Here is a 113,913-nt window from a genome sequence, read left to right on the forward strand (position 1 = left end):
CGATCTGAACGTCGTGCGGGTGGCTCTCCTTGAGGCCGGCGGCCGTGATGCGCACGAACTTGCCCTTGTTCTTGAGCTCCTCGATGGTGCGGGCGCCCACGTAGAACATCGACTGGCGCAGCCCGCCGATGAGCTGGTACGCCACAGCGGAGACCGGTCCGCGATACGGCACCTGACCTTCGATGCCCTCGGGGATGAGCTTGTCGTCGGTGGGGACATCCGACTGGAAGTAGCGGTCCTTGGAGTAGGAGGTCTTGTTGCCGCGGGTCTGCAGCGCGCCGAGTGAGCCCATGCCGCGGTAGGTCTTGAACTGCTTGCCGTTGACGAAAACCAGTTCGCCCGGGCTCTCGTCGCAGCCGGCCAGGAGCGAGCCGAGCATCACGGTGTCCGCGCCGGCGACGAGTGCCTTGGCGATGTCGCCGGAGTACTGCAGGCCGCCATCCGCGATCACCGGCACGCCGGTCTCGCGGGCAGCGAGGGACGCCTGGTAGACCGCGGTGACCTGGGGCACGCCCACGCCGGCCACGATGCGGGTGGTGCAGATGGAGCCGGGGCCGACGCCCACCTTGATGGCGTCCGCACCGGCGTCGATGAGCGCCTGCGCGCCGGAGCGAGTGGCGACGTTGCCGCCGATCACGTCCACGGCGGCGAACGCCGGGTCCTTCTTGAGCCGGCGGATGATCTCCAGCACACCGGCGCTGTCACCGTTGGCGGTGTCGACGACGAGCACGTCCACACCGGCGTCGAGCAGGCTGGTGGCGCGCTGCCAGGCGTCGCCGAAGAAACCGATGGCCGCGCCGACGCGCAGGCGACCCGCGTCGTCCTTGGTGGCGTTGGGGAATTCTTCGCTCTTGTCGAAGTCCTTGACCGTGATGAGCCCGGTGAGGCGGCCGGCCTCGTCGACGAGCGGCAGCTTCTCAATCTTGTGCGTGGCGAAGATGGCCACGGCATCCATCGGCGCCATTCCCACCTTGCCCGTGATGAGAGGGGCCTTCGTCATGACCTCGCGCACCTTCATGGTGTGCTTCTGCACAGTGGAGACGAAGCGCATGTCGCGGTTGGTGATGATGCCGACGAGCACACCGTCGTTGTCGATGACCGGCAGACCGCTGATCCGGAACTGTCCGCAGATGGCGTCGACCTCCGCAACGGTGGCATCGGGCGAAGTCGTTACCGGATTGGTAATCATGCCGGATTCGCTGCGCTTGACGAGGTCGACCTGCTCGGCCTGGTCACTGATCGACAGGTTGCGGTGCAGGATGCCCAGGCCACCTTCGCGCGCCATGGCGATCGCCATCCGCGTCTCGGTGACAGTGTCCATAGCGGCGGACAGCAGAGGCGTCGCAACGCTGATTCTGCGGGTTAGCCGGGACTTTGTCTCGGCCTCGCTCGGAATTACGTCGGTGTGTCCCGGCAGGAGAAGGACGTCGTCGTAGGTGAGCCCGGTGAAACCGAACGGATCTGGCTGATCCATGAAACCCCTTTTGCATTCGCGGATAAGGAAAAAAGTCCGGAAATCCCTGGGATACAACCGGTATTCAATGTTAAGCGACATTGCGCGCGGCGCATTCCTCGATCCAGAATCAACCTTCCGGATCGCCGCACGAAACATATGCGACATAATCGGCACGTACTGTCAGCAACGTCGCTGGCAGGCAAGTCCGTGCCAGCTCGAATACGCACCGACGGTGCCGCCCTGGAGGTGCAGTGAGTAATACACACGCAATTCGCAAATTCACACCCCGAAGGGTGGTGCTGCTACTCGGCCTACTCCTCACAGCCCTGACCTTCTCCACGCTTGGCGCGGGGGCTGCTCAGGCCGACGAAATCAATACTGATCAGTACGACTACGTCATTGCCGGAAACGTGCAATTCGATGGCGACCCCATCAAAGACGTGCTCATCTCCGTCGAAGGCTCCGGCTATGAAGCCGAGGTCGTCACCGACGCAGACGGCAAGTGGCGCATCGGAGTCCCGGAGAAGGAGGCCTACACGGTCAGCCTCGACGAGGACACCCTGCCCAAGGGCGTCGTCGTCGCCAAGGGCGGATCCGAGATCAAGGCCGAGTTCGGCCTCACCAAAGTCAAATCGGTGAACTTCTTCCTCGGCGAGGGCGAGCGCACCACGGTGAGCTTCTTCGACCAGTTCGTGAACCGGTTCGTCAACGGCCTGAACTTCGGGTTGCTGCTGGCGCTGGCCGCGATCGGCATGTCGCTGATCTTCGGCACCACGGGGCTCAGCAACTTCGCGCACGCCGAGATGATCACCTTCGGAGCTCTGGCCACCCTCACCCTGTCCGTAACCCTGGGCCTGCCGATCTGGCTGGCCATCCTGCTGGCCATCGCGCTCAGCGGTCTGCTGGGTTATGGGCTCGATGCGGCGATCTGGAAACCGTTGCGGAAGAAGGGCGTCGGGTTGATCCCGCTGATGATCGTCAGCATCGGCCTGTCGCTCGCACTGCGCTACACCTTCCAGCTCTTCTACGGCGGCGGCACCAGCCAGCTGCCCGGCTCCGGCATGGCCGACTTGAAGTTCGGCCCGATCTCGCTCTCGCCGATCGACCTGGCCAGCATGGGCATCAGCATCGTCGTGCTCCTCGCGGTCTCCTACTTCCTGCTGCGTACCCGCATCGGCAAGGCCACCAGAGCCGTCTCCGACAACCCCAGCCTCGCCTCCGCGAGCGGTATCGACGTCGACGGCGTCATCCGCATCGTCTGGATCGTCGGCGGGTCGCTGGCCGGCCTGTCCGGTGTGCTCTGGGCGTACTTCCGCCCGGGCGTCAGCTGGGACATGGGCTTCCAGATCCTGCTGCTCGTCTTCGCCGCCACCACCCTCGGTGGTCTCGGTACCGCGTTCGGCGCCCTGGTGGGTTCGATCATCGTGGGCCTGTTCGTCGAACTGTCGACGTTGTGGCTTCCGTCCGACCTCAAATACGTCGGTGCACTTGTCGTTTTGATCCTGGTGCTGCTGCTTCGGCCGCAAGGCATCCTGGGTCGCAAAGAGAGAATTGGCTAGGGGCTGACGATGATCGACTGGGGAGCAATCTTTAGCAACGCGGCCGTCGAGCTGATCAGCCCTACCACCGCCGCCTACGCCCTCGCGGCGCTTGGGCTGGCAGTTCACTTCGGCTATACCGGCCTGCTCAACTTCGGCCAGGCCGGCTTCATGGCCCTCGGTGCCTACGGCTACGCGATCTCGACCCTGAGCTTCGGCTTCCCGGTCTGGGCGTCCGTGCTCGTGGGAATCGGCGCGTCGGTGATCTTCGCCTTGATCCTGGGTATCCCGACCCTGCGGTTGCGGGCGGACTATCTGGCCATCGTGACCATCGCGGCCGCCGAGATCGTGCGTCTGCTGTTCACGACGAACACCTTCGAGCCGATCACCGGTTCGGCCAACGGGCTCAGCGGGTACAAGGGCGGCTTCGCCGACCTCAACCCGATCCCCGACGGCACCTACGGGTTCGGTCCGTTCGAGTACAACGCCTACGACTGGTGGCTGCGCATCGTGGCGTGGACCATCGTGATCCTGGCCTGCCTGTTCACCTGGCAGATCATGCGCAGCCCGTGGGGCCGCGTGATCAAGGGCATCCGTGAAGACGAGGATGCCGTGCGCGCGCTCGGCAAGAACGTCTACGCCTACAAGATGCAGTCTCTGATCCTCGGTGGCGTGTTCGGCACGATCGCCGGAATGATCTTCGTGCTGCCGCGGGCCGTGGTGCCGTCGAACTACCAGACGTCGCTGACGTTCTTCGTCTACGCGATCCTGCTGCTCGGTGGCGCCGCGACGATCCTCGGACCTGTCATCGGATCGATGATCTTCTGGGTGCTGCTGTCGTTCTTCTCCGGCTTCATCGCCCGCGCCGTCGAGGTCGGCTGGCTGCCGTTCATGTCGAGCATCCAGGCCGGACAGTTGCGCTTCATCCTGGTGGGTGTGGCGATCATGCTCATAGTCATCTACAGACCACAGGGCATCTTCGGAAACAAGAAGGAGCTGGCTTTTGTCAAATAACACCGTTCCCACCGCCAAGCCCGTCAAGACCGTCGACATGCACATCGGCGAGGCCGTTCCCGGGTGCAAGAAGAAGGACCCGATCCTCGTCGTCGACGGCGTAAGCCGTACCTTCGGCGGCCTCAAGGCCGTGGACGTCGAGCACCTCGAGGTGCCTCGCGGCGCCATCACCGCCCTGATCGGGCCGAACGGCGCCGGCAAGACCACGCTGTTCAACCTGCTCACCGGCTTCGACAAGCCCGACACCGGCTCGTGGACATTCGACGGCACCCCGATCGGCGGCAAGCCCGCCTTCAAGGTGGCCCGGATGGGCCAGGTGCGCACCTTCCAGCTCACCAAAGCCCTCGGCCTGCTCACCGTGATGGACAACATGCTGCTCGGCGCCAAGGCGCAGGTCGGCGAGAACCTGTTCCGAGCGGTGCTGCCGTTCCTCTGGCGCCAGCAGGAAGCCGACAACAAGGTCAAGGCGCTCGACCTGCTGGCCCGGTTCAAGCTGGACACCAAGAAGGACGACTACGCGGCCAGCCTCTCCGGCGGGCAGCGCAAGCTTCTCGAGATGGCACGGGCGCTCATGAGCGACCCGACCCTGGTGATGCTCGACGAGCCGATGGCCGGGGTCAACCCGGCGCTGACCCAGTCGCTGCTCGACCACATCCTCAACCTCAAGGCCGAAGGCATGAGCGTGCTCTTCGTCGAGCACGACATGCACATGGTGCGGCACATCGCCGACTGGGTGATCGTGATGGCCGAGGGCAAGGTCGTCGCAGAAGGCGACCCGCACGAGGTCATGCGCAACCAGGCCGTCATCGACGCATACCTGGGCCAGCACCACGACGAGGACCTCGGCGAGGACCCGAACGCCGAACAAGAACATGTCGGAGCCATTAAGGAGCTGCTCGATGACGAACTCTAGCCCGCTGGTCGACGCCACGCCGCCCCCGGTGCGCACCGCCGTCGTCGAGGTCAAGAACGTGACGGCCGGCTACGTGCCCGGCGTCAACATCCTCAACGAGTGCTCGCTGACCGCATACGCCGGCGAGCTGATCGGCATCATCGGCCCGAACGGCGCCGGCAAGTCCACGCTGCTCAAGTCGATCTTCGGCCTCGTGAAGGTGCGCGAGGGCGAGATCCGGCTGCGCGGCGACAACATCACCAACCTCAAGGCCAACAAGCTGGTCTCGAAGGGCGTGGGGTTCGTCCCGCAGACGAACAACGTCTTCCCCACGCTCACTATCCAGGAGAACCTGGAGATGGGCATGTACCAGAAGCCCAAGGGACTGGCCGAGCGGCTCGAGTTCGTCACGGAGATCTTCCCCGAACTGCGCAAGCGCCTCGGCCAGCGCGCCGGGTCGCTCTCCGGTGGCGAGCGCCAGATGGTGGCGATGTCGCGGGCGCTCATGATGGGCCCGCACGTGCTGCTGCTCGACGAGCCGAGCGCCGGTCTCTCCCCCGTGCGCCAGGACGAGGCGTTCCTGCGGGTGAAGGAGATCAACAAGGCCGGCGTGACCACGATCATGGTGGAGCAGAACGCGCGCCGCTGCCTGCAGATCTGCGACCGCGGCTACGTGCTCGACCAGGGCCGGGACGCCTACACGGGTACCGGCCGTGAGCTGCTGAACGACCCCAAGGTGATCGGCCTGTACCTGGGCACCCTGGGCCAGGACGACTAGCCCCGCCCTCTCATCACCGACTTGCCCCGTTGCGGTCGAGTTGCCCCGCAGTAGCAGGGCAACTCGTCCGCAACGGGGCAGTTCGCGTTAACGGGGGCGGAGGGTGAGCACCCGGGCGGTGGGCGCCGGAACTGTCACCGTCACGGTGAGGAGCCCCGCCGCGGCGTTCCAGGACCAGGACCAGCCGTGCTGCTGGGCGGGGAAGAAGGGCAGCACCTCGATCTCGCGGCCGGCGAAGGCCGGCAGCGGCACTGTCACGGCGTCCGCGGCCCCCGGCCGACACCAGAGCGACAGCCGCAGCGTGTCTTCCGGCGCGGTCAGGCCCAGGGCCACCCAGGGCTCGTCCCAGCTGGGCAGGCCGAGCGGCCACACGGCGTACGAGGTGCGGATGTCGGCCAGGACGACCTTCTGCGCGGCCACCGCCTCGATGACCGCGGTGACCTCGGCCGGGCTCATCCGGTTGATATACCCGGAGAGGTACATCCGGCCGAGGATCGCGTTCACCAACGAGAAGGTGAACAGTTCCGGCGTCATGCCCGCTCGCGGATACGCCCAGTTGCCGGCCTGCTCCGGCAGCAGCGACGCGGGTGCGGCGGCGGCGATCGGCGCGTACAGCACCGGATCCTGCTGGTCGGAGGTGGACTGCAGGTGCAGTCGACTCATCATGGCGTAGTCCATCCGCATGGCCCCTGAGGCGCAGTTCTCGATCACGAGGTGCGGGTGCCTGGCCTGGATGCCGTCGAGCCAATCGAGCAGCGCCCGGTTGTGGCCGAGCAGGCCGTCGCCGGCGGCCCCGCCGGTGGAGTCGGTGCCAGGGCCTGCCATGGTGTTGTAGTCCATCTTGAAGAAGCCCACGCCGTAGTCGGAGACCAGCCGGTCGACGACCGCGTCGAGGTGGGCGCGCGCCGCGGGCGAGCGCAGGTCGAGGTGGTGCCGGCCGTGCTCGGCCACCCGGATGCCGCCGCGGGAGAAGAACGCGTTGTCGGGCAGCGAGCGGGCCAGCGGCGAGTGCACCCCGATGACCTCGGGTTCCAGCCACAGGCCGGCGACCATGCCGCGGGCGCGGATGTGCTCGATCACCTCGGTGATGCCATTCGGGAACCGGCTGGCGGCCGGCTGCCAGGCGCCCACGGTGTCCCACCAGTGCCCCTCGGCGTACCAACCGGCGTCGATGCAGAAGTAGTCCGCGCCCACGGACGCGGCCGCGTCGATCAGCGGCAGGAGCTTCTCGGTGGTGGGATCGCCCATCAGGGTGTTCATGTAGTCGTTGAAGATCACCGGCAGGGCCGCGTCGGCGACGCGCGGCTGCCGGATGACGCGGCGCTGGTCGGTGAGCACGGCCAGCGCCGCATCCACTCCCCCGCCGGCGATCCCGACCGAGACCGGCACCGACGTGAAGCCGTGCCCGGCGTCGATCATCGTCGACCATTGGTTCTCCTGGTCGGTGGGCCCGGCCAGCAGCAGGTACGCGCCGTGCCTGCTCTCGCCGATCTCGTAGCTCCACGGCCCGTTGTGCTCCACCTGCCAGGCCAAGGCGTAGTCGGCCTCCTGGCAGAGCAGCGCCCCGGTGGGCAGCCGCTCGCCCGTCGACCAGGAGCCCCGGTTGGAGACCAGGCAGCGGCTGCGCGGCGGGTGGTGCTGCACGTCCCTGTCGATGCGGGCCAGGCCGAGTTCGCGGAGCGGCCTCCTGCTCCACCGGTTCTCGGCCACCCAGTCGTTCTCGCCGCTGAGCAGCTCGAAGGCGTCGACGGTGAGGCCGGTGTCGGGGAGGAACGCACCGGTGGCGAAGGAGGAGACGAAGTCGAGGGTGAGGGGCCCGCCCGCAGCCTCCTCGTCGAGCTCCACGACGGTCCAGGTCTGGAACGCGGCCGTGGCCGTCTCCGCGCGGAAAACGCTCGTCACCCGCACCCCCGTGCCGGCCTCGACCTGGTCGATGCGCAGTTCCCGGAACGCCCCCTCAGCCGTCTCGGCGTGCCCGCGGTAGCGCAGGGCGGCGCCCAGGACGGTGTCCACGTGCCGGAAGCTGCCGGGGAACCGGCCGTGGCCGATGGCCGAAACCTCCACCAGCGGCTGGTCCAGCAGGCCGTCGATGGTGTCAACGGATGCCGGGCCAACGGCCGCCGGGCCGGCCGGACGCAGGGACCGGAGCGTGACCGGCGCCTCGTCGTTGTACCCGAAGGTGAGGGACAGCGCATCCGTGCGCCACTGGAACTCGGTCACGGCCGTCAGACGCGCTCGAGGACCTCGCCGTCGGCGGAGGTCCATTCCCGGGTGTAGTGGTTGAAGGTGCTCTGGTTGTCGAACGACTTGTGGTCGAAGGTGGTCTCGGTGGCGATGACCTTGCCGGCCTGCTCCGGGTCGGGCGCGGCGAGCGCCAGCAGCTTGGTGTACGGATGCTGCGGGTCGAGGATCACGTTGTCTGCGGGTCCCCGCTCCACGATCCGGCCGCGGAACATGACAAGGATCTCGTCGGAGAAATGCCGCGCCGTGGCCAGGTCGTGGGTGATGTAGAGCACCGCGAGGTTGTCTTCGCGCTGCAGCCGGGCCATCAGGTTGAGCACCTCGAGGCGGATCGACACGTCGAGCATCGACACCGGCTCGTCGGCGACGAGCACCTGGGCTCCCGGTGCCAGCGCCCTGGCGATCGCCACACGCTGGCGCTGCCCGCCGGAGAGCTCGTGCGGGCGTCGCATGGCCATGTCCGCGGCGGGGGTGAGGTTCACCCGCTCGAGCATCTGCAGCACCCGCTCGTGAGTCTGCGCGGTGCCGCGGGTGCGGTGATGGATGATCAGGGGCCGGGCGATGTGGTGCTCGATCGAGTGGAACGGATTGAGCGAGGCGAACGGGTCCTGGAACACCATCTGCACGTGCCGGCGGTAGATCGACCCGCCCACCTGGGTGCCGTCGTCGAGCGTCACCTTGATCTGCCCGGAGGTGGGTTTCTCCAGCCTGGAGAGCATGCGGGCGATGGTGGACTTGCCCGAGCCGGACTCACCGACGAGCGCCACCGTGCGACCGGGGGTGAGGTCGAAGGAGACCCTGTCCACGGCCTTGAGCGTGCTGCGCTTGAGTCCCTCACGCAAGACGAAATGCTTGCTGAGGTTGGTGACTTCGATGCTCGTCATGACAGCTCCGCACTGTTGTTGACACCGGAACGGATGAACGACCCGCGTGCGCCGGTGAGGCTGGGGAAGGAACCGAGCAGCTTCTGGGTGTACGGATGCTGCGGGTTACGGTAGATGTTCGTGGCGGTGTCGATCTCCACGATCTCGCCGGCGAGCATGATCGCGATCCGGTCGCTGATCTCCAGGAGCAGCGGCAGGTCGTGGGTGATGAAGATCACGGCGAAGTTGAGTTCGTCGCGGAGCCGCACGATCTCCCGGAGGATCTCCCGCTGCACCACCACGTCCAGGGCCGTGGTGGGTTCGTCCATGATCATCACCTGGGGCTCGAGCAGCAATGCCATGGCGATCATCACGCGCTGCCGCATGCCGCCGGAGAGTTCGTGGGCGTAGGAGGAGAGCCGGGACCGGTCGACGCCCACCAGTTGCAGCACGCTGGCGGCCAGTTCCCGGCGCTCGGCCTTCTTCATCTCCGGCCGGTGGGTGGTGAGCACGTCTTCCAGCTGCGCGCGCACCGTGGTCACCGGGTTGAGGGCGTTCATTGCGCCCTGGAACACCATGGAGAGCTTGTCCCAGCGGAACATGCGCAGCTGCTCGGCGCCGAGGGTGAGCAGGTTGAGGTCGCCGTCGGCCTTGTCGTGGAAGGTGATCTCGCCGGAGGAGATCCGGGCCGGCGGCTTGTGCAGCCGGTTGATGGCGTAGGCCAGGGTGGTCTTGCCGCAGCCGGATTCCCCGGCCAGGCCGAGGATCTCGCCACGCGCGAGCTCCAGGCTGACGTTCTTGACGGCGGTCACCGGATGGTCGACCTCGTAGACCACTGTGAGGTCCTGCACGGTGAGCACCATCGGCGGCGGGGTCTGCGGCACGCTGGGCAGGCCGGGGTTCGCGGTGAGGGTCATGAGGCGCTCCTGAGGGTGGCCTTGTCGGCGCGGAGGACGGCTTTGTTGCGCTTGCGGTACAGCCGGGCGTTCTTCAGTCGGGGGTTGATGATCTCGTCGATGCTGAAGTTGATCAGCGAGAGCCCGGTGCCGAACAGGGCGATGATCAACCCCGGCGGGATGAACCACCACCAGGCTCCGAGGGGCAGCGCGAAACCGTTCTGGGCGTAGAAGAGCATGGTGCCCAGCGTCGACGAGTTCGACGCGCCCAGGCCGAGGAAGGCCAGGCCGGCCTCGGCCAGGATCGCCGCGATCACCGCGAACACGAATTGGGAGGCGAGCACGGGCAGCAGGTTCGGCAGGATCTCCACGGCGATCACCCGGAACGACCGTTCGCCGGAAACCCGGGCCGCGTTGACGTAGTCGCGGTTGCGGATCGAGAGGGTCTGGGCGCGCAGCACCCGGGACGACGCCGCCCAGCCGGTGATGGCCAGCACTACGGCGATGGTCCAGAGTCCGCGCTGCTTGGGCGGCACGAAGCCGGAGATGACGATCACGAGCGGCAGGCCGGGGATGACGAGGAACACGTTGGAGAACAGCGAGAACGCCTCGTCGGCGAAACCGCCGATATAGGCGCCGAGGATGCCGAAGAACGCGGAGAGGATGGTGGCGAGCACGCCCACGAGGAGGCCGATCTCCAGTGACCCCCTGGTGGCGAAGGCCAGTTGGGCGAAGACATCCTGCCCGGTCTGGGTGGTGCCCATGATGTGGTCGGCCGACGGCGCCGTCAGGCCGATGTTGCGGATGACGGTGGGGTCCTGCACGAAGAACGGCCCGACGATGCCGAACAGGGCGATCAGCCCGATCAGGCTGAGCCCGGTGACGAGCCAGGGGGTGAGGGTGGGCAGCATCGCCCGGAGGGCGGAGCGTGGCTTCTCGCCGAGGGCATCGGCCGCGGCGGCCAGCTGGTCGGGGGCGTCCCCGATCGATGGTTCGGTTGTCGGTGTGAGGTTGGTCATGAGCGTCCCTTCTCTCAGCTTCTCGCCCGGGTGCGGGGGTCGATGAATCCGTAGAGGATGTCGACCACCAGGTTCGCGCCGAGCACGGCGAGGGTGATGTAGAGGAAGATCCCCTGCATGAGTGCGTAGTCGTTGTTGGTCACGGCGGTGAGCAGTTTCGAGCCGATCCCCGGGTAGGAGAACACCTGCTCGGTGACGATCGACCCGGAGACCACGAAGCCCAGCGAGATCGCGAAGCCGGCGATCGACGGCAACATGGCGTTGCGGGCGGCGTAGCTGCGCAGGATCTTGCCGTTCCGCAGACCCTTGGCCTCCGCGGTGAGGATGTAGTCCTCGCTGAGGGTGGAGACCATCATGTTGCGCATGCCCAGCAGCCAGCCGCCGATGGAGGCGATGACGATGGTCAGCGCCGGCAGGAATCCGTACTTCACCGCGGATCCGATGAATTCCCAACTCCAGCCGGGGTCGAGCACCACGTCGTAGCCGCCCTGGCCGGGAAACAGTCGCCAGGTGGTGGCGAAGGCGTAGACGAGGATCAGGGCGAGCCAGAAGTACGGCACGGCCGCGAGCAGCGTTGTGGCCGGCACAAGCGAGTCGAGCCAGGTGCCGGGCTTCCAGCCGACGATGGCGCCCAGGCCGACACCGAGGATGGTGGAGAGGATGGTGGCGATGCCCACGAGCATGATCGTCCAGGGCAGCGAGGCCGAGATGACCTCGCTGACCGGGGCGGGGAAGTACGTGACCGAGACGCCGAGGTCACCGTGGGAGACGTTCACCAGGTAGTCCCAGTACTGCGCGATCAACGGTTGGTCGGTGTTGCCGCCGAGGAGAAGTTCGTATGCCCGCCGGGTTTCAGCGGTGACGATGCCGCCACGCTGCTGGAGCTTGGCAAGCAGGATGTCCACCGGGTTGCCCGGAAGCAGACGGGGAATCATGAAGTTCAACGTGAGCGCGGCCCACAACGCGATGGCGTAGAAGCCAAGCTTGCGCAGAAAGTAATTCATCAGGTTCCCTTGTTCATCGGTACGAACTTCTCCTCAGACCTGGCCTGCGGCCGGGTTACTTGCCCGTGGGAACGAGCGTCTTGAAGATCTGCGAGTTGTCCGGCGATGCCCAGATGGCCGGGAAGGCGTACAGGTCGTCGAGGGTCGGCCATCCGCTGAACTTGGCGGAGTGGAATTCGCTGGTGGTGCCACCGGTCATGATCGGGATGTACGGCATGTTCTCCACGATGCTGGACTGGATGATGTCGAACTGGGTCTGGCGGGTGGCCGTGTCGGTCGGGTTGGTGGCCTTGAGAACGGTCAGGGCCGCATCCACATTGGCGTCGCTGAAACGGCCGATGTTGAGGGAGACCGACGTGCCGACCGCTGCGGTGTTCGCAGTGCTGAAATAGTTGTTGTAGAGGTAGTACGGGTCGCTTGCCGGGCCCTGGCCGAGCGAGTCGATCGCCAGCTGGTAGTTGCCCTTGCCCTTCTTGTCGGTCCACTCGTTCCAGGAGGACTGCGCGACGGTGAGGTCGATGCCGGCGGTCTTCAGCTGCTGCTTGATGGTGTCCAGCGCGGTGATGTAGTCGGTCCAGCCGGTGACGACCTCGGCCGTGAGGGAGAGCTTTTCGCCGTCCTTCGCATAGATGCCGTCGGCGCCCTTGGCCCAGCCGGCGCCGGTGAGCAGCGCGTCGGAGGTGTCGGTGTCGGGTGCGCTCGGGGCGATCGGTTCCTCCAGCGAGCTGGAGATGAGGTCGGACTGGCTCGTGGTGAGCGCGAAGCTGGGCGAGATCTCGCTGGCCGTGTCCTCGAAGGCGAGGCTGTTGGCCTGGTCGCGGTCCATGGCGTAGTAGATGGCCTGGCGCACGGCCGGGTCGGTCTGAGGGCCGGTGCAGCCCAGTTCGGCGCTGGAGCAGGTGGCCAGGATCATCTGGTTCTGCGGCACGGTGATGGCGTCGTAGCCCTGGTAGTTCTTCGACACGTTCTTGATGTCGGGAACCGGGCCGGTCTGCCAGTCGATGGTTCCGGCGGCGAGGGCATCCGCGCCGGCGGTGTTACCCGAGAGGGAGAGGTACCGCACGGCCTTCACGGCCGGCTCACCGTCCCAGTAGGTGGGGTTGGCGCTGAGGGTGAACGCCTGCGCCTTGAAGTTGGTGAGGGTGAACGCGCCCGTTCCGACCGGCTTCTCCATCACGTCGGTGGTGGGGTCAACGTCTTTCCAGATGTGCTCGGGCACGATGTAGCTGCGGCCCAGCACCGTGGGGCCGTCGACGAAGGCCGGGTGCGTCCAGGTGAAGGTCACGTGGGTGTCGTCGGTGGCGGTGACGGTGCCGTCGAAGCCGCCGGTGTTGATCGACGGGGTCTCGAGCAGCATGTTGAAGGTGAAGACCACGTCGTCGGCGGTGAAGGCCTCGCCGTCCGACCAGGTGACGCCGTCGCGGAGGGTGACGTCCAGCTGGGTGCCGTCGTCGTTCCAGGTGTAGTCGGTGCCGAGCAGCGGGGTGTACGGGTCGGAGTTGACGTTGGTGACGAAGAACAGGCCCTCGAAGATGGTGCCGATTCCGCCGATGGAGGACGGCGAGTAGGGGTTGAAGTTGATCTGGTAGTCGCCGGACTGGCCGGTGTAGGCGATCAGCGTGTCGGCGGATGTCGACCCGGATGACGATGACGAGCCGGACGAGGTGCATCCGGTGAGGGCGAGAGCGGCCGTTGCGACGATGGCCGCCACCGCCAGGCTCCTCGTGCGGGAACTGTGCAGGAACATCTTTGATCCTCTCGTTTGCCAGCCACATCACTGTGCCTAGACGGTCATTCTCTGTGTTGTCGGGCACACCGGCACGACCTATAGACATTCCTAGCTCCTTAAATTTAGTTAGTCAAGTTACTCGGGAAAATGACCTTCCGGTCGTTATGCTGAAGTTCTCGCCGGGAGACAACAGCGCTCGATGGTGGTCAACGGTGATCCAGTGAAAGGCTTTTCGATGCAACACTCCCCTCGTCCCCGATTCGTGCTGCTGCGAAATGCCGGTACCGCCCTGCTGCTGGAGCAGCCGGAAACGGGCCTGCCGGTCGTCTTGCATTGGGGAGCCGACCTCGGCGCACTGACCGACGCCGACTGCGCAGGGCTCTCCGCGGCCGTGAGCCGGCAGACCGCGCCCGGCACCCTGGACGCCGCCTGGCAGGTGCCGATCCTGCCGCAGGAGTCCGACGGCTGGCCGGGCCGGCCCGGCACCCTCCTCACCCGCGACGGTGCGCCGGTGTTCCCCCGTTGGCGAGTGACCGGACTGGATGTGGCGGCATCCGCCGATCGCGTCACGGTGACCGCCCTCGACGAGACGGCCGGGCTTGTTTTCACCGCGCACTACACGATCGAGGCCGGAGGAGTGATCAGCGTGCGGCACGAGCTTGCGAACTCGGCACCGGGCTCGCTCGTGGTGGAGTGGCTCGAACCCACGCTGCCCGCACCGAAGGCGGTGGACCAGATCACCTCGTTCTCCGGCCGCTGGACCCGGGAGAAGACCCCCCAGACCACCGAGCTGCCACGCGGCACCGTCACCCGGCAGACCCGCCGCGGGCGGAGCGGTCACGACTCCACCACCATGCTCATCGCCTCCATCGACCGCCCGGCCGACCGGCACGGCGAACTCTGGGCCGTGCACCTCGGCTGGAGCGCCGACACCACCTACCGCACCGACCGGGGACCGGAGTTCGTGACCGTGCTCGGCGCCGGCGAACTGCTCCGCCCGAGTGAGATCGTGCTCGAGCCCGGCTCGAGCTACACCACTCCGGTGGTCTTCTTCGCTTGGTCAGGAGCGGGCCTGGACGGCCTCGCGGCCCGGTTCCACACCTATCTGCGTGCTCGGCCACAGCATCCGCAGCACCCGCGCCCACTGGTTCTCAACACCTGGGAGGCGGTGTATTTCGACCACGACCAGGCCAACCTCATGAACCTGGCGGAGGTGGCCGCCGACGTCGGCATCGAACGCTTCGTGCTCGACGACGGCTGGTTCATGTCTCGCCGGGACGACACCACGGGCCTCGGCGACTGGCTCGTCGACCCCGCCGTGTGGCCGGACGGGCTCGGCCCGCTCGCCGCGCACGTGCACGGCCTCGGCATGGAATTCGGACTGTGGTTCGAACCCGAGATGGTGAACCTGGACTCCGACGTGGCCCGCGCCCACCCGGACTGGCTGCTGCACGATCCCGGCATGATCGACTTCCCCGCCGGGCTGTCCTGGCGCACGCAGTTCGTGCTCGACATCGCCAACCCGGCGGCGTACGCCCACGTGCTCGGCCAGATGGACGCTCTCGTCACCGAACTGGGCATCGATTTCATCAAGTGGGACCACAACCGTGACCTCGTCGAGGCCGTGCACGCCGGTCGGTACGGCGTGCACGAGCAGACCCTGGCGGCCTACCGGCTGTTCGCCGAGCTGAAGGGCCGGCACCCGGGCTTGGAGATCGAGTCCTGCTCCAGCGGCGGCGCGCGCTCCGACCTCGGGGTGATGGCCGTCGCCGACCGCATGTGGGCCAGCGACTCCAACGATCCGATCGAACGCCAGGACATCCAGCGCTGGACCCAGCTGTTGCTGCCGCCCGAACTGGTCGGCGGACACGTGGGCCCGACGGTGGCGCACAGCTCGGGACGGGCGACCGACCTGTCCTACCGGCTGGCGACCAGCCTGATGGGCTCGGCCGGGTTCGAGTGGAACATCGCCGAATGCACCGAGGAGGAGTTGGCGACGATCGCGGCGTTCTCCGGGCTGTACAAGGAGGTGCGGCACATAATCCATACCGGAACCGCGGTGCACGGCGACCTGCGCGATCCCGCCCTGCGCCTGACCGGCGCCGTGCTGCCCGACCGGAGCGCCGCGGTGTACACCGTGGCGAGCGTGGCCACCACGGAGGACTCCCTGCCCGAGCACATCCGGCTGCACGGGCTCGACCCGTCGGCGCGGTACACGGTGCGGGTACGCCGAGAGATCGGCCGCAGCTTGCACGGCTGGGTCACCCCGGCCTGGCTGTCGGCCGGCGAGGTCACCCTGCCCGGCAGCGTGCTGGGCACGGTCGGCCTGCAGATCCCGGCGCTCTGGCCCGCGCAGGCCATCGTGCTGCACCTCACCCGCGCCTGAGCCCCGCTCTCAAGAGCCCTGGCACGCAGAAGGGCCCCGGCGGAAGCCGGGGCCCTTCTGGTGCTGGTGCGGGACGTCTGCTGTGGTTGTCCCGCGTCAGCGGTGGTGACTAGTTGATGCGGCTGTACGTGTTGTCTGCACCGTACTCGTAGATGCCGATCGTCGCGTCGGTCGGGTCGCCGTTCTCATCGAACGTGATCGGTCCGGAGTAACCGTCGTAGTCGATCTGGTCGCCGGCGGCGAGCGCCTCGGCGCCAGCTGCGAAGTCGGTGACCTTGGTGCCTTCACCGGTACCACCCGACACCTGCTGGAGGTAGCTGGCGATGGACTCACCCGACACGTCGTTGCCGGCGTATGCAGCCAGGGCGATCAGGATGACGGCGTCGTAGGACTCGGCCGCGTAGCTGAAGTCGGTGAGCGACGGGTCGACCTCGAGCAGGCGCTCGGTGAAGTCACCCAGCGTTGCAACGTCGAGACCGGGCAGCGTGCCCTTCGAGCCCTCGACCAGGCCGGCTGCGAAGTCGGCGCTGTAGTCGGCCAGGTTGCCGTCAACGAAGTAGAGGCTGTCGCCGGGGAAGCCGCCGCCGACGAGGGCCGGGGTGATGACCTTGGCCTGGTCGAACGTGATCAGGGCGATCGCGTCGGGGTTCTCTGCGGTGACTTCAGCGATCTGAGCGGCGAAGTTCGAGTCGCCTTCGTTGAAGAGCGAGGTCGCGACGACTTCTCCACCGGCTGCTTCGAAAGCGGCGGTGGTGGACTCGGCGAGGCCGGTTCCGTAGGAGTCGTTGAGCACGATCAGGCCGAGGGTGCTGTTGCCGTCTTCGGCGATCTGGTTGCCCAGGACCTCACCCTGCAGGAGGTCGGACGGCGCGGTGCGCCAGTACAGGCCGTTGTCGGCGTAGTCCGTGAAGTCGGCCGAGGTGTTGGCCGGCGAGAACTGCACAACGCCGGCGCCGGTGATCTGGTCGATGACGGTCTTGGAGACACCAGAGGATGCCGCACCGATGATCGCCGAGACGTCCTGCGAGAGCAGGTCGGTCACGGAGACGGTGGCGGTGTCTGTGGTGGTGTCGCCGGAGTCGCGGAGGATGGCTTCGATGTCGATGCCCAGGTCGGCGTCGTTGACCTCGTTGATCGCGAGCTGCACACCGGCTTCTTCGGGCGGGCCGAGGAAGGCGAGTCCACCACTCTGCGGGAGGATCGTTCCGACCTTGAGGGTCAGATCGCGGTCGCCGGCCTCGATTGCGGTGACGTCGCTGCTGTCGGCTGCGGGTGCGTCGGATGCGGGCGTCTCAGCCGCATCGGTGCTGCATCCGGTGAGCAGAAGTGCGCTGACGCCGAAGATGGCGACGCCGGTGACTACTGCCCGGGCCGAGCGGGAGGCCGAGGCCTTCGCGAATACGCTCATGTTGCTCCTTGGGTAAGGGGAATCGGAAGAAGAGCTGGCAAACGATCGTTGCCGTGCTGTAAAGGTATTCACCAGAAGGACGTCAAACAAGGCGGTCGTGTTACAGCCGTGTAACGCGACCAAATCGTTACGAACGGGCGCCTGATCAGGATGCCTTGATCAGGGGCCCTAAATGGGGTCGGTGACGAGGCGACGCTGGGCCCGTCCGGAGGCCACGGTGTCGACGGTGAGCACGAGCAGTGCCAGCCAGACCAGCCCGAAGCCAAGCCAGCGTTCCGGCGGCATCGGCTCGTGCAGAACCACGACACCGACGATGAGTTGCAGCACCGGCGCGAGGTACTGCACCAGGCCGAGGGTCGTCAACGGCAGGCGCCGGGAGGCGGCGGCGAAGAACAACAACGGCACCGCGGTGAGCACGCCGGAGCCGATCAGGGCGATGCTGTGCACCGGGGAGACCGTGCCGAAGGTGAGCCCGGAGATCAGCGACACGACCACCAGCTGGATGATCGCCACCGGGGTCAGCCACATCGTCTCGAGGGTGAGGCCGGAGAGGGCATCGATGTGGCCGCCGACGCGCCTTTTGATCAGCCCGTAGAACCCGAACGAGAACGCCAGGATGAGCGAGATCCACGGCACGGTGCCGTAGCCGACGGTGAGCACGATCACGGCGATGAAGCTGATCACCACGGCGGCCCACTGCGCGGCGCGCAGGCGTTCGTGCAGCACGAGCACGCCCAGCAGCACGGTGATGATGGGGTTGATGAAGTAGCCCAGAGCCGTTTCCACGACGTGCCCGCTCAGGGCGGCGAGGATGAAGGTCTGCCAGTTGATGAAGATGAGTACGCCGGCCAGGCCCATCGTCCACACGATCCGGGGCGATCGCAGTGCCGCCAGGAGGGGCCGCCAGGCCCGGGTGGACAGGATCAGCACGGCGCAGAAGGCCAGCGAGAAGAGCACCCGCCAGGCCACGATCTCGAACGCGCCGGTGGGCGCGAGCAGGAGGAAGTACAGCGGCAGGAAGCCCCAGATGCCGTAGGAGCAGATCGCGAAGATCAGCCCGGTTCTGGCGGCGCTGCGCGGCGGGCGCGCCCGGCCGCGGCCGGCATCCGTCGGCTCGGTCGACTGCGTCGGCTCGGTCGGATCGGTCGGACTCGTGTGCACTGGCTACCCCTCTGGACGCGAAAAATCCCGGATGGCCGAGGCCATCCGGGATTCAACGATATGGGGTGTGACTAGCGAACGACGACCGCGAGAACGTCGCGGGCCGACAGAACGAGGAGGTCCTCGCCACCGAACTTGACTTCGGTTCCACCGTACTTGGAGTAGATCACCTTGTCGCCGACGGCGACGTCGAGCGGGATGCGGTTGCCGTTGTCGTCAATGCGGCCGGGGCCGACGGCGACAACTTCGCCCTCCTGGGGCTTCTCTTTGGCGGTGTCCGGGATCACAAGTCCGGAAGCGGTGGTCTGTTCTGCATCCACCTGCTTGATGACGATGCGATCTTCGAGCGGCTTGATGGAGACCGACACGGTTGACCTCTTTCTTAGCTAAGACGTAGTTAGCAGACTCACAGCGAGAGTGCTAAGTCGAGTTTAGGGCGCAACTGGCACTCACGCAATGTGAGTGCCAATCGTCTTCGGCCGGCCTCCCGGTTTCGGTTGATAGGTTTGCGGGATGGAACGCGCCGAGCTCGTGGAGCTGCTCTCACCCGAAGGCCTGCGCCTGCTGGACTCCCTGCCCGCCTACGAGGCCGGCGCCGACGTCGTGCGCACGGTGAGTGCGCTGCGAAAGGCCGGGCACTCCCCCGCACTTGTCAACGCGGTGCTGTACCAGTCCCGGTTGCGGGCCAAGGCCAGCCTCAAGTTCGGTGATTTCGCCGACCGGATGCTGTTCACCGAGGCCGGTCTCGAGCAGGCCACCCGGCTGCGGGTGGCGGCGTTGCACGCCGGACGGTTCGTGGCGGCCGGGCTCAGCCGGGTCGCCGACGTGGGCTGCGGCATCGGCGGGGACGCCATGGCCATGGCCGCGATGGACCTGGCCGTGACCGCGATCGATGTCGACGAGGTGACGGCCACCGTCGCCAGTTTCAACCTGGCGCCGTTCCCCGGCTCGTCGGTGCGCTGCGCCGACTCGGCCGACGTCGACCCGTCGGAGTTCGACGCGCTCTGGTTCGATCCGGCCCGGCGCACGGCCGGGCACGGCAACACCAGCCGGCTCACCCGTCCGGAGGACTACTCGCCCAACCTCGACGACGTCTTCGCGTTGGCCGAGCGGATGCCCATCGGCGTCAAGCTCGGCCCCGGCCACGACCGAGATCAGATCCCGGAGACCGCCGAGGCGCAGTGGGTGTCGGTGGAGGGCAAGCTCGTGGAGATGGGGCTGTGGTTCGGCGCGCTCGCACGCCCCGGCATCCGTCGGGCGGCGCTGCTGCTCGGTAAAGAGGGCGTCGTCGCGGAACTCACCGCCCCGGCCGACAGCGAAGACGTCGGTGTGGGCGAGCTCGGCGAGTACGTCTACGAGCCCGACGGAGCCGTCATCCGCGCCCGCCTGATCGGCGATCTGGCCAGGTCGATGGACGCGCTGATGCTCAGCGAGGGTCTCGCCTACCTCACCAGCGCCACCCTCACCGAAACCCCGTTCGCCACGGCGTTCCGGGTGCTCGAGGTGCTGCCCACCGACGAGAAGAAGTTGCGCCTGGCCCTCGCCGAACGCAAGATCGGCACGCTGGAGATCAAGAAGCGCGGCGTGGACGTGGATCCGGCCACCCTGCGCACCCGGTTGAAGCTCAAGGGCCCGAACTCCGGCACCCTCGTGATGACCCGCGCGGCCGGGCACAAGGTGGCTCTCCTGGTGGAACGGGTCTGAGCCGGGCTCAGCCGTAGTAGGCGGGCAGCATCTGTGTGATCACGACGAACCACACACCGGCCATCAGGATGCCGACGATGCCGCTGCCCAGGCCGAGGATCCACAGTGCGCCCGACCGGCTCTCGACGAACCGGGCGACGAGGGCCAGGATCACGGCGGCCACACTCAGCGGTGCACCCCAGATGACGAAGATGCCGGCCAGCACGCCGAGCGCCCCGCAGACGACGGCCGCGATGCTCAGTCCCCGGCGGGCGGCGTGGGTCTGGATCTCGGCTGTCGTGTAGACATACGGCACCCACTCGGTGGGCGCGGTGACCGTGGACTCGTACGCCAGTTCGCCCGCGACCGGCGGCCGGGTGAGGCCGCCGGACGCGCCCAGGGCCTGTGCCTGGTCGCGGGCGCGCGCCTCTGCGCGGGTCTGGGCCGGCGCCTCGGCGTCAGGACTGGGCATGGGTGATCTTTCGGGCAGGTCAGTAGTTGTAGTTGTAGTTGTACCCGTTCATCGGCACGGTGGCGAAAAACAGGGACCACAGCAGGATACTCAACAGGGCCAGTCCGATGCCCACGAAACCGGTGATGAGGCCGGTGAGCCAGAAGCCGCGCGCGCCCGGCTCCCGGGTGCGGCCGAGGAATCCGAGCACCACGGCGGCGGCCGGCAGGATCAGGGCGAGGATGCCGCCGAAGATCGGCAGGAATCCCACGGGGGTTCCCAGGATGCCGATCACACCGGCGACCATCGAGAGGATGCTGAGCAGCGGCTGTTTGGTGCCGGAATACGACGGCGGAGCTCCGTGACCGGGCGGCGGGCTGCCGTAGGGCGGTGGCGGCGGCCCGTAGCCGGTCGCCGGCCCACGGGCGGGCGGCGGGGTCGACGGGCCGGGCGGCGGCGGGACGGGTCCCCGCGGCGGCTCGGCGGGCGCGCCGCTTGCGCCGGCGGGCGGTCCGGTGGGCGGGCCTGCGGGCGGATCGCCCGCCGCGCTCGACTGCGGGAAGTCCGGCACCTGAGGCACGTCGGGCACCTGAGGCACGTCCGGCACCTGGGGCACCTCCGGGACGTGCGGGACAGCCGGGTCTGGTGTGTTCGGGTCAGTCATGATTGATCGTTCCCTTCCTGTCGACGCCTGGGCGTCGCCGGCCGGTCCCCGTCCCGGCCGATGGCCGCTCCGGTCCAGCCGGCCTAATAGGTGGTGTAGCTGCCGCTGTTGATGGCCGCGATCCACGCGAGGATGATGACGATGAAGAAGATGATCCCGGAGATCAGGCCGACGTAGCCGAGCACGAGTCCGGCGATCGCCAGGCCGCGGCCCTTCTCACCGGTCTTCTTGATCTGGCTGAGCGCAATGTGGCCGCAGATGATCGCAGCGAGTGAAACGAAGAACGCGCTGACCAGGGAAATGATCGCGAGGACGTTGTACTTGTCTGCCGCGGACGGCGCACCGTAGCCCTGGCTGGAGTAGGCCGCGGGGGCGGCCGGCGCAGCGCCGTAGGCGGGCGCGGCCGGCGGGGCGTATGCCGGCGGCGGGGTGGGCTGGTTGTCGGACGGCGGGTTCACCGGGGGCTGGTTCGGGTCGGTCATGTCGAAAGACTCCTTCGAATTGGTGCAGCGTAGGGCAGCGCTCGACGTTGGGTTCAGCGGTGCCATAGTGGCACCCACGCCGCGGGGGTGTCAACGTGTTGCCACAGCATGCAACCCCCGCGCCCAGAGTATCGCGTCCGGGAGGGAAACGCTCGATGAGACCGGTTTTCAGGCCTGGATGACGGACACCGGCAGGGTCGAATCCGCACCGAAATCGAGGGTGGACGGAGAGTGCCCGGCCATGATCAGCTGCGCGCCGAGCGCCGCGATCATGGCGCCGTTGTCGGTGCAGAGCGAAAGCGGCGGGATGCGCAGCGCGATGCCGGCCGCATCCGTGCGTTCTTGAGCCACCTGGCGCAGCCGGGCATTGGCGATCACGCCGCCGCCGAGCAACAGCCGGGGAACCCCCAGGTCGGTGCAGGCCGCGACGGCCTTGGTGAGCAGCACGTCGACGACGGCTTCGCGGAAGCTCGCCGCGACGTCGTCGATCGGCACGGTCTCGCCGGCGTCTTGTTTCTGCTCCACCCAGCGGGCCACCGAGGTCTTCAGGCCGGAGAAGGAGAAATCGTAGCGGTGCTTGGCGACGTCCTTCTGGTGGCTGAGGCCGCGGGGGAAGCGGATGGCGGTGGGGCTGCCGGTGGCGGCGACCCTGTCGATCTGCGGGCCGCCGGGGTAAGGCAGGCCGAGCACCCTGGCGACCTTGTCGAATGCCTCGCCGGCGGCGTCGTCGATGGTCTCGCCGAGCAGCTCAACGTCGGAGACGAGGTCACGTACGAGCAGCAGGGAGGTGTGCCCGCCGGAGACCAGCAGCGCGATGGTCGGGTATTCCAGCGGAGCATCCGTTGTGACGCCCTCGCCGCGCAGTAGGTCGGCGCCGACGTGCCCGACCAGGTGGTTGACGGCGTAGATCGGCACGTCCAGCGCGATGGCCAGGGATTTGGCGGCGCCGACGCCCACCATCAGGGCACCGGCCAGGCCGGGCCCGCTGGTCACGGCGATGGCGTCGATCTCGTCGAGGCGGATGCCGGCCTCGGCGACGGCCGCGTGAATGGCGGGCACCATCTCCTCGAGGTGGGCGCGGGCGGCCACCTCCGGCACGACGCCGCCGTAGCGGGCGTGTTCGTCCATCGACGAGGCGATGGTGTTGGAGAGCAGGGTGGTGCCGCGCACGATGCCGATGCCGGTCTCGTCGCAGGAGGTCTCGATGCCGAGCACCAGCGGGTTGGTGCGGTTGAGCGGGCGGGTCGGGGCGGCGGGGGCGGCGGCGGCGGCGGGGGCCGATTCAGCCGACGGCGCGGCGGCGGGCAGCGTGGTGGAGGCGCTCCCGGTGAGCTGCATCTCGGCGGGCGGTATGGGCAGGCGCATCACGATCGCATCCACGTTGTCTGGTTGGTAGTAGCCGCGGCGCACGCCGAGGTCTTCGAAGCCGAGCGAGCGGTAGAGGTGCTGGGCGCCGGGGTTGTCGGCGCGCACCTCGAGGAAGGTCTCGCGGGCGCCGCGCTTGCGGGCCTCGGTGATGAGGCTGAGCATGAGCACCCGGCCCAGCCCCCGGCCGCGGGCCACCTCGGCGACGGCGATGGTCTGGATGTCGCTCTCCGGCGAGCGCAGCGCGGCCTGCAGCCCGCCATAGGCGACGATGTGCTCAGGCGAGTCCGGTGGGAAGGCGACCAGGTAGTAGCAGCCGGGGTCGGCGACGTCGCGGGCCATCATCTCGGTCGACCAGGCGTCGTTCTCGAAGATGTGGGTCTCCAGGAGCATGATCGCGTCGACGTCGTCGGCGGTGGCGCGGCGCAGCTGCCAGGTCATCAACTCACCCGCTTGGGGCCGTTTTTGGACACCGTCACGTCGGGCGAGCGCAGATAGAGGGCGTCGTCGGCGGCGAACGGGTGGCCGGCCGCGAACGTGAACTCGGCCACCATCCCCAGGTCACCGGCCGAGATCGTGGCGGCGTCGAGGCGGGGCAGGCCGGCGTGCACGAAGTCGGCCTCGAGGAGCTCGGCCGGTTTGGCGAGGGCAGGAGAGCCGATGCGCACCGGCAGTCCCGCGGCATCCGCCCCGCTGTAGGCCGACCAGTAGACCTCGCGGCGGCGGGCGTCGGTGACCACGAGCAGCGGGCCGGTGTGGCCGGTGCGGTAGTGGCCGTAGGCGATGGCGTCGTGGCTGATCACGGGAACGAGGGGGCGGTCGATGCCGAGCGCGAAGACCCTGGCGGCGGCGATGCCGACGCGGAGCCCCGTGAACGGGCCGGGGCCCATGCCGCCGACCACGCCGGAGAGCGCGGAGACCGGGACGGCGGCTTCGGTGAGGCACTCCTGGATGAGCCGGCCGACCACCTCGGCGTGCCGCATGGTGTCGGCGACGCCGCGTTCGGCGATCACGCCGTTGGCCAGGTCGACGACGGCGACGCTGGTGCCGGCGGAGGTATCAATGGCGAGGAGCACGCATCCAGCCTATGCGGCCCGGGACCGCACGCCCGCCGGCAACTGTTCCCGCAGCGGACAAATGGTCCCGGCACATTGGGCGCAATTGTCCGCACGGGGAACAGTTGGCCGCGTGGGCCGGACCGGTCAGGCGCGCTGGGTGCGGATGGCCTTCACGGTGAGCTGCGCGGCGGCGAGCAGGAGGAGCACGGCGAAGAGGATGCTGGACAGGCGCGGCGGGATCAGCAGCGCGAGGGCGACCCCCGGCACCGCCGCCAGCGTGGCGGCCACGCCCACCACGAGGCCGGCGGGCAGGTCGACGAGCCTGGCACGCAGATTGGCGATGGTGCCGACGATGCTCGTGGGCACCAGCACCAGCAGCGAGGTGCCCTTGGCGATGAGGTCGCTCACGCCGAACACTGCCACGAGTGCCGGCACCGCGATCACTCCCCCGCCGATGCCGAACAGGCCCGAGGCGACGCCCATCGCGAGCCCCAGGGCGAGGTAGCCGAGCACCACGACCCAGCTCAGTTCGAGGGCGGCGCCGCGCTCCGGCTCCACGATGACCATGCGAATGGCCACCACGACCAGCAGAGCGATGAACAGCCAGCGCAGCCAGAACAGCGGGATGCGTTGCAGCAGGTTGCTGCCGATCACCGACCCCACTACGGCGCCGGCGGCGATGATCGCGCCGGCGACGAGGTCGATGTGGCCGTTGGCCAGGTAGGTGAGCGACCCCACGATCGAGGTGGGCACGATCGCCGCGAGCGAGGTGGTGGCGGCCTGCCTCTGGTTCATGCGCACCAGGGAGATCAGCAGCGGCACCATCACGATGCCGCCGCCCACGCCGAAGATGCCCGAGAGCAGTCCGCCGACCAGTCCGGTGACGACGAGGGCGATCCAGTATCTCGCGCCGGTGGGGCGCGGGGCGCTCATGCGGGCACCGGCGCATCCGGCGTGCCGGGGTAGGCCAGACCGAGACCGGCCTGCCAGCGCGGGCCGTGGCCGGTCACCGTGACGGTGCGCGGCTCCGGCAGGTCCAGGGCCACGGATTCGTCGGCATCGGTGCCGTCCTCCCCGGCGCCCGGCTGGGCCTCGGACGACCCGAGGGGGCGCTCGATCTCCACGTCGAGCCAGGACTCGGTGATGCCCTCGAGGAGGCCGCGGCCCCATTCGACCACCACGATGGAGCGGGCGAAGTCGATGTCGAGGTCGTCGAGTTCCAGGGCGCTGCTCAGCCTGTATGCATCCACGTGCACCAGCGGCGGCCCGCCGACGGTGCTCGGATGCGTGCGGGCGAGCACGAAGGTGGGGCTGGTGACGGCGCCGCGCACCCGCAAGCCCTCGCCGAGTCCGCGAGTGAACGTGGTCTTGCCGGCGCCGAGCGGGCCGGTGAGCACCATCAGGTCGCCGGCACGCAGCAACCCGGCCAGCTCCTGGCCGAAAGCGTGCATGGACTCGGGGTCTGGAATGATCCGGCGCATCGAGGGCTACTGTTCGTCGACGGGGACGGCTGCGTCCGCCGCGGCGGCCAGGTATCGTCTGGGCACGCGGGCGCCGACGCGGGTGATGATGTCGTAATTGATGGTGCCCGCCGCCGCGCCCCACTCCGCGGCCGTGGGCGCGCCGGTCGCTGCGTCGCCGAACAACACCACGACGTCGCCGACGGCGATGGGAGCCGTGCCCACGTCAACGAGGAACTGGTCCATCGCGACCCGGCCCACGACGGGGTACTGCACCCCGTTGATGGCCACCCGCGCGGCGTTCATCGCCTGCCGAGGCACACCGTCGGCGTAGCCGAGCGGCACCAGGGCCAGGGTGGTGTCCGCGCTCGCGCGCCAGAGGTAGTCGTAGGAGACGCCGGCGCCGGCGGCGACCCGGCGCACTGCGGCGACCCGGCCGCGCAGGGTCATGGCCGCCGTGAGGCCCAATGCCTGCGAATCGGCGTCGGCGAACGGGGACTGCCCGTAGATGCCGATCCCCAACCGCACCATCGAATAGCGGGCGGCCGGCAGCCGCAGGGCAGCGGCCGTCGAGGCGAGGTGGACTAGGTCGACGGTGAGACCCGCGGCGGCCGCGGCGGCCAGGCCGCGGTCGAAGCTCTCGATGGCGGCGAGGTCGTCGTCCGGCGAGGTGTTGGCCAGGTGGCTGAACAGGCCGCGCACCCGCAGCCGGCCGACCCGTTCGAACGCGGCGGCGAGCGCCATCACTTCGGCCCAGTCCGCCTCGTCGACTCCGTTGCGGTTGAGGCCGGTCTCGAGTTTGATCTGCACGGATGCGGTGCGGCCGAGCACGCTCGCGGCATCCGCGGCCTGGCGCACCTGCGCGGCGGAGGACAAGCCGAGGTCGATGTCGGCGTCGATGGCGGCGGCGAAGTCGGCGTCAGGGCCGTGCAGCCAGGCCAGCAGGGGCGCGTCGATGCCGGCGGCGCGCAGGGCCAGGGCCTCGTCGATGTCGGCGACGCCGAGCCAGTCGGCGCCGCCGGCGAGGGCCGCGGCGGCCACCTGGGCGGCACCATGGCCGTACCCGTTGGCCTTGACGACGGCCATGGTGTGCCGGGTGCCGATCAGCCGGCGCAGGTGCGCCACATTGGCCTGCACGGCGCCGAGGTCGATGACGGCCTCGCGGAAGTCGGTCATGAGTCTCCCTCCATCACCACGAACGCGCAGGCCACCCCGGCGTCGTGGGTGAGGCTCAGATGCACACTCGTGACGCCTCGGGCAGCGACGGCGGCCTGCACCACACCGGTGAGGGCGAACGACGGGTTGCCGTGCAAGTCTGACACCACTTCCATTTCCTGCCAGCTCGCGCCCACGCTGTCGCCGAGCGCCTTGATCAGGGCTTCCTTCGCGGCGAACCGCGCGGCCAGGGAGTGAGGCGGCAGGGCGCGCTCTGCGGGTGCGAACAGGCGCTGCACGAGCCCCGGCGTGCGGGCCACCTGCCGGTCGAAGCGTGCCAGGTCGACGATGTCGACGCCGATGCCCTTGATCATGGTGTGCTCAATCCCCGTGTGCCGGTGTCAGCTGTGCCGGTGTCAGCGAGATGCCCAGACGCCACGACGCATCGCGTGAGGCGGTGCGGCGAGGCGGCGAGGCGGCCTGGGCATCCGTGCTGCTTTATTCGACCGTGTACTCGACCGTTTACTCGACCGTGACGGACTTCGCCAGGTTGCGCGGCTGGTCGACGTCCAGGCCCTTGGCCGTGGCCAGTTCGATGGCGAACATCTGCAGCGGAACCACGGCGAGCAGGGGCTCGAACAGGGGTGCGGCGAGCGGGATGTGGAACACGGAGTCGGCGAACGGCAGCACCGCGGCGTCGCCCTGTTCGGCGATCGCGATGATGCGGGCGCCGCGGGCGCGGATCTCCTGGATGTTGGAGACCACCTTGGGGTGCAGGTGCGCGGAGCCGCGCGGGCTCGGCACGACGACGAACACCGGCTGGCCGGGCTCGATCAGCGCGATCGGTCCGTGCTTGAGTTCACCGGCGGCGAAGCCCTCTGCATGGATGTAGGCGAGTTCCTTGAGCTTGAGCGCGCCCTCGAGCGCGATCGGGAAGCCCACGTGGCGGCCGAGGAAGAGCACCGCGCGGGTGTCGGTCATCCAGGTGGCCAGTGTGCGCACGGCATCGCCCTGCAACAGGGTGGTGGCGAGCTTCTCCGGGATGGCCTGCAGCTCGGCGACCTGCTCGGCCAGCTCCGCCGGGGTGAGCGTGTTGCGCACCCGCGCCAGGTGCAGCGCGAAGAGGTACAGCGCCGCGATCTGGGCGGTGAAGCCCTTGGTCGACGCGACAGCCACTTCGGGGCCGGCGTGCGTGTAGATCACGGCGTCGGATTCGCGCGGGATGGTGGCGCCCTGGGTGTTGCAGATCGAAATGGCCTTCGCGCCGGCCTCGCGGGCGTACTTCACGGCCATCAGGGTGTCCATGGTCTCGCCGGACTGGCTGATCGAGATGACCAGGGTGTGGTCGTCGAGCACCGGGTCGCGGTAGCGGAACTCGTGGCTGAGTTCGACGTCCACCGGCACCTTCGCCCACTTCTCGATGGCGTACTTGGCCGTCTGACCGGCGTAGGCGGCGGTGCCGCAGGCCACGATGACGATGCGGCGGATGCCGGCGAGCACGTCGTCGCCGAAGGCCTCGAGCTCGGGCACAACGGCCTGGCCGTCGTGGATGCGGCCGCGCAGGGTGTTGGTGACGGCATCCGGCTGCTCGGAGATCTCCTTGGCCATGAAGCTGGACCAGCCGCCCTTTTCGCTGGCGGAGGCATCCCAGGCGATGTCGAACTCTTCGACCTCGACGGGGTTGCCGAAGAAGTCGGTGACGGTGACGAGGTCGGGGGTGATCGTGACGATCTGGTCCTGGCCGATCGCGACAGCGCGACGGGTGTACTCCACAAACGCGGCGACGTCAGAGCCGAGGAAGTTCTCGCCGTCGCCGAGGCCGATCACCAGCGGCGAGTTACGACGGGCGCCGACGACGACGCCGGGCTGGTCCTGGTGCACGGCGAGGAGCGTGAACGCGCCGTCCAGGCGTGCGACGACGGTGCGGAAGGCCTCGCCCAGGTCGCCGAGGCGCTGGTATTCGCGGCCGAGCAGTACGGCGGCCACCTCGGTGTCGGTTTCGCTGAGGAAGGTGTAGCCCTCGGCAAGGAGTTCGTCCTTGAGCGGGGAGAAGTTCTCGATGATGCCGTTGTGGATGAGGGCGAGCTTGCCGTTGTCACCCAGGTGCGGGTGCGCGTTGCCGTCGGTGGGGCCGCCGTGGGTGGCCCAACGGGTGTGGCCGATGCCGGTGCGCCCGTTGTTGATCGGGTGCGCCTCCAGCTCGGCGGCGAGCACGGCGAGCTTGCCGGCGCGCTTGGCGGTGTTAAGTACCCCGGCGTCGTCGATCACCGCGATTCCCGCGGAGTCATAGCCCCGGTACTCGAGTCGACGCAGTCCTCCCATGAGGACTTCGACGCTTTTGTTGTCTCCGACATATCCCACGATTCCGCACATGGCCCTGATTTTAGTCGCACTATGCTTGGCAAGATGTCCGAGCCGGTGGTGAGCCCCAGTAATAACGGTCACAGCACCCCCTTTGTGGAGCTCGACCGTGCTGTGTGGGCTGCCCTCGCACCCTCCACCCGATTGCCGCTGCGCGAAACCGAAGTCGTGCAACTTCGCGGTTTGGGCGAGCCGCTCGACATCAACGAGGTGTCCGACGTCTACCTGCCGCTCAGCCGGCTGCTGAACCTCTATGCCGCGGGCGCCAGGCAGTTGCACCGCGACACCAGCGCGTTCCTCGGCCAACGCGCGCAGCGCACCCCGTTCGTCATCGGCGTGGCCGGGTCCGTCGCCGTGGGCAAGTCCACCATCGCCCGGCTGCTGCGCGAACTGCTCGCCCGGTGGGAGGACACCCCCCGGGTGGAGCTGGTCACCACCGACGGGTTCCTGTTCCCCAATGCTGAACTGGCCCGCCGTGGGCTGATGGAGCGCAAGGGCTTTCCGGAGTCCTACGACCGGCGCGCCCTGCTGCGCTTCGTGAGCGCGATCAAGAGCGGCGCCGCCGAGGTGCGCGCCCCGTTCTACTCGCATCTGAACTACGACATCGTGCCCGACGCCGAGGTCATCGTGCGTCAGCCCGACATCCTCATCGTCGAAGGCCTCAACGTGCTGCAGCCGCCGCTGCCCGGTCACGGCCTGGCGGTCAGCGACCTGTTCGACTTCACCATCTACGTGGATGCCCGCACGGCCGACATCTCACGCTGGTACGAGGATCGATTCCTGCGACTGCAGCGCGGCGCGTTCACCAACCCGAAGTCGTTCTTCCACAGGTTCGCCTCACTCAGCGAGGACGAGGCCCGGGCGCGTGCGCGCACCATCTGGGGCACCATCAACGAGCCCAACCTGCTGCAGAACATCCGTCCCACCCGGTCCCGCGCCACCCTGGTGCTGCGTAAGGACTCCGACCACACCGTCGACAAGGTCCTCCTCCGCAAGGTCTGACCCTGGCGGGCGCGGCTACGGTGGAGCCATGGACTTCGAGGTGCGCACCGACCGGCTTCTGTTGCGGCGCTGGCTCGACAGCGACCGTGAGCCGTTCGCTCGGCTCACCGCGGATGCCGAGGTGATGCGATTCTTCCCCGCCGCGTTGGACCGCGCGCAGAGCGATGACCTGGCCGCTCGCGCCGACGCCCTGTTCGACGCGCACGGCTACGGGCTCTGGGCACTCGAACGGCTGGACACCGGCGAGTTCATCGGCTTCACCGGTCTCGCGCCGATGCCGGAGGGCATCCCGGGCTCAGGTGGCGTCGAAGTGGGCTGGCGGTTGGCCCACGCGGCCTGGGGGCGTGGCTTCGCGACCGAGGCGGCCACGGCCGCCCTGCGGTTCGGGTTCGACACCCTCGGACTGACGGAGGTGAACTCGATCACGGCCGTCATCAACATCCGCTCACGCAGGGTGATGGAGCGGCTGGGCATGCGCCCGACCGGCGAGTTCGATCACCCGCGGGTGCCCGCACCGTCGCCGCTGCGCCGGCATGTGCGCTACCTGCTCGACGCGCCCGGCTAGATCCGATTCGCCTGCCGAACTGTTTCCCCTCCGGACTTTTGCGCCCGGTGTGCCGGACGCATTTGTCCGCACGGGGAACAGTTGCTGGCGGGCTAGATGGGCTGCAGGGCCAGCTGGGACTGCACGACCTCGGCCAGCGCGTGCGCCAGGCGGTCGGCGGTGGGCTGGTCGGCGGCTTCCACCATGACCCGCACCATCGGCTCGGTGCCGGAGGGACGCAGCAGCACCCGTCCGGTGTCGCCGAGTTCGGCCTCGGCGTCGCGCACGGCCTGCGCGATGACCTCGTCACCGGCGAGGGCGTGGTGGTCCACGCCGCGCACGTTCACGAGGATCTGCGGGAACACCGTCATCACGGCGGCCAGCTCGGCCAGGGTCTTGCCGGTGCGCGCCATCTCCGCGACGAGGTGCAGCCCGGTGAGGATGCCGTCGCCGGTGGTGGCGAACTTGGTCATGATGACGTGCCCGCTCTGCTCGCCGCCGAGCGAAAGCCCGTGCGCGTCGAGTTCTTCGAGCACGTAGCGGTCGCCGACCTTCGACTCGATCATGCGGATGTCGTTGGCCGCCATGGCCTTCTTCAGGCCGAGGTTGCTCATCACTGTGGCGACCAGGGTGCGGTCCTTGAGCACACCGCGCTCGGCCATCGACACGGCGAGGATGGCCATGATCTGGTCACCGTCGACGATGTTTCCGTCGCGGTCCACGGCGAGGCAGCGGTCGGCGTCGCCGTCATGGGCGATTCCCACGTCGGCGCCGTGCTCGAGCACCGCGCGGGCCAGGTTGTCGAGGTGGGTCGAGCCCACACCGTCATTGATGTTGAGGCCGTCGGGGTCAGCGCCGATCACGGTGACGCGGGCGCCGGCATCCGTGAACACCTGCGGCGACACACCGGCCGCGGCACCGTGGGCGCAGTCCAGCACCACGTGGATGCCGTCGAGCCGGTGCGGGAGGGTGCCCAGCAGGTGCACGACGTAGCGGTCTTCGGCATCCGCGAAACGACGGATGCGACCGACGTCGCCACCGATCGGCGTGAGAAGCTGATCGCCGGCGGCAAGCACGGATTCGATGCGGTCCTCGACGTCGTCGGGAAGTTTGGTGCCGCCGAAGGCGAAGAACTTGATGCCGTTGTCGGGGGCGGGGTTGTGTGAGGCGGAGATCATCACGCCGAAGTCTGCGCCGATATCGGCGATGAGGAACGCGGCGGCGGGCGTCGGGATGACGCCGGCATCCAGCACATCGACGCCGGAACTGGCGAGGCCAGCTGCAACGGCGGAGGTGATGAATTCACCGGAAATGCGGGGGTCGCGGGCGACCACGGCGACGGGGCGTCTGCCCTGTGCACGGCGGAGTTCTGCGCGGCGACCCTGGGTGAGCACAACGGCGCTCGCCTGGGCGAGGCCCAGGGCCAGGCCAGCCGTGAGATCACGGTTAGCCAGGCCCCGGACGCCGTCCGTGCCGAATAGTCGAGCCATATGAGTGCGAACTCGACTAACGGGTTAGCGCTTCGAGAACTGGGGCGCCTTGCGGGCCTTCTTGAGTCCGGCCTTCTTGCGCTCCTTGACGCGAGCGTCACGGTTGAGGAAGCCGGCCTTCTTGAGGATGGCGCGGTTGTTCTCTTCGTCGATCTGGTTCAGCGAGCGGGCGATGCCGAGGCGCAGCGCGCCGGCCTGGCCGGACGGGCCACCACCGGTGATGCGTGCGATGACGTCGTAGCTGCCGATAAGGTCGAGGACCTTGAACGGGTCGTTGATCAGCTGCTGGTGCAGCTTGTTCGGGAAGTAGTCGTCGAGCTCGCGCCCGTTGACGACGATCTTGCCGGCGCCGGGGACGATGCGCACGCGGGCGATGGCCTGCTTGCGACGGCCCACGGCTGCGCCGGGAACGTTGAGGACGGCGCGGGGCGCCTTGGTTGCAACTTCAGCGGGAGTCTCGGTGGAGTAGCTCTCGGGAGTTGCGTCAATCTGGTCTGCGATCTTCGCCACGATGGTGTGAATCCTTTTTTCTTAGATATCGAGAAGTCTGGGGCCGACGCTACTGAGCGACCTGGCTGAGGGTGTACGGCTTGGGCTGCTGCGCAGCGTGCGGGTGCTCGGGGCCTGCGTAGACCTTGAGCTTCAGCAGCTGTGCACGGCCGAGCGAGTTCTTCGGCAGCATGCCGCGAATCGCCTTTTCTACCGCACGGGTGGGGTGCTTCTCGAGCATCTCCGAGTAGTTCGTGGCCGTGAGGCCGCCCGGGTAACCGGAGTGGCGGTACGCGATCTTCAGGTCGAGCTTCTTGCCGGTCAGGGCAATCTTCTCGGCGTTGACGATGATGACGAAGTCGCCACCGTCCATGTGGGGGGAGAAGGTCGCCTTGTGCTTGCCGCGAAGAAGAATCGCGGCGTGGCTGGCGAGCCGACCCAGAACGATGTCGGTGGCATCAATAACGACCCAGTCGTGCTGGAGTTCGCTTGCCTTGGGGGTGTAAGTGCGCGTCACTGTTGTGCTGCTTTCTTGTCTTCGAACGGAGGTGTTCGTGAATCCCGCTCCGGGTGTGTTCTCGAAGAGAACACGATCGATGGAGGGCTCACGTTCGTGTGCCTGGCTGCAACGCCTAAGACACCAAGGAACCACACTAGTTGCTGGGGTGATTGCGCACAACTCCCGCGGCCAGTTCGGTGCGAATTCACTCGTCGTCGTCGGGCAGTTCCCGGCGCGCGCGCGTCTGCGCGGCACGGATGGCCAGGCCCGCGTCCTCGGGATAGCCCACCTCCATCAGGGTGAGGCCGTGCGCCTGCATCACCTTGAACTCGCTCGTGCGGGCCCGCTCGATGCGCAGGTCCACCAGTCGGGTGCCCACCAGCTTGCCCTCCCCCACCGACACGCAGGCGCCCACCAGGGCGCGCACCATCGAGTGGCAGAACGCATCCGCCTGCAGCGTTGCCACGAGCACGCCGTCGGGGTCGCGCCGCCACTCGAAGGACTGCAGAGTGCGGATGGTCGTGGCGCCGGGCCGCGGCTTGCAATAGGTGGCGAAGTCGTGCAGCCCGATCAGGGTGGCGGCAGCCTCTTGCATCGCGGCAAGGTCGAGCTTGAAACCGTGCCAGGTGGTGCGCAGCCGCTGCAGCGGATCGCGCAACGCCCCGGTGTCGGAGATGCGGTACTCGTAGCGGCGCCAGAGGGCGGAGAAACGGGCGTCGAAGCCGGGCGGGGCGAGGGTGGCGCGGCGGATCACGATTTCGGGCTGGGTCACCAGGATTCCGCCGAGCCGGCGTTGCACCATCGTGGCGAGCTCGTTGGGGAACTTCGGTGCACCGCGACCGCGCTTGACCCGTACGAGGCTGTCCACCTGGTCGGGGTTGAGGTCGAAGTGCGCCACCTGGCCCAGCGCGTGCACGCCGGAGTCGGTGCGCCCGGCGACGACGAGGGCGGGGGTCGGCTGGTGGCGCTTGAGGATCGCGCCGAGGCCCTCCTCGATCTGGCCCTGCACGGTGCGGTAGCCGGGCTGGCTGGCCCAGCCGAAGAAGTCGGTGCCGTCGTAGGCCACATCGAGACGGATGCGGCGGGAGCCGGCTGCCGGCATCGAATCGCTCGGCTCCGCGAGGGCGCCATCCGGGTTGAGCTCTGGCGGGATCGTCGGAAGGGTGCCGTCGCCGGGCTCGGGAAAACTCACAGAGGTCAGTGTAGAGGCCGGGCCGGGTTATCGTTGGACGGGCCGTCTTCAGGCCCTTCGTTATGACCAGTTCTTCACGCACCGCGCCCCGCTCCCCCGCCACAGCCCTCTCCATCGCCGACTCGGCGGCGCTCTCCGCCGCTGCGGGGGCCTCATCGGGCGCCCGTCGGCTCAGCGGTCTGGACGGGTTGAGGGGCCTCGCCGTCACCCTGGTCGTCGTCTACCACCTGTTCCCGCCCGTGCTGCAGGGTGGCTTCATCGGCGTGGACATCTTCTTCGTCATCAGCGGATTCCTGATCACCGGGTTGATCGTGGCCGAGCGCGAGGGCACCGGCCGCTTCTCGCCGCGGCGGTTCTGGCTGCACCGGGCCCGGCGCCTGCTGCCGGCTCTCGTGCCCCTGGTGTTGACGGTCTGCGCAGCAGCCTGGCTGATCGGTGGCGACGTGCTGGTGGGCCTCGGTTGGAAGCTGCTGGGCACGGCGACGTTCAGCTACAACTGGGTGTCGATGGCGGCGCACACGAGCTACTTCGATTCCGGTCAGCCCGAACTGTTCCGCAATCTGTGGTCGCTGGCCGTTGAAGAGCAGTTCTACCTGGTCTGGCCGCTGGTGCTCCTGCTGCTGTTGCGCCTGCGCCGCCCTGGTCTCCGGCTGGCCGTCGTCGTGGGCCTCGCCGCCGCCTCCGCCGTGTGGATGGGCGTGGTGTTCAGCCCCGGCTCCGACCCGACCCGGGTCTACTACGGGTCGGACACGCACAGCTTCGGCCTGCTCATCGGCGCCGCCCTGGCGCTGCTGGTGCGCGCGCGACAGGCGGCATCCGCTCCCGTAGGCACCCCGGTGGTGGCGCGGTCGATGGCCGCCGCCGTGCGGCCGTATGCGGGGGCGGGCGCCGTGGCCGCGCTGCTCGCTGCCGCGATCTGGCTGCCGGAGGCCGACGCCACGACGTACCGGGGCGGCCTCGTGCTGGTGTCGTTGCTCAGCGCCGTGGTCATCTGGGCCGGCATCACGGGCGGCCGGTTCGGGCGGATGCTCGATGCCGCCCCGCTCCGTTACCTCGGCGAACGCTCCTACGGCCTGTATCTCTGGCACTGGCCGCTGCTGGTGCTGGTGCAGGTCGTCGCCCCGTTCGGGCCCGGCGCAGGGGCGGCGGCTGCGACCGGTCTGCTCACGCTGACGCTGGCGCTCGGAGCGGCAGCGGTCTCGCATCGGTGGTTGGAGACGCCGATCCGCCGGCTCGGGCTGCGCGGCGCGGTTCGAGAAGGATGGGCCAGGGCCCGCTCCACGGTGCCGATGCCCGGGCGCCACCCTGTCGCTCTGCTCGTGCTTGCGGCAGCCACCACTCTGGCGCTGCTCTCGGGAACGGTCGCCGCCGTGGTCACGGCGCCGGCGGTCACGTCGGCCCAGGCCGAGGTGCTGCGCGGACAGCAGGCGCTCGCCCTGGCGGCGAAGGCGCAGGCCGAGCAGGCCGCTGCGGATGCCGCCGCGCACGCCGCCGGAGTGGCAGCGGAGGCCACCAGGGGTTCCACCATCACCGCCGTCGGGGACTCGGTGATGCTCGCCTCTGCGGCCGAGCTGCAGGCCGAGTTCCCCGGCATCGCGATCGACGCGGCCGTCTCCCGTGGCATGTCCGCCGCCCCGGCGATCCTCGCCACGCAGCGGGACGCCGGCGCCCTGCGCCCCGTCGTGGTCGTGGGGCTGGGCACCAACGGGCAGATCTCCCCGTCCGACCTGGCCGAGGTTCTGCGGGTGATCGGCCCGAACAGGCAGCTCATCGTGGTCAATGCGTTTGCGGACCGGGCGTGGACGCCCGGGGTCAACGCCGAGCTGGCCGCCTTCTCCGCGCACCGCAGCCGGGTGGCCCTGGCGGACTGGAGTTCGGCGATCACCCCGCACGTCGATGTGCTCGCAGGCGACGGCATCCACCCCGGCCCCATCGGCGGAGCGATCTACGCGGACACCGTGGCCGCGGCCCTTGACAGCCTCGCCGACGCGCCGGCCGCGCCTGCCCCCGGCGCCGACACCCTCCAGCCCTTCCGCCCGCACCCCCGCTAGCTGCGCCAGCTACCCCCGCGGGCATCCGGCCCGCCGTGCGTGCGCAAGCCCGGCCGGGCGGCGGCACACACGCCCCGCGCGGGCATCAGTGCACCCCGTGTGGCTCAGTGCGCCAGTTATAAATGGCGCACTGAGCCACGCGGGGCGCAGCGACCGACATCGCCCCCGCCCTGCCTCCACAGGGCACACAAAAGGGCCCGACCGGAGTCGGGCCCTTCAGGCAAAGCAGGTCAAGCAGGTGCTACTTGGCTTCCTCAGCGGATGCCTCGGCAGCGTCGGCCTCGACGGTTTCGGTCTCAACGACCTCGGCCTCGGGTGCCTCTTCAACGACGGGCTCTGCGACCGGCGCGGACGCCTTCGCGGAGGCCTTGGCCGGCTTGGACTTCGGCGTGACGGGCTCGAGGACGAGCTCCATCTGCACCATCGAGGCGTTGTCGCCCTTACGGAAGCCGAGCTTCGTGATGCGGGTGTAGCCGCCATCGCGCAGCGCAACCTGGGGCGCGATCTCGGTGAAGAGCTCGTGCACGACGGTCTTGTCGCCGATCGTCGCGAGAACGCGACGACGAGCGTGCAGGTCGCCACGCTTGGCGAAGGTCACCAGGCGCTCGGCAACCGGACGCAGGCGCTTGGCGCGCGTCTCGGTCGTCTTGATGGACTTGTGGGTGAACAGGCTGGCGGCCAGGTTGGCGAGCATGAGGCGCTCGTGCGCCGGTCCGCCACCGAGACGGGCTCCCTTAGTGGGCTTAGGCATTATCGGTAATCTCCAGTATCAAAGTCGAAAGGCAGTCGAGGAACGACGAGCCTTAGATGGTTTCTTCGTCGTAACCGCTGTAGAAGTGCGCACCGTCAAAGCCGGGCACAGAATCCTTCAGCGACAGGCCGAGCTCTACGAGCTTGTCCTTGACCTCATCCACCGACTTCTGTCCGAAGTTGCGGATGTTCATCAGCTGGGTCTCCGAGAGGGCGACCAGTTCGCTGACGTTGTTGATGCCTTCACGCTTGAGGCAGTTGTACGAGCGCACGGACAGATCGAGGTCTTCGATCGGCACGGACAGCTCGGTGGAGAGGACGGCGTCGACCGGCGCGGGGCCGATCTCAATGCCCTCTGCGGCGGTGTTCAGTTCGCGGGCCAGACCGAACAGCTCGGTCAGGGTGCGACCGGCGGATGCGATGGCGTCGCGGGGCGAGATAGCCGACTTGGTCTCCACGTCAACGACGAGGCGGTCGAAGTCGGTGCGCTCACCGGCACGAGTTGCCTCGACACGGTAGGTCACCTTGAGAACCGGCGAGTAGATCGAGTCGACCGGGATCTGGCCGGCCTCTGAGTACTCGTTGCGGTTCTGGGTGGCCGACACGTAGCCGCGGCCACGCTCGATGGTCAGTTCAAGTTCGAACTTGGCCTTGTCGTTCAGGGTGGCGATGACGAGCTCGGGGTTGTGGACCTCGACGCCGGCCGGAGCCGAGATGTCGGCGGCCGTGACCTGGCCGGAGCCCTGCTTGCGCAGGTACGCGGTGATCGGCTCGTCGTGCTCGCTCGAGATGACCAGACCCTTGATGTTCAGGATGATCTCAGTGACATCTTCCTTGACCCCGGGAACGGTGCTGAACTCGTGGAGTACTCCATCGATGCGGATGCTGGTGACAGCAGCGCCGGGAATCGAGGAAAGCAGGGTGCGGCGCATCGAGTTACCGAGGGTGTAGCCGAAGCCGGGCTCGAGGGGTTCGATGACGAACCGGGACCGGAACTCCGAGATGTTCTCTTCGGTGAGCGTGGGGCGCTGTGCGATAAGCACTATTGATTCCTTTCGGCGAAGTGTCCGCTATATGACACTTGTTGGCGAGTTATTAAATTGTGTGTCTCAACGAACCCGCCCAGCGGGCCCGTCGCGGTGAACGGCGAGTGAGCCTGCCCGGATCTTTCGACCCGGACAAGCCCAAACGCCAGTCACTGAAAGGAATTAAACGCGGCGACGCTTCGGGGGACGGCAACCGTTGTGAGCCTGGGGCGTCACGTCGTTGATCGAACCAACCTCGAGGCCGGCGGCCTGCAGCGAACGGATAGCCGTTTCGCGGCCTGAACCCGGTCCCTTGACGAAGACGTCAACCTTCTTCATGCCGTGCTCCTGGGCCTGGCGGGCGGCAGATTCTGCAGCCAGCTGAGCGGCGAACGGGGTCGACTTGCGCGAGCCCTTGAAGCCGACTCCACCTGAGGACGCCCAGCTGATGACCGCACCGGTGGTGTCGGTGATCGAGACGATGGTGTTGTTGAAGGTGGACTTGATGTGGGCCTGGCCCACAGCAATGTTCTTCTTTTCTTTCTTACGCGGCTTCCGTACGGCCGACTTGGGTGCTGCCATGATTTCTCCTGAATCCTAAAGGCGAGACGGGCTAGGCGAAGGCCTAGCGCGCCTTCTTCTTGCCGGCTACGGTGCGCTTCGGGCCCTTGCGGGTGCGAGCGTTGGTCTTGGTGCGCTGGCCGCGAACGGGCAGGCCCTTGCGGTGACGAATACCCTCGTAGCTACCGATCTCGACCTTGCGGCGGATGTCAGCGGCAACCTCACGGCGGAGGTCACCCTCAACCTTGAAGGTTCCTTCGATGTAGTCGCGGAGCTGGACGAGCTGGTCGTCGGTCAGGTCCTTGACGCGGATGTTGCCATCGATCTCAGTGTCGACGAGGGTCTTGAGTGCCCTCGTGCGGCCAACACCGTAAATGTAAGTAAGTGCAACTTCCACGCGCTTATCGCGCGGAATGTCGACGCCGGCTAGACGTGCCATTGTGGCTTCTCCTGTGGGATGTGTGGAGGTCTGTAGCAGCGCCTGTGCATCGGCCTCCAACCGATGGTGTCACCCCGAAGGGCTCCCGGCACTGCTATGTATTTAGTTGTGTCGTGCGTGAATCTCGAGATCGACCATCGCTGGTCGAGCGTGTCGAGACCTAGCCCTGACGCTGCTTGTGACGCGGGTTCTCGCAGATGACCATCACGTTGCCGTTACGGCGGATGACCTTGCACTTGTCACAGATCTTCTTGACGCTGGGCTTGACCTTCATGGTGTGTCCTTGTAATCGCTGTCTTCGTACCCTCGGAATGCCGCGGGCCGTTACTTACAGCAACGCTTACTTGTAGCGGTAGACGATCCGGCCGCGGGTCAGGTCGTACGGGCTCAGCTCCACGATCACGCGGTCCTCGGGGAGGATGCGGATGTAGTGCTGACGCATCTTGCCCGAAATGTGGGCAAGAACTTTGTGGCCGTTGGTCAGCTCAACACGAAACATCGCGTTGGGAAGAGCTTCGACTACTGCGCCCTCGATCTCGATGACACCGTCTTTTTTGGCCATAACTCACTATCGCTAAAGTATTGATTGCTGGTCGTGCGTGGATTGTGGCATCCAGACACGCCAACAAAGGCAGTGCTAGACACCAAGGATTTATCCTATGCTATGCAATTGCCTTTTGGCAATTCATCCCTATAATCCCTCGGCCGGTTTCCCCGCCGAGGGATGTCCAGGACACAGGGTCAGGCTGCGGTGACGGCGCCGCGCACGACCTCGAGCACGTCGGCGTAGAGCGGATGCGTGGGCTCGAGCCCGCACACGTTGGCCACGATGGTCTCGGCCGAGTCGGCTCCGAGCATCCGCTGCAGCTCAACGCTCTGCTCGTCGTCGGCCACATCGAAGCGGAGGGCCGCTGCGATGGCCTCGAGCAGCGCCACCGGGCGCGTGCCTCGTTCGGCGATCTCCGCGGCCGGGCCGATGAAGCGTTCGTGCCGGCTGAGCTTCCGCAAGGGCTGACGGCCGACACGTTCGACGGTGTCCGGCAGCGACGGGTTGGCGAACCGGCCGAGGATCTTCTCCCGGTAGGCGCGCTGGGTGGCCTCGTCGAGGCCGTGCTTGGCCACCAGCAGCGCGCTGGTCTCCTCGAGCACCCGGCGGGCACCGTCGGCGACCGAGGGCACCAGCAGGGCGTCGGAGAGCTTGGAGACGCCGGCCTGGGTGCCGAGGTAGGCGACGGTTGCGTGCCCGGTGTTCACGGTGAACAGCTTGCGTTCGATGTAGGGCGCGAGGTCCTCCACGAACGTGGCGCCGGGAATCGATGGCGGGGTGCCGCCGAAAGCGGGGCTTTCGATGACCCACTCGTAGAAGGCCTCGACGGTCACGTCGATGCCCGCATCCGCAGCCTGGCCGGGAACGATGCGGTCCACGGCCGTGTTGGCGAAGGCCACCCGGCCGGCGAGCGCCGCACGGTCGCCCTCCGGCACGTTCGCCCAGACCTGCTCGGCGAGCAGGTCGGTCGCGTTGATGGCGTTCTCGCAGGCCATCACGGCCAGCGGGGGCAACCCGGCCTCGCGGCGGGCCAGGCCCGCCGCGATGACCGGGGCCACGAAACGCAGCACGGTGGGGCCCACCGCGGTGGTGACGGCGTCCGCCGTGGCGATCTCGTTGATGAGATCGGCCTCGTCGGTGGCGCTGTTGATGGCGCGGAAGTTGTCGACCACCTTGTCGGTGGGCGTCTCCCCCGCCTCGTGCACCGTGTAGGAGGGCGCCTGCTGCAACGCCTCGATGAGAGGAGCATTCACATCGGCGAAGACAACCTCATAACCGGCCTCGTGAAGCAGGAGACCTACGAAGCCGCGGCCGATGTTGCCCGCGCCGAAGTGAATGGCTTTCATTCTGCGTTTACCTCCTCGAGCAGGGCGAAGATCTCGTCCCGCGAACCTGCGTCGATCAATTTCTGTACTTCGTCCTCGTCGGAGAAGACGATGGCGATCTTGGAGAGGATCTCCAGGTGCTCGTTGTTCAGGCCGGCGATGCCGACCGCGAACTTGACGGGCTGGCCGTTCCAGTCGATCGGCTCGGCGTACCGCACGAGTGAGAGCGCCGATCGCACGATCGACTCCTTCGCGTCGTTGGTGCCGTGCGGGATCGCCAGGAAGTTGCCCATGTAGGTCGAGACGGAGTTCTCGCGATCGAACATCGAGTCGACGTACTCCTGCTTCACCGCTCCGGCGGCGACCAGAAGGGCACCGGCCTCACGGATGGCTTCGTCCCGCGTGGTGGCCGCGCCTGCGGCCACCACGTTCGCTGGTTCCAGAATGCTCTGGGTCATTACTTTGTCGCTTCCTCGCTTGTGCCCTGGAGAGACTCCACGACCTCGTCGTACTTGGGGCTGTTCATGAAGTTCTCCACCGAGACGTGAACCGACTTGGGGCTCTTACCGCGGGCCCGGTCCGTCAGGTCCTGGTGGGTGATCACGAGGTCGGCGGTTCCGTCGAGGTTCGCGATGGCCTGGTTGGTCACCGTGACGCCTTCGATTCCGGCCTTCTTGATCTTGTTGCGCAGCACCGAGGCGCCCATGGCGCTGGAGCCCATGCCGGCGTCGCAGGCGAAGACGATGTTCTTCACAGCGGATCCGGTGGTGGCCGTCGCGCCCAGGTTGCCCAGGACCGAGCTGGACTTGCCCTTGTTCGCTTCGGTCTTCTTGATGGCGTCGGCCAGCGCGGTGTCGTTCTCAGCGGCCAGGTCCTTCTTGCGGCTGGAGCGGAGGATGACCGCACCGATCAGGAAGGAGACACCCGCGGAGGCGATGACCGAGAGGATCACGCCGACATAGTCGGTCGGCGCGGTCTGGATGAGCACCGCGAAGATGCTGCCGGGCGAGGCGGGGGCGCGCAGGCCGGTCTGGAAGGCGACGTTCACGGCAACACCGGTCATGCCACCGCCGATTGCGGCGAGGAGCAGCATCGGCTTCATCAGCACATACGGGAAGTAGATCTCGTGGATACCACCGAGGAACTGGATGATGATCGCGCCGGGTGCACTCGCGCGGGCCAGGCCGACGCCGAAGAACGTGAACGCGAGCAGGATGCCCAGGCCGGGGCCGGGGTTCGCCTCGAGCAGGAACAGGACGCTCTTGCCGCTGTCAGCAACCTGCTGCACACCGATGGGGGTGAGCACGCCGTGGTTGATGGCGTTGTTGAGGAAGAGGATCTTGCCCGGTTCGATGAAGATCGATGCGATCGGCAGGAGGCTGTTCGAGACGAGCCAGTCGACGACCGATTCCAGGAAGGCGCTCAGGCCGGAGACCAGCGGGGCGATTCCGAAGAACGCGCCGAGGGCCAGGGCGAAGCCGAGGATACCGGCGGAGAAGTTGTCCACCAGCATCTCGAAGCCGGGCTTGATCTTGCCGGCCCAGATCTTGTCGACCTTCATCAGGATCCAGGCGGACAGCGGGCCGACGATCATGGCACCGATGAACATCGGGATCGAGCTGCCGACGATGACACCCATTGTGGCGATCGACGCGATGACGCCGCCTCGGGTGCCGTAGATCATCCGGCCGCCGGTGTTGGCGATCAGCAACGGCAGTAGGTACAAGATCATCGGGTCGACGAGTGAGCTCAGCGTCTCATTCGGGGTCCAACCGGTGGGGATGAAGAAGGCGGTGATCAGGCCCCACGCGATGAACGCCGCGATGTTGGGCATGACCATTCCACTCAGGAAGGTACCGAAGGCCTGAACGTGGACCCTCGCGCCCTTCTTCTCTGCGACAGACGTCGTTGTCATTTCTGTATACCTCTCTCGGGGGTGGTGAGCACGGTAGGGGCCGTGCTGTCGGTCGTGCTGGTGAAACTGTGTGCGATTGCGGTTGCCGCGGCGCGAGCGGATGCTGCGCCATCGGCGGACAGAGCGGCCGCGGCGAGGTGCCGGGCCTGCTCAAGAGTGAAGTCGGCCAGGGAGGCCCGAACGTCGGCGAGGGCCGAAGCCGACATCGACAGGGTGGTGGCGCCGAGGCCCACGAGCACCACGGCGAGCAGCGGGTCGGCCGCGGCCTCGCCGCAGACGCCGACGGGCTTACCGAGGCTCGCCCCGGCGGCGCCGACCTCGCCCACCAGGCGCAGCACCGCGGGGTGCCATGGGTCCTGGAAGCTCGCGACGCTGCCGAGCATCCGGTCGGCCGCGAGGGTGTACTGGGTGAGGTCGTTGGTGCCGATCGACGCGAAGTCGGCGTGCGCCAGGATGTGGGGGGCCAGCAGTGCCGCGCTCGGCACCTCGACCATGACCCCGGCGGTCTTGAGCCCCAGTTCGTGGGCGAGGGTGGTGAAGTATTGGGTCTCTTCCACCGTGGATACCATCGGCGCCATCACCCAGAGGTCGGCCTCGGTGGCCTCGTCGGCTTCGGCGAGCGCGGTGAGCTGCTCGCGCAGGATGTCCTCGCTGGCCCGGAGGGCGCGCAGGCCGCGAAGGCCCAGCGCGGGGTTCTCCTCGTCGGCGTCGTTGAGGAAGGCGAGGGGTTTGTCCGCGCCGGCGTCGAGTGCCCGCACGACGACCTTCTGGCTGGGGAACGCGCGCAGCATCCGCTCGTATTCGTCACGCTGCTGCGTCACCGTGGGGGCGGAGGTGGAGTCGAGGAACAGGAATTCGGTGCGGAACAGGCCCACACCTTCGGCGCCGAGGGCGACGGCCTTGGCCGCGCCATCCGCTGAGCCGAGGTTGGCCAGCAGCGGCACGCTGGTGCCGTCGGCGAGCCGGCCAGGACCGACGGGTGTGAGGTCGCGGGCGGCGCGGGCGGCGATGCGTGCCCTGGCTTCGGCGAGCTGGTGCTCGGTGGGAGCCAGGAGCACGATGCCGTTGGCGGCGTCGATGATGACCTCGTCGCCGTCGGCGAGCTGTTCTGCGGCGTGGGTGCCGACGATCGCGATGATCGACTTCTCCCGGGCCAGGATGGCGGTGTGCGAGGTGGGGCCGCCGTCGATGGTGATCAGGCCGAGCACCTTGTCGAGGTTGAGCAGGGCGGTGTCGGCGGGGGCCAGGTCGCGGGCGACGAGCACGAACGGCTCAGCGGGGTCTGGCACTCCGGGCGTGGGCAAGCCGCCCAGGTCGGAGACGACGCGCTGGGCGACGTCGTCGAGGTCCGCGGCACGCTCGCCGAGGTATCCGCCCAGGACCAGCAGCTGGTCGCGGAACGCGGCGAAGGCTTCGAACACGGCGCGCTCGGCGGTCAGGTGCTTGTGCAGGCGGGCGGTGATCTCCTCCACGAGGGTCGGGTCCTCGGCCATCATGGCCTGGGCCTCGAGCACCTCCTGGGCGGTGCCGCCGGCGCGTTCGCCCCTGGCTTCGAGGTCTTCGGCCACGGCGTGCATCGACGCGGTCGCCCGGGCCAGTTCGGCCTCCGGGTCGAGTGCGCTGCGGGTGGCGGCGGGTTCGGGCAGCGGCTCGGGCATGCGCAGCACGCGGCCGATGGCCACGCCCTGGCCGACGCCGATTCCCTGCAGTTCAATCATGTGCGCGGCCCGCTCAGGCGTCGTGGTCGGTGAGGAGGAGCCCGGCGAGCTCGTCGAGCACGACGTCGGCGTTGTCGGCGTCGGTCGAGAGCGTGACGCTGTCACCGTGGTTGATGCCCAGCGAGATGACGCCGAGGATGCTGGCGGCGTTGACCGGCTTGCCGTCGCCCTTCTGCAGGGTGACGGGGGCGCCGGCGGCGGCGGCGGCCTTCGTGAACAGTTTCGCGGGGCGGGCGTGCAACCCGTGGGTCGATCCGATCTGTACGGTGCGTTCGGCCATTTGTCGCGCCATGCCTTTCCAACGTGCGGGATTGTCACCGGGGCCTCAGTCGAGGTCCCGGCTTCGTGCGGGCGGCCGGCAGTTGCCGGCACAAACAATCGGGGGTAACGGTGCGAGCGTTGGGGTCAGACCCACGAACGTTCGTGTTCGGCATCCACGGCCAGGTCGAGTGCCAGGTCGCCGTCACGTGCCGCGAACACCGATTTCGGCAGCAGGGCCACGCCAACGCCCCGCTTTTTCGCCTGAGCGCTGATGCGTTCGAAACGGGGGGCGAGGTGAGGACCGATCAGGAGAACGTCGATGGTGTCGAGCGAGGCTGGGAGGTCGGACTCGCTGCCGGCGACGACAGTGAGGGTGAGTCCACGTTCCTTGCCGGTGACACGCAGCCGGTGCGCAACAAACGCGCTGGACGCTCCGGCACCACAAACGATGAGAATCTTCATTGATTCGTTCCTTTCATCGATCCTTTGAATGCAACACTTACTTTCCTCCCGTACGCTGCGCCGCACCACCAGAGCGTTTTCCGCACCCCCGGAAACAACGAAATGCCCGCTGTACCGTGCCCGCACTCTGCTTGACTACTCTTGAGACGATGGAGTTGCGCACTATGAGTGATAAACAGACACGGATGCTGGACTTCCTGTCCCAGACGTCGAGCTGGATCACGGCAGGTGAACTCGCCGACCGCCTGGGGGTGACCCCGCGGAGTGTGCGCAGCTACGTGACCGCAGTGAAAGCCTCCGCGCATCCGCTCACCGTGATCGAGTCGGGCACGGCCGGGTACCGCCTCAACCGCGACGAATTCGCCGCGTACACGGCCCAGCACCGGTCGAAGGTGCGCGAAGCGGACGCCGACACACCGCAGCAACGCCTGTCCAGCCTGGTGCGGCGCCTCACCGAAGCCGCGGACGGGCTCGACGTCTACGAGCTCGCCGCCGAGAACTTCGTCAGCGACTCCACTATCGAGGCCGACCTGGCCCGGGTGCGCCTGCTGCTGCCCGACAGCGGTCTGACCCTGGTGCGGCACGGCAGCGTCGTCACCCTCACCGGGTCGGAGACCGACCGGCGCAAGCTGCTCAGCCGCATGTTCCGCGAGGAGAGCGCCCGCGGCATGATCGACCTGGAGACCATCCAGCGCGAGTTCACCTCCGGCCAGGCCGGGGCGGACAGCCTGGGCGCGTTCAAGACCGATCTCATCGAACTGCTCGACGGCCAGGGTTATTTCGTCAACGAGTACGGCATCAACAACGTGCTGCTGCACGTGGCCATCGCCATCGACAGGGTCACCAAGCACCTCTCCCCCGCGCCAGCCGTGACCGAGCCGCCGTCGGAGCTGGCCACCTCCCTGTCCGGCCTGATCATGAAGCACTTCGACGTGTGCCTGGGCAGCGGCGACCTTGCCTACCTCGCGTTCCTGCTCACCACCCGGGTGATCACCCCCGGGCACGACCAGCCGGCGGAGACTCTGATCGAGAGCTATGTGCGGCCCGAGGAGCTCGCCGCGATGCGCGCGATCGTCGACCGGGCCAGCCAGGAGTACCTCGTCGACCTCGACGACGACGACTTCATCGTGCGGCTCACCCTGCATGTGCGAAACCTCATCAACCGTGCCCACGACAAGTCCTACTCGCGCAACCCGCTGACCCGGTCGATCAAGACCTCGTACCCGCTGATCTACGAGCTGGCCGTGTACATCGCCAGCGAGCTGCAGCGGGCGGAGGCGATCGTGATCAACGATGACGAGATCGCCTACATCGCCATGCACGTCGGCGCGCACCTCGAGCAGCAGGTGCGCCGGGTGGAGTTGGTCACCTGCGCGATCGTGTGCCCGAACTACTACGACATGCACGTGCTGCTGCGCGAGCGCATCGAACGGGTGCTCGGCGACGACCTCGAGGTCGTCGCGGTGATCACCCGGTCGGATGTGGCCTGGGATGAGCTCGACGCCGACCTCGTGCTCACCACCATCGACCCGCAGCTGCCGTCAGACGGCATCATCGTGATCCAGCCGTTCCTCACCCAGGGCGACGTCGACCGCATCCGCCAGCACGCCAGCCGGGTACGCCGGATGCGTCGCCGCGCGAGCCTGAAGGACGACCTGCTGCAGTTCTTCGACGAGTCGCTGTTCGCCCGCAACTTCTACGCCCCCGATGAGACGACCATGATCACCGCCCTGGGCGAGCGGATGATCACGCGCGGACTCATCGACCAGAGCTACGTCGACGGTGCCATCGAGCGGGAGCTGATGTCGTCCACGGCGTTCACCGACAACCTCGCCGTGCCGCACGCCATGTCGATGAGCGCCAAGCAGACGTCGATCGCGATCGTCATCAACGACACCCCGATGGAATGGGGCGACAACCGGGTCAACGTGGTCGCCCTGATCGCGTTCAGCGCCGCCGGCCGCAGCACCTTCCAGGCGGTCTTCGACCAGTTCGTCGAGGTCTTCGCCGACCGGGTCGAGGTGCAGCGCCTCATCAAGCGCTCGGTGGACTTCGCGTCGTTCATCGACGAGCTCGTCCACGTCATGGACACCTAACCAACTGTTCCCGAAGCGGACAACTGCGTCCGGCACACCGGCACCAATTGTCCGTTCTGGCAACGGTTGCGGGCGGATGACGCCCGCCCGGTGCAGCCGAGTGGCCCGCCGAGTGGCGGTGCGCCTCTCAGCACGCCAAGATGAGCCATGCGCCGCGTTCTGCTTCCCCTCCTGGTCGGCCTGGCCGTCCTCGCCCCCGTTCTTGTGGCAGGTCCGTCAACAGCGGTCGCAGCCGTGCCCGCCGGCAGCGCGGCCTCGCCGGTGACAACAGTGGCAGCCGCCGTCTCCCCGACCCGCAGCTCCTGGTCGACCAGCTTCACGGCGGCATGGAAGCCGTACGGCAACTGCGGGGTTCCGGTCGCCCAACTCGACACCCAGAGCTACGCGGCCCTCAACCTTGACAGCTCAGCCGGAGGCGTGGGCCAGTATGCCAATGGCAAGAACTGCGGCCGGATGATCACCGTCAAGGTCGGTGAGGTGTGTGTCGGAGGCCGTCACAACACGGGCCCTGTCGGCACGGGCTTCTGCATCGGCGGCAAGCTCGTGAAGGACAAGTACTACGGCGCCACCCAGACCTTCGTCATCGCCGACAGCTGCCCCGATAACAACAACTGGTGCCGCAATGACGCCTACCACCTCGACCTGGCCAAGCCGGCGCTCGCGAAGTTCGTCAAGAACGGCACCGTGATGACCGGGCTCAGCACGGCGTGGGCCAACCGCAAGGTGACCTGGAGCTTCGTGTCCGCCCCGAAGTACACGGGCGATATCAAGATCGGCTTCCGCCGGGACTCGCAGAAGTACTGGACATCCGTGCTGCTCACGCACCTGCAGAACGGAGTCGGCGGGGTGCAGTACTTCCAGGACGGACAGTGGAAATCGGCCAAGATCAGCGGCAAAGTGGGCCAGGCCTATGAACTCGGCGCGACCGTGCCCAATGGCACCAAATTCCGTATCCGTGTGACGGACGCTCTCGGCAAGCCGGTCAAGGGCGGAGCTTCATACAATTTCAGCTTCCCCACCAGCTGCAAGGCGAAGTGCACGGCCGCCTACACGCCGGTCTCCTACACGCACTAACCCGCGCCCGCGCCGGCAACAGTTCCCCGTCCGGACAATTGCGCCCGGTGTGCCGGGCACAATTGTCCGTTGCGGCAACAGTTGTGCGCCGAAAACGCGCCGGCAACAGGGCCGGGCTAGGAGGCGCGCAGGGTGGAGACCAGGCGGCGCACCAGCCAGGTGCGGCGGCGGGCATACGGCGCGGCCACCAGACCGAGCACATCCGGGTGCGCCGGCGTGCGCAGCACCGCCTTGTCGTGGCTGAACAGTTCCACGGTGTGTTCGCCGTGGTAGCTGCCCATGCCGCTGGGCCCGACGCCGCCGAACGGCAGTCCCGGAACCATCAGGTGCGACATGGGTGCTCCCAGCCCGACCCCGCCCGAAGAGGTCCGTGCCAGCAGCGCCCGCTCCGCCTGGCGGTTGCGGGTGAACGCGTACAGCGCCAGCGGCTTGTCCCGCGCGGTGATGAACGCGATCGCGTCCTCAAGTCCAGGCACTGTCACGATCGGCAGGATCGGCCCGAAGATCTCGTCGGTCATCACCGGCGACACCGGGTCGACATCGGCGAGCACCGTCGGGGCGATGTACAGCTCGCTCCGGTCGACCCCGCCGCCGGTCACCAGCCGACCCTGGTCGAGCATCCCGACCAGCCGGTCGAACTGCCGGGCGTTGACGATGCGCCCGTAGTCCGCGCTGGTCCGCGGGTCTGTGCCGTACAGCTCGGCGATGGCGTGCACCAGCAGCGGCTCCAGCCGGGCCGCGACCGCGGGCGTGGTGAGCACATAGTCCGGTGCCACGCAGGTCTGCCCGGCATTCACGAACCGGCCCCAGGCGATTCTCCGCGCCGCGCTCGGCAGGTCTGCGGTGTCGTCGACCCACACCGGTGACTTCCCGCCGAGTTCGAGAGTCACGGGGGTGAGGTGCAGGGCGGCGGCCTGCAGCACGATCCGGGCCACGACGCCGTTGCCGGTATAGAAGATGTGGTCCACGCGTTGCGCGAGCAGTTCGGTGGTCTCCGGAATGCCGCCTTCGACAACGGCCACGGCCTCGCGGTCAAGATACACGGGCACCAGCCTGGCGATCAGGGCCGAGGTCGCCTCGGCCAGCTCGCTGGGTTTGAGCACCACGGTGTTGCCGGCGGCGATGGCGCCGATCAGCGGGGCGAGCAACAGTTGCACGGGATAGTTCCACGGCGCGATGACGGTCACCACGCCGAGCGGTTCGCGCACGATCGTCGCCGTGGACGGCAGCACCACCAGCGGCACCGGCACCCGGCGCGGTTTCAGCCAGCGCCCGAGGTGCCGCAGGGTGTGGTCGATCTCACGCACCAGGATGCCGATCTCGGTGACGTCCGACTCGGTCGGGCTCTTCCGCAGGTCGGCGTGGAGGGCGTCCTGAAGCGCTCCCTGGTTCTCGGTCAGTAGCCGGCGCAACGCCCGCAGCTGGGCACGCCGCCAGGCGATCGGGCGGGTGCGGCCGGAGTCGTAGCCGGCGCGCATCCGCATCACGGCCGCCGTGGCGCCCGCCACGGGCACGGCCGGGGTCGACAGGGTGGGGGCGGCGGATGCGGAGGCAGAGGTCATTGCGCCAGCATATTACGAAACAGTTCGCTTTCGTTTCATAAAAGGGGTAATTTCGAACCATGACCTCCCCGCTCCTTCACGCGTCCGCCGCTCCGGATGCTCCTTCCCCGCTCGCCGCGCTCCTCGCCTTCGTTGACACTCTCGAGGCCCGCGTTCGGCAGGACGGCTCGGGCAGCGCGCTGCTGAGCCCCCGCGGCAGGTACAGCTTCTCCGAGACCGCGCAGCACGCGGCGCAGAGCATCGGCTATTCGATGACCGGCTACCCGCACCTTGCTCCGGTTTCATTGCGGGTCACTGTGGGCCGCGCCGTGAAGCATCTCTTCCTGCGGCGCGGCGCGATGCGGCACAATCTCTCGGCCCCGGTCTCCGGCGCGCCCGAGCTCGACCCAACCATGCCCGACCTCGCCGCGGTCGCTGTGCTCCGGGCCTCGGTGAACCGGCTCGTGGCCTTCGACGGCGCACTGCAGCCGCACCCCACCTACGGCCGCTGCACCAGGGAGCAGGTGGCCACCCTGCAGACCATGCACCTGCGTGAGCACCTGCCCGGCGCGGATGCCGCCCCCGCGACAGCCGCCCCCTCCCCCGCTGCCGGCGCCGACCGATGAGCATCACCGTTCCACGCGGGCGCCCCATGGAGGTGCGTGTCGACGACGCCGTGCTCACCGCCACCACGGCCCTCCTGGCCGAGCAGGGCTACGGCTCCCTCACCACCTCGGCCATCGCGCGCCGCGCCGGGGTGTCCACGGCGTCGCTGTACCGGCGTTGGTCGTCCAAGGAGGAGCTCGTCGCCTCCGCCGCCCGCACCATCGTGGCCGACTACCTCACCCCCGAAGACACCGGCTCCCTGCCCGGCGACCTCGGTCTGCTCATCGGCCAGAAGGTCACCGCACTCAGCGGCGACCTCGGCACTGTGCTCAAGACACTCGTGGGCCAGGCCGCTCACGATCCCGCCATCGCGGAGATCCTCGAGCGCGAGATCCTCGACACCACGACGGCGCACATAGCGGCGATCCTCGACCGGGCAGCCGCCCGCGGCGAGCTCGAGTCCGGCTACAACGCCCAGCAGGCGGCCGACCTCACCATCGCGTTGGTCACAACACCGCTGCTGCTCCGGGCCGACGGTCCGGCCGCGGTAGCCCGCCTCGTACCCGACCACATCGTGGCCCAGGTGCTCGCCGTCCTGCCCCGCTGACACCCCCGCTGGCTAGGGTCGGGTCATCGAGAGTTCGCTCTTGAGGTTGATCGACGATTTGGCCGGCACCGTCTTCGCCCAGCTGATGGCCAGGCCGTTGTCGATGTCTTCGCTGCACCTGCAGAGGTTTCCGAGGTCCGTCATGGCACCGACGGCCTGCCACACCTCTCCGTAGCCGGCCTCGAGCACGGTGGCCCCCTGGGTGAGCGCCTGCAGCCGGAGCGTAATGACCTCGCCAGTGGACACGGTACGAAGACAGCCGACGAGCTGGCCGGTGAGACGCATCTCGCCCGTGCCACGGTCGCTGTCACCCAGATAGCAATCGAAGCCGCGGGACACCCGCACGTCGACGTCGGCACTGTTGTCGTTGTACACCCGCACGTCAGTTCCGATCGAGCTGCCGGCCGCGGTCCACCGGTCCGTCTGCACGAGTCTGATGCCGGTGTCTGCTGCCGCCACCGTTGTCGTGACCACTGTCGGGGAGTCAGCATTGGGCGCTGTCTCCACCGTCTGGGACACGGGTGTCCAGCCCGTTGAACTCTCCCCGACACCGAGACCCGACGGACCGTAGAGCACGCCATCCACCGTCGCAAACGTGCCGCAGGCGGTCGAGGCAAAGAACTCGCCGTACACATCTTCCTCGGTGAACAGCGAGCACTGCAGTTCGTCGCTCACGCCGTAGGTGGCGATCTTCCGCAGCGCGGCCGCACCCGGCGAACCGTCTACCACCGGCGGCGTGGTCGGCGTGGTGCCCGGGTCGTCGGGGTCACCCGGCTCCGTCACCGGGTGAAGCGGTCCACCGGCGTCGGCGATCGCCCAGGAATTCTTGACGATGTCGTCCTTGGACCAGTCGCCCAGGTTGAATCCGAACACGGAACCGTTCACACCGGCGCCGGCCTTGTAGCTGCCGGTCAGCTCCCACCAGGGGTCGGCGTTCAGATCGGCCGAGATCTTCGGGCCCACGGCCGCGGTGATCTTCGGTCCCGCGATACCGTCCACCTTCATATCCAGGCGAACGCCGAGGAACAGTTCGGCCTGGCCGTCGGCGGTGAGGGTCGGCGGCTCGTACGTGAACGTAGTCGCCGGCGGAACGAAGCTCGTCGCGAGTCCGTTCTTGGAGATCGTCGCGGAGACACTGGTCGTCATCACGGTCTCGGCCGACGTGGACAGGGTGGCCTGGGTGTCTGCGGAACCCTCGACGGTGAACTGCAGGGTATTCACGATCACGAACGGGACCGGACCGATTGAGCCCACGATGTTCGGGAGCGGCAGTGGCCGGGCGAGGAGATCCGTCGTGGCCAGTTCGCACTCTGCGTGGCCGGTCACATAGGCGGCCACTCCACCCGTGAGGGTGGCGGTTCCGGTCACGCCGACGGTCGAGTCGAAGTAGTTCAGGTTGACGGACACCTTGGTCTTGATGGAGCCCTCCACCGTGGCGTCGATCCCCATCGACGCACCGCCGGAACAGCTGAAGGTCTTCGCGAACGGGTTCCGCTGTGCGCGCAGGGCCGCGCCATCCTGGCCGGTGAAGTTGTCGAGGGTCACCGGGGTCTCGAATTCGGTCTCAAATGAGCCCCGCTGCACGACATCGTCGAGCTGGGCGGCCTCGGTGACGTACGACGTCGTCGTGCCATCCGTACTCTGCACCGCGATGAGCTTGACGAGCAACCCGTTCGGGGTCTCCGGGGTAACTCCCATAGCGATGAAATCGCCGACGGCCTGATCGGTGTTGGTCAACTCCAGCGTGCCGCGATCCTCCGGCGCGATGGGGATGTCCCCCACCTCCACGACCTCTTCGGCCTGGGGGACCTCGAGGTTGAGCGCCGTTACGTCCTGATAGTCGGCGGTGAGAACCCCGGTGCCGCCCGGCGTCAGCGTGACCGCCGCGGAGACCTCCGGGGTGTACACCCCTGGATCCGATTTCTCCGCCGTGCGAGTCACGCTCGCTGCGGTGATCGAGTAGACACCCGCCGCGAGCTGGGTCAAGGTCTTCGAACCGTTGACCGTCACGGTCTTGGTGTAGCCCTTCGGACCCTTCACCACCACGTCAGCGGTCTGTCCGGCCGGGAGCGCGGTCGTCACGATCTTCAGCGTGGTCGACTGATATGTGACCGTCGCCGCCGCGGTCGTGCCGGTCACGACCTTCGCCAGCTGGGAGGGCTTGGTCGAGTACAGGGTTCCGGCGTCGGACGTGACCGCGGTGCTGGTCAGGCCATACGTTCCGGGCTTGAGATTGACGAGGAGGGTGGTCTTGGTGACGGTCTTCGAGTAGCCGGACGGGCCGGTCACGACGACGCGGCCGGGGCTCGTCGTTGAGGCGCCGACAACCGTGACCTTCAACGCGGTGAGGCCGTAGGTGACGGATGCCGCTGCGGTCTTGCCCTTGACGACGACGGTGGTCGCGGCGCTGCGCACGCCGGAGTAGGTGCCGGCGGCGGTTGTGATCGCGGCGCCGGAGACAGTGTAGGTCCCTGGCTTGAGGTTCATCAGGGACGTGGTCTTGCTGATGGTCTGGGAGTATCCGCTCGGACCGGTCACCTTCACCTTGGCGGTGCTTTTCTGGGGAACGGTCAGGAGCGAGACCTTCAGGCCGGTCCGCCCGTAGGCGATCTTCGTCGGGGTGGACGTGCCGGCCACCAGGGTCAGCTTGGCCGAGCCGGAGAGCACCGGGTAGTACGTTCCGTTCGCCGCCGTGATCGACGGCGCGGAGATCGTGTACGCGCCGGGCTTGAGCTTCGTCAGGGTGGCGTTCGCCTTGACGACCCGCTGGTAGGAGTTGGGGCCCTTGACGGTGACAGTGGCGGTCTTGCCCGCCGGCACGCCGGTGATCGTGACGGCGAGTGTAGCCGTGGTCACAGTCGCGGCAGCGGGCGCGGTGACGAGTTGGGCACGGGCGGGTGCTTCAGCAGCGACGATCGATGCGGCGCCGGTGGGTGCTGCCATGGCGCTGGTCTGCCCGGCAACCAGCATGCCGAACACGGCGAGTGTCGTCGCCGTGATGCTCAGCCAGGTTCGCCGCGGCTTCCGCGCAACGGGCACTGACGATCGAGAACCACGATTGCGACGTTTCGGCACGACTCTCCCCAGGGGACGCACGCCCACCGGTCAGGAAATGGGCGAACCGGTGAAACCGGTGAGAGTTCCCGTATAAGAACCTATGGGAGAAAGTAACCCTGGTCAGACGCCGGAAAGCCCCCAGTTCGGGGACGAGGCTCCCGGCGCCGACCGCAGCCGACTGGTGCCGGAGCGGACAATTGCACCCGGCGCACCGGGCGCAATTGTCCGCACTGGGAACAGTTGCAGGGTTGGCGAGGGTGCGCGTGGGCGCGAGAGGACGGGTCAGGCCAGGGGGACGGGGGTGATGCCGAACTGGGCCAGGCCAGCTGCGCCACCGTCTTCGGCGGTGAGCACCCAGATGCCGTCCTTGTGCACGGCAACGCTGTGTTCCCAGTGCGCGGCGGCCTTGCCGTCGCTGGTGGCAACCGTCCAGTCGTCGTCCCGGGTGTACGTTTCGATGTCACCGAGCACCACCATCGGCTCGATCGCCACCACCAGGCCGGGCTTCACGTCCGGGCCCTTCTGGCGCACCCGGTAGTTGAACACCGGCGGCGCCTCGTGCATCGACTTGCCGATGCCGTGCCCCACGTAGTCGGTGAGAATCCCGTACGTGCCCTGCGACTCGATGTAGTCTTCGATGGCCTCCCCCACCTCGTTGAGGTGCCGAGCTTCGGCCAGTCGGGCGATGCCGTGCCAGAGCGACTGCTCGGTCACTCGGGAGAGTTCCTCGCGCTCTGCGACGAGTTCGGGTCGCGAGGGATCCGGCAGCACGAAGGTGAACGCCGCGTCGCCGTTCCAGCCGTCCAGGATGGCGCCGCTGTCGATCGACACGATGTCGCCGGCGCCCAGCACCCGGCCGTTCGGGATGCCGTGCACCACGTCGTCGTTCACCGACGCGCACACGGTGTGGAAGTAGCCCTGCTCGAGCTTGAAGTTGGGCTGTCCGCCCAGGGCCACAATGGCCGCCTCAGCGGCCGCATCCAGCTCGAGGGTGGTGACGCCCACGCGCATCGCCTCCCGCGCCGCCACGAGCGACGCAGCGGTCGCCAGGCCGGGGGCCAGCATGAGGCGCATCTGCGCCGGGGACTTGTAGATGGAGCGGCGAAGGGCCACGGTGATACCTGCAAACTAAGTTGTCGTGCGGGGCCGGCGCCGGTAGGCGCTGGGTGAAAAACGAAAGGGCGCCGACCGAAGCCGACGCCCCCTCAGAGCAATTTAGACGGAGGCCGCGACCGCGTCGGTGGGCCCGACAGCGTGCAGGCCGCGCTCGGCCAGCGCCGCAACGATGCGGTCGGTGACCTGGTCGACGGCGCCGAGGCCGTCGACGGTCACCACGAGGCCGCGCTTGTCGTAGAGGTCGATCAGCGGAGCCGTCTGCTCCTCGTACACGTCCAGCCGGTGGCGGATGACCTCGGCGGTGTCGTCGGCGCGCCCCTGCTCTGCGGCGCGCTTGAGCAGCCGGGCGACGACCTCGTCGGTGTCGGCGACGATCTGCACCACGGCGTCGAGCGAGGTGCCCGCAGCGTCGAGCAGGCGGTCGAGTTCGTGCACCTGGTCGGTGGTACGCGGGTAGCCGTCGAGCAGGAAGCCGTTCAGGGCATCCGGCTCCTGGAGGCGGTCGGCGACGATGGCGTTCGTCAGCGAGTCCGGCACGTACTGGCCGGCCTCGATGAACGCCTTGACCTGCAGGCCGAGCTCGGTTTCGGTCTTCACGTTGTGACGGAAGATGTCACCGGTGGAGATGGCGGGAATGCCGAAGGCCTCGGCCAGGCGTACCGCCTGGGTGCCCTTGCCGGCGCCCGGAGGGCCGATCACGAGAAGCCGGGTCATCGCAGCAGCCCTTCATAGTGCCGCTGTTGCAGCTGGGAGTCGATCTGCTTGACCGTCTCCAGGCCGACACCGACGATGATCAGGATGCTGGCGCCACCGAACGGGAAGTTCTGGTCGGCACCGATGGCGGAGAACGCTATCAGCGGGATCAGGGCGATCAACCCCAGATACAGCGCGCCGGGCAGCGTCACGCGGGTGAGCACGTAGTCGAGGTACTCGGCGGTGGGCCGGCCAGCACGGATGCCGGGGATGAATCCGCCGTACTTCTTCATGTTGTCCGCGACCTCTTCGGGGTTGAAGGTGATCGCGACGTAGAAGTAGGTGAAGCCCACGATGAGCAGGAAGTAGAACGCCATGTAGAGCGGGTGGTCGCCCTTGGTCAGGTTGTTGGTGACCCAGGTGACCCAGGCCTGCGGCGTCTCGCCGGCCGCGGGTTGGTTGAATTGCGCGATCAACGCCGGCAGGTAGAGCAGCGACGACGCGAAGATGACGGGCACAACGCCGGCCATGTTCACCTTGATCGGGATGTAGGTGTTGTTGCCGCCGTAGGTACGGCGTCCCACCATGCGCTTGGCGTATTGCACGGGGATGCGGCGTTGCGACTGCTCGACGAACACGACAGCGGCCACGACGATCAAGCCGATCGCGAGAACGATGAGCAGAACGTCGATGCCGTTCTGCTGGCCGATCGCGAAGAGGGAGTTCGGGAAACGAGCGGCGATCGACGTGAAGATCAACAGCGACATTCCGTTGCCGATGCCGCGCTCGGTGATCATCTCACCCATCCACATGATGACGCCGGTGCCGGCGGTCATGGTGATGACCATCAGCATGATGGCGTACCAGGCGTCGTTGGTGAGCAGCTGCGAGCACTCGGACGATGCCGAGGTGCCGAACAGTGCGCCGCTGCGGGCCACCGTAATCAGCGTGGTCGACTGCAGGATGCCGAGGGCGATGGTGAGGTAACGGGTGTACTGAGTGAGCTTGGACTGGCCCGCCGCACCCTCCTTGTAGAGGGTCTCGAAGTGGGGAATCACCACGCGCAGCAGCTGCACGATGATGGAGGCCGTGATGTACGGCATGATCCCCAGTGCGAAGACTGAAAGCTGCAGCAGGGCGCCACCGCTGAACAGGTTCACGAGCTCGTAGAGGCCGCTCGTTCCCTGGTTCGCTGCAAGACAGGCTTGCACGTTGCCGAAGTCCACGAACGGGGCGGGGATGAACGAGCCCAGTCGGAACAGGGCGACGATGCCCAGGGTGAACCCGATCTTCTTACGAAGGTCCGGCGTGCGGAATATCCGCGCAATGGCGCTAAACAAAAAAGGCCTCCAGTTAGTAACAAAGAACGAGCTTGCCGAGACAGCGTCAGCGCTTTAGTCGCTGAGCAGGCTCGACAAGCTCGATCTCGTCTACGGGTCTTACTACTTGATCGAGCCACCTGCTGCGACGATCTTCTGCTCTGCTGAGCGGGAGACCTTATCGACTGCAACAGTCAGCTTAACCGCAATGTCACCATTGCCGAGAACCTTGACCTTCTCGTTGTCGCGAACGGCACCCTTGGCGACCAGTGAAGCGATGGTTACATCGCCGCCGGTCGGGTACAGCTCAGCGAGGCGCTCCAGGTTGACAACCTGGTACTCGACGCGGAACGGGTTCTTGAACCCGCGCAGCTTCGGGGTGCGCATGTGCAGCGGCATCTGCCCACCCTCGAAGCCGATACGCACGGTGTAGCGCGCCTTGGTGCCCTTGGTTCCACGACCCGCGGTCTTACCCTTGGATCCTTCACCACGGCCAACGCGCTGCTTGTCCTTCTTCGATCCGGGCGCGGGGCGAAGGTGGTGAACCTTCAGCACCTGCGGACGGGCCTCAGTGGGCTCAGTCGGCGCGGCGGCCTTCTTGGCGGCAGCAGTCTTGGCCGGAGCCTTGGCTGCAGCAGCCTTCGTGGTCGTCGCCTTGGGGGCGGCGGCCTTCTTAGCGGCGGGCTTGGTTGCGACCTTCTCGGTCGCTTCCTTCTCGTCAGCCATTAGTCAATCTCCTCGACCTTCACAAGGTGAGCAACGGTGTTGACGTAGCCACGGTTCTGCGAGTTGTCCTCGCGGATGGTGACGGCGCCAATGCGACGCAGGCCCAGGCTGCGAAGTGTGTCGCGCTGGTTCTGCTTCTCACTAATTTTGGACTTGATCTGCGTAATCTTCAGCTGAGCCATTAGGCACCTGCCTTCGCGCTTGCGGCGGCTGCTGCTGCAGCCGCGTCGGCACGCAGAAAACGGGCCGGAGCCACGTCTTCGTAGGAGAGGCCACGGCGAGCCGCGACTGCACGGGGCTCTTCGAGCTGGTGCAGGGCCTCCACCGTGGCGTGCACGATGTTGATGGTGTTCGACGAACCGAGCGACTTGCTCAGGACGTCGTGGATGCCGGCGCATTCGAGTACGGCGCGCACCGGGCCACCGGCGATAACGCCGGTACCTGCTGCGGCCGGACGGAGAAGAACGACTCCGGCAGCTGCTTCACCCTGAACGGGGTGCGGGATGGTGAGGCCGACGCGGGGAACGCGGAAGAAGTTCTTCTTCGCTTCCTCGACGCCCTTGCTGATTGCGGTCGGGACCTCGCGGGCCTTACCGTAACCAACGCCTACCAGGCCGTTACCGTCTCCGACGACGACCAGAGCGGTGAAGCTGAAGCGACGACCACCCTTGACCACCTTGGAAACACGGTTGATCGTGACGACGCGCTCGAGGAACTGGCTCTTCTCGGCGTCACGGCTTCCGCGCTCACGGTTCGGGCTGCGCTCGCGGCCACCACGACGAGCCTCGCGGGGCTCGTTCTGCGGCGGCGTGGTCGAAGCTGCGGTTTCCACCGGAACTTCAGTGACGACGTCAGCTTCCTTCGCTGCTGCGGTGCTACTGGATTCAGTGCTCACAGGTCCAACCCTCCCTTTCGGGCTCCTTCGGCGATGGCTGCGACGCGTCCTGCGTACTTGCTGCCACCACGGTCAAATACGACGGCTTCAATACCGGCGGCTTTGGCGCGCTCGGCGACAAGCTCGCCGACCTTGTGCGCCTTGGCGGTCTTGTCACCATCGAAGGTGCGCAGACCGGTTTCGAGAGTCGACGCCGACGCGAGGGTGAAACCCTTGCTGTCGTCAACGACCTGCACGAAGACGTGGCGAGCCGAACGGGTGACGACGAGACGCGGACGAAGCGCGGTCCCCTCGATCTTCTTGCGAAGACGTGCGTGCCTGCGTCCGCGGGCAGCCGACTTGCTTTTTCCTCTAGTTCCGAGACCCATGGTTACTTACCACTCTTTCCGGCCTTGCGGCGAACAATCTCGCCGGCGTAACGCACACCCTTGCCCTTGTAGGGCTCTGGCTTGCGAATCTTACGGATGTTTGCGGCAACCTCGCCGACAGCCTGCTTGTCGATACCGCTGACCGTGAGCTTGTTAACGCCCTCGACGGTCAGGGAGATACCAACGGGCGGCTCGATGAGGACCGGGTGCGAGAAGCCGAGGGCGAACTCAACTGAGGTGCCCTTCTGCGCGACGCGGTAACCGGTACCGACGATCTCGAGTCCCTTGGTGTAACCCACGGTGACGCCGATGATCTGGTTGGCGATCAGGGTGCGGGTCAGTCCGTGCAGCGAACGCGAAGCGCGCTCGTCGTCGGGACGGGTGACCAGAACCTGGCCATCGGTGACCTGAACCTCGATGGGGTTGGCGACGGTGAGCGCGAGCTCGCCCTTCGGACCCTTGACGCTGACGGCCTGGCCGTCAGCTACGACCGTGACACCCGCGGGGATCTCGATCGGAAGTCTTCCAATACGTGACATTGTCGGCTACCACACGTAGGCGAGAACTTCTCCGCCTACGCCCTTCTTCTCAGCCTGGCGGTCGGTGAGCAGACCGCTGGAGGTGGACAGGATGGCAACGCCGAGGCCGCCGAGAACCGTGGGGATCTCAGTCGACTTTGCGTACACGCGCAGGCCGGGCTTGGAAACCCGCTTGATGCCGACGATGGAACGCTCGCGGTTGGGGCCGAACTTGAGGTTCAGCGTGAGGGTCTTTCCGACCTCTGCATCCTTGACATCCCAGGCAGAGATGTAACCCTGAGCCTTGAGGATGTCTGCGATGTGCGCCTTGAGCTTGCTGTGCGGCATCGACACTGTGTCGTGGTACGCCGAGTTAGCGTTGCGCAGTCTGGTCAGCATATCTGCGACCGGATCTGTCATTGTCATTTTGTGGTGCCTTTCTCGCCTGGTTTCGTTCACCCGTTACACGGATGACGACCTGTGGTGGTGGAGGGGGCCGAACGGTTGTTCGGCCCCCGAAGGTAAATCTACTTGGTGTTCTCGGCCGTCTTGAACGGGAAGCCCAGCGCCTTGAGCAGCGCGCGGCCCTCGTCGTTGTTCTTGGCAGTCGTCACAACAGTGATGTCCATACCGCGAATACGGTCGATCCGGTCCTGGTCGATCTCGTGGAACATGACCTGCTCCGTGAGACCGAAGGTGTAGTTGCCTGAACCGTCGAACTGCTGGTCCGAGAGGCCGCGGAAGTCGCGGATACGGGGCAGTGCGAGGCTGAGCAGCCGGTCGAGGAACTCCCACATGCGGTCACCGCGGAGGGTGACGTGCGTGCCAATGGGCTGTCCTTCACGCAGTTTGAACTGCGCGATGGACTTGCGTGCCTTGGTGACCTGCGGCTTCTGGCCGGTGATCTTGGTGAGGTCGGCGACGGCGCCATCCATGATCTTGCCGTCGCGTGCTGCCTCGCCGACACCCATGTTGACGATGATCTTCGTCAGGTTGGGTACCTGGTGGACGTTGGTGAAGCCGAGGTCCGTGGCGAGCTGCTTGGAGATCTCGTCGCGGTACTTCTGCTTCAGACGCGGCAGGACGACGGGCTTTGCGTCGGTTGCGATGTCAGTCATTAGAGGTCCTTACCTGACTTCTTGGCGTAACGAACGCGGACCGTCTTGGAGACGCCGTCCTTCGTTACCTCTTCGAGGCGGAAGCCGACCTTGGTCGGCTTCTTGGTCTCCGGGTCGACGAGCGCGACGTTGGAAGCGTGAATCGATGCTTCCACGGTCTCGATGCCGCCGGTCTTGGAGCCGCGCTGGGTCTGGCCGACACGAACGTGCTTCTTGACGAAGTTGATGCCTTCGACGAGAACACGGTTCTTCTCAACCTGTACCTCGAGCACACGACCCTGCTTGCCACGGTCTCCGCCGCGAGCCTGGGTGCGGCCGGTGATGACCTCTACGAGGTCACCCTTCTTGATTCTGGCCATGATTTAGATAACCTCCGGTGCCAACGAAATGATCTTCATGAACTTCTTGTCGCGGAGTTCGCGACCGACCGGTCCGAAGATACGGGTACCACGGGGGTCTCCGTCAGCCTTCAAGATCACTGCGGCGTTCTCATCGAACTTGATGTACGAGCCGTCTGGACGACGGGTCTGCTTTTTGACGCGAACGATGACGGCTTTGACGACGTCACCCTTCTTGACGTTGCCGCCCGGGATGGCGTCCTTGACGGTGGCGACGATGACGTCGCCCAGGCCGGCGTAACGACGGCCGGAGCCACCGAGAACACGGATCGTCAACAGGACCTTGGCACCGGTGTTGTCGGCAACTTTGAGTCGTGATTCTTGCTGAAGCACTTTCTAACTCCTTCTATCAAGTAAGCGCGAGCGCTTACTTGGCCTTCTCGAGAACCTCGACCAGGCGGAAGCGCTTGGTGGCGCTCAGCGGTCGAGTTTCACTGATCAGGACCAGGTCGCCGACGCCGGCGGTGTTCTCCGCGTCATGAACCTTCAGCTTGGACGTACGGCGGATGACCTTGCCGTACAGGGGGTGCTTCACGCGGTCTTCGACCTCGACAACGATGGTCTTATCCATCTTGTCGCTGGTCACGTAACCACGCAGCGTCTTGCGGTAGCCGCGCACGAGAGCCTCGGCGGGGACGACCGTTTCGTCAGTCTTCGCCATGATTAGGCCTCCTTCGTCTCGACGGCGTCAGCCTCGGGAGCATCCGTGGATGCGTCCTTGGCCTTGGCCTTCTTGGTCGTCTTCTTCTCAGCCTTGGCCGGAGCCTCGACTGCGACGGGAGTGGCACGAATGCCCAGCTCGCGCTCACGGAGAACCGTGTAGATGCGTGCAATGTCCCGCTTGACCGCGCGGAGGCGGCCGTGGCTTTCGAGCTGGCCGGTGGCCGACTGGAAGCGCAGGTTGAACAGCTCTTCCTTGGCCTTCTTCAGCTCGTCGAACAGTCGTTCGTTTTCAAAAGTGTCGAGCTCGACTGAGGCGAGCTCCTTGGATCCGATCGCCATTATGCGTCGCCCTCCTCGCGCTTGATGATGCGTGCCTTGAGGGGCAGCTTGTGAATTGCGCGGGTGAGCGCTTCGCGAGCAACGGTGTCAGAGACACCGGAAAGCTCGAAGAGCACGCGGCCCGGCTTGACGTTCGCGACCCACCACTCGACCGAGCCCTTACCGGAACCCATGCGGGTTTCGGCAGGCTTCTTGGTCAGCGGACGGTCCGGGTAGATGTTGATCCAGACCTTGCCGCCACGCTTGATGTGACGCGTCATGGCGATACGAGCGGACTCGATCTGACGGTTGGTCACGTACGCGGGGGTGAGGGCCTGAATGCCATACTCGCCGAACGAAACAGTGGTACCACCGGTTGCGTGGCCTGTGCGGCCGGGGTGGTGCTGCTTGCGGTGCTTAACTCTGCGGGGAATCAACATTATTTAGCCTCAACTCCTGCTGCAACCGGAGCCGCGCCCTCTGCGCGAGGCGCACGGCGGGGACGGTCGTCACGACGCTCGGGGCGGGACGACTTAGCGTTGGCCTGCTCGCGAGCGAGTTCCTTATTGGTGATGTCGCCCTTGTAGATCCAGACCTTCACGCCGATGCGGCCGAAGGTGGTCTTGGCTTCGTAGAAGCCGTAGTCGATGTTCGCGCGCAGGGTGTGCAGCGGCACACGGCCTTCGCGGTAGAACTCCGAGCGGCTCATCTCAGCGCCACCGAGACGACCGGACACCTGGATGCGAACACCCTTGGCGCCGGCGCGCTGGGCGCCCTGCAGGCCCTTACGCATCGCGCGGCGGAAAGCCACACGAGCGGAGAGCTGCTCTGCGATGCCCTGCGCGACAAGCTGTGCATCCTGCTCGGGGTTCTTGACCTCGAGGATGTTCAGCTGGATCTGCTTGGCGGTGAGCTTTTCAAGGTCGGACCGGATGCGCTCTGCTTCCGCGCCGCGACGACCGATCACGATGCCCGGACGGGCGGTGTGAATGTCGACACGGACACGATCGCGGGTGCGCTCGATCTCGATGCGGGACACGCCGGCGCGGTCGAGGCTGGTGCTCAACAGGCGGCGGATCTTGACGTCTTCAGCGACGAAGTCGCTGTAACGCTGGCCCGGCTTCGTGCTGTCAGAGAACCAACGCGACACGTGGTCGGTCGTGATTCCCAGACGGAAGCCATACGGGTTTACTTTCTGACCCATTACTTCGTACCCTCCTCAGGAGTGGCGAGCACAACAGTGATGTGGCTCGTACGCTTCTTGATCTGGAATGCGCGACCCTGTGCACGGGCCTGGAAACGCTTGAGCGTCGTTCCCTCGTCGACGAATGCCTGGGAGATGAACAGATCCTGTTCGTCCAGGAACGTGTTCGAGGCATCGGCCTTGACACGTGCGTTGGCGATGGCCGAGGCCACCAGCTTGTACACGGGCTCGGACGCGCCCTGGGGCGCGAACTTCAGAATTGCCAGCGCTTCATGCGCCTGCTTGCCGCGGATCAGGTTGACAACGCGACGGGCCTTCTGGGCGGTAACGCGGATGTGACGCACGCGTGCGATCGACTCCACCATTTCTCCTCCTTCACGTCACCGCGTTAGCGGCGACGACCCTTCTTGTCATCCTTCACGTGACCACGGAAGGTGCGGGTGGGAGCAAACTCGCCGAGTTTGTGCCCAACCATGCTCTCGGTGACGAACACCGGGATGTGCTTGCGACCGTCGTGGACCGCGATGGTGTGCCCGAGCATGTCGGGGATGATCATCGAACGGCGCGACCAGGTCTTGATTACGTTCTTGCTTGAGGCTTCGTTTGCCTTGACTACCTTGCGAAGCAGGTGGTCATCAACGAACGGGCCCTTCTTGAGACTGCGAGGCATCGTCTACTCCTACTTACGCTTCTTGCCGACGGTACGGCGACGAACAATGAGCTTGTCGCTTTCCTTGTTCGGGTGCCGGGTGCGGCCTTCCTTCTGGCCCCAGGGGCTGACGGGGTGACGTCCACCGGACGTCTTACCCTCACCACCACCGTGCGGGTGGTCGACCGGGTTCATGGCAACACCACGAACGGTCGGGCGAACGCCTTTCCAGCGCATACGGCCGGCCTTGCCCCAGTTGATGTTCGACTGCTCGGCGTTGCCGACCTCGCCGATCGTGGCGCGGCAGCGGGCGTCGACGTTACGGATTTCTCCGGACGGCAGGCGCAGCTGGGCGTAGATGCCATCCTTGGCGACCAGGCGAACCGACACTCCGGCGGAGCGGGCCAGCTTGGCGCCACCACCCGGACGGATCTCGATGGCGTGAATGATGGTACCGGTGGGGATGTTCTTCAGCGGCAGGTTGTTGCCGGGCTTGATGTCAGCACCGGCACCCGACTCGACGATGTCGCCCTGGTTCAGCTTGTTCGGCGCAATGATGTAGCGCTTGGAGCCGTCCAGGAAGTGGAGCAGCGCGATGCGCGCCGTGCGGTTGGGGTCGTACTCGATGTGAGCGACCTTGGCGTTGACACCGTCTTTGTCGTTACGACGGAAGTCGATCACGCGGTACTGGCGCTTGTGGCCACCACCGATGTGACGCGTCGTGATGCGACCCTGGTTGTTACGACCACCGGTCTTGGACAACGGACGAAGCAGCGACTTCTCGGGCGTCGAACGGGTGATCTCTGCGAAGTCCGCAACAGAAGAACCGCGACGACCGGGGGTCGTGGGCTTGTACTTACGAATAGCCATTTCTTATTCCTCTAGTCCGTGCCGCTTAGCCGACGGCCGTGAAGATGTCGATGGAACCGGACTTGAGCGTGACAATGGCACGCTTGGTGTCCTTGCGCTTGCCAAGACCGAATTTCGTACGGCGAGTCTTGCCGATGCGGTTCATGGTGTTGATCGAAGCGACCTCAACCTTGAAGATCTTCTCGATCGCCAGCTTGATTTCGGTCTTGTTCGAACGCGGGTCCACGATGAAGGTGTACTTGCCTTCGTCGATCAGGCCGTAGCTCTTCTCAGAGACGACCGGAGCGATGATGACGTCGCGGGGGTCCTTTTGAGTGGGGGTAGCCATTATGCGGACACCTCTTCCTTCTTGGTCTTGTGCGCCACGAACGCGTCAAACGCGCCCTTGGTGAAGACGATGTCGTCAGAGACGAGAACGTCATAGGCATTCAGCTGGTCCCAGGACAGCACGTGCACCGTCGGGAGGTTGCGGATGCTGCGGAGGGTCAGCTCGTCGGTGCGCTCGAGAACGACCAGCACGTGCTTGCTGCTGGCGATCTGGGTGAGCAGCGTGATGGCGCCCTTGGTGCTGGGCGTCTCGGCCGAGAACAGCGCGGTCACCACGTGCAGACGGTCGCCACGGGCGCGGTCAGAGAGTGAACCCTTGAGCGCGGCGGCAATCATCTTCTTCGGGGTGCGCTGGTCGTAGCTGCGCGGGGTCGGTCCGTGGACGATGCCACCACCGGTCATCTGAGGGGCGCGGATCGAGCCCTGACGAGCGCGACCGGTTCCCTTCTGCTTGAACGGCTTGCGGCCGGCACCGGAAACTTCTCCGCGGCTCTTTACCTTGTGCGTTCCCTGGCGTGCGGCAGCGAGCTGCGCGACAACGACCTGGTGAATCAGCGGGATGTTGGTCTGTACGTCGAAGATTTCGGCGGGCAGCTCTACGGAGCCGGCCTTCTTGCCGTTGGCGTCGATGAGGTCGAGTGCGGTAGCCATAAGAACTACGCTCCCTTCACTGCGGTGCGGACGAATACGAGGCGGCCCTTGGCGCCGGGAACGGCACCCTTAACCAGGATGAGGCCCTTTTCGGCGTCAATCGCGTGAACCTTGAGGTTCAGCACGGTCACGCGCTCGCCACCCATACGACCGGCCATGCGCATGCCCTTGAAGACACGGCTGGGGGTCGAGGAGGCACCGATGGAACCGGGCTTGCGGTGGTTGCGGTGTGAACCGTGCGAAGCGGAAACACCCTTGAAGTTGTGACGCTTCATAACACCGGCGAAGCCCTTGCCCTTGGAGGTGCCCATGACGTCGACCTTGGTGCCGGCAACGAACACACCGTCAACGGTGAGTTCCTGGCCCAGGGTGTAGTCAGCGGCATCCGCGGTGCGGAGCTCGGTGACGTGACGGCGCGGCGTGACGCCGGCCTTCTCGAAGTGTCCTGCGGACGGCTTGTTCACCTTGCGGGGGTCGATGGCGCCAGAGGCAATCTGAACGCCGGCGTAACCGTCGATGTCCTTCGTGCGGATCTGGGTCACGACGTTCGGCGAGATCTCGATGACGGTGACGGGTACGAGCTTGTTGTTCTCGTCCCATACCTGCGTCATGCCGAGCTTCTTGCCGAGGAGGCCCTTGGTGGTCTTGGTATCTGCGTACGACATCGCGGGCCCTAGAGCTTGATCTCGATGTTGACGTCTGCCGGGAGATCGAGACGCATAAGCGAGTCGACGGCCTTCGGCGTCGGGTCAATGATGTCGATCAGACGCTTGTGGGTGCGCATTTCAAAGTGCTCCCGGCTGTCCTTGTACTTGTGAGGGGAACGGATGACACACACCACGTTCTTCTCGGTCGGAAGCGGCACGGGGCCGACGACGGTCGCGCCCGCACGGGTCACGGTGTCGACGATCTTGCGCGCCGAGATGTCGATGACCTCGTGGTCATACGACTTAAGTCGAATGCGGATCTTCTGTCCCGCCATGTCGAACTCTCTTTCTTGTCAAGGCTTCTTACATCCCGAGGGCTGCATTGGACGCCGTAGTAGCACTGCTGCTATCGCACCACTGTTCATCTGTCAATTTCGATCCGGCCGGGGACCCGACCTTCTCGAGCCAACTCCCCCAGACGGGGCCTGGCGGATGACATGGTTTTACCCAGTCAGCCAAGGAGTTGATTTAAGCTTTGTTCTGCTACCCGCGGCCTAACTCTGACCCTCAAGGGGCGAGCTATGCACTGCCTGGCAGTGATTCCGGTCTCGCGTGCAGCGCGATCCGAAAGTGTTGAACTAGAAGAGTCTGCCACAGGAAAGGGTCATTGTGCAACCCGGGCGTGTCGCGTTGGGCGTGTCGCCGAGATCCGCGTCATTCCGCGGGACTCGGGCCACTCGAAGCGGGCGATTCCCGAGCCCGGGACGCATCCGACGGGACTGACTTCACGACTCCCGCCTCTGGCATTCCCACGAGGCCTATTTGGCCACCGTGAGCCTCGCGCCCGACGACGTCGCGGCCACGATATTCGCGCTGCCGCTGTACCGCACGGTGATGGTCTTGGCCCCCACGGTGGTGAACGCGGGCAGGGTGAGCGACACCTTGCCGGCGGATGCCGCGGCCAGGGTGTAGGTCTTCAGGAGCTTGCCGTTCGCGTAGGCGGAGAGCGTGCCGGTGGGCTTGGCCACCCCGGGAGCCGTGATGGTGACCTTGACCACCGCGCTCTTCGTGGTCTTCACCGACGGCGCCACCAGAGAGATCGTCGCCTTCGCGGTTGCCTTGGCCACCGTCACCGCCACGGCGGCCGATGCGGAGGCCTTCACGGTGGTCGTGCCGGGTACGAAACGTGCCGTGACCGAGCGCGCTCCGCCACCCAGCGTGGACGGCAGCGTGTACGCCGCCGTCCCCGTCGCGCCGAGCCTCACCGACCCCAGCACGGTCCCGCCGGTAGAGAATTCCACACTGCCTGCAGGGTAAACGCCGGCGATCTTGGCCACCGCGGCCGTCGCCGTGATGCGAGTCGCCGAACCGTAGACCTGGCTCGTGCGGTTGACCCCGAGGGTGGTGTGGCTGGCGACCGGGCCGGGCAGCACCGTCAGGTCCTGTTCATCCGAGCGCGATGGGGCCGACGCTGTGGTGGAAGGAACGAACTGCGCGGCCAGAATATGCGTGCCGGCGGTGAGAGTGCTCGGCAGCCTGTAGAGGGCCACTCCGCCCGAGTCGGGCGACACTGTGGCCAGAGTGTGGGTGCCGTCGAGGAACACGACTTTGCCGGTTGGCACCCTGCCGTTCGCCGACGCGATGGTGGCCCGCACCTGCGCGGTGTCTGTCGAGCCTGCCGTCTGTGTCCAGCCGGTCCAGCCGGTGCCGTCGAAGGTGGTCGACGTGGCCACCGGGGCCGCTGCCATCTTGCCGAACGTCACCGCCACCACCGCGCCCGACGTGGCGTTGAGCGACTTCACGGTGAGGGTGAACCCATCGTTCAGGCTGGAGAATGTCTCGCCGGCATCCAGGTGGGTGTCGCGCGACTTCCGGTCTGTTGACCCGGGTGTGACACCCGTCGCCAGGACGGTCGTGCGCGGGTACCAGTTGAACGGTAGTTCGCGGAGCACGCGAACCCCGCCGGTCACTCGGCTGGTGTCGGAGGAGAGCCGGTAGTAGCCGCCGGCCAACGGCCCGACGCGCTGCGTGGGCCAGGTGAATTCCGCCGATGTCGCATCCGCCCCGGCATTCGTGCGGAACTCCACTACATACGCCTCCTGCGTGAGGGGGTCGACCACCCGCAGGGCGCGGACGCCGCTGGCGCCGCTGCTGTCCAGTGGCAGGATGGTCGTCGTCCTGGTGCCGGCGCCCGAGGTGATCTCGCTGAAGTCGGTGAGGAAGCCCGCCGAGATGCGCTTCAGGCTCGAGAGGTGCGGCGTCGCGTTCTCCCGGGTGTATCCCATGATGTCGAGCGTGTCTGCGTAATCTTCGACGGGGCAGACACCGTTCACGAACGAGTCCACCGCGCCATCGGCAGTGCCGGAGTTCCGACACATCGACGCCGTCGCGTGGCTGAAGCCGAGGTTGTGGCCGAACTCATGCAGCACGGTGGGGAGAGCCAGGGATCCTGTCGCCCCGTCGAAGCTCACCATTTGGCCACCATCGCCGCCGAGGCTGCCCAGCCCGCTGCTCCCGGTCGAGCACCCGTCACGGGCGAGAACGAGAAGGTGATCGTTCGAGCCCACCCAGGCGTACTGGGCGAACTGCCCGCCGAAGGCCGCCTGTGCGGCGCGGGAATAGATGTCGTTGAGGCCGCAGTACCCCGAGAGGTTTCGCTTCTCGTAGCCGCCGAACACCACCGAAACCCGTCCGCCCGATTCCTGGGCCCAGAAAGCGTTCATCTTGGCGATCAGGGCGCGAATGTTGGTTTCACTGTCGAGTCCGGTGACGACATTGTCCGTCGTCGCCGGCGTCGCGTTCACGACGCTCACCCACACTGTGTGCACGACAGTAGCGACACGTGCGTTCGGCCCGCCGCCGACCGGGCCGTCGGGGATGGTCACTCCCGGGACCAGCACCACATCGTCGAGGGGGTCGGTCGGCCCATCGCCCGGCGCGGCCGGCGCGACCGCAGCCACGCTCGCCGGTGACGACGCGCTCGCCGGCACGGGAAGCCCGGCGAACGTGACAGCCGACACTAACGCGAACAGAACCGTCGTACGACGCTGTGAAACGAACACGGAGGTCCCCCGACCTGATCACGAAGCAGAACTAAACGGCCCCGTCGGGTGTGACCACGGCGCGCACCGTGCGCCAGAGAATCAGGATGTCTGTGGTGAGCGACCAGTTCTCGACGTAGTAGAGGTCGAGGCGGATACTGTCTTCCCAGCTGAGGTTGGACCGGCCGCTGACCTGCCAGAGTCCGCTCATGCCCGGCTTCATGATGAGCCGACGGTGGGCGGCGTCGTCATACAGCGCCACCTCGGCGGCGCGCTGCGGCCGTGGGCCGACCAGGCTCATCTCGCCGAAGAACACATTGAACAGCTGCGGCAGTTCGTCGATGGAGTACTTGCGGAGGATCTTGCCGATGGGCGTGATGCGCGGGTCATTGGTGACCTTGAACAACGGGGTGTCAGAGGTACCCTGAGCGTCGAGCAGGCTCTCCAGCTGGTCGTCGGCATCCCGCACCATCGAGCGGAACTTGTACATGCCGAAGGTGCGACCGTGGCGGCCGATGCGCTCCTGGCGGTAGACGATGCTGCCCGGGCTGGACCGTTTGACGGCGATCGCCACCCAGAGGAGTCCCGGCGAACTGATCAGGATCAACAGGGCTGAACCGACGATGTCGAAGGTGCGCTTGGTGACGCGCTTGACGCCCTCAAAGGCCGGGTAGCTCACGTGGATCAACGGGAGGCCCGCAACGGGACGGGAGTGGATGCGGGGTCCCGCGATGTCGGTGAGGGCAGGGGCCACGATCAGTTCCACGTCGCGGGCCTCGAGCTCCCAGCCGACGCGGCGCATGTCTTCAGGACTGATTTCGTCGGCGCCGGTGAGGATGACGGTGTCGGCGTTGGTCTCGTCCACCGCACCGAGCAGGTCGTCGTAGCCGCCAACGACGGGCACGCCGTGCACCGGTCCCTTGGAGACCGTTCCTTCACGGGTGAGTGCGCCGACAAGCTTGAGGCCGGTGCCCGCGGCCCGGGTGATGGTCGCCGCCACGTGCGCGGATTTGAGCCGTTCACCCAGGAGCAGGGCGCGAGAGAGATAGAAGCCCCTGGCCTGGCGCTTGCGCAGCCACTGGCGCCAGCGCCAGCGTGTCACGATCAGGAAGAACATCCCGGCCGGCAACGCTGTGAGGAAATAGCCTCTGGCCACCTCGATCTTAAAGAGGAACGCCACGATGGCGAACAGGCCGAACAGACGAATGGTCGCGTCCGCGACGCGCTTGTACTCGAGAGTTCCGCTCCCGATCACCTTGTGGTCTCTGGTGGCGAACACGTCGAGCATGACCATCCACGCCACCACCAGCACGACCGACACCGCGGTGTAGGTGGCACCGACGTTGTACGGCGCCGTCAGGGGCACAGTGGCGAAGCCGAACCAGACCAGCTGGGAGCCGAACACGGCGAACAGAACCACCAGGATGTCGCTGGCGAACAGTCGGGACGCGAACGCACGCTGCCATGAACGACGTCGCAAAACTCCCGCCGTACGTGTGTCGCCTACAGCCATGCTTCTCCCCGGATCTTCCCCGTATGCCCCTTCGCTGAGGTGACAGCGGAAGAAGGCGTTCCAACACATAGTTCCACAAAGACCGGCGTTCACCGTACTCGAAGCGCGTGTCCGCGCGTCTCGCCACCCGGTCTGGGGTCACCGGCACCGGCGTCGACACAGGTTGCAGCGACACCCCTCGTCTAGGGTGGACCTGTGAATTCACGAGCCTCCCGCCGCGCGCCCGCGCGCTCTTCCCGAGCCAACGCACGCCATGAACGCCGCAACTCCAGCGCGAAGCGTCGTCTCAAGATCGGGCTCGTCGTGGCCGGAATCGTTGTCCTGGGGTCCGTCACCTGGCTCGCCACCCGCGCTCTGGTGGTCAAGACCGACCTCGAAGCGTCACAGTCCCTCGTCTCGCAGTTGCAGGCGAATGCCACCAGCGGCGACTTCGAAGCGATGAGCGCAACCGGTGCCGAACTCGAGGCTCGCTCCTCCAGCGCCGTCAATGGAACCCACGACCTCACCTGGCGTATCGCTGAGTTCATCCCCGTGCTCGGTGAGAACCTCACCGGGGTGCGAGTGGTGGCCGAGAGCATCGACTCCATCGTGCAGGAGGTGGCCGCACCGGCCGTGAAGATCGCGTCGACGTTCGACATCAGTGCCAGGGACCCCGAATCGGGCGGTTTCGATCTGTCGCCGCTGTCCGAGGCCGAGGCCATCGTCGCCTCCGCCCAGGACATCTTCGCGACCTCGCTCACGCAGCTCGCCGCTGTCGACACCTCGATCACGGTCGGCCCGGTCACGGATGCCGTCGACAAGCTGGACGGACTCCTCACCACCGCGAGCGAGGTCGTCGATGGCGCCGCCCCCCTCCTCAAGGTGGCGGGCACCGCCCTGGGCCAGGATGGTCCGCGCACCTACGTCATGGCTTTCCAGAACAACGCCGAGAGCACCGCCCTCGGCGGGAGCGCCGCCTCCTTCAGCGTGATCTCCGCCGACCGCGGCGCGATTGCCATCACCGACCAGGCCAGCAGCGCGGACTTCAAGAACCGTGACGCTGTGGACGTGCCCGTGGACCAGAGCGCGCTGGACCTGTACACGGACTACCTGGTGACGCACTCGAACACCGCCACCAGCCGGCCGGATTTCCCCACTGCCGGAGCCATCCTGCAGGCGTACTGGCAGCGCGACAGGGGCGTCGCGGTCGACGGCGTGATCTCGGTGGACCCGATCGCCCTCAGTTATATGCTCAAGGCCACCGGGCCGCTCACGCTCAGCACCGGAGACGTGCTCTCGAGCGACAACGCCGTCGACCTGCTGCTCAACGAGGTGTACTTCCGCTGGGACAGCTACGCCGAGCCGGAGAAGGTCGATGCGTTCTTCTCCGAAGCGGCCAGCGCGATCCTCACCAAGGTGCTCAGCGGCGACTTCGACATGGCCGAGATGGCCGCGGCCGTCACCAAGGGCGTCAACCAGGGCAGCATCATGGCCTGGTTCGCCAACCCGGACGAGCAGGCACTCCTCGACGGCACCCGCCTGCAGGGCACCATGCCCAAGGACAACGCCGATGCGACGGTCATGGGCATCTTCTACCGGGACACGTCCGCATCGAAGATCGACTATTACCTGAAGACGGCCACGACCACATCGAGCGACATCTGCACGGTTCCGGACAACCCCACCTTCACCAGCTCGGCCACACTCACGTCGAACCTCACGAACGCCCAGCAGGCCGGCTTGCCCGACTACGTGAAGAGCAACACCCTCGGCGATGTGTTCAGAACTGAGGTGTTCGTCTACGGCCCCGTGGGTGCGACGTTGACGTCGGCGACGATCGACGTTGAGGGCGAGCTCACCGAGGTCAACGCCAGCGCCGTCGACCTGGGCCGGCCCGTCGCGAAGTTCACGGTCTACCTGGCTCCAGGCGACACCAGTACGGTGACGGCCTCGTTCCAGGGCGCGCCGGGTGAGTACGGCAAGCTCGAGGTGCGGGGTACCCCGATGATCAACGCGACGCCCAAGACCATCACGGAGGGCGCCGACTGCGGCTGAGTCGCGCGGACCGCTAGCGGGTGAGCCCGAGCTCCCAGATGCGCCTGGCTATGATCTTCTCGTCACGCTGGTAGATCGCGGCGCGCAGTGCCACGGCCAGGAGCGCTCCAATGAGGGCTCCGGTCGAGTTCGACACCACATCGGAAACCGTGGCGAAGCGTGCGCTCAGGGCCACGGCCTGGGTGAGTTCGATGGCCACCGAGATTCCGGGGCAGATGATCAACGCGAGCCACCACACCCGCACCGGCAGCAACATGCTCACCAGGAAGCCGAGCGGGACGAACATCAGCACGTTCGCGGTGAATTCCAGCTTCGTGTAGCCGAACCACTGGGGAACACCGTTGCGGTGCATCACGTCCAGCAGCCGGGTGATCGACGATTCGAAGCCCTGGTCCAGCGGGGTGGGCCACATCGTCGCCAGCACCACGATGGCGCCATAGGCCAGCACCAGGGTCAGGCCCAGCTGTTGCCGCACCCGGCTCTTGGGCGGTTCCCGGTCCGTCATAGTTAGCTGCTCCATCCCGCCATCGTAGAGGGACGCCCTGCGAATACGCGCAGGATCACACGCCGCCGCCCGGGCCCGCCGCCTCAGTATCGTAGGCTGGTGAAGATGGGCCAGGGTCACCGAGACCTCCCACCGACTCCAGGGGGAGCATCACCTATGCCAGGCATCATCGTTCACGAGTGGCTGGCGACCCGTGGTGGCTCAGAGAACGTCGTTGAAGAAATCGTCGCGACCTTTCCGGATGCGCAGATCCAGTCGCTGTGGAATGACGCCCCTGAGCGCTTCGCCGGTGTCGACGTCGCCGAGACCTGGCTGGCACGCACTCCGCTGCGCAAGTCCAAGGCGCTCGCCCTGCCGTTCATGCCCCTCACTTGGCGGCACCTCGGCGCCAGGGACGCGGACTGGATCCTCTGCAGCTCCCATCTCTTTTCGCACCACGCCCGCTTCGCCGGGCCCGCCCGCGAGGTTCCCAAGCTTGTCTACGCGCACACACCAGCGCGGTACATCTGGACGCCGGAGCTCGACGCCCGCGGCAACCACGCCCTGGCGAAACTGGTGCGGAAGCCCCTGCAGCGCCTCGACCGTGCCCGTGCCCAGGAGCCGACCGCGATCGCGGCGAACAGCGAGTTCGTGCGCCAGCGCATCCAGAATGCGTGGCACCGCGACAGCGTCGTGATCCACCCGCCCGTCGATGTGCAGGCGTTCGCGGACGACCCCGCCGCCGACCTCACGGCGGAGGAACTGACGATTCTGGACGGCCTCCCGTCCACATTCCTGCTCGGCGCGTCCAGGTTCATCCCCTACAAGCGTCTGGACCTGGTCGTCGCCCTGGGAGTCGCCTCCGACACCGCGGTGGTCCTGGCCGGCGACGGGCCCTCGCTGCCCGACCTGCAGGCTCTGGCCGACCAGCACCCCGGCCAGGTCTCGTTCGTGCTCAAGCCCTCACGCGCGCTGCTGAGCGCGCTGTACCGCCGCGCGCTGGCGTACGTCTTTCCCGCCATCGAAGACTTCGGCATCATGCCCGTCGAGGCCATGGCCACCGGCACACCCGTGATCGCACGCGCCATCGGCGGCGCGGCGGAATCGGTGGTCGACGGCGTGACCGGCGTGCACCTGCACGAGTTCACCGGCGGCGCAGCGCGCGAGGCCGTCGCCCGCGCCGCGATGATGCGTCCTCAGGACTGCATCGATCGCGCCTGGCAGTTCGACCAGTCGGTTTTCCGCTCCACACTTCGCAGCTGGGTCACCGCAGAAGCACACGCGTAGCCCCAGCCACCCGGACGGGATCTCCACCCCGGCCTCCCCATTCCGCGCACGATTCCACGTCGACTTTTCGGGAGACACATGAATATCCTCAACCGACTCCGCCGTCAGCCCCGCTGGCGCCTCATCACCGCCGGCGTTGTGGTGCTCGCCCTCGTCGGCGGCGGCACCGCTTTCGCCCTGTGGCCCGCATCCGCTCCGGAGGACGCCCCCGCTGCGGCGCCGAGCACCGCCCCGACCGCCACCGCCACCCCTGAACCTGAGCCCGTCGTGCTGCTCCCGACCGCGAACGTCGCCGCGACGTTCGACGGCTGGAGCCAGGACAACGACGACTCCGCATCCGTCTTCGCCGCGGAAGCCGGCGACGCTGCAGACGGCACCATCGGGCTGCGCATCGACAGCACCAACCCCGCAGAGAACACCACCCGCCTCGCCCTGAGCCAGGTCGTCGCCGTCTCTCCGTCGACCACCTACACCTTCACCGCGAGCATCAAGACCGCGGGCCAGGATGCCGTCGACCCCGGCGTCTCCGTCATCATGGGCGCCGCCGGCCAGGGCCGGCACGACTTCGAGGCCGTGAACGCGGTCTGGGACGAGCAGACCTGGACCTACAAGACCGACGCAGACGAAACCTCGGTGCCCGTCAGCATCCTGACCGTGGCGCCGACAACCGGTGTGAGTGTCGACTCTCTCGCCATGACCGCCAAGGGCTCCACCGACAACCTGCTGGCCAACCCGTCGTTCGAGGCGTTCACGGCCCCCACCCGGATCACCAACACCTCCCTGTTGCTCGCCACCGGCGAAGCAGCCATCGGAGTGTCCTGGAAGATTCCCGGCGCGGCCTGGACCGTCACCGACGAGACCGGCGCCACCATCGACCAGGGCACCGTCGACCTGCAGCCCGGCCTGGGCGTCGTCTCGCTGCAGGACCTCGACCCCGGGTACTACTCGATCGCGATCGCCAACAACGACAACTCCAGCGACACCATGGAAACGTCCCTGGCGATCCTCGACCCGGTGGCAGAGGGAACCCCCACCCAGGACGAGCGTTTCGCCGTGGGTGTGCACCTCACAGAGGCGTTCGAGGGTTCGGCCCAGGTGACGGCCGATCTAGGCATCTCCGACGTGCGCACCGACGCCAAGTGGAGCCGCGTCGAGACGACCAAGGGGGTGTACAACTTCCCCGAGAACGACAACCGCATGATCGCTGAGTACGAGGCCGCCGGCGTCGACCTGCTTCCGATCAGCGCCTATGGCAACAAGCTGTATGACAAGGAGGGCACCCCGAGCAGCCCGTCTGCCCTCGCCGCCTACGGGCAGTTCACCACCAAGCTGGTCGAACAGTACGGGGCTCCTGAAGTCGAGATCTACAACGAGTTCAACAACCCGCCGATGAACTACAGCGCGTGCGGCCGCACCGCCGAATGCTACGTACCCCTGCTCAAGGCCGGATACGACGCGGTCAAGGCCGCCCACCCCGAGGTGAAGATCATCGGACCGGCCATCGCCCGTCAGGACGACGCCTGGCTCGAGGCGCTCTACAAGGCCGGCGGACTCCAGTACCTCGACGCCATCTCCTTCCACCCGTACGACTACACCCCCGAGTCCGGTCCCGAGTTCATGGAGGCCAGCCTCACCCAGGTCAACGACCGGGTGAAGCAGTACAACAACGGGCAGACCAAGCCGCTCTGGATCACCGAACTCGGCTGGTCCACCACCGGCTACAGCGAACAGGACCAGGCCGACAACCTCGTGCGGGTGCAGGCCATCGCCTTCGCCAACAGCGTGGAGAAGTTCTTCTGGTATGACCTGGTGAACGACTCGAACGACCCCGGCGACCACGAGGGCAACTTCGGGCTGCTGCACCAGACCACCGAGGAGGTGCCCGCGTTCGCGCCCAAGCCCTCCGGTGTCGCCGAGGCCGTCATGATCCGTCAGCTGAACGGCAAGGCGTTCACCGCCAGGGACACCCTGGCGGATCCGTCCGTGTACTCATACGCGTTCGGGACCGGCGACACGCAGACCCGCGTGGCCTGGACGACCGCTGCGAAGACCATGACCTACGCCGCGGACGAGGACGTCACCCTCACCGACCAGTACGGTGCGAGCAGCGTGCTCTCCCCCGTGGATGGCCGGATCACGGTCGATCTCAGCGGCCACCCGGTCTACCTGACCGGTGTTGTGAGCGACCTGCAGCCGGGCGCGTAGCCCCGCCGTTTCACCGACGCAGCCCCCAGTGCGAGCGCCGCCCCATCCGGGTGGCACCCGCATAGGGGGCTGTTTCTGCGATACTGGGCCCAGCGATACCTTGTCGTGACCTGGCGGAGGGGCCGAAATTCGATGAGTGCACTCGCTTCAGAACTACCGGTGCGGCGCGCTTCCACCCATCGCCTCCTGGCGCTAGACGGCCTCCGCGGCCTCGCCGCCCTGATGGTTGTGGTCTATCACTACTTGTGGAACGTCGCGCAGGTGTACCCGCAGCTGGGCGCATCTGTTGAGGCCGTGCACTTCGGCGGCCAGGGCGTTCGGGTGTTCTTCGTGATCTCCGGAATCGTCATCTTCATGTCGCTGCAGAACTCGACTCCGGCCGGTTTCTTCCGCTCCAGGTTCATCCGCCTGTACCCCACCTACTGGATCGCCGTGGCCATCACAGCCACCGCCGTCGCCGTCTTCGGCCTCCCCGGCCGCCAGACCGTGCCGCTGGACACCGTGCTCAATCTGAGCATGGTGCAGGACTTCTTCGGCGTTCCGAACGTCGACGGCGCGTACTGGACCCTCGCGGTTGAACTCGCCTTCTACGTCATGGCTGCCGTTCTGTGGTTCACCGGCCGGCTGAGCCCGGCGCGCCTGCCGCTGACCCTGTACACCTGGCTGGCCGCGATGCTGCTGATCGCGCTCGCCATCCCGGACTCCTTCAACGAACAGACCCGCCTCTTCGAGAACATCCCGTGGTTCCTGTTGGGCATCACCGCCCTCGCGATCATCAACGGTGAACGCCGCATGAGCATGCTCCTCTTCCCCGTCGCGGCCGTCGTCGGCGGTGGCCTGTTCAACCCCATGGACGCCGTCGCGGCCGCCGTCGCCTTCGCGCTGGCCCTCGTGACGCTGATGTGGCGCCCGCTGGGCCTGTCCAGCCGGCCGCTGCGGTTCCTGGGCTGGCTGTCCTTCCCGCTGTACCTCCTGCACCAGAACCTCGGCTACATCGTGCTGCTCCGGCTCGACGCGCTGAATGTGCCGCGGCCGCTGAGCGTCGCGATCGCGCTGGTCCTCGCGGTCGGATTCGCGGCGTTGTTCACCCGGTTCATCGACGAGCCGTTGCGTCGCCTGATCGGCCGGCACTGGCGCAAGCCGGCGGTCACGCCGGCCACACCGCCCTCCGGTGCTGCTGCCGACGCGACTCCCCATACCGCGATCGCGCGCGAGAATTGAGCTCCACCAGCGCCGAACGCGCGACGGACACCACCGCCCAGCCCCGGAAGAGCCTTCTGCGCCCTGACATCCAGGGCTTGCGCATGATCGCCGTCGGCGCCGTCATCGCCGATCACGCCCTGGGCCGCCCGTCCGGCGGTTTCGTCGGAGTCGACATCTTCTTCGTGATCTCCGGCTTCCTGATCACCGGGCTGCTGCTGCGCGAGCATGACCGCACCGGCACCATCTCGTTCGTGAACTTCTACCGCCGTCGGATCAAGCGCATCCTCCCGGCTGCGACCCTCGTGATCGTCGTCACGGTGATCGTGTCGTGGCTGCTCTTCGCCTCCTCCCGAGCCACGTCGACGATGTGGGACGGAGTCTGGGCGTTCTTCTTCGGCGCCAACTGGAATTTCGCCGCTCAGGGCACGAACTACTTCCTGGCCGGCGGCGCGGTCTCTCCGCTGCAGCACTACTGGTCGCTGGCCGTGGAAGAACAGTTCTACTTCGCCTGGCCGTGGTTGATGTTGCTGATCTTCGCCCTCGCGGGCCGCCGCGCGCACTGGAACACCCGAGTTGCGCACCGCATCGTCGGATTCGTCATGCTGGGCATCGTCGCCGCGTCGTTCGCGTGGGCGCTCTACGACACCGTGAACGCGCCGACCTGGGCGTACTTCTCCACCTTCTCCCGAACCTGGGAGCTGGGCATCGGTGCCCTTCTGGCCGTGTTCGGCGGTTCCGCCGCGCGCCTCTCGGTTCTCGCGCGAACCGTCCTGGGCTGGTTGGGACTCGTCGGTATCGTCGCATCGGTGTTCCTGGTCGACAACGGCGCCGGCTTCCCGGCCCCGTGGGCCGCCCTTCCGGTGCTGTCGACCGCCCTGGTCATCTGGGCGGGTATCGGCGGCGAGCAACGGTACCTCTGGCCCCTGACCAACCGGTTCAGCGGATACCTCGGTGACATCTCGTTCTCGCTGTACCTCTGGCATTTCCCGATGATCATCTTCGCGAGCACCTTCTTCGGCGGTGGCGGCAAGCGCACGACCCTGGCCGCCCTGCTGGCCACCGCGATCTTCTCCGTGGCCTCCTACCACCTCGTGGAGGACCCGATCAGGCGGTCCCGCTGGCTCGATCCACGCGGGGCCCGACCGACCAGGCCGACAACCAGCAAGGTCCGTTCCCGACGACGTACCGTGCTCGTTACGGCCGGCGCCGTCTTCGCCGTCGTCGCTCTCACGGCGGTGCTGTTCCTGCCGAGGTCCGGTCCGCCCGGGCTAGCCGCCGCGCTCGCGGACTCCGCCGACGATGCCAACCTCACGGCTACGGAGAGCGTGCTCCACGAGAAGATCCAGGAGGCCCTCGGGGCCACCTCCTGGCCCACACTCACCCCCGAGATCGGTGAGGCCCGCTCCGCCGCCGCGCCGCAAATGAACCCGGACACCGGGTGCATGCATCCGAACGATCTGACCGACCCCGACGTCTGCCTCTATGGCACCGGCGAGAAGACCGCCGTCCTGGTCGGCGACTCCATCGCCGTGGCCTGGATGCCCGCCGTGATCGAGGCGCTCGGCGCCGAGGGTTACAAGGTGCGCGCCATCGGATTCGGCAGTTGCCCGTTCGTCTACACCGAGATCAACCTGCCTGACCGCCCCGAAGAGACCGCCCGCTGCAATGACAACCGCGAGCCTGCCGCGGCCCTCATCCAGAGCATGGACCCCGACCTCGTCGTAATGTCGAACAACCAGGGCGCCTACGGTGCCATGGCCGACCGACCGACCGCAGACGCGACCGCAACCGAGTGGACGGCCGCCAGAGAGGGCGCCATCCGCGCGGTCTCCGCGCCCGGTCGCTCGGTCGTGGTGCTCGCCCCGCCGCCCGTCGGCAAGATCCCCGCCGAGTGCGCCACCAAGGTATCGACTCCGGCCGACTGCATCTCCGGCGTCGGCGCGGACTGGCGGGCCATGGTTGCCGCCGACGAGCTCGCGACCGCGGCCACCGGCGCCACGTTCGTGTCACCGCTGAACTGGTTCTGCTCCGGCGGTTTCTGCCCGATCTTCGTCGACGGAACGCCCGTGCGCACGGATCAGTTGCACATGACGGCGACTTACGGCGTCGTCGTCGCTCCGGCGCTCAAGGAAGCGCTCCTGGCCGCGGTACCGGCCGCGTAGATCCGGCGCAGCCGGGCCGTGAACAGTTCGGCGCCGAATTCTCCGTGTGCCCAGTCGAACGCGGTCCGGGCCACGGCATCCCGCCGCGTCTGGTCACCCAGAGCGGCCACGATCGCCTCGGCGAAACCCGTGGCGGTGTCATCCACTGCCAGATAGTGAGATGACACGCCGACGCCCTCTGCGCCCACCGAGGTGGACACGACGGGGATTCCCCAGAGCATCGCGGTGATGGTCTTGAACTTCACTCCCGCTCCCCGCAACAAGGGAACGACGAAGAGGGTGGACTCCGCGTAGAAGGGGCCCAGGTCATCGACGTAACCGGTCAGGCTCACCCGGGGGCTGTGTTCGACGAGGTCGGCGAGCTCCGGGCGGGGCGCGGCCCCCGCGATCACGACTTCGGCGGTGGCGACCCGGCCTTGCACTGCGGGCCACACCGACCCGAGGAACCAGACAAGCGCCTCGTGGTTCTCGTCCCTGTTCAGCGCCCCGGTGAACAGGAGAGTCTGCGGCAGGCTCACGCGTGCGCGGGCGGTGTCCGGCATCCCGGCCGCGACCAGGGACGGCGGGCTCACCTCCACGTGCGCCGACGGGGCGATGGCCAACACTTCGTCACGGTCCTTGTCGCTGAACACGATCACCACGTCGGTTTCGGTGAACGCCCGGCGTTCCGCCCGCCGAGCAAACACGGCACGCAAGTGGAACAGCACCTTCGCCTTGAGCGTCGGGGCGGCGGCGGACGCCCGCGACCAGCGCTGAGCGAGCACGTCGTGGGCGATGAGCACCTGAACGGCCTTCGGGTTCACCCGACGCAGAAAACGCGCGAGAGACGCCGTCTCTGTCCATTGGAACTCCAGCACCGACGCCGACCGGGCCCGCTGCAGAAAGTCAGGGTCGTTCTTGAGGGCGTGCTCGACGTCCACAGCCAGGGAGGCGCCCCGGACAAGTTTCAACAGGTCGCGCAGGGGCTTGAGCCGTGCGCCAGAGAGGAGACCGGTCCCGGCGACTGCCCGTCGGGTGGCTTCAACCGACGCGACCTTGCCGGCGGCAGCAACATTCTCCGGCAGTCCAGGCGCGTAGGCGCTGATCTGGAAGGCAGCCTCGAGGGCCTCGAAATGCCGGAGCAGATACTCCCCGCCGGCGTGCGGAATGCCGTCATACGGAAGGAACAACCCGATGCTCACGAGCCCGGACCGACTTGAATTCTCGCGGGGGCGCATAGGAAAACTCTAGTGCGTGCCCTGCACTACGGTGGAAAACGCACCTAATCGCCAAGCCGTTCGCCGGCCCACCAAGGAGATCCAAAGCCAGTGAAGTCACTCAAAGCGTTCTGGTGGTCGCCTCTCAAGTCGCCGCGTCTGCTCAAGCCTGAACTGTTCGACAACCCGGCACTCTGGGTGCGGCTGGGGCTGCGCACCGGCCGTCCGCTGATGAATTTCGGTGATGAACTCACCCGAGACGTGCTGGAATACGCGACGGGTCGCAAGGTCGTCTGGTCCGCACCGGCCCAGGCCGACGTGGTCGCCATCGGGTCGATCCTCGAGCTGTACATGCGCCGGTCCGGTCACGCCAAGATCTGGGGCACCGGACTCCGCGGTGAGATCCCCGCGCACCTGCTGCCGTCCTACCAGGCGCACGCCGACTCCATCCTCGCCGTTCGCGGACCGCACTCGCGGGCGCAGTTGGGCCTGCCGGAGGACACTCCCATCGGGGATGCCGGGTTGCTGGCCGCCGCGCTGATCGACGGCAACCGTCTGCCGAAGACCGACAAGATCGTCCTCATCCCGCACTTCCGAGTCTGGAAAACCAGCGAAGGCCGTCAGGAGATTCGAGACGCTCGACGGCTCGGCATGGAGGTCGTGCCCCCCACCATGCGCCCGCTGACTGTGATCAAGAAGGTCGCAGCGGCACGCCTCGTCTTGTCGTCCAGCCTGCACGGCGTCATCGTTGCGCACTCCGTGGGCACGCCCACGCAGCTACTGTCCGTCAGCGACTCCGGCGTCGAGCCGCAGTTCAAGTACGGCGACTACTTCGCCTCGATGCAGCTGACCTCCACCGCCATGTCCCTGGCCTCGGCCCGGCAGGACCTCGACGGGCTTTTCGCGCTTCGGGAGGCCGAGGCTCCCGCCGCCGAACGGCGTGCGGCCGAGCTGGCCGGCTCTCTGCTCACGGCTATCGGCGGCCTGTAACCGGGCCTGGGGGCGCTGAACCGGTAAACTCCGCTGGATGGCCTTTACCAGGCCGGTCCCGGGCACCACATCGCCCTTGAGCCACACTTCGACCCACAGGTCGACGCTCGAACGAAGGAATCACGTGCGAAGTCTCGTTTTCACGATTGCCCAGAACGGCTATGGATTCGCCTACAAGCGGTGCATCGAGTCGCAGAAGCAATATGCAGACTCGATCGGAGCCGCCTTCGTCAGCATCGCCCACCCGCCCCGGGTATCCGAGGCTGCGCAGAGCGCCTGGCTGAAGATCCCGATCCTGCTCGATGCCCTGAAGAGCGGCTACGACTCTGTGGCGTACATCGACTCGGACTGCGCCGTCAGCCCGGACGCACCCGACTTCAACACCGCCCTGACCGGTCTGCCCGATGGGCGCATCTACATGGCACAAGGGGCCTCCAAGCGGATCAACTCCGGCGTGATCATCGCCGGCGCCGGCGCCCCGGCCATCCCGTTCCTGGAACAGGTGATGGGCAGCATCACCAGCGAGATCCCCGAAGACGATCGTCGAAGCCTGAAGTTCGAGAACGGCAACGTCATCTACTGCGCCAGGATCAGCGGCGCGGTCGACGACCTGCCCGTCGTCTGGAACAACACCTACGACCCCGCCCTGCGCGACTTCATCCGCCACTACACCGGGTCCCTCCGCGCCGAGTACCAGCGTCCCTTCCTCAGCGACGCCTGGTACCGCCTGTTGCGGAAGACGGTGTACCACCAGCCCCCGGCGCCGACGTCCCGCGACGCGGAGTTCGTCGAGCGCCTGCGCGGCCTCACCACGCAGGTCATCAACAAATACCCGCTCCTGACCACGCCGTAACCGGCCGTCGCCCAAGGCCATAAGGGGTCAGCTCATCGTCGATACACTGCGCAAAGACGCAACCAAATCAGTTTCCTGGTCCATCGTCGACAAGTGGGGCGCGCGCGGCACGACCCTCGTCGTCCTCGTCGTCCTGGGCCGGCTGCTCTCCCCGGAAGACTTCGGTCTGGTCGCCCTCGCCACGACGGTGCTGGCGTTGGCCACGGTCTTCGTCGACTCCGGATTCGGCCGGGCGCTGATCCAGCGTGAAACCATCACGAACAAGCACCGGGATACGGCGTTCTGGACCTCCATCGCCATCGGCGTCGTCCTGGCAGCGGCCATCGCCCTGGCCGCGCAACCCATTGAGCAGCTCTTCGGCACACCGGGCCTGGCTCCAGTGGCGGCCTGCCTGGGCCTGACGCTGATGATCAACGCGCTCTCGGTGACGCAGGCGTCGCTCCTCGAGCGCGATTTCAAGTTCAAGTCGCTGGCCATCCGGCGCCTCACCGCGACCACCATCGGCGGGGCCGCGGCGATCATCGCCGCACTGTCGGGGCTGGGAGTCTGGAGCCTCGTCATTCAGAGCGTGGTCAGCGCGACGGCCGGCGCCATCGCCCTGTGGGCGGTCAGTGACTGGCGGCCTGGGTTCGCGATCTCGGCTCAGGCCTTCCGCGACCTGTGGCGGGTCGGCTTCAGCATCGTCGGCATCGAGCTGGTCGGCTACCTCAACTCCCAGGCGGATCGCCTGCTCATCGGCCTCTACCTCAGCACCGAGGCGCTCGGCTACTACTACATGGCGATGAACATCATCGCGATCCTCATCGAACTGTTCTCGTCGGTGTTCTCCAACGTGAGCCTGGCCGCTTTCTCGCGCCTGCAGGGCGACCCGGCGCGCCTCCGCACCTGGTTCTACAAGCTCACCCGGGTCACCGCGACGGCGGCGATCCCGATCTTCGGCCTCACCGCGGTGCTCGCGCCGCTGGCCATCCCGATCGTCCTCGGCGCACAGTGGACGCTGGCCGTGCCCATCCTGCAGGTCCTTACCCTGCTGGGCGCGCTCAACGCGATCCTCTACTTCGACCGCAGTGTGCTGATCGCCTCCGGGCACGCCAAATCGGCGTTCTACCTCACCCTGGGCCAGACCGTGTTCGGTGTGCTGCTGGTCCTGGTCGGCGTGAACTGGGGCGTCATGGGCGTGGCAGCGGCCGTCGTGGCTCGCCAGTACCTGTACTGGCCCGTGCGCATGCTGGTGCTCAAGCGCCAGATCGGCTTGAAGGTGTCGAGATACCTGGGCGCCTGGGCCGTACCGTTCTTCGTGACCGTGGTCGGCGTCGGCGCCGGCTTCGCCCTCAACGCGCTGTGGCCCGCACTGTCGGACTTCCCCTGGGTGAAGATGGCCGTCGACCTTGTCGTGGTCGCCGCCATCATCGCCGGCGGAACGCTTCTAGTGTCGCGTTCGACGGTGAAGGACGTGCTTTCCGTTCTTAAGAGTCGGGCGAGGTAGCCGGGGCAGGTTCCAACCGCGTCCCGCCCGGTGTGCGAAGACCGCGTCGTTGAACCGGCGCAGCCCTGACGGCACCGTTCGGCTGGTGACCAACTGGGTCAGCAGGGTGAAGATGACGAGCAGGCCGAGGACCATCACGGTCACGGCGGACACGTTGATGACGTAGTAGGCGAGTCCGCCCTTGAGCAGCCAGGTGTAGATGCCGTACACGGTGACCGCACGCAGGAACAGGCCGAGCGGATTGATGCTCCGGCTGTGCAGAAGCTGCAGGACGATGCCTACCAGGAGCGTGACGATGATGGCGATCGGCAGCCCGAACGAGAAGATGAGCTCGGGGAACCCGCCCACCGTCACCGGGGTGGTCCAGGCGTCACTGGCGGGATTGGCGTTGATGATCTTGGCCGACACCGCTCGCTCGAGCGAATACTGGCCGGTCATGTCCGCCCCGGTGTATTTCTGGATGTAGTACCAGAAATCGCTCAGGACGCCCGTGTTCAGTGTGCCGGCGACGTTGTGCTCAATGGCGAACTGTTTCGGCTCGGCCCCGACCAGGGTGACCCGATCGATCAGCTGGCGCCAGAGCGGCACGTCGCTCTTCTGATAGCTCGAATAGGTCGTGGCCACCAACAGCCCGAAGACCACGGGCACGCACAGCAGCAACCAGTACCTGGCCACCAGCTGTCCGACCTTGACGCGGGCGCCGGTGATGACGATGGCGGCGATGATGCCGGTGACGGCCATGGCCAACAGACCGCTCTTGAACCCGGACAACAGTGACGTGAGGATGTAGAACCCCGTCGCCACCCACCAGGCCGGATAGTCGCGCCAGCGGTAGCCGTGCGCTTGGGCCGAAGCCGTGGCGAGCATCCAGCTCAGCGGGACGCCGTAGAGGTACATGCGGCCGGGGATGCCGAAGAATCCGGACGAGGTGAAGTCGAAGCGTTCGACCTCGATGGAATCCGCGAACAGCGGGATGCCGCTCGCGATCAAGTGGTACAGCGCCATCAGGCCGACGGTCCAGACCACGAGGCTCACCGCGGTATCCGGCATCCGGAAGATCTGCGGCATCGGAGGCAGCGCCCGAGAGGGGAGCACCCGTTTGATCGCTGGACGGAGGTACCCCCCGGCGACGAAACCGACGAGGATCGCGACGACGCAGGCCGTGTAGGCGATCACGGTCGACCATTCGGCGATGCCGTCCCTGGCGTACAGGGCCAGACCGGTCGCGGCTCCGGCGAAGTTGTAGACCAGGAACAACATCACGGTCACTCGCACGCGTACCAGGATGATCGCCAGGAGCACCACTCCGACGATCGCAGCCACTAGCTCCATGACGGCCACCGTTCGTTTGTAATCGACCTCATCGGTTCGTACCTGCCCGCCAGGTGAAGCCCTGCGCGATGCCGGACCACACGGCCTTGGCCGAGGGGAACCCGGCAACCGCCAGCACCTTCAACGACCAGAGCAAACGGGCGCCGACGACCATCGGGAGGTATCGCGTCAAGCTGCGGTGCTTGCGAAAGAGGATGACCCGGCTGCGCGTGCCGTGCAGATAGGTGGCCAGGGACTTCTCGGTCATCGAGTCGCCGGAGCCGGTGGTGAGGCCGCCGGAGTGGCGCAGGAGGACGGAGTCGATGGTGCCGACCGTGACAGCCGGATCGGCGGCCGTTGCCCGCAGCATCAGGTCCACCTCTTCCGAGTAGAGGAAGTAGTCCTCGCTCAGCCCGCCGAGCCGCTCCCAGTGCTCCCGAGCGACCGCCAGGAAATGCCCGGTCGGGTAGGTGAGCTCCGCGGGCGTCGGCGGCTGGTCAAGCGCGATCTGTCGCGACTGGCCGCTTCGCCTGTCGATGGCGCCCAGGCCGGAGTAGGTGATGCCGCCCGTGACGGTGCGCACCCCGAAGAGGGTGGCGGGCTGAGCCCGGCTCGCGGCGACGAGTGTCGCCAAGGAGCCCTCCGCCAGTTCAACATCGGGGTTGGCGACCACAACGACATCCACGGCGGACGCAACGTCGGCCAGCAGCGACCAGGCGAGGTTGTTGCCGCCGGCGTAGCCGCGATTGGTGTCGGAGGCCGTCGCGCGCACCAGGAGTGGGGAGTCGGCCGGTTGCAGCACGGCGTCGCTGAGCCGACGGAACTCGATCGGGTCGCAGCTGTTGTCAACCACCGAGACATGTACGACGCAGTCCCCGGCGTGAGCGGCCAGGGACGCGAGCAGCAGGGCGACGGCGTCGGCGCTGAAGTAGTTGACGACAAGGACGCCGACAATGCCCGGCTCGTTGGCGCTGGGAGGAACAGACGCCACTAGACGAGCTCCCCGAAGACTGCCGTCGTGCGGCTGGAACGTTCGTTGTATGCCTGCATTAGACCCCTCTCTATGCCGGCCAGAGTCCGACGCACATGGTTCTGCGCCGAAGGCGACGAACCTCTATGATCCCATAATCGGCCGCCCAGGCCTGACCGCCGCGCATTCTGCGTGCCGCATCAGGCCTTTTCCCAGCAAGCGGATCCGCATCCACACAGACGGGTGAGGCCCGTCGGCTCCGCAGAGCGGCCGGGCCTCACCGGATGTGCGCGTGCAGTTACGGCATTCCCGAGCAGAGGATGCGCGCATTGCCGAAGACCACTGTCGGGTTGCCTGCCACTGGGCGCGCGCCCACTGTCAGCCTGAACGCCCCGCGGGTGTCCAATTGGATGGCTCGGCCGTTGCCCACACCGATCGCGCTGGCCCAGACCTTCTCGGCGCCGTCAAGATCGGTGAAGAAGAGGGCCTTCGCTCCGCTGGAGGTCGTGTTGTCCAGACCTATCCCGGAAATGAAGCTGGAGCACTTGTAGGAGAGGTTGTAGACAGAGGTGCCCTCGCCCCACCACACGCCTCCGGTCAGCCCCTTGGTGTAGGTCTTGCCGCCCACGTTCGCCGTGGTGAAGTCATAGAGGTCATGACTCACCGCGTCGAGGTCGTCAAGATACAGCCATTTCGACACTGTTGTCGACAGCGTCGCCGACTTGTAGGAGAAAGTACCGGTATACACGGCCCGCCACTTGTTGGCGCCCATCCCGGCCGCCTTACCCTTCACTGAGAAGGTGGCCTTGGAGCTCACCGTGGCCGCCCCGACCGACACCCAGGCACTTTTCCCCTGGTCCATCCGCTGCAGGGTGATCTTCCGGCCCCGAAGCTGCGGAGACACGGTTCCGCTGAACGACACGTTGTCCCCCGTCACCGTCTGCGAGCTACCGACCCTGGTGAGCTTGATCGAGATCTTCGGTGCGGTTGCGGCGTTGGCCGGCGCGATTCCGCCCAGGACGAGGCCGAGTGCGACGACGAGTGCCGATCCGCTCAGAGCGATCTTTCGAGTCCATCTATGGTTCATTGTTCCCCCTTGGCGTGGGGGCCCGTCACTGGCATCCCGTCCGGGTGACGGGGCTTCCCCGCTCGGAATATATTGCACGTCTGTGCGACGGCGGCAGCCCCCGTTCCCGGGCCGACGCCCTCCCCAACGGGGACATCCCCCGGCGGGCAATAGTCTTGTGCCTATGGACTACAGCGCATGAAGCTATCGGTAATCGGATGCGGCTATCTCGGGGCGGTGCACGCGTCGGCCATGGTGGAGCTCGGCCATGACGTCGTGGGCATCGACGTGGACGCCGACAAGATCGCCCAACTGGCTCAGGGCAAGCCGCCGTTCTTCGAACCAGGCCTCTCCGAGATCCTCACCAAGGCCACGGCCACCGGGCGTCTGCGCTTCAGCACAGACATCGCCGACGCCGCGGGCGCCCAGGTGCACTTCGTCGGCGTCGGCACGCCGCAGAAGGCCGGCAGCCACGCTGCCGACCTCACCTACGTGGATGCCGCGATCACCGGCCTCATCCCCCACCTGGCCGAGGGCGACCTGGTCGTGGGAAAGAGCACGGTGCCCGTGGGCACAGCGGCCAGGCTCGCCAGCCTGATCACGGACTCCGGCAGCGGCGCCTCGTTGGTCTGGAACCCTGAGTTCCTGCGCGAGGGTTTCGCCGTGCAGGACACCATCAGCCCCGACCGGCTGGTTTACGGAGTCGCTCCCGGTGCCGTCGGCGAACGTTCCGTCGCTCTGCTCAACGAGGTGTATGCGGCCGCGATCGATGCGGGCACCCCGCTCGTGGTGACGGACTATGCCACCGCGGAACTCGTCAAGGTCGCCGCCAACGCGTTCCTCGCCACCAAGATCAGCTTCATCAACGCCATGGCCGAGATCGCCGAAGTCACCGGAGCCGACGTGACTCAGCTGGCCGACGCCATCGGATTCGACGCCCGCATCGGCCGCCGCTTCCTCAACGCCGGTGTCGGCTTCGGCGGCGGCTGCCTGCCCAAGGACATCCGCGCGTTCACCGCCCGCGCCGAGGAGCTCGGCCGGGGCGACTCGGTTGCCTTCCTCAAAGAGGTCGATGCCATCAACCTCCGCCGACGAAGCCATGTTGTCGACCTGGCCACCGCTGCCCTGGGCGAGAGCCTGCACGACGGCAAGGTCGCGGTTCTGGGCCTGAGCTTCAAGCCGCACTCCGACGATGTGCGTGACTCCCCCGCCCTCGACGTGGCCGTTCAGCTGCACGGGCTGGGTGCCGACGTGGTGGCGAACGACCCCAAATCGATCAAGAACGCACAGGCGAAGCATCCCCAGCTGCGCTACGAGTCGGACATCGAGCAGACCCTGCAGGGCGCGGACCTCGTGGTGCTCGTCACCGAGTGGCCCGAGTTCGTAAACATCGACCCGGTCTGGGCCGCCACCCTGGTGAAGACCCGCACGATCATCGACGGCCGCAATGCCCTCGACGCCGCCGCCTGGCGCGCCGCGGGCTGGACCTACACCGGCATGGGTCGCCCTTAGGCACATCAACAAAGACACCGGCTCGGATGCGCAGATCACGCATCCCGGCCGGTGTCATTCGTTAAGTCGACTCACTTCGGGTCGTTGCCAGGGGTCTGCCCGGTGTCGCCACCGTCGCGGCCGAGGTGCTTGTCTGCGGTCTCCCGCGCGGTCTGGATCTTGTCAGCGTGCTTGTTGCCGGTGACCTTGTTGGCGACGGCCGCGCCGCCGTCGAGCACCTTGTCGCTGATCTCCTCGCCCTTCTCGGTCTTGAGGAACTCCTGCGCCTTGCGGGTGATGTCGTTGAGGTTCATGAACTTCTCCGTTCTGAAGCGTGCGGGGTTGTATCGAGGGTAGATCGGGTTGCGGGGTCTCGACAAGCTCGACCAGCGCACGGGGCTCGGCCAGCGCACGGGCTCAACCATCGCACGAGGCTCGACCGGCGGTCAGGGCTCGCAGGCGATCCCGTCGCTGTCGACGTCCCTGGCCGTATTCAGCGCATACAGCGCATTCGAAACTCGCGGCGAGCCGGCCTGCGCCAGAGTCTCGCCGCTCAGGCCCGCCCGAGCAACGCCGCTGGGGTACGCGGCCCGCAGTGCCGTGCAGCTGGGATATGCGACACCGGCGACCCTGATGGTGGCGGCCGACTGCTTGGTGACCGCCGCATAGGAGGCCCGGCTGCCGGTCACCGACACGCTCAGCACGGCATCCACGTCGTCCGGACGGATGACGTAGGTTCGGCCGGTCTCCCCCGCCATCACCGTGCCGGCCTTTTTCCACTGGTAGATCAGTGTTATCGGCGCCGGCGCCCAGGTTCCCGCGGCCGCCCCAACCGTCTGACCTACTCGCACGACACCGCCGACAGTGGGGACGGGCGCGTTTGTGATGGTGCCGGTGACTGCGGACGTCGGCGTCGAGGTTTTCGTGACGCTCGAGTAGCCCGTCTTCTTACCGGTCACCGAGACCGTCAGTGTCCGCGCTGCGTCGGCGTTTCTCACCACATAGGTGCGCGCGTTCGCCCCAGAGATGGCCACTCCCGCCCGCAACCACTGATAGCTCAGCGCCACAGGCGCAGGCGACCAGGTGCCGGGTGCGGCCGTCAGAACCTGACCAGCCCTGGGCACACCGGACACTGTCGGTGCGTCGCCGGTGAGTGCCGGGTACCGGGCGAAGTTCTGCACTGAGAAGATCTCGCCGTTCCGCGCGACGTAGTATCCGACGCCGATGTCGGTGTGCGCGGTCATGATGTTCGCGTAGTGTCCCGGCGAGTTGAGCCAGGCCCGCACCACGGTGGCCGAGCTGTAGTTCCAGGCGATGTTCTCCGCCGCCATCGACCAGCCGGCCGGGATCTGGCTGGAGTAGTCCGGGTTGTGCTGGTATCCGTCCGCGGCCATCTTCACGGCCCAGGCCTGCGCCACCGTATCCATGGCGGCGTTGCGTTTCAGCGCGGGGAGACCTTTGGCGGCGCGAGCGGCGTTGGTCTGGGAAACGATCGTCGCGGTGTCACCGGCTGCCGCGTGGGCGGGGGCAGCCGGGCCGGTCAGCCCGACGCCCAGGGCGAGAACCAGGGCCGTGATCATGGCCGCACCGCGCCGCAGGAGCAGCGAAGGCGGACGGATGTGATGACGCATGGGTCCCCCTGTATCGGGGGCATCCGTGTGCACCCTGGCTGAAGACTAGCGCGTCATCGAGCGGCGGGAACGGGAGCCGATCATCGCTCGCAGGCGATGCCGTCCTTGTCGCGGTCGCTCTTCTTGTTCGCCGCGTACAGCGGGGTCGAGAAGACCGGCTTCTTCGTGAACGGTCGCTTCTTGCCGTTCACGAGGTTGCCGGTGACCCCGGTCTTGGCCACACCGCCGGGATACTTGGCATTCAGAGCGGTGCAGTTCTTGAACACCGTCACGGCGACCTTGGTTACCGTCGACGTCCCGGTCTGGGTGGCAGCGATTGCGGGGGCTGCTCCGGCGCTCAGACCCAGGCACAGAACCACGCCAACCGAGAAGACCATGAGGCGGCCGGAAGTGGGCAGGTTGGTGTGGGTGTTGCGCATGGGTCCCCCAAGGCTCTCGGGCGCCCGTTGTGTGCGCCCTCCTGAACAGTACTGGGTTGCGGGGTCTCGACAAGCTCGACCAGAGGTGCAGGCTCGATCAGCGGGCACGGGTTAACGACAACAGGGCCGGTCCCGAAGGACCGACCCTGTTGTGTTCGACTAGCTCAGCGAGTGAGCAGGTCTAGTGAATTACTTGAGAACCTTGATGACGGTTCCGGCGCCGACGGTGCGGCCACCTTCACGGATAGCAAAGCCGAGGCCCTCTTCCATGGCGATCGGCTGGATCAGCGCGACGGTCATCTCAACCGTGTCGCCGGGCATGACCATCTCGGTGCCCTCGGGCAGCGTGATGACGCCGGTGACGTCGGTGGTGCGGAAGTAGAACTGCGGGCGGTAGTTCGCGTAGAACGGGTTGTGACGCCCACCCTCATCCTTTGACAGGATGTACGCGGTGCCCTCGAAGTCGGTGTGCGGCGTGACCGAACCCGGCTTGACGACAACCTGGCCGCGCTCAACGTCTTCGCGCTTGGTGCCACGAAGAAGAAGACCACAGTTCTCGCCGGCCCATGCCTCGTCGAGCTGCTTGTGGAACATCTCGATACCAGTGACCGTGGTCTTGATGGTCGGGCGGATGCCGACAACCTCGACCTCGGAGTTGATCTTGAGGGTTCCACGCTCGGCGCGGCCGGTGACGACGGTTCCACGACCGGTGATCGTGAAGACGTCCTCGATCGGCATCAGGAAGGGCTTGTCCTTGTCGCGGACGGGCTCCGGGAAGTAGTCATCCACTGCCTGCATGAGCTCGAGGATCTTGGCAACCCACTTGGGGTCTCCCTCGAGCGCCTTGAGGGCGGAAACCTGAACGACGGGGGCGTTGTCGCCATCGAAGCCCTGGCTGGAGAGCAGTTCGCGAACCTCGAGCTCAACGAGCTCAAGGATCTCTTCGTCGTCGACCGCGTCGGACTTGTTCAGCGCGACGAGCAGGGACGGCACGCCGACCTGCTTGGCGAGAAGAACGTGCTCACGGGTCTGAGCCATCGGGCCGTCAGTAGCGGCAACCACGAGGATCGCGCCGTCCATCTGAGCAGCACCGGTGATCATGTTCTTGATGTAGTCAGCGTGGCCCGGGGCGTCAACGTGTGCGTAGTGACGCTTCTCGGTCTCGTACTCAACATGCGAGATGTTGATCGTGATGCCGCGCTGGCGCTCTTCGGGAGCGGAGTCGATCGACGCGAAGTCGCGCTGAACGTTGGTCTTGGAAGGGAACGTGTCGGCAAGGACCTTCGAGATCGCTGCCGTCAGCGTGGTCTTTCCGTGGTCAACGTGACCGATCGTTCCGATGTTTACGTGCGGCTTGGTCCGCTCGAACTTGGCCTTGGCCACTGTGGGTCCTCCTCAGGACTCTCGGCTCCACCGGACGTTGGTTTACGCCCGGTGGAACTGCTGGATTTGTGTACTTATGTTACTCGGGCCAGGAGGCCTAAGCGATTCGGCCCGAAGGCCGGTGGGTTATTCGCCCTTGTTCTTCTGGATGATCTCGTCGGCAACAGCCTTCGGGACCTCCTGGTAGCTCTCGAAGGTCATCGAGTACACCGCGCGGCCAGAGGTCTTGGACCTCAGGTCGCCGATGTAACCGAACATCTCCGACAGCGGAACGTTCGCGCGAATAACCTTCACGCCCTGTGCGTCCTCCATGGTCTGGATCTGGCCACGACGAGAGTTGAGGTCACCGATGACGTCACCCATGTATTCCTCAGGGGTGCGCACCTCGACAGCCATCAACGGCTCGAGAAGAACGGGGTTTGCCTTACGAACGGCTTCCTTGAAGCCCATCGAACCGGCAATCTTGAACGCCATCTCCGAGGAGTCGACGTCGTGAGCGGCACCGTCAAGCAGGCTCGCCTTGACGCCGACCATCGGGTAGCCGGCGAGCACGCCCACGTTGAGGGCATCCTGGATTCCGGCGTCAACCGAAGGGATGTACTCACGCGGGATACGTCCACCGGTGACCTTGTTCACGAACTCGTACGACTTGTCGGCAGTGATTTCAAGCGGCTCGATCGCGATCTGAATCTTCGCGAACTGGCCGGATCCACCGGTCTGCTTCTTGTGCGTGTAGTCGTGACGCTCGACGGCCTTCTTGATCGTCTCGCGGTATGCAACCTGGGGCTTGCCGACGTTCGCCTCAACGTTGAATTCACGCTTCATGCGGTCGACGAGGATGTCCAGGTGAAGCTCGCCCATTCCCTTGATGACCGTCTGGCCAGTTTCCTGGTTCTGCTCGGTACGGAAAGTGGGGTCTTCTTCGGCCAGTTTCTGGATCGCGAGACCCAGCTTTTCCTGGTCCTGCTTGGTCTTCGGCTCGATGGCAACCTCGATAACCGGGTCAGGGAACGTCATCGACTCGAGTACGACCTGGTGCTGCGGGTCGCACAGGGTGTCGCCGGTGGTCGTGTCCTTGAGGCCGATGACCGCGTAGATGTGACCGGCGGTGACGAAGCTGACCGGGTTTTCCTTGTTGGCGTGCATCTGGAAGATCTTCCCGATGCGCTCCTTCTTGCCCTTGCTCGAGTTGATGACCTGCGCGCCGGTGTCCAGGTGACCGGAGTAGACGCGCACGTAGGTCAGTCGACCGAAGAACGGGTGAACGGCAACCTTGAACGCGAGGGCCGTGAACGGCTCCTCCGACGTGGGGTGGCGCAGAACGACAACCTCTTCGTCGCGCGCGTCGTGGGCCTCGATGGCCGGCACGTCGAGCGGGGTCGGCAGGTAGTCGACAACGGCATCCAGCATCGGCTGCACGCCACGGTTCTTGAACGCGGAACCGCAGAGGACCGGGTAGATCTCGCTGGCGACCGTGAGCTTGCGGATCGCGTGCTTGATCTCGGAAACGGTGAGCTCTTCGCCGGAGAAGTACTTCTCCATGAGGTCATCGTCGGTCTCGGCGACGGTCTCGAGGAGCAGCTTGCGGTACTCAGCAGCCTGCTCGACGAGGTCTTCGGGGATCGGTTCGATGGCGTACTTGGAGCCCATCTCGACGTCACCCTTGGAGTCGCCACGCCAGGTCAGCGCACGCATCTCGACCAGGTCGACAACACCTTCGAAGGTGTTCTCGGCGCCGATCGGGAGCTGGATGACCAGCGGCTTCGCGCCGAGGCGCTTGACGATGGTGTCGACGGTGTAGAAGAAGTCGGCGCCGAGCTTGTCCATCTTGTTGACGAAGCAAATGCGGGGCACGTCGTACTTGTCGGCCTGGCGCCAGACGGTTTCGGACTGGGGCTCAACGCCCTCCTTGCCGTCGAACACGGCGACAGCGCCGTCGAGGACGCGGAGCGAACGCTCCACCTCGACGGTGAAGTCCACGTGGCCGGGGGTGTCGATGATGTTGATCTGGTTACCGGCCCAGAAACACGTGGTGGCAGCGGACGTGATGGTGATGCCACGTTCCTGCTCCTGTGCCATCCAGTCCATCGTGGAGGCGCCATCGTGCGTCTCACCGATCTTGTGGTTGACACCCGTGTAAAACAGGATGCGCTCGGTAACGGTGGTCTTGCCGGCATCAATGTGGGCCATGATGCCGATGTTGCGGACCTTGCTCAGGTCGGTGAGCACGTCAAGTGCCACGGGTGTCCTCCGGAAGTGTTGAAAGAAAGATGAGGTTGAACAGGCCTAACTGCAGGACGAGCCTGCCCCGCTGGTCGAGCTTGTCGAGACCAGGTCTCGACGAGGTCGACCAGCGGGTAGCGACTACCAGCGGTAGTGAGCGAAAGCCTTGTTCGCTTCAGCCATCTTGTGAGTGTCCTCACGACGCTTCACAGCGGCACCGAGGCCGTTGGACGCGTCGAGGATCTCGTTGGTGAGACGCTCGGTCATGGTCTTCTCGCGACGCGCCTTGGCGTAGCTGGTCAACCAACGCAGCGCGAGGGTGTTCGCACGGTGCGGCTTGACTTCGACGGGCACCTGGTAGGTGGAACCACCGACGCGGCGCGAACGCACCTCGAGGGTCGGGCGCACGTTGTCGAGTGCCTTCTTCAGCGTGACAACAGCATCCGCACCGTTCTTGGCAACAACGCCTTCGAGTGCATCGTAAACGATGCGCTCGGCGAGGCCCTTCTTGCCGTCGAGGAGGATCTTGTTGACCAGCTGGCTAACAATGGGGGCGCCGTATACCGGGTCAGCGATAACGGGACGCTTGGGCGCTGGGCCTTTACGAGGCATTACTTCTTCTCCATCTTGGCGCCGTAGCGGCTACGAGCCTGCTTGCGGTTCTTGACTGCCTGGGTGTCCAGGGCGCCACGAACGATCTTGTAACGAACACCGGGGAGGTCCTTAACACGACCGCCGCGAACGAGCACCATCGAGTGCTCCTGCAGGTTGTGGCCTTCACCGGGGATGTAGGCGGTGACCTCGGTACCGTTGGACAGCTTGACGCGAGCAACCTTGCGGAGAGCCGAGTTCGGCTTCTTCGGGGTGGTCGTGTACACGCGCGTGCAAACGCCGCGCTGCTGGGGGTTGGACTTCAGGGCGGGAGCCTTGGTCTTGGTGACCTTGGGGCTGCGTCCCTTTCGCACCAACTGCTGAATGGTGGGCACTAATAACTCCTTGTTTTTGCTGCACGGTGACAGCTGACTGATGTCAAAGCATTCGAATCGCACTTCTCAGTGCTCATCGAGTTCATCTGGACCCGCCGGACATCACGAAATTACTTCCGGTCGATCTGGTGGGTATGCCGTGGGGGCCGCTCGGAGAGCAAACCCTGTCTGCGTGGAGTGTCGGGGCGTCTGAAGTGCAACCCGATGTTGGAACAACGAAGTGGCATAACTGAAGCGCACGACAAAGCGCACACCGGTCAATGCTAACCCGGGCGGAGGTGCGGGTCAAGCGGCTCCAAGTTCCGCGGTGGTCGAGACCCAACCGCTGGTCGAGCCTGTCGACGCCGTGCTGAGCCTGTCGAAGTAGACCCCGCGAGCCGATCTACGTGCCGTGCGGGTCGAGGGTGCTGCCCAGATCGGCCAGCAACGCCTGCACCTGCGGTTCAACGAAGGTATCCACCGCGCGCCGCAGCTCCGCCCGATGCCCGGCCAGGGCAGCACAGACCCGCTTGCCCACGAGGGTGGCGAAGTCGTCGGCCAGGCGCATCTCCACGCGCAAGGCCGCCTTCTCCTCGATGGTCAGCGGCGGGGGCACCAGCTCGGGGTCGTCGGCGCTGAGCGGTTGGGCGAGTTCTTCGAAGGTGAACAGGTACGGAGAGTCTGGTTCCGGCGGCGGCGCATCGAGGTCGATCCCGTCGAACTCCGGGCCGAGGCCCTCCAGCGGGCGGTAGGCCTGCGCGGCCCGGCGCTCCTCGATCAGCCCGAGTTCCCGGTCGAGCATCGGCAGGTTCTGCGCGGTGTAGTTCTCGACCTCGTCTTCGACGATCGTCTTGATCCGCATCGAGAGCGGGTGCTGCACGGCATGCGGCACATCCGTGACGAGTCCAGCGGCCTTGAGCACCGGTGAGCCCAGGCACTGCTGGCAGAGTCTGGAGCGTGCCCGGTGCGTGCCGGGCCGCCACCGCGGAACCCAACGCAACCAGGCCTCGACCTCGCGGTCGACCCGCGACTCGATGGATGCATCCATGGCTGTCAAGTTTAGTCGGTGCGGGGCCTGCGGTCACCGACTAATTCGAGTGAATCCCGGCCACCCGTTGCATGATCTGCGCAATCGGGCTGGGCGACGTGCGGGTCGGCGTCGACTTGCCGCAAAGTGCCCTCTCCGGTCCACTGAAGGGGGCATTTGCGGCAAGTCGGCGAGTGGCACTGTCTCGAGATTCCGCAAAGTGCCCCTTCACGCGGATTCTGGGGGGCGTTTGCCGCAAGTCGGTGATGCCGACGCCGGCGGGGTCAGCCGAAGTAACGGTCGGGGCGGTGGTTCATGGCGATGATCATGTTGAGGATGACCGCGCCCACCACCGAGAGCAGCACCATCGGCAGGGGCAGGGTGGCGAACGCCGCGAGCACGATGAGCACGTCGACCACCAGTTGCACGTAGCCGGCCCGCCAGCCGCGGCTCTGCTGCAGGTAGAGCGCGAGGATGTTGACGCCGCCGAGGCTGGCCTGGTGTCGGAACAGTACGATCAGGCCGATGCCGGCCAGGAGGCTGCCCAGCAGGGTGGCGTAGATCGGGTCCATGTGGCGGATCTCGAGCATCAGCGGATGCACTTCGGAGAAGAGCGAGACCATGACCACGGCCACCAGGGTCTTCACCGTGAAACGCCAGCCCATCCGGCGGATCGCCAGGGCGAAGAAGGGCACGTTCACGATCACGAACCACACGCTGAACGACCAGTCGGTGGCGTAGCTGGCCAACAGTGCGATACCGGCGGTGCCACCCGTGGCGACACCGACCTCCTTGAGCAGGTAAAGCCCGAACGACACCGCGAACGTGCCGATGAACAGGGCCACCACGTTCTCGAAGCGGGAGTGCGGCACCCGCTGCGGACGCTCCGAAGGGTCGACGATCGGGGCGGGCACGGTGCGCGTCATGCGCGTAATCCCGGACGGACAGTGGCGCAGGTCATTACGCCATCGTACTTCGTGCTCAGGCGTAGGACTCGCCCGCGCCGAGCGGCTCGCCAGCCCGCCAGTAGTTGACGGCAAGGAGCACGCCCGAAGCCACGAGAACCAGCCCGATCGCGAGTGTGCTGAGGAAGAAGGGGGTGTCGCCAAAGCCCAGGGCGATCCAGCAGAGTCCCACGAAAACGCCGCCGATGCCCGCAAGCCATAGGTCGAATCGCCAGCGGAACGTCACCCAGCGCCAGATGCCTTGAGCGGCACTGCCGTCGACATCCGAGGGCTGGGCGGTGATGTGCCGTACGTAGACGACCTTCTTGAGCAGTGACACCAGGATCGTGACGAACAGTGCGCTCGACAGGCCGCCGTACGCGGCCAACATCAGCCACACCGCATCGGCGTTCTCATACCTGAGACCGGCCGGCCAGGCCGTGCCGCCGAGCAGGTTGAGCAGTGGCCGGAGCACCAGTAATACCCACCCGGTCAGCGGGGCCAACGCCCAGGCGGCGTGCACGCCCAGCGGCAGCGGCAAGGAGGTCGCTGTGGTGCTGGTGCCGCGCCCGATGGTGGTGGCACGACGGCGCAGGTAGCCCGGGATGAGGAAGCAGGTTGCGGTGACCAACAGGATGGCCGGCAGCGCGACCAATGCTGACACCGCCGAGAGTTGCCGCTCCACGAAGCCGAACTCGGCGCGATAGGAGAGGTTCTCCTCGTTGATGCGGGCCAGCGCATCCGATTGCAACGACGACAGCAACAGCAACAGCACGGCGAGCACGGTCATGGCCGTGACGGTGAGCACCACGCCGATCGTGAGCAGGATCACACCTCGGGAATTGCGGCCGGTGTTGACCTGTGTGTCGGCGACGCTATGGCTCATGGGTGTCGTGGCTTTCAGATGATGGGTCTTTGCCACCGTGGGGAGGACGGGACTCTACTCGCCGCGGCGCTCCCAGGGCCAGAGCGGCCGGCCGTGTTCACCGTAGTGGGAGGCGAGCAGGACCGAATAGGTGAGGGTGACGACGAAGGCGAGTACACCCACCGCGATCGCGAACGGGCTGGCGATCATTGCCCCGGCGAACACCAGGCCGGCGACGAGGTCGCCCGAGCCGAAGGCCACCAGGGCCGCGCCGGTGAGGAGAAACAGCACAAACGCGCCGGCTCCCGCCGCGAGGGAGAAACCGACCGCGACGCGCTGCTGGTCCGGCGGGGTGTTGACCCCGAGGGCCAGCAGCATCACGAGCACGAAGACCACGACGACAGCCGCCATCGTTGGCCCGACGAGCGGGCCGGCGGACCGGTCGGCGATGACGTCTTGGTTGGTGGCGAGGCTGATCATCCCGAACGCGGCCACAAGCAGGGCAGCGAAGAGCACCGTGGCGAAGACCGCGAGCACTGTCGCGTACTTCTGGTAGTCGCGCACGGTGTGCTCCTCACACCCTCTGGTTACCGCCCCGGACTAGACCGGACGGGCGAGCTGGGGTCCTTCAGCGAGCTGACGCTCGTACTCCTGGCGGGCCGCCACGTTCTTGGCGGTGACGGCACGGCCACGGCGGGCGATCCAGGCGCCGAACCAGATGGGCACCTCGCGGGCCACGATGGCCGCCGCGATGGCACCCGGGTTCAGCCACTGCGTGCTGATGAAGCGTGCGGCCTCCGTCGCGGTCAGCGTCCAGGCCTGCACGGCGAGCAGTGCGCCGCCGATGTAGGAGAAGTAGACGACAACGGCAACGAGGAATCCGCCGAGCACGTACGCCCACCATCCGGCTCGGTTGATGACGGAGACCATCAGGGCGAACGCGAGGAAGAAGAAGATCACCGGCAGGTAGAAGACCGGCAGCACCAGGAAGTCGGTGAACCGGGCTGTCGCGTCGGCCATGTTGGCTGCGCCGCCCGCGGAGATGAAGAACGCGATGAGCGCGTACACGCCGGCGAAGACCGCCGTGGCGATCACACCGATGAGGATGCCGGCGGCCCGGTTGCCCAGCTTCTTGGGCGGGGTGGGTGCGGTGACGTACACGGGGCTGGGCGCGAACTGCTGCGTCGCCGGCGTGGTCACGGGCTGTGCGACCGGCTGGCCGGCCGCGGCCGGGGTGGGAACGACGGTGGTGGCGGGTACGAACGCGGGCGTGTAGTCCTTGTGCTGGGCGACCGCTTCGTCCCGGGCGACCTCGGCCTGGGTGGGCTCGGCCGTGGTAGGCTCCGGCAGCGCCGTGATCCGCTCCACCTTTTCGGTCGGGGCGTCATGTGCGACGGCCGGCTCGTAGTCGATGGGCTCGCCGGGAACGTACGCGGCAGTCTCGGTGGTCGGCTCCGGGGTCTCGGCCGGTTCGATCGTGCTGTCGTCGGCCGGCACAGTCGGGTCGGCAACCGTGGTGGGCTCCGGCGCTGTGGTCTCGGCCTCGATACGCTCGGTGGGCGCATCCGGGTTGTGGTTCTGGTGTCCCTCAGGGGGCGTCGTGTCGGTCATGCTGCACTCCTTGTGAGCCTCGTGGCCGTAGCTCTCTGCTGACACTGTATCAACGCGGGGCGGGAAGTCGACGGAACCTCCGGCGCGCGGCGGATCAGCCGGAACCGGGCGCGGCGGCGAAGCTGACGGAGCCCAGGTAGGCCTCCCAGAGGAGTTCTCCGGCCAGGATGCCCGTCCAGGCGCCGGCCAGCATCCACGGACCGAACGGGATGCCGCCGGTGCGGCCCACCCGCCTGGTCGCCAGGAGGACGACGGCGAAAACACCGCCGAGCAGGAACGCACCCAGCCCGCCCACCACGAGCGGACCCCAGCCGAGCCAGCCCAGGTACAGGCCGAGCAGCCCGGCCAGTTTCACATCGCCGAAGCCCATGCCGCCAGGGGACAGCACGGCGAGCAAGAAGTAGAGCGACCAGAGGAAGACGAGGCCGAGCACCCCGGCGAGCAGCCGGCTGGGCTCGCCCCGGGCGATCGCCGTGGCCGCGAGCAACGCCCCGCCGATGAGGTACGCCGGCAGGACCACCCGATCGGGCAGGGTGTGCGTGTCCAGGTCGATGAGGCAGAGCACGATGCTCACCGCGGCCAGGTACAGGTAGGGCGCCAGCATCAGGCCGACACCGACGGATGCGTGGCCGCCGGCGCTGAGACCGCGCCCGGGCCCGACCAATGCCCACCAGGCCACGACCGTGAAGAACACGGCAGTTCCCGCCTCCACGAGCGGGTAACGGACCGAGATCGGCGCCCCGCAGCTGCGGCAGCGGCCGCGCAGCAGCAGCCAGGACAGTAGCGGCACCGCGTCCGTCACGGCGATCGGCCGCCCGCACCGGGGGCACGAGCCGGGCATCGTCGAGGCGGAGTCCCCGCGCGGCACGCGATGAACGGCGACCGTGAGGTACGAGCCAACCGGGAGCCCGAGCAGGCCGACGAGCACGAGTGCCGTCAGAATCGGTGCGGTCACGGAGCATTCCTCGGGGTCCGCCGGCACGGCCGGAGGCGAATCGGTGCTGCTGCCAGCCACGCTAACCCGCCGGGAACACGGCACGGCAGCCCCGCAACAGGGGTCAGGCCCCGGCCCAGATGGTGTTGATCATGTCGTGGGTGTAGCCGTCAGGGCCGGCGTTGACGTACTGGGTCGCCAGCCAGATGCCGCCGCGCAGGAAGTGCGACTGACCGGCGGTGTCGGTGTCTGAGCTGGTTTCGGTGATGCAGCGCAGGCCCTCCAGCTCCTCGTAGCACTCGAAACCCAGCGCGCGGAGTCGAGTCTCGACCGCCGCCGCCTGTTCCTCGGTGACCCACACCAGGCTCGTGAAGACGCCGCTGCCCGACGCGCCGTCGGGGCTGACCCACCGGCAGCTGAGATGCTCGCTGCTGGCGATGATCTTCAGCAGGTCCGGGTCGTCGGCGCCGTCGCGCACGTCGGCGCCGGGTTCGGTGGTCCACTCCGGATTGAGTACCAGATCACCGAACGCGTCTTCCATCTCGGGGCTGTAGATGTCGGTGCAGGAGGCCGGTTTGGGCGTGCCGGGGGCCACGGCGGCCGTCGGCGCGGTCACCGCCGTGGGTTCCGGCGTCGCGGTGGGAACCGGGCGGGCAGCCGGCTCGGCCTCAGGCGTGTTCGCGGCCCGGGGCGTGAACAGCACCCAGGCTGCCGCGACGAGCACGAGCACGGTGACGATGCCGCCGAGGATCAGCAGCGCCCACTCCCGCCCCGGTGTGATGGTCGGTGTTCCATGGTCGGGCATTCGGCCTCCCTGAGCGCGGTCCTCCCGGAGGATTTTGCGCACAGCATAGCCCGGGCGGGGCGAGGGAGGTGGAGGCTACGCGCCGGCCCAGATGGTGGCCACGATGTCGTGAGTGTAGCCATCCGGGCCCGCATTCACGAAGTGGGTCGCGAGCCAGATGCCGTCCCGCAGAAAGTGCGACTCCCCCGAGCTGCCGTCGCTGTCCTTGGCGGTTTCGATGACACAGCGGATGCCGCCGAGCTCTTCGTAGCAGCTCTGGCCGATGGCGTTCAGGCGCGCGTGCACGGCCTCGGACTGGGCAGCGGTGACGAAGACCACGTTGGTCGTGAGGCCGCTGTCCGAGCCGCCGCCTTCTGCCGCCCAGATGCAGGTGAGGTGCTCGTCGCCCTCGATCAGGCCGGCGAGCTCCTCGTCGGTGGTGCCGACCTGCAGCACATCATCGGAGCCCACGGTCCAGGCGGGGTTGAGGGTGCGGGTCTCGCTGAACGTCGTCATCATGGCGGGGCTGTAGATCTCGTCACAGGAGGTCGGCTTCGGTCCAGCCGGCGTGCTGGTCGTGGGAGCGGCGCTGGCGACCGAGAGGGGAGCAGCTGAGGTGGACGGGGTGGGGCGGACGCCGGGCAGGCTGTCGTCGGAGGACGGCGTGCCCGCTCCCCCGCGCCAGACGACGAGGACCACGAGCAGGGCCACGACCAGCACCACGCCGATGGCGCCCAAGGCCACCCAGAGCGGGCGTCTGGACGGCGAACCGGTCGGCGACGTTGCAGCACCCATGGCGGTGACCCCCCTTGACGAATTTCCCCCAGCCTAGCGGCGGCATCCGCCCGGAAGCCGTCGCCGGGCGGGCGAGTGGCGGCATCAGGTCGCGCAACACAGCGTTGCGCGCCACTGCGGCGCTAGCCCTCCGGCCAGAGGGAGTCCACCATGTCGAGGGTGTAGCCCTCCGGGCCTGCGCTGGAGTACTCCGTGGCCAGCCAGATTCCGTCGCGGAGGAAATGCGACTCGCCGAAGTAGCCCTCCTCGGTGAAGGTTTCTGTCGTGCAGCGCAGCCCACCCTGCTGGTCAAAGCAGTCGTCGCCGCGGTCGGCCAGATGCGCCTGCACCGTGGCGCTGTCCGCGGCGTCCACCCACACCACAGTGGTGGAGACCCCGGCGCCGGATGGCCCCTCCGGCTTGGCCCACTGGCAGAGCAGCGAGTCGTTGGCGTCGATGACTCCCTGCAGCACCGGATCGTCCTCGCCGATCTTCATGTCCAGTTCCGGATCGTCCAGCCAGGCCGGATTGAGCACCATGTCGCCGAAGGCAGCCACCATCTCCGGGCTGTACAGCTCGTCACAGGATGCGGGCCGGGGCGTGCCGGGTGCGGCAGAGCTGCCGGGGGCGGGCGAGGCGGTACCGGTGGAGGGTGCGGACGGCTCGGCAATGCTGGGCGCGGCGGTGGCCGACGGTGTGGGACGGGCCCCGCCGGTGGCGGCCGGGGTGGGCGCGCCGCGCGCCCAGAGCACACCGATGATGATGACCGCCAGCGCCAACAGAGCGGCGAGCACCCCGATGATCACCCACAGCCGGCGATTCGCCGGAGGGGGTGCCGGTGAATGTGCAGCGCCCATGAGTATCTTCCTCGCGGTTACCTTCGAGGATAGTCCGCTGGGTACGGAGCGCTATGGGAGGGGTCACGGGTCTGACGCGCTCGACCAGCGGGACGGGTTAACGGGGAATGGCCCCCTGCCGAAGCAGGGGGCCATCCGGGAATCACTCTCGGTTAGTTGTACGTACCGGGGGTGAAGTCGTCCGACGAGAAGCTGTCGAAGTCGACGAAGCTCAGGTCACCCTCGGTGAACGCTGCATCATCGGTGAAGATGCGGTTCGGGTAACGCTCAGCCTTGGCTTCATCCGTTGCCTCGACGTTGACGTCGCGGTAGCGGGGAAGACCGGTGCCGGCCGGGATCAACTTACCGATGATCACGTTCTCCTTGAGGCCCATCAGCGGGTCGCTCTTGCCTTCCATGGCCGCCTGGGTCAGAACCCGGGTGGTCTCCTGGAAGGAAGCGGCCGACAGCCAGGACTCGGTTGCCAGTGAAGCCTTGGTGATACCCATGACTTCCTGACGAGCCGAAGCCGTCTTCTTGCCCTCGGTGAGCGCGGTGCGGTTGAGTTCGTTGTACTTCAACCGGTCAACGAGCTCGCCCGGCAGCAGGCCGGTGTCGCCGTGCTCGACGACAGTCACCTTGCGAAGCATCTGACGAACGATGACCTCGATGTGCTTGTCGTGAATCGGCACGCCCTGCGAACGGTAGACATCCTGCACGCCACCGACGAGGTGCTTCTGCACCGCGCGGACACCCTTGACTCGAAGTACTTCCTTCGGGTCGACGGCGCCGATGATGATCTGCGTGCCGAGCTCCACGTGCTGGCCATCCTCAACGAGGAGGGTCGCGCGCTTGAGCACCGGGTAGGCGATGGCTTCGTCACCGTTGTCGGGGGTCAGGATCACCTTGCGGCTACGATCCGTGTCCTCGATGGTGATGCGGCCGGCAACGTCGACGATCGGCGATGCACCCTTGGGGGTACGCGCCTCGAAGAGCTCCTGCACCCGGGGCAGACCCTGGGTGATGTCGTCTGCGGATGCGGAACCACCGGTGTGGAAGGTACGCATGGTCAGCTGCGTGCCGGGCTCACCGATCGACTGTGCGGCGATGATGCCGACGGCCTCTCCGATGTCCACGAGCAGGCCGGTAGCGAGCGAACGGCCGTAGCAGACCGCACACACACCGACAGCAGACTCGCAGGTCAGCACCGAGCGCACCTTGATGTTCTCGACACCGGCCGCGACCAGCTTCTCGATCATCACGTCACCGACGTCGTCTCCGGCGTCAGCAACGACCTCGCCCTTGGCGTTGACCGCGGGGGCGGCCAGGCTGCGAGCGTAAACCGCGTTCTCCACGTTGGGGTGACGCGAGAGAACTCCCGCGGCATCCTTCGTGGCGATCGGCAGGTCGAGACCCTTGGTCGTGCCGCAGTCGTCTTCGCGGATGATGACATCCTGCGAGACGTCGACGAGACGACGCGTGAGGTACCCGGAGTCTGCGGTCCGCAGAGCGGTGTCGGCCAGACCCTTACGAGCACCGTGAGTAGCAATGAAGTACTCGGCGACGGACAGGCCTTCGCGGTAGCTCGAGATAATCGGGCGAGGGATGATCTCACCCTTCGGGTTGTTAACCAGACCACGCATACCGGCGATGTTTCGCACCTGCAGCCAGTTACCACGAGCACCAGAGGTGACCATCCGGTTGATCGTGTTGTCGGCCGGGAAGTTCGCCTGCATGGCCGCGGCGACGTCTTCGGTCGCCTTCGTCCAGATCTGGATGAGTTCCTGACGACGCTCGAGGTCGGTCGTCAGACCCTTCTCGAACTGCGTCTGGACCTTCGCGGCCATCTTCTCGTAGCCGGCAACGATCTGCGGCTTGTTCGGCGGCGTGAGGATGTCGCTGAGCGCGACGGTCACACCGGAGCGAGTGGCCCAGTAGAAGCCGGCATCCTTGATGCGGTCGAGCGTTGCCGCTACTTCCACCTTCGGGTACCGCTCTGCCAGGTCGTTCACGATCGCCGAGAGGGTGCCCTTGTCGGCGACCTTCTCGAAGAACGGGTAGTCGGCCGGCAGCGCCTCGTTGAAGATGGCGCGGCCCAGCGTGGTGTTCACCAGCACGGTACCGACGGCCTGACCGTCGACCAGCTCGACACCATCGGGCTGGGTGCCCTCGGTGAAGTACAGGTCGGCGATGCGGATGCGCACCTTGGCGTTGAGGTCGAGCGACTTCTGGTCGAACGCCAGGATGGCCTCAGAGACAGAGGTGAACGCGCGGCCTTCGCCGGTGACGCCTTCCTTGAGCGTGGTCAGGTGGTGCAGACCGATGATCATGTCCTGTGTGGGCAGGGTCACCGGACGACCGTCGGACGGCTTCAGGATGTTGTTCGAGGCGAGCATCAGGATGCGCGCTTCGGCCTGGGCCTCCATCGACAGCGGCAGGTGCACAGCCATCTGGTCACCGTCGAAGTCGGCGTTGAACGCCGCACAGACGAGGGGGTGCAGCTGGATGGCCTTACCCTCCACGAGCTGAGGTTCGAAGGCCTGGATACCGAGGCGGTGCAGCGTGGGTGCACGGTTCAGCAGAACCGGGCGCTCACGGATGATCTCCTCGAGCACGTCCCAGACCTGCGGGCGTGAACGCTCCACCATGCGCTTGGCGGCCTTGATGTTCTGAGCGTGGCTCAGGTCGATCAGGCGCTTGATCACGAACGGCTTGAAGAGCTCCAGCGCCATCTGCTTGGGCAGACCACACTGGTGCAGCTTCAGCTGCGGGCCGACGATGATGACCGAACGGCCGGAGTAGTCGACGCGCTTACCGAGCAGGTTCTGACGGAACCGACCCTGCTTACCCTTGAGCATGTCGCTCAGGGACTTGAGGGCGCGGTTACCGGTACCCGTGACGGGACGGCCACGACGACCGTTGTCGAAGAGCGCGTCAACGGCCTCCTGCAGCATCCGCTTCTCGTTGTTCACGATGATCTCGGGGGCACCGAGGTCAAGCAGACGACGCAGACGGTTGTTGCGGTTGATCACACGACGGTAGAGGTCGTTGAGGTCGCTGGTTGCGAAACGGCCACCGTCGAGCTGCACCATCGGGCGCAGTTCGGGCGGGATGACCGGCACGACGTCGAGCACCATCGCGGCCGGCGAGTTGCCGGTCATGATGAAGGCATTGACGACGCGCAAACGCTTGATGGCGCGGATCTTCTTCTGACCCTTGCCCTCGGCGATCTGCAGGTGCAGGTTTTCGCTCTCGGTGACCAGGTCGAAGGCCTCGAGGCGCTTCTTGATGGCCTCGGCGCCCATGTAGGCCTCGAAGTACATGCCGAAGCGGTCCTGGAGCTCGTGGAAGACGGAGTCTTCCGGCTTCAGGTCGCCGACCTTGAGGGTGCGGAAGTCTTCCCACACACGCTCGAGGTGAGCGATCTGCTCGTCGATGGCCTTGCGGACCTGAGACATCTCCTTTTCGGCGGCGTCCTTGGTGCGCTTCTTCTGGTCGCTCTTGGCGCCTTCGGCCTCCAGTGCTGCGAGGTCAGTTTCGAGGCGCTGCAGGCGGTCAGCAATGCGGGAGTCGCGTGAACCTTCGAGGGTCTTGATCTCGAGGCGCAGTTCGTTCTCCAGCCCAGGCATGTCCTGGTGGCGACCGTCTTCGTCGACCTCGATGACCATGTAGGCGGCGAAGTAGATGACCTTTTCGAGGTCCTTCGGAGCCATGTCCAGCAGGTAACCGAGACGCGAGGGCACACCCTTGAAGTACCAGATGTGAGTGACGGGGGCGGCGAGCTCGATGTGGCCCATGCGCTCACGGCGCACAGACGACTTCGTGACCTCTACGCCACAGCGCTCACAGACGATGCCTTTGAAGCGCACTCGCTTGTACTTGCCGCACGAGCACTCCCAGTCGCGGGACGGTCCGAAGATCTGCTCTCCGAAGAGACCGTCCTTTTCCGGCTTGAGCGTGCGGTAGTTGATGGTTTCGGGCTTCTTGACCTCACCGTGCGACCAACGACGGATGTCGTCGGCGGTGGCCAGGCCAATGCGAAGCTCGTCAAATGTTGTTACGTCGAGCAATTTCTCTCCTTGGAAAGTTTTCGAGTATTCGTCAGTGGCCAGGCTTAGATGTCGTCAATTGAAGACGACTCAAACCGGGTGGAAATGTTGATGCCCAGCTCCTCCGCTGCGCGGAAGACCTCGTCATCCGTGTCGCGCAGGCTGACTGCGGTTCCATCGGCCGAGAGCACCTCGACGTTCAGGCACAGCGACTGCATTTCCTTGATCAGAACCTTGAAGCTCTCGGGGATACCGGGTTCCTGAATGTTCTCGCCCTTGACGATGGCTTCGTACACCTTCACGCGGCCGAGGATGTCGTCCGACTTGATGGTCAGGAGTTCCTGCAGGGCGTAAGCGGCTCCATATGCTTCGAGCGCCCACACCTCCATCTCACCGAAACGCTGTCCACCGAACTGCGCCTTACCACCCAGCGGCTGCTGCGTGATCATGGAGTACGGGCCCGTCGAGCGTGCGTGGATCTTGTCGTCGACAAGGTGGTGCAGCTTCAGGATGTACATGTATCCGACCGCGATGGGCATCGGGTACGGCTCTCCGGAGCGGCCGTCGAACAGCTGCGTCTTTCCGGTGGAGTCGATCAGGCGGTCGCCGTCGCGAGTCAGAGTCGTCGAGTCGAGAAGACCGGCGATTTCCTCCTCGAGCGCGCCGTCGAACACCGGGGTCGCGACCTTGGTGTTCGGGGCTGCGCTGTGCGCGGCTTCGGGCAGACGGCCGGCCCACTTGGGCTTGCCCTCAACCTGCCAGCCCTGCTTGGCGATCCAGCCGAGGTGGGTCTCCAGGACCTGGCCGAAGTTCATTCGACCGGGGATACCCAGCGGGTTCAGGATGATGTCGACCGGGGTTCCGTCGGCGAGGAACGGCATGTCCTCGACCGGCAGGATCTTGGAGATGACACCCTTGTTGCCGTGACGACCGGCGAGCTTGTCACCCTCGGTGATCTTGCGCTTCTGGGCGATGAAGACCACAACACGCTGGTTGACGCCAGAGCCGAGCTCGTCGTCGCCATCCTGCGAGTCGAAGACCTTGACACCGATGATGGTGCCACGCTCACCGTGGGGAACCTTCAGCGAGGTGTCGCGAACTTCGCGGCTCTTCTCGTTGAAGATCGCGCGCAGCAGGCGCTCCTCGGCGGAAAGCTCGGTCTCGCCCTTCGGCGTGACCTTGCCCACGAGGATGTCGCCGGGGCGAACCTCGGCACCGATGCGGATGATGCCGCGCTCGTCCAGGTCTGCAAGCAGATCCGGGGAGACGTTCGGCAGGTCGCGAGTGATCTCTTCCTTGCCCAGCTTGGTGTCGCGCGCGTCGACTTCGTACTCTTCGATGTGAATCGAGGAGAGAACGTCGTCCTTCACCAGGTTCTGGCTCAGGATGATGGCGTCCTCGAAGTTGTGACCCTCCCATGACATGAATGCCACGAGCAGGTTCTTTCCGAGTGCGAGCTCACCGTTGTCGGTCGCGGGGCCATCGGCGATGACCTCGCCGGCCTCGATACGCTCGCCGGCGTTGACGATGACGCGGTGGTTGTAGCTGGTGCCCTGGTTGGAGCGGCTGAACTTGCGCAGGTAGTAGTCCTGCGTTCCACCCTCGTCGAGCTGGATGGTGACGACGTCAGCCGACACCTCCATGACCACACCGGACTTCTGTGCGGTGAGCACGTCACCGGCGTCGATGGCCGCGAAGCCCTCCATACCGGTTCCGACCAGCGGGCTGTCGCTGAGCAGCAGCGGCACAGCCTGACGCTGCATGTTGGCACCCATGAGTGCGCGGTTAGCATCGTCGTGCTCGAGGAAGGGGATGAGCGAGGTCGCGACGGACACCATCTGGCGCGGCGAGACATCCATGTAGCCGATGTCTTCTGCGGGGAAGAGGTCGACCTCTCCACCCTTCTTACGGGCCAGAACGCGGCCCTCAGCGAAGCGTGCGGCCTTGGTCAGCGGGGCGTTGGCCTGCGCGACGATGTACTCGTCTTCCTCACTTGCGGTGAGGTAGTCGATCGTCGTGGAGACGACGCCGTCGATGACACGACGGTACGGGGTCTCGATGAAACCGAAGGCGTTGATCCGCGCGAACGAGGCGAGCGAACCGATCAGGCCGATGTTCGGGCCTTCCGGGGTTTCAATCGGGCACATGCGGCCGTAGTGGGACGGGTGAACGTCTCGCACCTCGACGCCGGCGCGGTCACGGGACAGACCACCCGGGCCCAGCGCGGACAGACGACGCTTGTGCGTCAGGCCGGCGAGCGGGTTGTTCTGGTCCATGAACTGCGACAGCTGCGACGTACCGAAGAACTCCTTGATCGCGGCGACGACGGGGCGCACGTTGATCAGGGTCTGCGGGGTGATCGCTTCGATGTCCTGCGTGGTCATGCGCTCGCGAACGACGCGCTCCATGCGGGACAGGCCGGTGCGCACCTGGTTCTGGATGAGCTCGCCGACGGCGCGGATACGACGGTTACCGAAGTGGTCGATGTCGTCGATGTCGATGCGAATGTCGGTCTCGACGCCGTCGCGCGTTCCACGGATCGTGGTCTGGTTGTCGTGCAGCGCAACCAGGTACTTGATCGTGGCCAGGATGTCCTGGAGCGTGAGGACGGAGTCGCTCAGCGGAGCCTCGAGGCCCAGCTTGCGGTTGATCTTGTAACGACCAACCTTGGCCAGGTCGTAGCGCTTGGAGTTGAAGAAGAAGTTGTCCAGCAGCGCACGTGCGGCCTCGGCGGCAACCTGCTCGCCCGGACGCAGCTTGCGGTAGATGTCCTTGAGGGCTTCTTCCTTGGTGAGGATGTTGTCCTTCTCGAGGGTGAGCTCGATGGACGCGAAGCCCTTGAATTCTTCGAGGATCTCTTCGGAGGTGAGTCCGAGAGCCTTGAGGAACACCGTGACGGACTGCTTGCGCTTGCGGTCGATGCGAACGCCGACCTGGTCGCGCTTGTCGATCTCGAATTCGAGCCAGGCACCACGGCTCGGGATGACGCGGGCGGAGTAGATGTCCTTGTCGGAGGTCTTCTCCTGTTCGCGGTTGAAGTACACACCGGGCGAACGCACCAGCTGCGACACGACGACACGCTCGGTGCCGTTGATCACGAAGGTGCCCTTGGGGGTCATCAGCGGGAAGTCGCCCATGAACACGGTCTGCGTCTTGATCTCACCGGTGAGGTGGTTCATGAACTCAGCGTTCACATACAGCGGTGCGGAATAGGTCTTGCCCTTTTCCTTGCACTCGTCGATGGTGTACTTCTCCGGCTCGAGCTCCGGGTTGGTGAAGGACAACTGCATCGTTTCGCTGAGGTCTTCGATCGGAGAGATCTCCTCGAAGATCTCGTCGAGACCGGTGCGGCTGGGCAGGTCCTGACGACCTGCAGCCTGGGCCTCGGCGACGCGAGCCTTCCAGATGTCGTTGCCGACAAGCCAGTCGAAGCTCTCGGTCTGCAAAGCGAGCAGATCGGGAACAGTCAGGTTGTCGGTGATCTTTGCGAACGAAAGACGGCCAGCGGCTCGTCCGTTCTTGGGTGAATTGGTGGTTGCGTTGCGCGCAGCAGCCAAGGAAGTAACCTCCGTGGACCCCGTCAGGTCTAATCACTGTTAGTAATTTGGTATGGACTCCACAGATCCTTCAGCTGGGATGTCTATCCGCGATATGAGGACATCCGGCGAAGAAATGTGCTGCAAGGTGGCTTGAGCACGCAAAGCCGACCGCAATATGAAGGCAGAGTTAAATCTGGGAGCGCAAAGGTCAACTATATGCCGTTGACGCGCTCGTGTCTACTGGAATATTGACCTTCGCCAAATTCTCAGGTATAACCCGGTTTCGACCACCGGCTTGTCGCTGCGGTGGCGTCTTCTCGAGTTGCTCCATTCTGCACCATCACGGCGGATGCCGCGTTCACCTCGCGAGCGTGTGTCGGCGAGGTGCGCTGCTGAGGGTGCGGTGGCGCTCGGCCCTGCTCGTGAGAGCGGCCGTGCGGCTGCCTCCGCCACGCGAAGCAACCGTTGGACCGCTCTCGCGAGAGGCGGCGCAGCGGCGGGGCTGTCAGACTGGGGGGATGAGCAGGGGCGAGCACGAGCATCCGACCATCACGCTGAAACTGAGCGGGCACCAGGCCGTGATCGAGCCCGACCGCTTCACGCCGGGCAGCTACCAGCTGGTCGTGGACGGCACCCCGCAGTCGCACGTGAACATCGACAACCCCGATGAACTGTTCTTCGAGTACATCCAGCGGATCGGGCATGTCATCGACCTGCTCGGCGACCCGGGCGAGGCCATCACGGCCGTGCACCTGGGCGCCGGCGCGCTCACCCTCCCCCGCTATGTGGAGGCGACCCGGCCCGGATCCCGGCAGCAGGTGGTGGAGATCGAGAGCGACCTGATCGACTTCGTGCGCGCCGAACTGCCCTGGGACAAGCGCGCCAACCTGCGGGTGCGGCACGGCGATGCCCGCGAGGTGCTCGGCAAGCTGCCGGCCGGGCTGCACGGCTCGGTGGACCTCGTGGTCGTCGACATCTTCTCCGGCGCCCGCACCCCGGCGCACGTGACCAGCCGCGAATTCTACGAGCTCGCCGCCCCGCTGCTCTCGTCGCGGGGCGTGCTGGCCGTGAACGTGGCGGATGGGCCAGGCCTCGCGTTCGCCCGCGCCCAGGCCGCCACGCTGTCTGCCGTGTTCGGGCACGTGATCGGCCTCGCCGAGACCCAGGTGCTCAAGGGCCGCCGGTTCGGCAACATCGTCTTCGTGGCCGCGCACACCCCGCTCGACCTGCACTGGGTGCCGCGGCTGCTGGCCGGCGGCCCGCATCCGGCCAAGGTGATCGAGGGCGCGGAGCTCAAGCAGTTCATGGCGGCCGCGTTGGTGGCCACGGATGCGACGGCCACGCCGTCCCCGCTGCCCGGCCGCACGGTGTTCCAGATCGGCCACTGACCGCGGGCCTCCTCGCGGACGCGGTGCCCGCCGGGCAACTGCGCCCGATCCGGACAAATGGTCCCGGCACACCGGGTGCAGAAGTCCGCACGGGGAACAGTTGTGGCCGGCGGAGCGCCGAGTGCCGCGGCAACACGCCCGGCGGGCCGGATGCGCATCCGTGCAGTGGTACGGCGAACTCGCCGCTGGGCGGCACAAAGCCCGCGGTGGGCCCGCGCGGCGGGCGGCCGGGCGCTGCGGCCGGGTTACGCTGGACGGGAACCCGACCTCACCCGCGGCACCCCTCGGCCGCCCTGTCAAGGACATCATCCTGACCATCATCACTGGCTACGACGCCGTCACCCTCCGCGAAAAAGTCGACCTCCCCGCAGCCGCCGAACGTCTCCACGACCTCGGCCTGCTCCGCAGCCTGTCTGCGCTCAATGAGAAGGTCACGCTGTTGCGGCTGCTCGAC

At 66.6% G+C, this 113,913-nt stretch carries 110 protein-coding genes and 1 pseudogene (2 of these 111 running past the window's edge); 24 read left to right on the forward strand and 87 right to left on the reverse strand.

Annotation, left to right across the window (positions count from 1 at the left end; genetic code table 11):
- Window positions 1-1,474 carry the 5' portion of an IMP dehydrogenase gene (gene guaB / locus BJQ94_RS15240; protein WP_265401339.1) on the reverse strand. It extends 29 nt beyond the left edge of the window, so 1,474 of the gene's 1,503 nt are visible here — the first part of the coding sequence; its start codon is at window positions 1,472-1,474; its stop codon lies beyond the left edge, outside the window.
- Window positions 1,475-1,755: 281 nt separating this feature from the next.
- Here guaB and BJQ94_RS15245 point away from each other — a divergent pair, with 281 nt between their 5' ends.
- Genes BJQ94_RS15245 through BJQ94_RS15260 form a run of 4 tightly spaced genes read left to right on the forward strand, consistent with a single transcriptional unit; the run spans window position 1,756 to window position 5,678 of the window.
- Complete coding sequence (locus BJQ94_RS15245) at window positions 1,756-3,015, forward strand: branched-chain amino acid ABC transporter permease (RefSeq protein ID WP_265401366.1); 1,260 nt, start codon at window positions 1,756-1,758, stop codon at window positions 3,013-3,015.
- A 12-nt stretch (window positions 3,016-3,027) separates the two neighbouring features.
- Complete coding sequence (locus tag BJQ94_RS15250; protein ID WP_265401367.1) at window positions 3,028-4,008, forward strand: branched-chain amino acid ABC transporter permease; 981 nt, start codon at window positions 3,028-3,030, stop codon at window positions 4,006-4,008.
- 37 nt (window positions 4,009-4,045) lie between these two features.
- Window positions 4,046-4,921, forward strand: a complete 876-nt coding sequence (locus BJQ94_RS15255; protein ID WP_265401368.1) for an ABC transporter ATP-binding protein — start codon at window positions 4,046-4,048, stop codon at window positions 4,919-4,921.
- A complete protein-coding gene (locus BJQ94_RS15260; RefSeq protein ID WP_265401340.1) occupies window positions 4,908-5,678 on the forward strand; it encodes an ABC transporter ATP-binding protein in 771 nt (256 codons plus the stop codon). The genes BJQ94_RS15255 and BJQ94_RS15260 overlap by 14 nt, the downstream gene beginning before the upstream one ends.
- Before the next feature lie 87 nt (window positions 5,679-5,765).
- On the opposite strand, the gene BJQ94_RS15265 is transcribed toward BJQ94_RS15260, so the two are convergent.
- From BJQ94_RS15265 to BJQ94_RS15290, 6 genes are read right to left on the reverse strand one after another with little or no spacing between them, the layout of a single operon-like run.
- On the reverse strand, window positions 5,766-7,898 hold the full coding sequence (locus BJQ94_RS15265; protein ID WP_265401341.1) for a glycoside hydrolase family 36 protein: 2,133 nt from the start codon (window positions 7,896-7,898) through the stop codon (window positions 5,766-5,768).
- A 5-nt stretch (window positions 7,899-7,903) separates the two neighbouring features.
- Entirely contained in the window at window positions 7,904-8,803 is a 900-nt protein-coding gene (locus tag BJQ94_RS15270) for an ATP-binding cassette domain-containing protein (protein WP_265401342.1), read from the reverse strand.
- Window positions 8,800-9,699 (reverse strand): ABC transporter ATP-binding protein, encoded by a 900-nt coding sequence (locus BJQ94_RS15275; protein ID WP_265401343.1) that lies wholly within the window; start codon window positions 9,697-9,699, stop codon window positions 8,800-8,802. The genes BJQ94_RS15270 and BJQ94_RS15275 overlap by 4 nt, the downstream gene beginning before the upstream one ends.
- On the reverse strand, window positions 9,696-10,697 hold the full coding sequence (locus BJQ94_RS15280; RefSeq protein WP_265401344.1) for an ABC transporter permease: 1,002 nt from the start codon (window positions 10,695-10,697) through the stop codon (window positions 9,696-9,698). Before BJQ94_RS15280 ends, BJQ94_RS15275 begins: the two co-directional genes overlap by 4 nt.
- Window positions 10,698-10,711: 14 nt before the next feature.
- Window positions 10,712-11,701 (reverse strand): ABC transporter permease, encoded by a 990-nt coding sequence (locus BJQ94_RS15285; RefSeq protein WP_265401345.1) that lies wholly within the window; start codon window positions 11,699-11,701, stop codon window positions 10,712-10,714.
- Between the two features lie 55 nt (window positions 11,702-11,756).
- On the reverse strand, window positions 11,757-13,448 hold the full coding sequence (locus BJQ94_RS15290; RefSeq protein WP_265401346.1) for an ABC transporter substrate-binding protein: 1,692 nt from the start codon (window positions 13,446-13,448) through the stop codon (window positions 11,757-11,759).
- A 217-nt stretch (window positions 13,449-13,665) separates the two neighbouring features.
- Between BJQ94_RS15290 and BJQ94_RS15295 the strand changes: the two genes are divergently transcribed.
- Complete coding sequence (locus BJQ94_RS15295) at window positions 13,666-15,816, forward strand: alpha-galactosidase (RefSeq protein ID WP_265401347.1); 2,151 nt, start codon at window positions 13,666-13,668, stop codon at window positions 15,814-15,816.
- Between the two features lie 109 nt (window positions 15,817-15,925).
- On the opposite strand, the gene BJQ94_RS15300 is transcribed toward BJQ94_RS15295, so the two are convergent.
- From BJQ94_RS15300 to groES, 3 genes are all read right to left on the reverse strand, one after another.
- Window positions 15,926-17,224, reverse strand: a complete 1,299-nt coding sequence (locus tag BJQ94_RS15300; RefSeq protein WP_265401348.1) for an ABC transporter substrate-binding protein — start codon at window positions 17,222-17,224, stop codon at window positions 15,926-15,928.
- A 168-nt stretch (window positions 17,225-17,392) separates the two neighbouring features.
- Entirely contained in the window at window positions 17,393-18,280 is an 888-nt protein-coding gene (gene rarD / locus BJQ94_RS15305) for an EamA family transporter RarD (RefSeq protein WP_265401369.1), read from the reverse strand.
- Between the two features lie 176 nt (window positions 18,281-18,456).
- Window positions 18,457-18,753 (reverse strand): co-chaperone GroES, encoded by a 297-nt coding sequence (groES, locus tag BJQ94_RS15310; protein ID WP_066597535.1) that lies wholly within the window; start codon window positions 18,751-18,753, stop codon window positions 18,457-18,459.
- 145 nt (window positions 18,754-18,898) lie between these two features.
- Between groES and BJQ94_RS15315 the strand changes: the two genes are divergently transcribed.
- Window positions 18,899-20,089, forward strand: a complete 1,191-nt coding sequence (locus tag BJQ94_RS15315) for an SAM-dependent methyltransferase (RefSeq protein WP_265401349.1) — start codon at window positions 18,899-18,901, stop codon at window positions 20,087-20,089.
- A 7-nt stretch (window positions 20,090-20,096) separates the two neighbouring features.
- On the opposite strand, the gene BJQ94_RS15320 is transcribed toward BJQ94_RS15315, so the two are convergent.
- The 11 genes and pseudogenes from BJQ94_RS15320 to glmS all read right to left on the reverse strand — a co-directional run bounded on the left by BJQ94_RS15320 (window position 20,097) and on the right by glmS (window position 29,076).
- Window positions 20,097-20,540: a hypothetical protein gene (locus tag BJQ94_RS15320; RefSeq protein ID WP_265401350.1), complete on the reverse strand. Its 444-nt coding sequence runs from the start codon at window positions 20,538-20,540 to the stop codon at window positions 20,097-20,099.
- A gap of 19 nt (window positions 20,541-20,559) precedes the next feature.
- Window positions 20,560-21,183 (reverse strand): hypothetical protein, encoded by a 624-nt coding sequence (locus tag BJQ94_RS15325; RefSeq protein ID WP_275875508.1) that lies wholly within the window; start codon window positions 21,181-21,183, stop codon window positions 20,560-20,562.
- 83 nt (window positions 21,184-21,266) lie between these two features.
- Complete coding sequence (locus BJQ94_RS15330) at window positions 21,267-21,665, reverse strand: DUF4190 domain-containing protein (RefSeq protein ID WP_265399034.1); 399 nt, start codon at window positions 21,663-21,665, stop codon at window positions 21,267-21,269.
- A gap of 168 nt (window positions 21,666-21,833) precedes the next feature.
- Window positions 21,834-22,883, reverse strand: coding sequence for a tRNA (adenosine(37)-N6)-threonylcarbamoyltransferase complex transferase subunit TsaD (gene tsaD / locus BJQ94_RS19405; RefSeq protein WP_265399035.1), 1,050 nt, complete (start codon window positions 22,881-22,883; stop codon window positions 21,834-21,836).
- A 156-nt stretch (window positions 22,884-23,039) separates the two neighbouring features.
- Window positions 23,040-23,471: pseudogene (gene rimI / locus BJQ94_RS19410) on the reverse strand (ribosomal protein S18-alanine N-acetyltransferase); the annotation flags it as partial.
- Window positions 23,471-24,106 carry a tRNA (adenosine(37)-N6)-threonylcarbamoyltransferase complex dimerization subunit type 1 TsaB gene (gene tsaB / locus BJQ94_RS15340; RefSeq protein ID WP_265400159.1) on the reverse strand — a complete coding sequence of 212 codons (636 nt, stop codon included), beginning with the start codon at window positions 24,104-24,106 and terminating at the stop codon, window positions 23,471-23,473. The gene tsaB and the pseudogene rimI, both read right to left, overlap by 1 nt.
- 126 nt (window positions 24,107-24,232) lie before the next feature.
- Window positions 24,233-25,021, reverse strand: coding sequence for a sulfite exporter TauE/SafE family protein (locus BJQ94_RS15345; protein ID WP_265400158.1), 789 nt, complete (start codon window positions 25,019-25,021; stop codon window positions 24,233-24,235).
- Window positions 25,018-25,569 (reverse strand): tRNA (adenosine(37)-N6)-threonylcarbamoyltransferase complex ATPase subunit type 1 TsaE, encoded by a 552-nt coding sequence (gene tsaE, locus BJQ94_RS15350; protein WP_265400157.1) that lies wholly within the window; start codon window positions 25,567-25,569, stop codon window positions 25,018-25,020. The genes BJQ94_RS15345 and tsaE overlap by 4 nt, the downstream gene beginning before the upstream one ends.
- Before the next feature lie 6 nt (window positions 25,570-25,575).
- The gene (gene alr, locus BJQ94_RS15355; RefSeq protein WP_265400156.1) at window positions 25,576-26,724 is read right to left on the reverse strand and encodes an alanine racemase; all 1,149 of its coding nucleotides are present in this window, start codon (window positions 26,722-26,724) and stop codon (window positions 25,576-25,578) included.
- Window positions 26,721-27,077 carry a holo-ACP synthase gene (locus BJQ94_RS15360; RefSeq protein ID WP_265400155.1) on the reverse strand — a complete coding sequence of 119 codons (357 nt, stop codon included), beginning with the start codon at window positions 27,075-27,077 and terminating at the stop codon, window positions 26,721-26,723. The genes alr and BJQ94_RS15360 overlap by 4 nt, the downstream gene beginning before the upstream one ends.
- Before the next feature lie 148 nt (window positions 27,078-27,225).
- A complete protein-coding gene (gene glmS / locus BJQ94_RS15365; protein ID WP_265400154.1) occupies window positions 27,226-29,076 on the reverse strand; it encodes a glutamine--fructose-6-phosphate transaminase (isomerizing) in 1,851 nt (616 codons plus the stop codon).
- 33 nt (window positions 29,077-29,109) lie between these two features.
- On the opposite strand from glmS, the gene coaA reads away from it, so the two are divergent.
- Window positions 29,110-30,066, forward strand: a complete 957-nt coding sequence (gene coaA / locus BJQ94_RS15370) for a type I pantothenate kinase (RefSeq protein WP_265400153.1) — start codon at window positions 29,110-29,112, stop codon at window positions 30,064-30,066.
- Window positions 30,067-30,094: 28 nt separating this feature from the next.
- On the forward strand, window positions 30,095-30,631 hold the full coding sequence (locus BJQ94_RS15375; protein ID WP_265400152.1) for a GNAT family N-acetyltransferase: 537 nt from the start codon (window positions 30,095-30,097) through the stop codon (window positions 30,629-30,631).
- A 92-nt stretch (window positions 30,632-30,723) separates the two neighbouring features.
- Here BJQ94_RS15375 and glmM read toward each other — a convergent pair whose 3' ends face one another.
- The 4 genes from glmM to truA form a co-directional block, all read right to left on the reverse strand.
- The gene (gene glmM / locus BJQ94_RS15380) at window positions 30,724-32,100 is read right to left on the reverse strand and encodes a phosphoglucosamine mutase (RefSeq protein ID WP_265400151.1); all 1,377 of its coding nucleotides are present in this window, start codon (window positions 32,098-32,100) and stop codon (window positions 30,724-30,726) included.
- Between the two features lie 24 nt (window positions 32,101-32,124).
- Window positions 32,125-32,610: a 30S ribosomal protein S9 gene (gene rpsI / locus BJQ94_RS15385; protein ID WP_088457153.1), complete on the reverse strand. Its 486-nt coding sequence runs from the start codon at window positions 32,608-32,610 to the stop codon at window positions 32,125-32,127.
- A 49-nt stretch (window positions 32,611-32,659) separates the two neighbouring features.
- Window positions 32,660-33,106 carry a 50S ribosomal protein L13 gene (rplM, locus tag BJQ94_RS15390; RefSeq protein WP_265400150.1) on the reverse strand — a complete coding sequence of 149 codons (447 nt, stop codon included), beginning with the start codon at window positions 33,104-33,106 and terminating at the stop codon, window positions 32,660-32,662.
- Window positions 33,107-33,293: 187 nt separating this feature from the next.
- Complete coding sequence (gene truA / locus BJQ94_RS15395; protein ID WP_345893450.1) at window positions 33,294-34,280, reverse strand: tRNA pseudouridine(38-40) synthase TruA; 987 nt, start codon at window positions 34,278-34,280, stop codon at window positions 33,294-33,296.
- Window positions 34,281-34,342: 62 nt separating this feature from the next.
- Here truA and BJQ94_RS15400 point away from each other — a divergent pair, with 62 nt between their 5' ends.
- Window positions 34,343-36,331 (forward strand): acyltransferase family protein, encoded by a 1,989-nt coding sequence (locus tag BJQ94_RS15400; protein WP_265400149.1) that lies wholly within the window; start codon window positions 34,343-34,345, stop codon window positions 36,329-36,331.
- Between the two features lie 241 nt (window positions 36,332-36,572).
- Here the strand turns inward: BJQ94_RS15400 and rplQ are convergent, their stop codons facing one another.
- The 12 genes from rplQ to BJQ94_RS15460 all read right to left on the reverse strand — a co-directional run bounded on the left by rplQ (window position 36,573) and on the right by BJQ94_RS15460 (window position 45,334).
- On the reverse strand, window positions 36,573-37,082 hold the full coding sequence (rplQ, locus tag BJQ94_RS15405) for a 50S ribosomal protein L17 (RefSeq protein ID WP_265400148.1): 510 nt from the start codon (window positions 37,080-37,082) through the stop codon (window positions 36,573-36,575).
- Between the two features lie 52 nt (window positions 37,083-37,134).
- Window positions 37,135-38,124, reverse strand: coding sequence for a DNA-directed RNA polymerase subunit alpha (locus tag BJQ94_RS15410; protein WP_066597571.1), 990 nt, complete (start codon window positions 38,122-38,124; stop codon window positions 37,135-37,137).
- Window positions 38,125-38,289: 165 nt separating this feature from the next.
- Window positions 38,290-38,688: a 30S ribosomal protein S11 gene (gene rpsK / locus BJQ94_RS15415; RefSeq protein ID WP_055821293.1), complete on the reverse strand. Its 399-nt coding sequence runs from the start codon at window positions 38,686-38,688 to the stop codon at window positions 38,290-38,292.
- 43 nt (window positions 38,689-38,731) lie between these two features.
- On the reverse strand, window positions 38,732-39,106 hold the full coding sequence (gene rpsM, locus BJQ94_RS15420; protein WP_265400147.1) for a 30S ribosomal protein S13: 375 nt from the start codon (window positions 39,104-39,106) through the stop codon (window positions 38,732-38,734).
- A gap of 160 nt (window positions 39,107-39,266) precedes the next feature.
- On the reverse strand, window positions 39,267-39,380 hold the full coding sequence (gene rpmJ, locus BJQ94_RS15425) for a 50S ribosomal protein L36 (RefSeq protein WP_035834639.1): 114 nt from the start codon (window positions 39,378-39,380) through the stop codon (window positions 39,267-39,269).
- 66 nt (window positions 39,381-39,446) lie between these two features.
- Window positions 39,447-39,668 carry a translation initiation factor IF-1 gene (gene infA / locus BJQ94_RS15430; protein ID WP_022883252.1) on the reverse strand — a complete coding sequence of 74 codons (222 nt, stop codon included), beginning with the start codon at window positions 39,666-39,668 and terminating at the stop codon, window positions 39,447-39,449.
- A 179-nt stretch (window positions 39,669-39,847) separates the two neighbouring features.
- The gene (locus BJQ94_RS15435; RefSeq protein WP_265400146.1) at window positions 39,848-40,999 is read right to left on the reverse strand and encodes a mannitol-1-phosphate 5-dehydrogenase; all 1,152 of its coding nucleotides are present in this window, start codon (window positions 40,997-40,999) and stop codon (window positions 39,848-39,850) included.
- Complete coding sequence (locus BJQ94_RS15440) at window positions 40,996-41,436, reverse strand: PTS sugar transporter subunit IIA (RefSeq protein WP_265400145.1); 441 nt, start codon at window positions 41,434-41,436, stop codon at window positions 40,996-40,998. Before BJQ94_RS15440 ends, BJQ94_RS15435 begins: the two co-directional genes overlap by 4 nt.
- Window positions 41,436-42,893, reverse strand: coding sequence for a PTS mannitol transporter subunit IICB (locus BJQ94_RS15445; protein ID WP_265400144.1), 1,458 nt, complete (start codon window positions 42,891-42,893; stop codon window positions 41,436-41,438). Before BJQ94_RS15445 ends, BJQ94_RS15440 begins: the two co-directional genes overlap by 1 nt.
- Window positions 42,890-44,611, reverse strand: coding sequence for a phosphoenolpyruvate--protein phosphotransferase (ptsP, locus tag BJQ94_RS15450; RefSeq protein ID WP_265400143.1), 1,722 nt, complete (start codon window positions 44,609-44,611; stop codon window positions 42,890-42,892). The genes BJQ94_RS15445 and ptsP overlap by 4 nt, the downstream gene beginning before the upstream one ends.
- Before the next feature lie 13 nt (window positions 44,612-44,624).
- Complete coding sequence (locus tag BJQ94_RS15455; protein ID WP_265400142.1) at window positions 44,625-44,891, reverse strand: HPr family phosphocarrier protein; 267 nt, start codon at window positions 44,889-44,891, stop codon at window positions 44,625-44,627.
- 125 nt (window positions 44,892-45,016) lie between these two features.
- Window positions 45,017-45,334 carry a hypothetical protein gene (locus BJQ94_RS15460; protein ID WP_265400141.1) on the reverse strand — a complete coding sequence of 106 codons (318 nt, stop codon included), beginning with the start codon at window positions 45,332-45,334 and terminating at the stop codon, window positions 45,017-45,019.
- Between the two features lie 164 nt (window positions 45,335-45,498).
- Between BJQ94_RS15460 and BJQ94_RS15465 the strand changes: the two genes are divergently transcribed.
- Both BJQ94_RS15465 and BJQ94_RS15470 read left to right on the forward strand, forming a co-directional pair.
- The gene (locus BJQ94_RS15465; RefSeq protein ID WP_265400140.1) at window positions 45,499-47,430 is read left to right on the forward strand and encodes a BglG family transcription antiterminator; all 1,932 of its coding nucleotides are present in this window, start codon (window positions 45,499-45,501) and stop codon (window positions 47,428-47,430) included.
- Between the two features lie 147 nt (window positions 47,431-47,577).
- Window positions 47,578-48,504 (forward strand): hypothetical protein, encoded by a 927-nt coding sequence (locus BJQ94_RS15470; RefSeq protein ID WP_265400139.1) that lies wholly within the window; start codon window positions 47,578-47,580, stop codon window positions 48,502-48,504.
- Window positions 48,505-48,620: 116 nt separating this feature from the next.
- On the opposite strand, the gene BJQ94_RS15475 is transcribed toward BJQ94_RS15470, so the two are convergent.
- Window positions 48,621-50,066, reverse strand: a complete 1,446-nt coding sequence (locus tag BJQ94_RS15475; RefSeq protein ID WP_265400138.1) for an aldehyde dehydrogenase family protein — start codon at window positions 50,064-50,066, stop codon at window positions 48,621-48,623.
- 59 nt (window positions 50,067-50,125) lie between these two features.
- Here BJQ94_RS15475 and BJQ94_RS15480 point away from each other — a divergent pair, with 59 nt between their 5' ends.
- Together BJQ94_RS15480 and BJQ94_RS15485 are read left to right on the forward strand one after the other, a co-directional pair.
- A complete protein-coding gene (locus BJQ94_RS15480) occupies window positions 50,126-50,671 on the forward strand; it encodes a DUF1569 domain-containing protein (protein ID WP_265400137.1) in 546 nt (181 codons plus the stop codon).
- Entirely contained in the window at window positions 50,668-51,258 is a 591-nt protein-coding gene (locus tag BJQ94_RS15485; RefSeq protein ID WP_265400136.1) for a TetR/AcrR family transcriptional regulator, read from the forward strand. Before BJQ94_RS15480 ends, BJQ94_RS15485 begins: the two co-directional genes overlap by 4 nt.
- Window positions 51,259-51,270: 12 nt before the next feature.
- On the opposite strand, the gene BJQ94_RS15490 is transcribed toward BJQ94_RS15485, so the two are convergent.
- The 26 genes from BJQ94_RS15490 to BJQ94_RS15615 all read right to left on the reverse strand — a co-directional run bounded on the left by BJQ94_RS15490 (window position 51,271) and on the right by BJQ94_RS15615 (window position 71,316).
- Entirely contained in the window at window positions 51,271-54,297 is a 3,027-nt protein-coding gene (locus BJQ94_RS15490; protein WP_275875510.1) for a hypothetical protein, read from the reverse strand.
- A gap of 300 nt (window positions 54,298-54,597) precedes the next feature.
- Entirely contained in the window at window positions 54,598-55,428 is an 831-nt protein-coding gene (map, locus tag BJQ94_RS15495) for a type I methionyl aminopeptidase (protein WP_265400134.1), read from the reverse strand.
- A 102-nt stretch (window positions 55,429-55,530) separates the two neighbouring features.
- The gene (locus BJQ94_RS15500; RefSeq protein WP_265400133.1) at window positions 55,531-56,145 is read right to left on the reverse strand and encodes an adenylate kinase; all 615 of its coding nucleotides are present in this window, start codon (window positions 56,143-56,145) and stop codon (window positions 55,531-55,533) included.
- On the reverse strand, window positions 56,142-57,464 hold the full coding sequence (gene secY / locus BJQ94_RS15505) for a preprotein translocase subunit SecY (RefSeq protein WP_265400132.1): 1,323 nt from the start codon (window positions 57,462-57,464) through the stop codon (window positions 56,142-56,144). Before secY ends, BJQ94_RS15500 begins: the two co-directional genes overlap by 4 nt.
- A gap of 102 nt (window positions 57,465-57,566) precedes the next feature.
- Window positions 57,567-58,169, reverse strand: coding sequence for a 50S ribosomal protein L15 (gene rplO / locus BJQ94_RS15510; protein ID WP_104165734.1), 603 nt, complete (start codon window positions 58,167-58,169; stop codon window positions 57,567-57,569).
- Entirely contained in the window at window positions 58,169-58,351 is a 183-nt protein-coding gene (gene rpmD, locus BJQ94_RS15515; RefSeq protein ID WP_066597599.1) for a 50S ribosomal protein L30, read from the reverse strand. The genes rplO and rpmD overlap by 1 nt, the downstream gene beginning before the upstream one ends.
- A complete protein-coding gene (gene rpsE / locus BJQ94_RS15520) occupies window positions 58,351-59,001 on the reverse strand; it encodes a 30S ribosomal protein S5 (RefSeq protein WP_066597601.1) in 651 nt (216 codons plus the stop codon). The genes rpmD and rpsE overlap by 1 nt, the downstream gene beginning before the upstream one ends.
- A gap of 59 nt (window positions 59,002-59,060) precedes the next feature.
- A complete protein-coding gene (gene rplR, locus BJQ94_RS15525; protein WP_088457171.1) occupies window positions 59,061-59,432 on the reverse strand; it encodes a 50S ribosomal protein L18 in 372 nt (123 codons plus the stop codon).
- 2 nt (window positions 59,433-59,434) lie between these two features.
- Window positions 59,435-59,971 carry a 50S ribosomal protein L6 gene (gene rplF / locus BJQ94_RS15530; RefSeq protein WP_265400131.1) on the reverse strand — a complete coding sequence of 179 codons (537 nt, stop codon included), beginning with the start codon at window positions 59,969-59,971 and terminating at the stop codon, window positions 59,435-59,437.
- A gap of 6 nt (window positions 59,972-59,977) precedes the next feature.
- Window positions 59,978-60,376 carry a 30S ribosomal protein S8 gene (gene rpsH, locus BJQ94_RS15535; protein WP_066597609.1) on the reverse strand — a complete coding sequence of 133 codons (399 nt, stop codon included), beginning with the start codon at window positions 60,374-60,376 and terminating at the stop codon, window positions 59,978-59,980.
- Between the two features lie 101 nt (window positions 60,377-60,477).
- Window positions 60,478-61,068, reverse strand: coding sequence for a 50S ribosomal protein L5 (gene rplE, locus BJQ94_RS15540; RefSeq protein ID WP_265400130.1), 591 nt, complete (start codon window positions 61,066-61,068; stop codon window positions 60,478-60,480).
- Window positions 61,068-61,427: a 50S ribosomal protein L24 gene (rplX, locus tag BJQ94_RS15545; protein WP_134640283.1), complete on the reverse strand. Its 360-nt coding sequence runs from the start codon at window positions 61,425-61,427 to the stop codon at window positions 61,068-61,070. Before rplX ends, rplE begins: the two co-directional genes overlap by 1 nt.
- Window positions 61,428-61,430: 3 nt before the next feature.
- The gene (rplN, locus tag BJQ94_RS15550; RefSeq protein WP_066597616.1) at window positions 61,431-61,799 is read right to left on the reverse strand and encodes a 50S ribosomal protein L14; all 369 of its coding nucleotides are present in this window, start codon (window positions 61,797-61,799) and stop codon (window positions 61,431-61,433) included.
- A 34-nt stretch (window positions 61,800-61,833) separates the two neighbouring features.
- Window positions 61,834-62,127, reverse strand: coding sequence for a 30S ribosomal protein S17 (gene rpsQ / locus BJQ94_RS15555; RefSeq protein WP_110128307.1), 294 nt, complete (start codon window positions 62,125-62,127; stop codon window positions 61,834-61,836).
- A gap of 2 nt (window positions 62,128-62,129) precedes the next feature.
- A complete protein-coding gene (gene rpmC / locus BJQ94_RS15560; protein WP_066597620.1) occupies window positions 62,130-62,468 on the reverse strand; it encodes a 50S ribosomal protein L29 in 339 nt (112 codons plus the stop codon).
- Entirely contained in the window at window positions 62,468-62,887 is a 420-nt protein-coding gene (gene rplP / locus BJQ94_RS15565; RefSeq protein ID WP_066597622.1) for a 50S ribosomal protein L16, read from the reverse strand. Before rplP ends, rpmC begins: the two co-directional genes overlap by 1 nt.
- Window positions 62,887-63,651, reverse strand: a complete 765-nt coding sequence (rpsC, locus tag BJQ94_RS15570) for a 30S ribosomal protein S3 (RefSeq protein WP_066597624.1) — start codon at window positions 63,649-63,651, stop codon at window positions 62,887-62,889. The genes rplP and rpsC overlap by 1 nt, the downstream gene beginning before the upstream one ends.
- A complete protein-coding gene (rplV, locus tag BJQ94_RS15575) occupies window positions 63,651-64,016 on the reverse strand; it encodes a 50S ribosomal protein L22 (RefSeq protein WP_265400129.1) in 366 nt (121 codons plus the stop codon). The genes rpsC and rplV overlap by 1 nt, the downstream gene beginning before the upstream one ends.
- A 23-nt stretch (window positions 64,017-64,039) precedes the next feature.
- Window positions 64,040-64,321: a 30S ribosomal protein S19 gene (rpsS, locus tag BJQ94_RS15580; protein WP_066597628.1), complete on the reverse strand. Its 282-nt coding sequence runs from the start codon at window positions 64,319-64,321 to the stop codon at window positions 64,040-64,042.
- Window positions 64,322-64,330: 9 nt separating this feature from the next.
- A complete protein-coding gene (gene rplB, locus BJQ94_RS15585) occupies window positions 64,331-65,170 on the reverse strand; it encodes a 50S ribosomal protein L2 (protein ID WP_110128309.1) in 840 nt (279 codons plus the stop codon).
- A gap of 25 nt (window positions 65,171-65,195) precedes the next feature.
- Complete coding sequence (gene rplW / locus BJQ94_RS15590; protein WP_066597633.1) at window positions 65,196-65,498, reverse strand: 50S ribosomal protein L23; 303 nt, start codon at window positions 65,496-65,498, stop codon at window positions 65,196-65,198.
- Window positions 65,498-66,148, reverse strand: a complete 651-nt coding sequence (gene rplD / locus BJQ94_RS15595) for a 50S ribosomal protein L4 (RefSeq protein ID WP_134455233.1) — start codon at window positions 66,146-66,148, stop codon at window positions 65,498-65,500. The genes rplW and rplD overlap by 1 nt, the downstream gene beginning before the upstream one ends.
- A gap of 5 nt (window positions 66,149-66,153) precedes the next feature.
- A complete protein-coding gene (rplC, locus tag BJQ94_RS15600; protein ID WP_265400128.1) occupies window positions 66,154-66,813 on the reverse strand; it encodes a 50S ribosomal protein L3 in 660 nt (219 codons plus the stop codon).
- A gap of 8 nt (window positions 66,814-66,821) precedes the next feature.
- Window positions 66,822-67,130, reverse strand: a complete 309-nt coding sequence (rpsJ, locus tag BJQ94_RS15605) for a 30S ribosomal protein S10 (RefSeq protein WP_035834607.1) — start codon at window positions 67,128-67,130, stop codon at window positions 66,822-66,824.
- A 483-nt stretch (window positions 67,131-67,613) separates the two neighbouring features.
- Window positions 67,614-69,815, reverse strand: a complete 2,202-nt coding sequence (locus BJQ94_RS15610; protein ID WP_265400127.1) for an Ig-like domain repeat protein — start codon at window positions 69,813-69,815, stop codon at window positions 67,614-67,616.
- A 73-nt stretch (window positions 69,816-69,888) separates the two neighbouring features.
- Entirely contained in the window at window positions 69,889-71,316 is a 1,428-nt protein-coding gene (locus BJQ94_RS15615; protein ID WP_265400126.1) for a sugar transferase, read from the reverse strand.
- 228 nt (window positions 71,317-71,544) lie between these two features.
- Between BJQ94_RS15615 and BJQ94_RS15620 the strand changes: the two genes are divergently transcribed.
- A complete protein-coding gene (locus BJQ94_RS15620; protein WP_265400125.1) occupies window positions 71,545-73,383 on the forward strand; it encodes a DUF4012 domain-containing protein in 1,839 nt (612 codons plus the stop codon).
- A 13-nt stretch (window positions 73,384-73,396) separates the two neighbouring features.
- Here BJQ94_RS15620 and BJQ94_RS15625 read toward each other — a convergent pair whose 3' ends face one another.
- Window positions 73,397-73,903 carry a VanZ family protein gene (locus BJQ94_RS15625; RefSeq protein ID WP_265400124.1) on the reverse strand — a complete coding sequence of 169 codons (507 nt, stop codon included), beginning with the start codon at window positions 73,901-73,903 and terminating at the stop codon, window positions 73,397-73,399.
- A gap of 141 nt (window positions 73,904-74,044) precedes the next feature.
- Here BJQ94_RS15625 and BJQ94_RS15630 point away from each other — a divergent pair, with 141 nt between their 5' ends.
- The 4 genes from BJQ94_RS15630 (at window position 74,045) to BJQ94_RS15645 (ending at window position 80,724) form a co-directional block, all read left to right on the forward strand.
- On the forward strand, window positions 74,045-75,154 hold the full coding sequence (locus tag BJQ94_RS15630; protein WP_265400123.1) for a glycosyltransferase: 1,110 nt from the start codon (window positions 74,045-74,047) through the stop codon (window positions 75,152-75,154).
- A gap of 78 nt (window positions 75,155-75,232) precedes the next feature.
- Window positions 75,233-77,359 (forward strand): glycosyl hydrolase, encoded by a 2,127-nt coding sequence (locus tag BJQ94_RS15635; protein WP_265400122.1) that lies wholly within the window; start codon window positions 75,233-75,235, stop codon window positions 77,357-77,359.
- A 132-nt stretch (window positions 77,360-77,491) separates the two neighbouring features.
- Window positions 77,492-78,580 (forward strand): acyltransferase, encoded by a 1,089-nt coding sequence (locus BJQ94_RS15640; protein ID WP_265400121.1) that lies wholly within the window; start codon window positions 77,492-77,494, stop codon window positions 78,578-78,580.
- Window positions 78,577-80,724 (forward strand): acyltransferase family protein, encoded by a 2,148-nt coding sequence (locus tag BJQ94_RS15645; protein ID WP_265400120.1) that lies wholly within the window; start codon window positions 78,577-78,579, stop codon window positions 80,722-80,724. Before BJQ94_RS15640 ends, BJQ94_RS15645 begins: the two co-directional genes overlap by 4 nt.
- Here BJQ94_RS15645 and BJQ94_RS15650 read toward each other — a convergent pair.
- Entirely contained in the window at window positions 80,661-81,941 is a 1,281-nt protein-coding gene (locus BJQ94_RS15650; protein WP_265400119.1) for a glycosyltransferase, read from the reverse strand. The genes BJQ94_RS15645 and BJQ94_RS15650 overlap by 64 nt on opposite strands.
- A gap of 90 nt (window positions 81,942-82,031) precedes the next feature.
- Between BJQ94_RS15650 and BJQ94_RS15655 the strand changes: the two genes are divergently transcribed.
- The 3 genes from BJQ94_RS15655 to BJQ94_RS15665 all read left to right on the forward strand — a co-directional run bounded on the left by BJQ94_RS15655 (window position 82,032) and on the right by BJQ94_RS15665 (window position 85,249).
- Entirely contained in the window at window positions 82,032-82,910 is an 879-nt protein-coding gene (locus BJQ94_RS15655; RefSeq protein WP_265400118.1) for a polysaccharide pyruvyl transferase family protein, read from the forward strand.
- Between the two features lie 124 nt (window positions 82,911-83,034).
- The gene (locus BJQ94_RS15660) at window positions 83,035-83,763 is read left to right on the forward strand and encodes a hypothetical protein (RefSeq protein WP_265400117.1); all 729 of its coding nucleotides are present in this window, start codon (window positions 83,035-83,037) and stop codon (window positions 83,761-83,763) included.
- A 46-nt stretch (window positions 83,764-83,809) separates the two neighbouring features.
- Window positions 83,810-85,249 carry a lipopolysaccharide biosynthesis protein gene (locus BJQ94_RS15665; RefSeq protein WP_265400163.1) on the forward strand — a complete coding sequence of 480 codons (1,440 nt, stop codon included), beginning with the start codon at window positions 83,810-83,812 and terminating at the stop codon, window positions 85,247-85,249.
- Here the strand turns inward: BJQ94_RS15665 and BJQ94_RS15670 are convergent.
- The 3 genes from BJQ94_RS15670 to BJQ94_RS15680 all read right to left on the reverse strand — a co-directional run bounded on the left by BJQ94_RS15670 (window position 85,190) and on the right by BJQ94_RS15680 (window position 88,617).
- On the reverse strand, window positions 85,190-86,581 hold the full coding sequence (locus tag BJQ94_RS15670; RefSeq protein ID WP_265400116.1) for a hypothetical protein: 1,392 nt from the start codon (window positions 86,579-86,581) through the stop codon (window positions 85,190-85,192). The genes BJQ94_RS15665 and BJQ94_RS15670 overlap by 60 nt on opposite strands.
- A 28-nt stretch (window positions 86,582-86,609) precedes the next feature.
- The gene (locus BJQ94_RS15675; RefSeq protein WP_265400115.1) at window positions 86,610-87,551 is read right to left on the reverse strand and encodes a hypothetical protein; all 942 of its coding nucleotides are present in this window, start codon (window positions 87,549-87,551) and stop codon (window positions 86,610-86,612) included.
- Between the two features lie 277 nt (window positions 87,552-87,828).
- Window positions 87,829-88,617: an NPCBM/NEW2 domain-containing protein gene (locus BJQ94_RS15680; RefSeq protein WP_265400114.1), complete on the reverse strand. Its 789-nt coding sequence runs from the start codon at window positions 88,615-88,617 to the stop codon at window positions 87,829-87,831.
- Between the two features lie 177 nt (window positions 88,618-88,794).
- Here BJQ94_RS15680 and BJQ94_RS15685 point away from each other — a divergent pair, with 177 nt between their 5' ends.
- A complete protein-coding gene (locus BJQ94_RS15685; RefSeq protein ID WP_265400113.1) occupies window positions 88,795-90,108 on the forward strand; it encodes a UDP-glucose/GDP-mannose dehydrogenase family protein in 1,314 nt (437 codons plus the stop codon).
- Window positions 90,109-90,179: 71 nt separating this feature from the next.
- Here BJQ94_RS15685 and BJQ94_RS15690 read toward each other — a convergent pair whose 3' ends face one another.
- The 18 genes from BJQ94_RS15690 to rpoB form a co-directional block, all read right to left on the reverse strand.
- Window positions 90,180-90,401 (reverse strand): antitoxin, encoded by a 222-nt coding sequence (locus BJQ94_RS15690; RefSeq protein WP_265400112.1) that lies wholly within the window; start codon window positions 90,399-90,401, stop codon window positions 90,180-90,182.
- 132 nt (window positions 90,402-90,533) lie between these two features.
- Window positions 90,534-91,718, reverse strand: coding sequence for a CAP domain-containing protein (locus BJQ94_RS15695; RefSeq protein WP_265400111.1), 1,185 nt, complete (start codon window positions 91,716-91,718; stop codon window positions 90,534-90,536).
- A gap of 80 nt (window positions 91,719-91,798) precedes the next feature.
- Window positions 91,799-92,137, reverse strand: coding sequence for an excalibur calcium-binding domain-containing protein (locus BJQ94_RS15700; RefSeq protein WP_265400110.1), 339 nt, complete (start codon window positions 92,135-92,137; stop codon window positions 91,799-91,801).
- Between the two features lie 189 nt (window positions 92,138-92,326).
- Window positions 92,327-93,520, reverse strand: coding sequence for an elongation factor Tu (gene tuf, locus BJQ94_RS15705; protein ID WP_088457194.1), 1,194 nt, complete (start codon window positions 93,518-93,520; stop codon window positions 92,327-92,329).
- A 126-nt stretch (window positions 93,521-93,646) separates the two neighbouring features.
- Window positions 93,647-95,761: an elongation factor G gene (gene fusA, locus BJQ94_RS15710; RefSeq protein WP_275875511.1), complete on the reverse strand. Its 2,115-nt coding sequence runs from the start codon at window positions 95,759-95,761 to the stop codon at window positions 93,647-93,649.
- 123 nt (window positions 95,762-95,884) lie between these two features.
- Complete coding sequence (rpsG, locus tag BJQ94_RS15715) at window positions 95,885-96,355, reverse strand: 30S ribosomal protein S7 (protein WP_066597688.1); 471 nt, start codon at window positions 96,353-96,355, stop codon at window positions 95,885-95,887.
- The gene (rpsL, locus tag BJQ94_RS15720; protein WP_055811472.1) at window positions 96,355-96,729 is read right to left on the reverse strand and encodes a 30S ribosomal protein S12; all 375 of its coding nucleotides are present in this window, start codon (window positions 96,727-96,729) and stop codon (window positions 96,355-96,357) included. The genes rpsG and rpsL overlap by 1 nt, the downstream gene beginning before the upstream one ends.
- A 382-nt stretch (window positions 96,730-97,111) precedes the next feature.
- Window positions 97,112-97,756: a spermidine/putrescine ABC transporter substrate-binding protein gene (locus BJQ94_RS15725; protein WP_265400109.1), complete on the reverse strand. Its 645-nt coding sequence runs from the start codon at window positions 97,754-97,756 to the stop codon at window positions 97,112-97,114.
- Window positions 97,757-98,019: 263 nt separating this feature from the next.
- Complete coding sequence (locus tag BJQ94_RS15730; protein WP_265400108.1) at window positions 98,020-98,661, reverse strand: YitT family protein; 642 nt, start codon at window positions 98,659-98,661, stop codon at window positions 98,020-98,022.
- A gap of 55 nt (window positions 98,662-98,716) precedes the next feature.
- The gene (locus BJQ94_RS15735) at window positions 98,717-99,565 is read right to left on the reverse strand and encodes a hypothetical protein (RefSeq protein ID WP_265400107.1); all 849 of its coding nucleotides are present in this window, start codon (window positions 99,563-99,565) and stop codon (window positions 98,717-98,719) included.
- 54 nt (window positions 99,566-99,619) lie between these two features.
- Window positions 99,620-100,108, reverse strand: coding sequence for a DUF6121 family protein (locus BJQ94_RS15740; protein WP_265400106.1), 489 nt, complete (start codon window positions 100,106-100,108; stop codon window positions 99,620-99,622).
- A 36-nt stretch (window positions 100,109-100,144) separates the two neighbouring features.
- Complete coding sequence (locus BJQ94_RS15745) at window positions 100,145-101,155, reverse strand: hypothetical protein (protein WP_265400105.1); 1,011 nt, start codon at window positions 101,153-101,155, stop codon at window positions 100,145-100,147.
- Between the two features lie 94 nt (window positions 101,156-101,249).
- Window positions 101,250-102,110, reverse strand: coding sequence for an A24 family peptidase (locus BJQ94_RS15750; protein WP_265400104.1), 861 nt, complete (start codon window positions 102,108-102,110; stop codon window positions 101,250-101,252).
- 103 nt (window positions 102,111-102,213) lie between these two features.
- On the reverse strand, window positions 102,214-102,894 hold the full coding sequence (locus BJQ94_RS15755; protein WP_265400103.1) for a hypothetical protein: 681 nt from the start codon (window positions 102,892-102,894) through the stop codon (window positions 102,214-102,216).
- A 75-nt stretch (window positions 102,895-102,969) separates the two neighbouring features.
- The gene (locus BJQ94_RS15760; RefSeq protein ID WP_265400102.1) at window positions 102,970-103,668 is read right to left on the reverse strand and encodes a hypothetical protein; all 699 of its coding nucleotides are present in this window, start codon (window positions 103,666-103,668) and stop codon (window positions 102,970-102,972) included.
- Between the two features lie 122 nt (window positions 103,669-103,790).
- On the reverse strand, window positions 103,791-104,504 hold the full coding sequence (locus BJQ94_RS15765; RefSeq protein WP_265400101.1) for a hypothetical protein: 714 nt from the start codon (window positions 104,502-104,504) through the stop codon (window positions 103,791-103,793).
- 152 nt (window positions 104,505-104,656) lie between these two features.
- Window positions 104,657-108,553: a DNA-directed RNA polymerase subunit beta' gene (locus tag BJQ94_RS15770; protein ID WP_265400100.1), complete on the reverse strand. Its 3,897-nt coding sequence runs from the start codon at window positions 108,551-108,553 to the stop codon at window positions 104,657-104,659.
- A gap of 44 nt (window positions 108,554-108,597) precedes the next feature.
- Window positions 108,598-112,089: a DNA-directed RNA polymerase subunit beta gene (rpoB, locus tag BJQ94_RS15775; RefSeq protein ID WP_265400099.1), complete on the reverse strand. Its 3,492-nt coding sequence runs from the start codon at window positions 112,087-112,089 to the stop codon at window positions 108,598-108,600.
- Window positions 112,090-112,589: 500 nt separating this feature from the next.
- On the opposite strand from rpoB, the gene BJQ94_RS15780 reads away from it, so the two are divergent.
- Complete coding sequence (locus BJQ94_RS15780; RefSeq protein ID WP_265400098.1) at window positions 112,590-113,459, forward strand: fused MFS/spermidine synthase; 870 nt, start codon at window positions 112,590-112,592, stop codon at window positions 113,457-113,459.
- A 121-nt stretch (window positions 113,460-113,580) separates the two neighbouring features.
- Window positions 113,581-113,913: the 5' end (the start) of a hypothetical protein gene (locus BJQ94_RS15785; RefSeq protein ID WP_265400097.1), read on the forward strand. Its footprint extends 384 nt past the window's final position; only the first 333 of its 717 coding nucleotides appear in the window; it begins with the start codon at window positions 113,581-113,583; its stop codon lies off the right edge, out of view.

The organism is Cryobacterium sp. SO2, assembly GCF_026151165.2.
GTDB lineage: Bacteria > Actinomycetota > Actinomycetes > Actinomycetales > Microbacteriaceae > Cryobacterium.

Bases quoted from the DNA above. Each gene is read 5' to 3' on its own strand.
- BJQ94_RS15255 (WP_265401368.1), top strand. From the start codon at position 4,046: ATGCACATCGGCGAGGCCGTTCCCGGGTGCAAGAAGAAGGACCCGATC.
- BJQ94_RS15260 (WP_265401340.1), top strand. From the start codon at position 4,908: ATGACGAACTCTAGCCCGCTGGTCGACGCCACGCCGCCCCCGGTGCGC.
- BJQ94_RS15270 (WP_265401342.1), bottom strand. From the start codon at position 8,803: ATGACGAGCATCGAAGTCACCAACCTCAGCAAGCATTTCGTCTTGCGT.
- BJQ94_RS15275 (WP_265401343.1), bottom strand. From the start codon at position 9,699: ATGACCCTCACCGCGAACCCCGGCCTGCCCAGCGTGCCGCAGACCCCG.
- BJQ94_RS15280 (WP_265401344.1), bottom strand. From the start codon at position 10,697: ATGACCAACCTCACACCGACAACCGAACCATCGATCGGGGACGCCCCC.
- BJQ94_RS15285 (WP_265401345.1), bottom strand. From the start codon at position 11,701: ATGAATTACTTTCTGCGCAAGCTTGGCTTCTACGCCATCGCGTTGTGG.
- BJQ94_RS15290 (WP_265401346.1), bottom strand. From the start codon at position 13,448: ATGTTCCTGCACAGTTCCCGCACGAGGAGCCTGGCGGTGGCGGCCATC.
- BJQ94_RS15295 (WP_265401347.1), top strand. From the start codon at position 13,666: ATGCAACACTCCCCTCGTCCCCGATTCGTGCTGCTGCGAAATGCCGGT.
- BJQ94_RS15300 (WP_265401348.1), bottom strand. From the start codon at position 17,224: ATGAGCGTATTCGCGAAGGCCTCGGCCTCCCGCTCGGCCCGGGCAGTA.
- BJQ94_RS15315 (WP_265401349.1), top strand. From the start codon at position 18,899: ATGGAACGCGCCGAGCTCGTGGAGCTGCTCTCACCCGAAGGCCTGCGC.
- BJQ94_RS15320 (WP_265401350.1), bottom strand. From the start codon at position 20,540: ATGCCCAGTCCTGACGCCGAGGCGCCGGCCCAGACCCGCGCAGAGGCG.
- BJQ94_RS15325 (WP_275875508.1), bottom strand. From the start codon at position 21,183: ATGACTGACCCGAACACACCAGACCCGGCTGTCCCGCACGTCCCGGAG.
- BJQ94_RS15330 (WP_265399034.1), bottom strand. From the start codon at position 21,665: ATGACCGACCCGAACCAGCCCCCGGTGAACCCGCCGTCCGACAACCAG.
- BJQ94_RS15345 (WP_265400158.1), bottom strand. From the start codon at position 25,021: ATGAGCGCCCCGCGCCCCACCGGCGCGAGATACTGGATCGCCCTCGTC.
- tsaE (WP_265400157.1), bottom strand. From the start codon at position 25,569: ATGCGCCGGATCATTCCAGACCCCGAGTCCATGCACGCTTTCGGCCAG.
- alr (WP_265400156.1), bottom strand. From the start codon at position 26,724: ATGACCGACTTCCGCGAGGCCGTCATCGACCTCGGCGCCGTGCAGGCC.
- BJQ94_RS15360 (WP_265400155.1), bottom strand. From the start codon at position 27,077: ATGATCAAGGGCATCGGCGTCGACATCGTCGACCTGGCACGCTTCGAC.
- glmS (WP_265400154.1), bottom strand. From the start codon at position 29,076: ATGTGCGGAATCGTGGGATATGTCGGAGACAACAAAAGCGTCGAAGTC.
- coaA (WP_265400153.1), top strand. From the start codon at position 29,110: ATGTCCGAGCCGGTGGTGAGCCCCAGTAATAACGGTCACAGCACCCCC.
- BJQ94_RS15375 (WP_265400152.1), top strand. From the start codon at position 30,095: ATGGACTTCGAGGTGCGCACCGACCGGCTTCTGTTGCGGCGCTGGCTC.
- glmM (WP_265400151.1), bottom strand. From the start codon at position 32,100: ATGGCTCGACTATTCGGCACGGACGGCGTCCGGGGCCTGGCTAACCGT.
- BJQ94_RS15400 (WP_265400149.1), top strand. From the start codon at position 34,343: ATGACCAGTTCTTCACGCACCGCGCCCCGCTCCCCCGCCACAGCCCTC.
- rplQ (WP_265400148.1), bottom strand. From the start codon at position 37,082: ATGCCTAAGCCCACTAAGGGAGCCCGTCTCGGTGGCGGACCGGCGCAC.
- rpsK (WP_055821293.1), bottom strand. From the start codon at position 38,688: ATGGCAGCACCCAAGTCGGCCGTACGGAAGCCGCGTAAGAAAGAAAAG.
- rpsM (WP_265400147.1), bottom strand. From the start codon at position 39,106: ATGGCACGTCTAGCCGGCGTCGACATTCCGCGCGATAAGCGCGTGGAA.
- rpmJ (WP_035834639.1), bottom strand. From the start codon at position 39,380: ATGAAGGTCAAGCCCAGCGTCAAGAAGATCTGTGACAAGTGCAAGGTC.
- infA (WP_022883252.1), bottom strand. From the start codon at position 39,668: ATGGCCAAAAAAGACGGTGTCATCGAGATCGAGGGCGCAGTAGTCGAA.
- BJQ94_RS15435 (WP_265400146.1), bottom strand. From the start codon at position 40,999: ATGAAAGCCATTCACTTCGGCGCGGGCAACATCGGCCGCGGCTTCGTA.
- BJQ94_RS15440 (WP_265400145.1), bottom strand. From the start codon at position 41,436: ATGACCCAGAGCATTCTGGAACCAGCGAACGTGGTGGCCGCAGGCGCG.
- BJQ94_RS15445 (WP_265400144.1), bottom strand. From the start codon at position 42,893: ATGACAACGACGTCTGTCGCAGAGAAGAAGGGCGCGAGGGTCCACGTT.
- ptsP (WP_265400143.1), bottom strand. From the start codon at position 44,611: ATGATTGAACTGCAGGGAATCGGCGTCGGCCAGGGCGTGGCCATCGGC.
- BJQ94_RS15455 (WP_265400142.1), bottom strand. From the start codon at position 44,891: ATGGCCGAACGCACCGTACAGATCGGATCGACCCACGGGTTGCACGCC.
- BJQ94_RS15460 (WP_265400141.1), bottom strand. From the start codon at position 45,334: ATGAAGATTCTCATCGTTTGTGGTGCCGGAGCGTCCAGCGCGTTTGTT.
- BJQ94_RS15465 (WP_265400140.1), top strand. From the start codon at position 45,499: ATGAGTGATAAACAGACACGGATGCTGGACTTCCTGTCCCAGACGTCG.
- BJQ94_RS15470 (WP_265400139.1), top strand. From the start codon at position 47,578: ATGCGCCGCGTTCTGCTTCCCCTCCTGGTCGGCCTGGCCGTCCTCGCC.
- BJQ94_RS15475 (WP_265400138.1), bottom strand. From the start codon at position 50,066: ATGACCTCTGCCTCCGCATCCGCCGCCCCCACCCTGTCGACCCCGGCC.
- BJQ94_RS15480 (WP_265400137.1), top strand. From the start codon at position 50,126: ATGACCTCCCCGCTCCTTCACGCGTCCGCCGCTCCGGATGCTCCTTCC.
- BJQ94_RS15485 (WP_265400136.1), top strand. From the start codon at position 50,668: ATGAGCATCACCGTTCCACGCGGGCGCCCCATGGAGGTGCGTGTCGAC.
- BJQ94_RS15500 (WP_265400133.1), bottom strand. From the start codon at position 56,145: ATGACCCGGCTTCTCGTGATCGGCCCTCCGGGCGCCGGCAAGGGCACC.
- rplO (WP_104165734.1), bottom strand. From the start codon at position 58,169: ATGGCTGACGAGAAGGAAGCGACCGAGAAGGTCGCAACCAAGCCCGCC.
- rpmD (WP_066597599.1), bottom strand. From the start codon at position 58,351: ATGGCTCAGCTGAAGATTACGCAGATCAAGTCCAAAATTAGTGAGAAG.
- rplR (WP_088457171.1), bottom strand. From the start codon at position 59,432: ATGGGTCTCGGAACTAGAGGAAAAAGCAAGTCGGCTGCCCGCGGACGC.
- rplF (WP_265400131.1), bottom strand. From the start codon at position 59,971: ATGTCACGTATTGGAAGACTTCCGATCGAGATCCCCGCGGGTGTCACG.
- rpsH (WP_066597609.1), bottom strand. From the start codon at position 60,376: ATGACAATGACAGATCCGGTCGCAGATATGCTGACCAGACTGCGCAAC.
- rplE (WP_265400130.1), bottom strand. From the start codon at position 61,068: ATGACTGACATCGCAACCGACGCAAAGCCCGTCGTCCTGCCGCGTCTG.
- rplX (WP_134640283.1), bottom strand. From the start codon at position 61,427: ATGGCCAGAATCAAGAAGGGTGACCTCGTAGAGGTCATCACCGGCCGC.
- rpsQ (WP_110128307.1), bottom strand. From the start codon at position 62,127: ATGGCGAAGACTGACGAAACGGTCGTCCCCGCCGAGGCTCTCGTGCGC.
- rpmC (WP_066597620.1), bottom strand. From the start codon at position 62,468: ATGGCGATCGGATCCAAGGAGCTCGCCTCAGTCGAGCTCGACACTTTT.
- rplP (WP_066597622.1), bottom strand. From the start codon at position 62,887: ATGTTGATTCCCCGCAGAGTTAAGCACCGCAAGCAGCACCACCCCGGC.
- rpsC (WP_066597624.1), bottom strand. From the start codon at position 63,651: ATGGGTCAGAAAGTAAACCCGTATGGCTTCCGTCTGGGAATCACGACC.
- rplV (WP_265400129.1), bottom strand. From the start codon at position 64,016: ATGGTGGAGTCGATCGCACGCGTGCGTCACATCCGCGTTACCGCCCAG.
- rpsS (WP_066597628.1), bottom strand. From the start codon at position 64,321: ATGCCTCGCAGTCTCAAGAAGGGCCCGTTCGTTGATGACCACCTGCTT.
- rplB (WP_110128309.1), bottom strand. From the start codon at position 65,170: ATGGCTATTCGTAAGTACAAGCCCACGACCCCCGGTCGTCGCGGTTCT.
- rplW (WP_066597633.1), bottom strand. From the start codon at position 65,498: ATGGCTACCCCCACTCAAAAGGACCCCCGCGACGTCATCATCGCTCCG.
- rplD (WP_134455233.1), bottom strand. From the start codon at position 66,148: ATGGCTACCGCACTCGACCTCATCGACGCCAACGGCAAGAAGGCCGGC.
- rplC (WP_265400128.1), bottom strand. From the start codon at position 66,813: ATGTCGTACGCAGATACCAAGACCACCAAGGGCCTCCTCGGCAAGAAG.
- rpsJ (WP_035834607.1), bottom strand. From the start codon at position 67,130: ATGGCGGGACAGAAGATCCGCATTCGACTTAAGTCGTATGACCACGAG.
- BJQ94_RS15625 (WP_265400124.1), bottom strand. From the start codon at position 73,903: ATGGAGCAGCTAACTATGACGGACCGGGAACCGCCCAAGAGCCGGGTG.
- BJQ94_RS15630 (WP_265400123.1), top strand. From the start codon at position 74,045: ATGCCAGGCATCATCGTTCACGAGTGGCTGGCGACCCGTGGTGGCTCA.
- BJQ94_RS15635 (WP_265400122.1), top strand. From the start codon at position 75,233: ATGAATATCCTCAACCGACTCCGCCGTCAGCCCCGCTGGCGCCTCATC.
- BJQ94_RS15640 (WP_265400121.1), top strand. From the start codon at position 77,492: ATGAGTGCACTCGCTTCAGAACTACCGGTGCGGCGCGCTTCCACCCAT.
- BJQ94_RS15650 (WP_265400119.1), bottom strand. From the start codon at position 81,941: ATGCGCCCCCGCGAGAATTCAAGTCGGTCCGGGCTCGTGAGCATCGGG.
- BJQ94_RS15670 (WP_265400116.1), bottom strand. From the start codon at position 86,581: ATGGAGCTAGTGGCTGCGATCGTCGGAGTGGTGCTCCTGGCGATCATC.
- BJQ94_RS15680 (WP_265400114.1), bottom strand. From the start codon at position 88,617: ATGAACCATAGATGGACTCGAAAGATCGCTCTGAGCGGATCGGCACTC.
- BJQ94_RS15685 (WP_265400113.1), top strand. From the start codon at position 88,795: ATGAAGCTATCGGTAATCGGATGCGGCTATCTCGGGGCGGTGCACGCG.
- BJQ94_RS15690 (WP_265400112.1), bottom strand. From the start codon at position 90,401: ATGAACCTCAACGACATCACCCGCAAGGCGCAGGAGTTCCTCAAGACC.
- BJQ94_RS15695 (WP_265400111.1), bottom strand. From the start codon at position 91,718: ATGCGTCATCACATCCGTCCGCCTTCGCTGCTCCTGCGGCGCGGTGCG.
- BJQ94_RS15700 (WP_265400110.1), bottom strand. From the start codon at position 92,137: ATGCGCAACACCCACACCAACCTGCCCACTTCCGGCCGCCTCATGGTC.
- rpsG (WP_066597688.1), bottom strand. From the start codon at position 96,355: ATGCCTCGTAAAGGCCCAGCGCCCAAGCGTCCCGTTATCGCTGACCCG.
- BJQ94_RS15725 (WP_265400109.1), bottom strand. From the start codon at position 97,756: ATGGATGCATCCATCGAGTCGCGGGTCGACCGCGAGGTCGAGGCCTGG.
- BJQ94_RS15730 (WP_265400108.1), bottom strand. From the start codon at position 98,661: ATGACGCGCACCGTGCCCGCCCCGATCGTCGACCCTTCGGAGCGTCCG.
- BJQ94_RS15735 (WP_265400107.1), bottom strand. From the start codon at position 99,565: ATGAGCCATAGCGTCGCCGACACACAGGTCAACACCGGCCGCAATTCC.
- BJQ94_RS15745 (WP_265400105.1), bottom strand. From the start codon at position 101,155: ATGACCGACACGACGCCCCCTGAGGGACACCAGAACCACAACCCGGAT.
- BJQ94_RS15755 (WP_265400103.1), bottom strand. From the start codon at position 102,894: ATGCCCGACCATGGAACACCGACCATCACACCGGGGCGGGAGTGGGCG.
- BJQ94_RS15760 (WP_265400102.1), bottom strand. From the start codon at position 103,668: ATGGGTGCTGCAACGTCGCCGACCGGTTCGCCGTCCAGACGCCCGCTC.
- BJQ94_RS15765 (WP_265400101.1), bottom strand. From the start codon at position 104,504: ATGGGCGCTGCACATTCACCGGCACCCCCTCCGGCGAATCGCCGGCTG.
- BJQ94_RS15780 (WP_265400098.1), top strand. From the start codon at position 112,590: ATGAGCAGGGGCGAGCACGAGCATCCGACCATCACGCTGAAACTGAGC.